Annotated in this window: 105 protein-coding genes, 1 tRNA gene and 1 other RNA gene (1 of these 107 cut by a window edge); 55 read left to right on the forward strand and 52 right to left on the reverse strand. The window is 72.8% G+C overall.

Going from position 1 to position 112,831, the window contains the following annotated elements; genetic code table 11:
• Positions 1–101: 101 nt before the first annotated feature.
• The 3 genes from ACWCWD_RS25860 to ACWCWD_RS25870 form a co-directional block, all read right to left on the reverse strand.
• Positions 102–773 carry a PhzF family phenazine biosynthesis protein gene (locus tag ACWCWD_RS25860; RefSeq protein ID WP_450776126.1) on the reverse strand — a complete coding sequence of 224 codons (672 nt, stop codon included), beginning with the start codon at positions 771–773 and terminating at the stop codon, positions 102–104.
• A 133-nt stretch (positions 774–906) separates the two neighbouring features.
• The gene (locus ACWCWD_RS25865) at positions 907–2,517 is read right to left on the reverse strand and encodes an HtaA domain-containing protein (RefSeq protein ID WP_450776128.1); all 1,611 of its coding nucleotides are present in this window, start codon (positions 2,515–2,517) and stop codon (positions 907–909) included.
• Positions 2,518–2,720: 203 nt separating this feature from the next.
• Positions 2,721–4,298: an HtaA domain-containing protein gene (locus ACWCWD_RS25870; RefSeq protein ID WP_450776130.1), complete on the reverse strand. Its 1,578-nt coding sequence runs from the start codon at positions 4,296–4,298 to the stop codon at positions 2,721–2,723.
• Positions 4,299–4,443: 145 nt separating this feature from the next.
• Here ACWCWD_RS25870 and ACWCWD_RS25875 point away from each other — a divergent pair, with 145 nt between their 5' ends.
• The 4 genes from ACWCWD_RS25875 (at position 4,444) to ACWCWD_RS25890 (ending at position 8,793) form a co-directional block, all read left to right on the forward strand.
• Positions 4,444–5,562, forward strand: coding sequence for a heme/hemin ABC transporter substrate-binding protein (locus ACWCWD_RS25875; RefSeq protein WP_450776132.1), 1,119 nt, complete (start codon positions 4,444–4,446; stop codon positions 5,560–5,562).
• Positions 5,559–6,656: a FecCD family ABC transporter permease gene (locus ACWCWD_RS25880; RefSeq protein WP_450776134.1), complete on the forward strand. Its 1,098-nt coding sequence runs from the start codon at positions 5,559–5,561 to the stop codon at positions 6,654–6,656. The genes ACWCWD_RS25875 and ACWCWD_RS25880 overlap by 4 nt, the downstream gene beginning before the upstream one ends.
• On the forward strand, positions 6,653–7,516 hold the full coding sequence (locus ACWCWD_RS25885) for a heme ABC transporter ATP-binding protein (RefSeq protein WP_450776136.1): 864 nt from the start codon (positions 6,653–6,655) through the stop codon (positions 7,514–7,516). The genes ACWCWD_RS25880 and ACWCWD_RS25885 overlap by 4 nt, the downstream gene beginning before the upstream one ends.
• A gap of 287 nt (positions 7,517–7,803) precedes the next feature.
• Positions 7,804–8,793, forward strand: coding sequence for a hypothetical protein (locus ACWCWD_RS25890; RefSeq protein ID WP_450776138.1), 990 nt, complete (start codon positions 7,804–7,806; stop codon positions 8,791–8,793).
• Positions 8,794–8,850: 57 nt separating this feature from the next.
• Here ACWCWD_RS25890 and ACWCWD_RS25895 read toward each other — a convergent pair whose 3' ends face one another.
• Positions 8,851–9,594, reverse strand: coding sequence for a bifunctional DNA primase/polymerase (locus ACWCWD_RS25895; RefSeq protein ID WP_450776140.1), 744 nt, complete (start codon positions 9,592–9,594; stop codon positions 8,851–8,853).
• A 322-nt stretch (positions 9,595–9,916) separates the two neighbouring features.
• Between ACWCWD_RS25895 and ddaH the strand changes: the two genes are divergently transcribed.
• Positions 9,917–10,735: a dimethylargininase gene (ddaH, locus tag ACWCWD_RS25900; RefSeq protein ID WP_450776142.1), complete on the forward strand. Its 819-nt coding sequence runs from the start codon at positions 9,917–9,919 to the stop codon at positions 10,733–10,735.
• Positions 10,736–10,816: 81 nt separating this feature from the next.
• On the opposite strand, the gene ACWCWD_RS25905 is transcribed toward ddaH, so the two are convergent.
• Positions 10,817–11,812 carry a small ribosomal subunit Rsm22 family protein gene (locus ACWCWD_RS25905; protein ID WP_450776144.1) on the reverse strand — a complete coding sequence of 332 codons (996 nt, stop codon included), beginning with the start codon at positions 11,810–11,812 and terminating at the stop codon, positions 10,817–10,819.
• A 185-nt stretch (positions 11,813–11,997) separates the two neighbouring features.
• Between ACWCWD_RS25905 and ACWCWD_RS25910 the strand changes: the two genes are divergently transcribed.
• Entirely contained in the window at positions 11,998–13,365 is a 1,368-nt protein-coding gene (locus tag ACWCWD_RS25910; protein WP_450776146.1) for a hypothetical protein, read from the forward strand.
• Positions 13,366–13,482: 117 nt separating this feature from the next.
• On the opposite strand, the gene ACWCWD_RS25915 is transcribed toward ACWCWD_RS25910, so the two are convergent.
• Entirely contained in the window at positions 13,483–14,865 is a 1,383-nt protein-coding gene (locus tag ACWCWD_RS25915) for a multidrug effflux MFS transporter (RefSeq protein WP_450776148.1), read from the reverse strand.
• Between the two features lie 82 nt (positions 14,866–14,947).
• On the opposite strand from ACWCWD_RS25915, the gene ACWCWD_RS25920 reads away from it, so the two are divergent.
• The gene (locus tag ACWCWD_RS25920; protein ID WP_450776150.1) at positions 14,948–15,970 is read left to right on the forward strand and encodes a Gfo/Idh/MocA family protein; all 1,023 of its coding nucleotides are present in this window, start codon (positions 14,948–14,950) and stop codon (positions 15,968–15,970) included.
• Between the two features lie 21 nt (positions 15,971–15,991).
• On the opposite strand, the gene ACWCWD_RS25925 is transcribed toward ACWCWD_RS25920, so the two are convergent.
• Positions 15,992–17,659, reverse strand: a complete 1,668-nt coding sequence (locus ACWCWD_RS25925) for an alkaline phosphatase D family protein (protein ID WP_450776152.1) — start codon at positions 17,657–17,659, stop codon at positions 15,992–15,994.
• 311 nt (positions 17,660–17,970) lie between these two features.
• On the opposite strand from ACWCWD_RS25925, the gene ACWCWD_RS25930 reads away from it, so the two are divergent.
• The 7 genes from ACWCWD_RS25930 (at position 17,971) to ACWCWD_RS25960 (ending at position 24,510) form a co-directional block, all read left to right on the forward strand.
• Positions 17,971–18,585 (forward strand): CatB-related O-acetyltransferase, encoded by a 615-nt coding sequence (locus ACWCWD_RS25930; protein ID WP_450776382.1) that lies wholly within the window; start codon positions 17,971–17,973, stop codon positions 18,583–18,585.
• Between the two features lie 41 nt (positions 18,586–18,626).
• On the forward strand, positions 18,627–19,811 hold the full coding sequence (locus ACWCWD_RS25935; RefSeq protein ID WP_450776154.1) for a macrolide family glycosyltransferase: 1,185 nt from the start codon (positions 18,627–18,629) through the stop codon (positions 19,809–19,811).
• A gap of 119 nt (positions 19,812–19,930) precedes the next feature.
• Positions 19,931–20,785 carry a PhzF family phenazine biosynthesis protein gene (locus tag ACWCWD_RS25940; protein ID WP_450776156.1) on the forward strand — a complete coding sequence of 285 codons (855 nt, stop codon included), beginning with the start codon at positions 19,931–19,933 and terminating at the stop codon, positions 20,783–20,785.
• A 234-nt stretch (positions 20,786–21,019) separates the two neighbouring features.
• Positions 21,020–21,937: a glycosyltransferase family 2 protein gene (locus tag ACWCWD_RS25945; RefSeq protein WP_450776158.1), complete on the forward strand. Its 918-nt coding sequence runs from the start codon at positions 21,020–21,022 to the stop codon at positions 21,935–21,937.
• A gap of 193 nt (positions 21,938–22,130) precedes the next feature.
• Positions 22,131–23,093 (forward strand): ABC transporter ATP-binding protein, encoded by a 963-nt coding sequence (locus ACWCWD_RS25950; RefSeq protein WP_450776160.1) that lies wholly within the window; start codon positions 22,131–22,133, stop codon positions 23,091–23,093.
• Positions 23,090–24,064, forward strand: coding sequence for an ABC transporter permease subunit (locus ACWCWD_RS25955; RefSeq protein ID WP_450776162.1), 975 nt, complete (start codon positions 23,090–23,092; stop codon positions 24,062–24,064). Before ACWCWD_RS25950 ends, ACWCWD_RS25955 begins: the two co-directional genes overlap by 4 nt.
• Positions 24,065–24,120: 56 nt before the next feature.
• Complete coding sequence (locus ACWCWD_RS25960; protein ID WP_327175410.1) at positions 24,121–24,510, forward strand: GntR family transcriptional regulator; 390 nt, start codon at positions 24,121–24,123, stop codon at positions 24,508–24,510.
• A 29-nt stretch (positions 24,511–24,539) separates the two neighbouring features.
• On the opposite strand, the gene ACWCWD_RS25965 is transcribed toward ACWCWD_RS25960, so the two are convergent.
• Positions 24,540–25,790, reverse strand: coding sequence for an FAD-dependent monooxygenase (locus tag ACWCWD_RS25965; protein ID WP_450776164.1), 1,251 nt, complete (start codon positions 25,788–25,790; stop codon positions 24,540–24,542).
• 197 nt (positions 25,791–25,987) lie between these two features.
• On the opposite strand from ACWCWD_RS25965, the gene ACWCWD_RS25970 reads away from it, so the two are divergent.
• Entirely contained in the window at positions 25,988–27,040 is a 1,053-nt protein-coding gene (locus tag ACWCWD_RS25970; RefSeq protein WP_450776166.1) for a TetR/AcrR family transcriptional regulator C-terminal domain-containing protein, read from the forward strand.
• 121 nt (positions 27,041–27,161) lie between these two features.
• On the opposite strand, the gene ACWCWD_RS25975 is transcribed toward ACWCWD_RS25970, so the two are convergent.
• Positions 27,162–27,509 (reverse strand): hypothetical protein, encoded by a 348-nt coding sequence (locus ACWCWD_RS25975; RefSeq protein WP_450776168.1) that lies wholly within the window; start codon positions 27,507–27,509, stop codon positions 27,162–27,164.
• A 318-nt stretch (positions 27,510–27,827) separates the two neighbouring features.
• On the opposite strand from ACWCWD_RS25975, the gene ACWCWD_RS25980 reads away from it, so the two are divergent.
• Complete coding sequence (locus ACWCWD_RS25980; RefSeq protein ID WP_450776384.1) at positions 27,828–30,089, forward strand: HelD family protein; 2,262 nt, start codon at positions 27,828–27,830, stop codon at positions 30,087–30,089.
• A 108-nt stretch (positions 30,090–30,197) separates the two neighbouring features.
• On the opposite strand, the gene ACWCWD_RS25985 is transcribed toward ACWCWD_RS25980, so the two are convergent.
• The 12 genes from ACWCWD_RS25985 to ACWCWD_RS26040 form a co-directional block, all read right to left on the reverse strand.
• Complete coding sequence (locus ACWCWD_RS25985) at positions 30,198–30,557, reverse strand: hypothetical protein (RefSeq protein ID WP_450776170.1); 360 nt, start codon at positions 30,555–30,557, stop codon at positions 30,198–30,200.
• Positions 30,558–30,696: 139 nt separating this feature from the next.
• Positions 30,697–31,968: an NtaA/DmoA family FMN-dependent monooxygenase gene (locus ACWCWD_RS25990; RefSeq protein ID WP_450776172.1), complete on the reverse strand. Its 1,272-nt coding sequence runs from the start codon at positions 31,966–31,968 to the stop codon at positions 30,697–30,699.
• 35 nt (positions 31,969–32,003) lie between these two features.
• On the reverse strand, positions 32,004–32,453 hold the full coding sequence (locus tag ACWCWD_RS25995; RefSeq protein WP_450776174.1) for a rhodanese-like domain-containing protein: 450 nt from the start codon (positions 32,451–32,453) through the stop codon (positions 32,004–32,006).
• Between the two features lie 196 nt (positions 32,454–32,649).
• A complete protein-coding gene (locus ACWCWD_RS26000) occupies positions 32,650–33,627 on the reverse strand; it encodes an aldo/keto reductase (protein WP_450776176.1) in 978 nt (325 codons plus the stop codon).
• Between the two features lie 85 nt (positions 33,628–33,712).
• A complete protein-coding gene (locus tag ACWCWD_RS26005; protein ID WP_450776178.1) occupies positions 33,713–34,573 on the reverse strand; it encodes a sulfurtransferase in 861 nt (286 codons plus the stop codon).
• Positions 34,570–36,657 carry an FAD/NAD(P)-binding protein gene (locus ACWCWD_RS26010; RefSeq protein WP_450776180.1) on the reverse strand — a complete coding sequence of 696 codons (2,088 nt, stop codon included), beginning with the start codon at positions 36,655–36,657 and terminating at the stop codon, positions 34,570–34,572. Before ACWCWD_RS26010 ends, ACWCWD_RS26005 begins: the two co-directional genes overlap by 4 nt.
• Positions 36,650–37,993: an LLM class flavin-dependent oxidoreductase gene (locus ACWCWD_RS26015; protein ID WP_450776182.1), complete on the reverse strand. Its 1,344-nt coding sequence runs from the start codon at positions 37,991–37,993 to the stop codon at positions 36,650–36,652. Before ACWCWD_RS26015 ends, ACWCWD_RS26010 begins: the two co-directional genes overlap by 8 nt.
• 140 nt (positions 37,994–38,133) lie before the next feature.
• Positions 38,134–39,621 (reverse strand): aminotransferase class I/II-fold pyridoxal phosphate-dependent enzyme, encoded by a 1,488-nt coding sequence (locus ACWCWD_RS26020; protein WP_450776184.1) that lies wholly within the window; start codon positions 39,619–39,621, stop codon positions 38,134–38,136.
• Positions 39,622–39,758: 137 nt separating this feature from the next.
• Positions 39,759–40,850, reverse strand: a complete 1,092-nt coding sequence (locus tag ACWCWD_RS26025) for an ABC transporter substrate-binding protein (RefSeq protein ID WP_450776186.1) — start codon at positions 40,848–40,850, stop codon at positions 39,759–39,761.
• Between the two features lie 117 nt (positions 40,851–40,967).
• The gene (locus ACWCWD_RS26030; protein WP_450776188.1) at positions 40,968–41,768 is read right to left on the reverse strand and encodes an ABC transporter ATP-binding protein; all 801 of its coding nucleotides are present in this window, start codon (positions 41,766–41,768) and stop codon (positions 40,968–40,970) included.
• The gene (locus tag ACWCWD_RS26035) at positions 41,765–42,844 is read right to left on the reverse strand and encodes a FecCD family ABC transporter permease (RefSeq protein WP_450776190.1); all 1,080 of its coding nucleotides are present in this window, start codon (positions 42,842–42,844) and stop codon (positions 41,765–41,767) included. The genes ACWCWD_RS26030 and ACWCWD_RS26035 overlap by 4 nt, the downstream gene beginning before the upstream one ends.
• 799 nt (positions 42,845–43,643) lie before the next feature.
• On the reverse strand, positions 43,644–44,561 hold the full coding sequence (locus ACWCWD_RS26040; RefSeq protein ID WP_450776192.1) for a cation transporter: 918 nt from the start codon (positions 44,559–44,561) through the stop codon (positions 43,644–43,646).
• 287 nt (positions 44,562–44,848) lie between these two features.
• Between ACWCWD_RS26040 and fxlM the strand changes: the two genes are divergently transcribed.
• The 3 genes from fxlM to ACWCWD_RS26055 all read left to right on the forward strand — a co-directional run bounded on the left by fxlM (position 44,849) and on the right by ACWCWD_RS26055 (position 49,239).
• On the forward strand, positions 44,849–47,254 hold the full coding sequence (gene fxlM / locus ACWCWD_RS26045) for a methyltransferase, FxLD system (protein ID WP_450776194.1): 2,406 nt from the start codon (positions 44,849–44,851) through the stop codon (positions 47,252–47,254).
• 73 nt (positions 47,255–47,327) lie between these two features.
• The gene (locus ACWCWD_RS26050; protein ID WP_450776386.1) at positions 47,328–48,086 is read left to right on the forward strand and encodes a PIG-L deacetylase family protein; all 759 of its coding nucleotides are present in this window, start codon (positions 47,328–47,330) and stop codon (positions 48,084–48,086) included.
• Between the two features lie 70 nt (positions 48,087–48,156).
• Positions 48,157–49,239 (forward strand): NUDIX domain-containing protein, encoded by a 1,083-nt coding sequence (locus tag ACWCWD_RS26055; RefSeq protein ID WP_450776196.1) that lies wholly within the window; start codon positions 48,157–48,159, stop codon positions 49,237–49,239.
• A 39-nt stretch (positions 49,240–49,278) separates the two neighbouring features.
• Here the strand turns inward: ACWCWD_RS26055 and ACWCWD_RS26060 are convergent, their stop codons facing one another.
• Positions 49,279–49,923, reverse strand: a complete 645-nt coding sequence (locus tag ACWCWD_RS26060; protein ID WP_450776198.1) for a DUF1707 SHOCT-like domain-containing protein — start codon at positions 49,921–49,923, stop codon at positions 49,279–49,281.
• A gap of 540 nt (positions 49,924–50,463) precedes the next feature.
• On the opposite strand from ACWCWD_RS26060, the gene ACWCWD_RS26065 reads away from it, so the two are divergent.
• A complete protein-coding gene (locus tag ACWCWD_RS26065) occupies positions 50,464–50,979 on the forward strand; it encodes a hypothetical protein (RefSeq protein WP_450776200.1) in 516 nt (171 codons plus the stop codon).
• Between the two features lie 76 nt (positions 50,980–51,055).
• The gene (locus ACWCWD_RS26070) at positions 51,056–51,589 is read left to right on the forward strand and encodes a hypothetical protein (protein ID WP_450776202.1); all 534 of its coding nucleotides are present in this window, start codon (positions 51,056–51,058) and stop codon (positions 51,587–51,589) included.
• An 85-nt stretch (positions 51,590–51,674) separates the two neighbouring features.
• Here ACWCWD_RS26070 and ACWCWD_RS26075 read toward each other — a convergent pair whose 3' ends face one another.
• The 3 genes from ACWCWD_RS26075 to ACWCWD_RS26085 all read right to left on the reverse strand — a co-directional run bounded on the left by ACWCWD_RS26075 (position 51,675) and on the right by ACWCWD_RS26085 (position 54,043).
• Positions 51,675–52,802, reverse strand: coding sequence for an NADAR family protein (locus tag ACWCWD_RS26075; RefSeq protein WP_450776204.1), 1,128 nt, complete (start codon positions 52,800–52,802; stop codon positions 51,675–51,677).
• 155 nt (positions 52,803–52,957) lie between these two features.
• Positions 52,958–53,359, reverse strand: an RNA gene (gene rnpB, locus ACWCWD_RS26080) — RNase P RNA component class A.
• A gap of 117 nt (positions 53,360–53,476) precedes the next feature.
• On the reverse strand, positions 53,477–54,043 hold the full coding sequence (locus ACWCWD_RS26085) for a TetR/AcrR family transcriptional regulator (RefSeq protein ID WP_450776206.1): 567 nt from the start codon (positions 54,041–54,043) through the stop codon (positions 53,477–53,479).
• Between the two features lie 177 nt (positions 54,044–54,220).
• On the opposite strand from ACWCWD_RS26085, the gene yaaA reads away from it, so the two are divergent.
• A complete protein-coding gene (gene yaaA, locus ACWCWD_RS26090; RefSeq protein ID WP_450776208.1) occupies positions 54,221–55,021 on the forward strand; it encodes a peroxide stress protein YaaA in 801 nt (266 codons plus the stop codon).
• 157 nt (positions 55,022–55,178) lie between these two features.
• Positions 55,179–55,847 (forward strand): bifunctional 4-hydroxy-2-oxoglutarate aldolase/2-dehydro-3-deoxy-phosphogluconate aldolase, encoded by a 669-nt coding sequence (gene eda / locus ACWCWD_RS26095; RefSeq protein ID WP_450776210.1) that lies wholly within the window; start codon positions 55,179–55,181, stop codon positions 55,845–55,847.
• 60 nt (positions 55,848–55,907) lie between these two features.
• On the opposite strand, the gene ACWCWD_RS26100 is transcribed toward eda, so the two are convergent.
• Genes ACWCWD_RS26100 through ACWCWD_RS26110 form a run of 3 tightly spaced genes read right to left on the reverse strand, consistent with a single transcriptional unit; the run spans position 55,908 to position 58,869 of the window.
• On the reverse strand, positions 55,908–57,293 hold the full coding sequence (locus ACWCWD_RS26100) for a bifunctional RNase H/acid phosphatase (protein WP_450776212.1): 1,386 nt from the start codon (positions 57,291–57,293) through the stop codon (positions 55,908–55,910).
• A complete protein-coding gene (locus ACWCWD_RS26105) occupies positions 57,293–58,036 on the reverse strand; it encodes a zinc ribbon domain-containing protein (protein WP_450776388.1) in 744 nt (247 codons plus the stop codon). Before ACWCWD_RS26105 ends, ACWCWD_RS26100 begins: the two co-directional genes overlap by 1 nt.
• The gene (locus ACWCWD_RS26110; RefSeq protein ID WP_450776214.1) at positions 58,033–58,869 is read right to left on the reverse strand and encodes a Nif3-like dinuclear metal center hexameric protein; all 837 of its coding nucleotides are present in this window, start codon (positions 58,867–58,869) and stop codon (positions 58,033–58,035) included. The genes ACWCWD_RS26105 and ACWCWD_RS26110 overlap by 4 nt, the downstream gene beginning before the upstream one ends.
• Before the next feature lie 517 nt (positions 58,870–59,386).
• Between ACWCWD_RS26110 and ACWCWD_RS26115 the strand changes: the two genes are divergently transcribed.
• The 6 genes from ACWCWD_RS26115 (at position 59,387) to ACWCWD_RS26140 (ending at position 66,318) form a co-directional block, all read left to right on the forward strand.
• Positions 59,387–61,129 (forward strand): hypothetical protein, encoded by a 1,743-nt coding sequence (locus ACWCWD_RS26115; RefSeq protein WP_450776216.1) that lies wholly within the window; start codon positions 59,387–59,389, stop codon positions 61,127–61,129.
• Positions 61,130–61,883: 754 nt separating this feature from the next.
• Positions 61,884–62,798, forward strand: coding sequence for an ABC transporter ATP-binding protein (locus ACWCWD_RS26120; RefSeq protein ID WP_450776390.1), 915 nt, complete (start codon positions 61,884–61,886; stop codon positions 62,796–62,798).
• Complete coding sequence (locus ACWCWD_RS26125; protein ID WP_450776218.1) at positions 62,798–63,532, forward strand: ABC transporter permease; 735 nt, start codon at positions 62,798–62,800, stop codon at positions 63,530–63,532. The genes ACWCWD_RS26120 and ACWCWD_RS26125 overlap by 1 nt, the downstream gene beginning before the upstream one ends.
• 11 nt (positions 63,533–63,543) lie before the next feature.
• Positions 63,544–64,791, forward strand: a complete 1,248-nt coding sequence (locus tag ACWCWD_RS26130) for a sensor histidine kinase (protein WP_450776220.1) — start codon at positions 63,544–63,546, stop codon at positions 64,789–64,791.
• A gap of 66 nt (positions 64,792–64,857) precedes the next feature.
• Positions 64,858–65,625, forward strand: a complete 768-nt coding sequence (locus ACWCWD_RS26135) for a YqjF family protein (RefSeq protein WP_450776222.1) — start codon at positions 64,858–64,860, stop codon at positions 65,623–65,625.
• A gap of 60 nt (positions 65,626–65,685) precedes the next feature.
• Positions 65,686–66,318 (forward strand): response regulator, encoded by a 633-nt coding sequence (locus ACWCWD_RS26140; RefSeq protein WP_450776392.1) that lies wholly within the window; start codon positions 65,686–65,688, stop codon positions 66,316–66,318.
• Between the two features lie 23 nt (positions 66,319–66,341).
• On the opposite strand, the gene ACWCWD_RS26145 is transcribed toward ACWCWD_RS26140, so the two are convergent.
• The 6 genes from ACWCWD_RS26145 to ACWCWD_RS26170 all read right to left on the reverse strand — a co-directional run bounded on the left by ACWCWD_RS26145 (position 66,342) and on the right by ACWCWD_RS26170 (position 71,286).
• Positions 66,342–67,259, reverse strand: coding sequence for a cupin domain-containing protein (locus ACWCWD_RS26145; protein ID WP_450776224.1), 918 nt, complete (start codon positions 67,257–67,259; stop codon positions 66,342–66,344).
• 176 nt (positions 67,260–67,435) lie between these two features.
• A complete protein-coding gene (locus ACWCWD_RS26150) occupies positions 67,436–68,344 on the reverse strand; it encodes a zinc-binding dehydrogenase (RefSeq protein ID WP_450776226.1) in 909 nt (302 codons plus the stop codon).
• A 235-nt stretch (positions 68,345–68,579) separates the two neighbouring features.
• Complete coding sequence (locus ACWCWD_RS26155; RefSeq protein ID WP_450776228.1) at positions 68,580–70,061, reverse strand: DHA2 family efflux MFS transporter permease subunit; 1,482 nt, start codon at positions 70,059–70,061, stop codon at positions 68,580–68,582.
• Positions 70,062–70,123: 62 nt separating this feature from the next.
• Entirely contained in the window at positions 70,124–70,555 is a 432-nt protein-coding gene (locus tag ACWCWD_RS26160; RefSeq protein ID WP_450776230.1) for a hypothetical protein, read from the reverse strand.
• A gap of 100 nt (positions 70,556–70,655) precedes the next feature.
• Entirely contained in the window at positions 70,656–70,973 is a 318-nt protein-coding gene (locus tag ACWCWD_RS26165; RefSeq protein WP_450776231.1) for a hypothetical protein, read from the reverse strand.
• A gap of 22 nt (positions 70,974–70,995) precedes the next feature.
• Positions 70,996–71,286, reverse strand: coding sequence for an AbrB/MazE/SpoVT family DNA-binding domain-containing protein (locus ACWCWD_RS26170; RefSeq protein ID WP_450776233.1), 291 nt, complete (start codon positions 71,284–71,286; stop codon positions 70,996–70,998).
• Between the two features lie 335 nt (positions 71,287–71,621).
• Here ACWCWD_RS26170 and ACWCWD_RS26175 point away from each other — a divergent pair, with 335 nt between their 5' ends.
• The 4 genes from ACWCWD_RS26175 to ACWCWD_RS26190 all read left to right on the forward strand — a co-directional run bounded on the left by ACWCWD_RS26175 (position 71,622) and on the right by ACWCWD_RS26190 (position 76,419).
• Positions 71,622–73,535, forward strand: coding sequence for an MFS transporter (locus ACWCWD_RS26175; RefSeq protein WP_450776235.1), 1,914 nt, complete (start codon positions 71,622–71,624; stop codon positions 73,533–73,535).
• Positions 73,536–73,797: 262 nt separating this feature from the next.
• Entirely contained in the window at positions 73,798–74,385 is a 588-nt protein-coding gene (locus ACWCWD_RS26180; protein ID WP_386891677.1) for a class I SAM-dependent methyltransferase, read from the forward strand.
• A 95-nt stretch (positions 74,386–74,480) separates the two neighbouring features.
• A complete protein-coding gene (locus tag ACWCWD_RS26185) occupies positions 74,481–75,392 on the forward strand; it encodes an N-acetylmuramoyl-L-alanine amidase (RefSeq protein ID WP_450776237.1) in 912 nt (303 codons plus the stop codon).
• A 202-nt stretch (positions 75,393–75,594) separates the two neighbouring features.
• Positions 75,595–76,419 carry a hypothetical protein gene (locus tag ACWCWD_RS26190; protein WP_450776239.1) on the forward strand — a complete coding sequence of 275 codons (825 nt, stop codon included), beginning with the start codon at positions 75,595–75,597 and terminating at the stop codon, positions 76,417–76,419.
• Positions 76,420–76,497: 78 nt separating this feature from the next.
• Here the strand turns inward: ACWCWD_RS26190 and ACWCWD_RS26195 are convergent, their stop codons facing one another.
• Entirely contained in the window at positions 76,498–77,061 is a 564-nt protein-coding gene (locus tag ACWCWD_RS26195; RefSeq protein ID WP_450776241.1) for a hypothetical protein, read from the reverse strand.
• Positions 77,062–77,215: 154 nt separating this feature from the next.
• Between ACWCWD_RS26195 and ACWCWD_RS26200 the strand changes: the two genes are divergently transcribed.
• Positions 77,216–77,509 carry a hypothetical protein gene (locus ACWCWD_RS26200; protein WP_390965229.1) on the forward strand — a complete coding sequence of 98 codons (294 nt, stop codon included), beginning with the start codon at positions 77,216–77,218 and terminating at the stop codon, positions 77,507–77,509.
• 22 nt (positions 77,510–77,531) lie between these two features.
• Here the strand turns inward: ACWCWD_RS26200 and ACWCWD_RS26205 are convergent, their stop codons facing one another.
• From ACWCWD_RS26205 to ACWCWD_RS26215, 3 genes are read right to left on the reverse strand one after another with little or no spacing between them, the layout of a single operon-like run.
• Positions 77,532–78,605: a prenyltransferase gene (locus ACWCWD_RS26205; protein ID WP_450776243.1), complete on the reverse strand. Its 1,074-nt coding sequence runs from the start codon at positions 78,603–78,605 to the stop codon at positions 77,532–77,534.
• The gene (locus ACWCWD_RS26210) at positions 78,602–79,333 is read right to left on the reverse strand and encodes a class I SAM-dependent methyltransferase (protein ID WP_450776245.1); all 732 of its coding nucleotides are present in this window, start codon (positions 79,331–79,333) and stop codon (positions 78,602–78,604) included. The genes ACWCWD_RS26205 and ACWCWD_RS26210 overlap by 4 nt, the downstream gene beginning before the upstream one ends.
• 58 nt (positions 79,334–79,391) lie before the next feature.
• On the reverse strand, positions 79,392–80,705 hold the full coding sequence (locus ACWCWD_RS26215; RefSeq protein ID WP_450776247.1) for a glycosyltransferase family 4 protein: 1,314 nt from the start codon (positions 80,703–80,705) through the stop codon (positions 79,392–79,394).
• Between the two features lie 162 nt (positions 80,706–80,867).
• Between ACWCWD_RS26215 and ACWCWD_RS26220 the strand changes: the two genes are divergently transcribed.
• The 7 genes from ACWCWD_RS26220 to ACWCWD_RS26250 all read left to right on the forward strand — a co-directional run bounded on the left by ACWCWD_RS26220 (position 80,868) and on the right by ACWCWD_RS26250 (position 88,446).
• Complete coding sequence (locus ACWCWD_RS26220) at positions 80,868–81,473, forward strand: TetR family transcriptional regulator (protein WP_450776249.1); 606 nt, start codon at positions 80,868–80,870, stop codon at positions 81,471–81,473.
• Between the two features lie 358 nt (positions 81,474–81,831).
• A complete protein-coding gene (locus ACWCWD_RS26225; protein ID WP_450776251.1) occupies positions 81,832–83,109 on the forward strand; it encodes a prenyltransferase/squalene oxidase repeat-containing protein in 1,278 nt (425 codons plus the stop codon).
• Positions 83,106–83,837, forward strand: a complete 732-nt coding sequence (locus tag ACWCWD_RS26230) for an SCO2322 family protein (protein ID WP_450776252.1) — start codon at positions 83,106–83,108, stop codon at positions 83,835–83,837. Before ACWCWD_RS26225 ends, ACWCWD_RS26230 begins: the two co-directional genes overlap by 4 nt.
• A complete protein-coding gene (locus tag ACWCWD_RS26235; protein WP_450776253.1) occupies positions 83,834–84,991 on the forward strand; it encodes an energy-coupling factor transporter transmembrane protein EcfT in 1,158 nt (385 codons plus the stop codon). Before ACWCWD_RS26230 ends, ACWCWD_RS26235 begins: the two co-directional genes overlap by 4 nt.
• A complete protein-coding gene (locus ACWCWD_RS26240) occupies positions 84,988–86,778 on the forward strand; it encodes an ABC transporter ATP-binding protein (RefSeq protein WP_450776255.1) in 1,791 nt (596 codons plus the stop codon). Before ACWCWD_RS26235 ends, ACWCWD_RS26240 begins: the two co-directional genes overlap by 4 nt.
• Before the next feature lie 128 nt (positions 86,779–86,906).
• A complete protein-coding gene (locus ACWCWD_RS26245) occupies positions 86,907–87,737 on the forward strand; it encodes an ECF transporter S component (protein WP_450776394.1) in 831 nt (276 codons plus the stop codon).
• Between the two features lie 271 nt (positions 87,738–88,008).
• Entirely contained in the window at positions 88,009–88,446 is a 438-nt protein-coding gene (locus ACWCWD_RS26250; RefSeq protein ID WP_450776257.1) for an aggregation-promoting factor C-terminal-like domain-containing protein, read from the forward strand.
• A gap of 97 nt (positions 88,447–88,543) precedes the next feature.
• Here the strand turns inward: ACWCWD_RS26250 and ACWCWD_RS26255 are convergent, their stop codons facing one another.
• Together ACWCWD_RS26255 and ACWCWD_RS26260 are read right to left on the reverse strand one after the other, a co-directional pair.
• On the reverse strand, positions 88,544–89,662 hold the full coding sequence (locus ACWCWD_RS26255) for an MFS transporter (protein WP_450776396.1): 1,119 nt from the start codon (positions 89,660–89,662) through the stop codon (positions 88,544–88,546).
• Between the two features lie 242 nt (positions 89,663–89,904).
• Positions 89,905–92,037: a bifunctional glycosyltransferase 87/phosphatase PAP2 family protein gene (locus ACWCWD_RS26260; protein ID WP_450776259.1), complete on the reverse strand. Its 2,133-nt coding sequence runs from the start codon at positions 92,035–92,037 to the stop codon at positions 89,905–89,907.
• A gap of 185 nt (positions 92,038–92,222) precedes the next feature.
• On the opposite strand from ACWCWD_RS26260, the gene ACWCWD_RS26265 reads away from it, so the two are divergent.
• Positions 92,223–92,702 (forward strand): GNAT family N-acetyltransferase, encoded by a 480-nt coding sequence (locus tag ACWCWD_RS26265; RefSeq protein WP_450776261.1) that lies wholly within the window; start codon positions 92,223–92,225, stop codon positions 92,700–92,702.
• Between the two features lie 35 nt (positions 92,703–92,737).
• Here ACWCWD_RS26265 and ACWCWD_RS26270 read toward each other — a convergent pair whose 3' ends face one another.
• Positions 92,738–94,822: a DHA2 family efflux MFS transporter permease subunit gene (locus tag ACWCWD_RS26270; protein ID WP_450776263.1), complete on the reverse strand. Its 2,085-nt coding sequence runs from the start codon at positions 94,820–94,822 to the stop codon at positions 92,738–92,740.
• A gap of 138 nt (positions 94,823–94,960) precedes the next feature.
• On the opposite strand from ACWCWD_RS26270, the gene ACWCWD_RS26275 reads away from it, so the two are divergent.
• The 5 genes from ACWCWD_RS26275 (at position 94,961) to ACWCWD_RS26295 (ending at position 99,908) form a co-directional block, all read left to right on the forward strand.
• Entirely contained in the window at positions 94,961–96,184 is a 1,224-nt protein-coding gene (locus ACWCWD_RS26275) for a peptidoglycan-binding domain-containing protein (RefSeq protein WP_450776265.1), read from the forward strand.
• A gap of 190 nt (positions 96,185–96,374) precedes the next feature.
• The gene (locus ACWCWD_RS26280; RefSeq protein WP_450776267.1) at positions 96,375–97,040 is read left to right on the forward strand and encodes an HAD-IA family hydrolase; all 666 of its coding nucleotides are present in this window, start codon (positions 96,375–96,377) and stop codon (positions 97,038–97,040) included.
• 330 nt (positions 97,041–97,370) lie between these two features.
• The gene (locus ACWCWD_RS26285; protein WP_450776269.1) at positions 97,371–98,015 is read left to right on the forward strand and encodes an HNH endonuclease family protein; all 645 of its coding nucleotides are present in this window, start codon (positions 97,371–97,373) and stop codon (positions 98,013–98,015) included.
• 547 nt (positions 98,016–98,562) lie between these two features.
• Entirely contained in the window at positions 98,563–98,970 is a 408-nt protein-coding gene (locus ACWCWD_RS26290) for a DoxX family protein (protein ID WP_450776398.1), read from the forward strand.
• Between the two features lie 245 nt (positions 98,971–99,215).
• The gene (locus ACWCWD_RS26295) at positions 99,216–99,908 is read left to right on the forward strand and encodes a DedA family protein (protein WP_450776271.1); all 693 of its coding nucleotides are present in this window, start codon (positions 99,216–99,218) and stop codon (positions 99,906–99,908) included.
• Positions 99,909–99,968: 60 nt separating this feature from the next.
• On the opposite strand, the gene ACWCWD_RS26300 is transcribed toward ACWCWD_RS26295, so the two are convergent.
• The 6 genes from ACWCWD_RS26300 to ACWCWD_RS26325 form a co-directional block, all read right to left on the reverse strand.
• Positions 99,969–100,199, reverse strand: a complete 231-nt coding sequence (locus tag ACWCWD_RS26300; RefSeq protein ID WP_327175540.1) for a DUF2277 domain-containing protein — start codon at positions 100,197–100,199, stop codon at positions 99,969–99,971.
• A gap of 89 nt (positions 100,200–100,288) precedes the next feature.
• On the reverse strand, positions 100,289–100,642 hold the full coding sequence (locus ACWCWD_RS26305; RefSeq protein WP_450776400.1) for a DUF7144 family membrane protein: 354 nt from the start codon (positions 100,640–100,642) through the stop codon (positions 100,289–100,291).
• Positions 100,643–100,957: 315 nt separating this feature from the next.
• The gene (locus ACWCWD_RS26310) at positions 100,958–101,305 is read right to left on the reverse strand and encodes a hypothetical protein (RefSeq protein WP_450776273.1); all 348 of its coding nucleotides are present in this window, start codon (positions 101,303–101,305) and stop codon (positions 100,958–100,960) included.
• A 4-nt stretch (positions 101,306–101,309) separates the two neighbouring features.
• Complete coding sequence (locus ACWCWD_RS26315) at positions 101,310–101,525, reverse strand: hypothetical protein (protein WP_266703803.1); 216 nt, start codon at positions 101,523–101,525, stop codon at positions 101,310–101,312.
• Positions 101,526–101,742: 217 nt separating this feature from the next.
• Positions 101,743–101,922 (reverse strand): hypothetical protein, encoded by a 180-nt coding sequence (locus ACWCWD_RS26320; protein WP_450776275.1) that lies wholly within the window; start codon positions 101,920–101,922, stop codon positions 101,743–101,745.
• 9 nt (positions 101,923–101,931) lie between these two features.
• Positions 101,932–102,483 carry a flavoprotein gene (locus ACWCWD_RS26325; protein ID WP_450776277.1) on the reverse strand — a complete coding sequence of 184 codons (552 nt, stop codon included), beginning with the start codon at positions 102,481–102,483 and terminating at the stop codon, positions 101,932–101,934.
• A gap of 123 nt (positions 102,484–102,606) precedes the next feature.
• On the opposite strand from ACWCWD_RS26325, the gene ACWCWD_RS26330 reads away from it, so the two are divergent.
• The 3 genes from ACWCWD_RS26330 (at position 102,607) to ACWCWD_RS26340 (ending at position 105,424) form a co-directional block, all read left to right on the forward strand.
• Positions 102,607–103,791 carry a helix-turn-helix domain-containing protein gene (locus ACWCWD_RS26330; RefSeq protein ID WP_450776278.1) on the forward strand — a complete coding sequence of 395 codons (1,185 nt, stop codon included), beginning with the start codon at positions 102,607–102,609 and terminating at the stop codon, positions 103,789–103,791.
• A gap of 149 nt (positions 103,792–103,940) precedes the next feature.
• Complete coding sequence (locus ACWCWD_RS26335) at positions 103,941–104,162, forward strand: hypothetical protein (protein ID WP_450776280.1); 222 nt, start codon at positions 103,941–103,943, stop codon at positions 104,160–104,162.
• Between the two features lie 668 nt (positions 104,163–104,830).
• Positions 104,831–105,424, forward strand: a complete 594-nt coding sequence (locus tag ACWCWD_RS26340; RefSeq protein WP_450776282.1) for a hypothetical protein — start codon at positions 104,831–104,833, stop codon at positions 105,422–105,424.
• 38 nt (positions 105,425–105,462) lie between these two features.
• On the opposite strand, the gene ACWCWD_RS26345 is transcribed toward ACWCWD_RS26340, so the two are convergent.
• The 3 genes from ACWCWD_RS26345 to ACWCWD_RS26355 all read right to left on the reverse strand — a co-directional run bounded on the left by ACWCWD_RS26345 (position 105,463) and on the right by ACWCWD_RS26355 (position 107,571).
• The gene (locus ACWCWD_RS26345) at positions 105,463–105,777 is read right to left on the reverse strand and encodes a DUF6980 family protein (RefSeq protein WP_450776284.1); all 315 of its coding nucleotides are present in this window, start codon (positions 105,775–105,777) and stop codon (positions 105,463–105,465) included.
• A 208-nt stretch (positions 105,778–105,985) separates the two neighbouring features.
• On the reverse strand, positions 105,986–106,300 hold the full coding sequence (locus tag ACWCWD_RS26350) for a 4a-hydroxytetrahydrobiopterin dehydratase (RefSeq protein WP_450776286.1): 315 nt from the start codon (positions 106,298–106,300) through the stop codon (positions 105,986–105,988).
• A gap of 2 nt (positions 106,301–106,302) precedes the next feature.
• Positions 106,303–107,571, reverse strand: coding sequence for a Twin-arginine translocation pathway signal (locus tag ACWCWD_RS26355; protein ID WP_450776288.1), 1,269 nt, complete (start codon positions 107,569–107,571; stop codon positions 106,303–106,305).
• Positions 107,572–108,050: 479 nt separating this feature from the next.
• On the opposite strand from ACWCWD_RS26355, the gene ACWCWD_RS26360 reads away from it, so the two are divergent.
• On the forward strand, positions 108,051–108,260 hold the full coding sequence (locus ACWCWD_RS26360; RefSeq protein ID WP_450776290.1) for a hypothetical protein: 210 nt from the start codon (positions 108,051–108,053) through the stop codon (positions 108,258–108,260).
• Between the two features lie 575 nt (positions 108,261–108,835).
• On the opposite strand, the gene ACWCWD_RS26365 is transcribed toward ACWCWD_RS26360, so the two are convergent.
• A tRNA-Val gene (locus tag ACWCWD_RS26365) sits at positions 108,836–108,910 on the reverse strand.
• Positions 108,911–109,189: 279 nt separating this feature from the next.
• Between ACWCWD_RS26365 and ACWCWD_RS26370 the strand changes: the two genes are divergently transcribed.
• From ACWCWD_RS26370 to ACWCWD_RS26385, 4 genes are all read left to right on the forward strand, one after another.
• Entirely contained in the window at positions 109,190–109,990 is an 801-nt protein-coding gene (locus ACWCWD_RS26370; protein ID WP_450776402.1) for a DUF4097 family beta strand repeat-containing protein, read from the forward strand.
• A 70-nt stretch (positions 109,991–110,060) separates the two neighbouring features.
• The gene (locus ACWCWD_RS26375; protein WP_450776292.1) at positions 110,061–111,512 is read left to right on the forward strand and encodes a hypothetical protein; all 1,452 of its coding nucleotides are present in this window, start codon (positions 110,061–110,063) and stop codon (positions 111,510–111,512) included.
• 189 nt (positions 111,513–111,701) lie between these two features.
• A complete protein-coding gene (locus ACWCWD_RS26380) occupies positions 111,702–112,439 on the forward strand; it encodes a DUF4383 domain-containing protein (RefSeq protein WP_450776294.1) in 738 nt (245 codons plus the stop codon).
• A 71-nt stretch (positions 112,440–112,510) separates the two neighbouring features.
• The gene (locus ACWCWD_RS26385) at positions 112,511–112,729 is read left to right on the forward strand and encodes an FmdB family zinc ribbon protein (RefSeq protein ID WP_390965195.1); all 219 of its coding nucleotides are present in this window, start codon (positions 112,511–112,513) and stop codon (positions 112,727–112,729) included.
• Positions 112,730–112,822: 93 nt separating this feature from the next.
• On the opposite strand, the gene ACWCWD_RS26390 is transcribed toward ACWCWD_RS26385, so the two are convergent.
• A protein-coding gene (locus ACWCWD_RS26390) for an O-methyltransferase (protein ID WP_450776296.1) crosses the window boundary here: on the reverse strand, positions 112,823–112,831 show its 3' end. 651 nt of this gene lie beyond the right edge of the window; the window shows 9 of its 660 coding nt (coding positions 652–660); its start codon lies off the right edge, out of view; it ends in the stop codon at positions 112,823–112,825.

Raw genomic sequence — 112,831 nt, forward strand, 5'->3', positions numbered from 1 at the left:
CCGCCGCGCGCCGGGGGGGGGGGGCCCCCCCCCCGCCGCCCCCCCCCCCCCTCCGCCGTCGCGTCCGCCCTTCCGGTCACCCGGCGGGCGGCCGCGCGTGCTCAGCTCCGGACCGCGAGCACGACCCGGCCGCCGATCTCCACCGTGCCGTCCGGTGCGGGCGCGGTGAGGAGCTGGGAGCCGCGCCCCTGGGTGATGTTGAGCGCACGGCCGAGCCGGGCGGTGAGCAGCAGGGCGGCGGCTCCGGTCGCCTCGTCCTCGGTGATGCCGTCACCGCGGCGCGGGAACGCCCGTGCGCGGACCCGTCCCGCCGCCTCGTCCTCCCAGGCCCATACGTACAGCCAGCCCTCGCCCGGCGGGGGACCGGTCAGTGCGTCCACCTCGGCGGCGGAGTCGTACCGCACCAGCTCCCTCGGCGGCACCCACTCCGGGCGGGCGGTGATCCAGGTGAACTCGCCGTCCTGGCGGGCGAAGACGTCCCCCACCTCCAGCTCCAGGATCTCCAGGTCGAGCAGCCAGGCGGTGCCGACGAGCGGGTGCCCGGCGAACGGCAGCCGGAGTCCCGGGGTCCGGATGTCCACCCGGCCGCGTTCCGGGTCGTCCACGAAGACCGTCTCGCTGAAGCCCAGTTCGGCGGCGAGCGCCTGGCGCGCGGCGTCGTCCGGGTAGTCGCGCCCGTCCCGGACGACACCGAGGGCGTTCCCGTGTCGGCCGTCGGGGGCGCAGAACACCCGCAGGACGTCGATGCCGTCGGGTACGTCGAATTCACTCATACCGGCATTCAAGCATTCGTTCGGGACCGGGCGTTCCCGGCCGGCTCCGCGGCGTCCCCGCGCAGCCCGGCCGCCCCGGCCGCACGGGGCGGCCGGGGCGGCATCGGGTGGTGGCAGCCGGGGGCGGTACGGGTCAGGCGGCCGCGTCGGCGCTACGGCGGCGCGCCACGGCGAACGCACCGGCGCCGAGGGCCACCACGAGGCCGGAGGCGGCGAGCAGGGCCCCGGTCGGCAGGTCGGCGCCGGTGGCCGCGAGCGAACCGGAGCCGCCCACGCTGCCGCCCTCGCCGCCGCCCACGGAACCGGAACCGGTGGTGTCGGCCGAGCCCGTGGTACCGGTGGAGCCGTCGCCGCCGGTGGAGCCCGTCGAGCCGGTGGAACCGGCGGAACCGGCGCCCGGCAGCTGGGCGTCCGCGTCGAGGGAGACGGCGACGGTCAGCGCGTCGAGCTTCTCGCCCTTCTCGTACATGCCGCCGAAGGCCGCGGAGCCGCCCTCGGTGAGGGTGGCCGGGACGCCGGAGAGGGTCACCACGCCGTCCTTCGCGGTCAGCGCGGCGGCGGGCACAGTGAGGTCGGCGACGGCGAGTCCCTTGCTGACCTCGGTCCTGCCGGTCGCGCGGTCCTTGGAGGAGACGTCGGCGATCAGCTTGCCGGAGGTGCCGGTCACCTCGACCCGCAGGGCGGAGAAGGAGAGGTCGAGGGCGTAGGTGTCGCCGCTCTTGTGTCCGAGGAAGCGGACCTGGCCCTTGAAGTCGGCCTGGAGGGTCTTCTTCGCCGCGTCGAACCGGCCGGTGGCGTCACCGAAGCGGTAGCCGTTCGCGGTGGTCGACGCACCGCCGGTCGTCTCGACGGAGCCGCTCGCGATCGGGCCGGTGACGTAGGAGCGGAAGGACTCCTTGACGCCCCAGTCGAGGGTGCCGTCGACCAGGGCGCCCTGCTCGAGCGCGGGGGTCGTGGCGGAGGCGCTCGGCGTGGGCGCGCCGGTCGGCTCGTTCGTCGGCGCGGTGGTGGGTTCCTTCGTGGGCTCGTCGGTCGGCTCGCCGGTGGGTTCCTTCGTGGGTTCGCCGGTCGGCTCGCCCGTGGGCTCCTTGGTCGGCTCCTCGGTCGGCGGGGTGACCGCCGTGACGGTGAGCGTGGCCGGGTCGAGCGCCTGGCCCTCCTGGTACATCCCGTTGAACGCCTCGGAGCCGAGCTTCGTCAGCGTGGCGGGGATGTCCTTGAAGACCATCGCGCCGCCCTCGCCCTGTCCGGGCCGGACGGCCGACAGGTCCAGGTCGGCGACGGCGACGTCGTCCTGCGTCCCCTGGGGGGTCTTCAGGTCGGCGGTGATCGCGCCGCCGGTGCCGGTGGTGGAGACCTTGACGTCGGAGAGGGTGATGTCGAGGGCGCCCTCGTGGGCCCAGAAGTTGACGCCCCCCTCGAAGGCGGTGTCGGTGCCGTGGGTGGTGAGGTCGTAGCTGCCCTTGCCGTTGACGAAGGTGAACGCGCCGTTGTTCGCGGCCTGTTCGGCCCCGTCGGAGACGGTGATCTTTCCGGCCGCACCGATGTAGCTGCGGAAGGACTGCTTGAAGCCCCAGTCGAGCGTGCCGTCCTTGAGCTCCAGCCGGGTCGCCTGGGCGGCCGTCGTGGTGCCGGTGGTCGTGCCGGGGTCGGCGGCGAGGGCCGGGAGCGCGAAGGTGGCGCCCAGCGCTGCGGCCGTGGCGACTGCCGCGGCGAGGGCTATGGGGCGGCGGTTTGCTGCCATGGTCGGTGGTCTCCTCGGGAGAAGGGGGGTGGAAGAGGGCAGGGGTGGGTGCACGGCCGGGTCCGGGGGTTCCGGAAGTCCGCCGCGCTGGAGGTGGGACGTCATGGGGTGGGGCGGGGTGTACGCCCCCGGGCCGGGATCGGCTACACCCCCGGAGGGGCTCGGGTCCGTCCGGACGGGCGGGGAGGCCCGGCCGGACGGGCTCAACGGCCGGGATTCTCCCCGGAGTCGGAGCGTCCGCCCTGGTCCGGCGAGGTACCGCTCCGGCCCGCCGGGTGCTCGCCGTGGGCGGCCGGGCCCTCCTCCGCGCCGGAGGCCGGGCGGCCCGGGTCCTCCCCGGTGCCCGGAGAACGGCGGCGGCGGACGGCGAAGAGCAATCCGGCGACGGCGACGAGCACGAAGGCGCCGACTGCGGCCCAGACACCGGCCCCCGGGCCCGAGTCGGTGTCCGCGACCGCGGCTGCGGCCTCGACGGCGGGCCCGGTCGCGGAGGGGGCCGCGGTGGCCGGAGCCGCCGACGCGGTCGCCCCGCTCCCCAGGTCGGGCAGGGCCGGCAGCTTCGCGTCCCGGTCCACGGTGACGGCCAGGGAGACGGGGTCCATGGCGGTGCCGGCGGCATACAGGGAGCCGAAGACCTTCGCCCCGGCGGCGGTGAGGGTGGCGGGCACCTCGGTGAGGACCGCGAGTCCTTCCTTCGGCGCGAATCCCTTGGCGGCGAAGGTGACCAGCGGGACGTTCCTCGTGACGGCTCCGGAACTGGTCGCGTCGGCGCGGAGGGTTCCGGTACCGGACTTCACCGAGACGGCGAGGTGGGCGAGTTCCAGATCGAGTCCGTCGGCCCCGGTGAAGCGGACGCTTCCGGCGAAGGAGGCTTCGAGTGTCTGCCGCTCGGAGTCGTACGTGCCCTTGCCTCCGGGGAAGCGGAACAGTGCCCCGCCGTCCTTCGCGCCGCCCGCCAGGGTCCACTTGCCCCGGGCGACCGAGCCGGTGACGTACTCGCGGTAGGTGCGGCGGACGCCCCAGTCGACGGCTGCGTCCTCGAAGCCGGTCCCGGCCGCCTTCTTCTCCTCCGCCTCACCGGATCCCGCCTTCCCGGACGCGCTCGGGGTCGCTCCGGGGGTCGTGCCCGCCGAGGACTTCGGGGCGGCGGTGGCGGGTGCGGTGGTGTCGACGGAGAGGGTCACGGGGTCGAGACTGGTGCCGGCCGTGTAGTAGCCGGCGAAGGCGGAGGCACCCTGCGAAGTCAGCGTCGCGGGGATGTTGTTGAGCGCGACAGGGGTGGATCCGCCCCGCATGTCGATGCCGCCGAGGCCCAGCGTGGCGAGCGGCACCTGGGACCGGGAGGTGACGCGCCCGGTCCCCCGCTCCTTGCTGGTCATGTCGGCGTAGAGGGTGCCGGCGCCGCCGGAGATCCGGACGGTGGGCCGGGCGATGGTGAGGTCGAGCTCGTAGGAACCGTCGTCCGTGCGGTGGCCCACGAAGTGGACTCCGCCGAGGAAGCCGGAGGCGAGGGCACCGGTGGCCGGGTCGTAGGACCCGGTGGCCGAGTGGAACCGGAACTGGCTTCCGCCGACCGTGGCCGCTCCCCCGGTGAGGCTCCAACTTCCGCCCGCGATGGGGCCGGTGACGTAGGACTGGAAGGAGGACTTGATCCCCCAGTCCAGTCGGCCGCCCTGCACCGTACGGCTCGCCGCTTGGGCGGCGGTGGCCGGGAGCAGGGCTCCCAGCAGTACCGCGAAGAGCGCGACGGCGAGCGCGCGGGTGGACCGGGACGACAGCATGGACCCCTCCGAGACCTGGCGAATTCAGGTAAGGCTAACCTAAGCTACGTCTCGTCTGCGGCGGAACCCCCTTGTTCCGCACATGAGGTGCGGCAGAGCACAAAAACGATCAACCACTCGAAGCGGAACGACAGGACGGTAATCCGTGCCCCCCAGACAGGACTTCGCCCCGCCGGGCCCGGACACCCGATGCCCCGGCCGGACCGCGCCCGCCCGCCACGCGCGTCTCGGCCGGCCGGCCGCCGCCGTGGCCGCCGCCGTGGCGCTCACCCTCGCGCTGGCCGGGTGCGGCAGCACGACGGGCTCCGCCGCGACATCGACGGAGTCCACGAAATCCGCGAAGTCCACCGAGGAGAAAGCGGGCTCGACCGCGGCGGACCGGGTGGAGCCGCTGGCCACCGCCCCCGTGCCCGAGCTGCCCGTCACCGTGGACTCGGCGGACGGCACCGAGGTCACCATCACGTCCGCCGACCGGATCGTGCCACTGACGGGCTCCCTCAACGAGATCGTCTTCACCCTCGGCCTCGGGAAGCACGTGGTCGCCCGGGACATCACCGCCACTTTCGAACAAGCCGCGAAGCTCCCCGTGGTGACCCGCGCCCACGACGTGTCCGCGGAGAGCGTCCTCTCCCTGAAACCGACACTCGTCCTCGCCGACACCACCACCGGCCCCGGCGAGGCGATCGACCAGATCCGTGACGCGGGCGTCCCCCTGCTGGTGGTCGATCCGGCCCTGGAACTCGACGACGTGACACGGCGGATCGGCACCGTCGCCGCCGCCCTCGGGGTCCAGAAGGCGGGCGCCGAACTGGAGAAGCGCACCGCCGATCGGCTCGCCGCCGTACGCGAGGACGTACCGGTCCACGGCGACGAGCCCCGGGTCGCCTTCCTCTACCTGCGGGGCTCCGCCTCGGTCTACCTGCTGGGCGGTGCGGAGTCGGGGGCGAGTTCGCTGCTGGAGGCCGCCGGCGCGGTGGACGCGGGGAAGGCGTCCGGGCTCACCAAGGACTTCACCGCCATCACCAGCGAGGCGCTGGCGAAGGCGGCGCCCGACGCGATCCTCGTGATGACCAAGGGACTCGAATCGGTCGGAGGGATCGACGGCCTGCTGAAGATCCCGGGGGTCGCCGAGACCCCGGCCGGAATGGACCGGCGGATCGTCTCCGTCGACGACGGCGTGCTCCTCAACTACGGCCCGCGCACCGACCAGGTGCTGGCCGACATCGTCGAGCAGCTCTACCCCGAGGGCGGTGGCGCCCGGTGACCGCGGCCTCCGAGGAGAAGCGCACCGGACCGCCCGCGACCGCCCCCGCCGCCCCCGTCTCCCCCCGGCGGCGCACCGCGCCCGCACTCGTCCTCGGGCTGTCGGTGGCACTGCTGCTGAGCTGCCTGCTCTCCGCGGGCCTCGGGGCGTACGACATCCCGCTCGGCGACGTCCTGGGCTCGGTGCTGCACCGGGCGGGGCTGGGCGGCCACGCCCTGGACCGGGTCGGGGAGAGCGTGCTGTGGAACGTCCGGCTGCCGCGGGTCGTCCTCGCCCTGCTCGTCGGCGCCTCGCTCGGCTGCGCGGGCGCCCTGATGCAGGGCGTCTTCGGCAATCCCCTCGCCGAGCCCGGCGTCATCGGCGTCTCCTCCGGAGCGGCCGTGGGCGCGGTCGCCTCCATCGGCCTCGGCCTGAGCTTCTTCGGCAACTGGACCATCACCGTCTGCGCGTTCGCCGCCGGCCTCGCGACGGTGCTCCTGGTGTACGCGCTGTCGCGGTCGGGCGGGCGGACCGAGGTGGTGACCCTGATCCTCACGGGGATCGCCGTGAACGCCTTCGCCGGGGCACTGATCGGGCTGTTCCTCTTCTTCGCCGACAACGCGCAGGTCACACAGATCACCTTCTGGCAGCTCGGCTCCCTGGCCCAGGCCACCTGGCCCAAGGTGCTGGCGGTGCTCCCGTGCGCGGCGGCCGGGCTGCTCGTCGCACCGTTCTCCGCGCGGAAACTGGACCTGCTCGCGCTGGGCGAGCGGCCCGCCCGCCACCTGGGCGTGGACGTGGAGCGGCTGCGGATCGTCCTGGTCCTGGTGGTGGCGTTGCTGACCGCCGCGGCCGTCGCGGTCGCGGGGATCATCTCGTTCGTGGGGCTCCTCGTGCCCCATCTGCTGCGGATGGCGAACGGCCCCGGCCACCGCTTCCTGGTCCCCGGCAGTGCGCTGGGCGGCGCCCTGGTGCTGGTGGTGGCCGACCTGGCCGCCCGCACGGTGGCCGCGCCCGCCGAGCTGCCGCTCGGGGTACTGACCGCGCTCTTCGGCAGCCCGTTCTTCTTCTGGCTGCTGCGCAGAACCCGTCGGAAGCAGGGTGGTTGGGCATGAACACACGTGAACGGCACGGCAGGAAGACCCTCAGGAACCTTTTCGCCGCGCGTGAGAGGGAGTTGCCCGTCCGTCGCGCCTCCGGCACCCCGGTGGCGGAGGCGGCCGGCCTCTCGGTGCGCCTGGGCGGCAGGCCGGTGCTCGACGACGTCTCGCTGACCGCGCACGCGGGTGAGGTGCTGGCGCTGGTGGGCCCGAACGGGGCGGGCAAGTCCACCCTGCTCGCCGCGCTCGCCGCCGACCTGCCGTCCGACGCCGGCGGGGTACGGATCGACGGGCGGCCCACCGGGTCCTGGACAGCGGCCGAACTCGCCCTTCGCCGGGCCGTGTTGCCGCAGTCCGCCGCGCTCTCCTTCCCCTTCCGGGTCGAGGAGGTCGTGCGGATGGGGCGGGCCCCGTGGTCCGGCACGGTGCGGGCGGACGAGGACGACGCAGCGGTGGCCGCCGCCATGGAGGCCACCGAGGTCACCGCCTTCGCGGGCAGGCCCTTCTCCGCACTCTCCGGAGGCGAGCGGGCCCGGGTGGCGCTGGCCCGGGTCCTCGCGCAACGCGCCCCGCTGCTGCTGCTCGACGAACCGACGGCCGCGCTGGACCTGCGCCACCAGGAACTGGTGCTGCGGATCTGCCGGGAGGCGGCGGCAGCCGGGGACGCGGTCGTCGTGGTCCTGCACGATCTGGGGCTGGCCGCCGCGTACGCGGACCGCGCGGTGGTGCTGCGGGGCGGACGGATCGCGGTGGCCGGACCGCCGTCCGAGGTCTTCACCGGCGAGCTCCTGGGCGAGGTGTACCGGCAGCCCGTCGAGGTGTTCCCCCACCCGCGGACCGGGGTGCCCCTCGTCGTCCCGGCGCGCGACCGGTGACCTGGCGGCCGTCGGGACACCGCACGGGGCGTGCGTCGGCCTCTCGCCCTCAGGGTTGTCCCGCGGTCCCTGGTGGGTGCGCGACGACAACCACGGCACCTCGCCGTGTTGCCGGAACGTCCGCGTACACCCCGTATGCGGACGCTCGTCCGCCGTGCGACACACCGCGTCCGACGCCGGGCACCGATCCACCACGGATTGCGGGACGGCCTTCGCACGCTTCTTCGCCCCGGTAGGGTTCGGACGGTCAGTGCGGACGACGGATCAGAAGGCGCAGAAGGCAACGGATGAGAAGGCTGGGTCGGTCGGCGGCGGGGCTCGCGGTGGCGGCGGTACTGGGCATGACGGCGGGCGGCTGCGTGACGGTGCACGGGGAACTGGAGCAGGTGCCCCAGGCGACGAAGTCCGAGGCGGACCAGGCGCTCAAGGACTTCCTCACGACGTACAACAAGGCGGACGCGACGCTCGATCCCGCTCTGGACGCGGAGCGGGTGACCGGGGCGCTCGGGGCGATCAACCAGGCGGGGCTGAAGGCCCGGTCCACGTACACCGACAAGGACACCGCGGCGGCGCGCAATCCGCTGGAGCTGTCGGACACGCACTACGTCATACCGAGGAAGGCGGGCTGGCCGCGCTATTTCTTCGCGGACACCGACTCCAACCGTGACGTGGACAAGGGTGACCAGGACACCCGCTGGCTGCTGGTCTTCGAGCGGACCGGCCCGGACGCGCTGTGGACGGTTCCCTATCTCGGGGTCGTAGCGCCGTCGGAGGTACCGGAGTTCGCCCTGGACGCGGACGGGCTGGCGAAGCCCGCCGAGAGCGTGGGCGCCGAACTCGCGGTGCGGCCCGAGGACTTGAGCACCTCGTACACCGATTACCTGTCCACCGGGGCGCCGGACGTGTTCGCGGCGGGCTCGACCACCTCGGGCTGGCGGACGGCACGCGCGGCGGCGAAGAAGCCGGGGTTCTCGTACCAGTACGTCGACCGCCCGCTGGACGGCGCGTTCCGCCCGTTCGGGCTCGCGACGAAGGACGGCGGGGCGCTGGTCTTCTTCAGCAGCAAGCACTACGAGCGCCAGACGGCCGCCCAGGGACTGAAGCCCGAGGTGAACCGGGACACCAAGGCGCTGCTCACGGGCGAGGTGAAGAGCACCCTCACCAAGGAGCGCGTCTCCAGCCAGCTGGTGTACGTGCCGGCGCGGGGCGCCGCCGGGGGCGCGAAGGTGACTGTACTGAACCGGCTGCCCGGACTGGTCTCGGCGACCGGCGAGTAGGACGGCCGACGACGGAGCGGGAAGGCCGGACCGCGCGCGTCGGACCGGCCCGGCGTCTCAGCGGCCCAGCGGCCAGGCCACCGCGGCCGGGTCCAGGCCGGTCGCCTCGTCGCTGTCCACGTACGCGGCGCAGGCGTCGGTCAGCGCCTCCAGCAGGGTCAGCGGGTCCGGCAGCGGGTGCTCGGGGCCGCGTACCCACTGGACGTCGAGGTCACCGGGGAGACGGGCGGGCGGGAGCAGGACGTAGCTGCCGCGGCAGTGCCAGCGCAGGCCGGGGTGCTCGTCCATGGTCTCGGGGTGCGAGTCCAGCTCGCAGGGCCACCACTCGTCCTCGTCCTCGGGGGTGCCTCGGGTGGCGGTGAAGAAGAGCATCCGGTCGTCGCCGGAGCGGGCGACGGGTCCGACGTCGATCCCGCGTGCGGTCAGCCGCTCCAGGGCGTTGACACCTGCGGAGAGCGGGACGTCCAGCACGTCGTGGACCATTCCGGTGGCGGTGATGAAGTTCGCCAGCGGCTGGCCTTCGGCCCAGCGTTCGATCTGCGCGCGGTCGGTGGTCGACTGGGTCTGCCAGGCGAACGACACGGGGTGACGGGCGGGGGTGGGGCATCCGATGCGTTCGCACGAACATCGGTGTCCGAGCGGGTGGGCGGCGGGCGAGATCGGCATCCCGGCATCGGTCACGGCCAGGAGCATGCCCAGTCGGGCCGAGCCGTCGGCATCGGTCCGCTGCTTGGGTCGTCGCCGCAGCCACTGGGAAATCTTGCCCTCTGTGCCGCGTGCGCGGCCGGAATCGGCGCCCATCTATCCCCTCACCTCAGCGTTACCCGTCCATGGTCCCACCATCCTGCGCTTCGGGTGGCCAGAGTTCATCAGCGGGGCGGGAGACCACCGCCCCGAGTGAGGGACATCACGCCAGATAACGGTCATCGACGGGCATCCTCCCCCATCGCGGCCGGGTCGCCGACGCACGGCAGCGCGCATTTCCGCGCCCCGGCCACCCGCGCACGCTCACCCGATCGGCGCACTGCGGACCGGGGCCCCCGCGGCGCACCATGGGCTCACGCGCAGACCGCGCGTTCCCCCACCGTGCCGCGGCCGAGGCCGCCGTTCGTGAGGAGCACCCGTGCACCGTGACGCCACCCCTCGTCGCTATCTGATGTGCGCACCGACGCACTTCCGGGTCACCTACTCCATCAACCCGTGGATGGACCCCTCCAAGCCGGTCGATCTGCCGCTGGCGCAGACGCAGTGGGAGGACCTCCGGGACCGCTACCGCTCCCTCGGCCACACGGTCGAGGAGCTGGCGCCGCTGCCCGGTCTGCCGGACATGGTCTTCGCCGCCAACGGCGCCACCGTCATCGACGGGCGGGTGCTCGGCGCGCTCTTCGCGCACCAGGAGCGGCACGGCGAGGCCGAGGCGCACCGGGAGTGGTTCCGGACGCACGGCTACGACGAGATCCACGAGCCGGAGCACGTGAACGAGGGCGAGGGCGATTTCGCCGTCACCTCGTCCTTCGTGCTGGCCGGGACGGGGTTCCGGTCCAGCCCGCTCGCGCACGACGAGGCGCAGGAGTTCTTCGGCCGGCCGGTGATCGGCCTGGATCTGGTGGACCCGCGCTACTACCACCTGGACACGGCGCTCTGCGTGCTCGACGAGGCGGCGGACGAGATCATGTACTACCCCGGCGCGTTCTCGCCCGGCAGCCGTGCCGTGCTGGCCCGGCTCTTCCCCGGAGCCCTGATCACCCAGGAGGCGGACGCCGCCGCGTTCGGCCTGAACGCGGTCAGCGACGGTCTGCACGTGCTGCTGCCGCAGGCCGCGACGGGGCTGTTCGACCCACTGAGGGACCGGGGCTTCGAACCGGTGCCGATGGACCTGAGCGAACTGCTGAAGGGGGGCGGCAGCGTGAAGTGCTGCACCCAGGAGCTGCGGGACCGGTGAGCGGTCCGGCTCCGTGAGCGTCCGGCTCCCTGAGCGGTGGTCCGGGGCGGTCGGTCCCCCCTCGCGGTGTGGTCCGGGCGGTCAGTCCTCCTCGGGCGGCGGCCAGGCGTCGCCCCAGTCGGTGTCCCGGGCCGCCCGGTACAGCGCGCCGTGGCGTTTGGTGACCGTCTCGCGCCGCAGGGCCTCGTCCCGGGTGCAGAGCTCCAGCAGGACCTGGCCCTTGCGGATCTGCGGCCGGCGGGTGACCCGGGCGGCCACCGGCTCGACGGGGAACCGGGTCGCGACGACGTAGGAGAACTTCTCGTCCTCGTGGCTCAGCGTCCCGCCCTTGACCTGCCGGTGCAGGGAGGAGCGGCTGACCCGGGCGGAGAAGTGGCACCAGTCGGTGCCCGGCTCGATGGGGCAGGCGGCGCTGTGCGGGCAGGGCGCCGCCACGGTCAGCCCGGCGGCGATCAGCCGGTCGCGCGCCTCGATCACCCGGGCGTACCCGTCGGGGGTGCCGGGCTCCACGACGACGACGGCCTGCGCGGCACCGGCCGCCGCGTCGACCAGCTCGGTCCTGGCGGCGGGGGTCAGCTCCTTGAGCACGTACGAGACGGTCACCAGGTCCGTGGGGGCCAGCTCCAGCCCCGCGCCGATCCGGGCGCGCTGCCAGCGGGCGGTCCGCAGCCCGGGCGGTCCGCCGGCCTCGGCCAGCTCGCGGCCGAGCGCGAGAGCAGGCTCGGCCCAGTCCAGGACGGTGGTCTCCGGTCCGCCCCACGCCCCGGCGACGGCCCAGCTCGCCGCGCCGGTACCGCCGCCGACGTCGGTGTGGGTGGCCGGCCGCCAGTCCGGTGCGGCCTCGCACAGTGCGTCCAGGGCGGCCCGTACGGCCTCGAAGGTCGCGGGCATCCGGTACGCGGCGTAGGCGACGACGTCCGCCCGGTCCCGCAGCACCGGCGCGTCGGTCGGGGTCGTCCCGCGGTAGCTGGCGATCAGCCGGTCGACGGCCTGGGCCGCCTGCTTGGGCGGCAGTCCGTCGAGCAGACCGGCGAGGGCCGTGCGCAGGGCTTCGGCGGTGGGGAGGGTGACGTTCACCGAGGAATTCTATTCGCGGAGCGCCCCGCCCCGGCCCGGCGCGGGAGGCGCGGGCGGGGCCTCGGCGGCGGGTGGTGTCCGTCCGGTCACGGGTGCGCGACGGGGATACGTGTAACTCCGCTCGCCCATGTGGCAGTTGCTACGCTGACCGCCGCGAGACCCGCGAAGGCCCGATGGGGGGACCCATGAGACAGAGGATCGTTCGACTGACTCTGGTCGGCGGGGTGGTCTTCCTGGCGCTCCTGTTGCTGCTGGCGACCTGCGGCGGAGGCTCCCCGGACAGCGACGGCGGGGGCGGCGGGAGCGGCGCGGGCGCCACGGCTCCGGCGGCCTCCGCTTCGGCCGCCGCTTCGGCCGCCGCGAAGCCCGTGCCCGGCGCGTCCGGGGCCCGGACCGTGCTCAACGTGCCGCCGCAGTACACGACGGACAGCGGCTGGGAGGTCGTCGGCGCCTCCCCCGACATCGCCTTCTCCTGGCCGACGGGGACCCTGGCCTATCTGGAGCGTTCGGCCGACCACCGCTACCGGGTGCGCACCCTCGACACGGCCACCGGGAAGCTGGGGTGGCGGAGCGAGGCGCGCCAGACGCTGGATCCGGAGAGCTACCCCCGACTGTTGACCGTCTCCCGCGAGGACCGGCAGTTCTTCGTCACCTGGTCGTACGGGACGGCGGGCGACGGACTCGCCCCGTCCGAGACGTTCATCTCACTCGACGTGTACGCGGCGACCAACGGCGACCGTCACCATGTGGAGCTGCCGTGGAACGGCGCTCCGGCGGTCTCCGCGAGCGGACCGGACATCGTGATCTCCGACGCCGACGCGAACGTGGCGCTGATCGACCCGGTGACCGGCGAGACGTCGAAGATCGCCGCGTCGGAGCTGAAGTACCCCAAGGGCTGCTCCGACTGCCGGAAGCTGACGGAGGTGGCCGGCCAGACCGCGCGGGGGCTGCTGGTGAGCGGGGCGCGGGAGTTCTGGGTGCCGGGCGGCTGGTACAGCCGGGACGTCGCGCCGAAGGGGGCCGACCCGGCCACCGGGGTGCCGACGTCGGTGGTGGCGGGTCTGGTGCTGGCGAAGTGGCAGCCGGAGAAGTCCTCGAAGCGGGCGGCGACCCACGAGCTGTGGACGGTGCACGACGCGGCGAGCGGCAAGGCGCTGGTGTCGGTGGAGTGCCGCCGTCCGGCCATACAGCCGGGCCGCTTCCCGCAGGCGGTCGTCCCGCCGTCGGGCGACTACCTGATCGCCGGGAACCTGGCGTTCGACCTGGTGGCCAGGAAGGGGTACTGCCTTGAGGACGAGGACGGCTCGTCCCACGTGACGCTCGCCTCGGTGACCGACGACGGGCTCGCGTACGGCGCCCGGAACGTGCGGGACGCCGACGAGGCGCTGGCCGGGGGCGGGGTGCCGGTGGTGGTGAACTTCGTCGACGGGTCGGACAAGCCGCTCTCCCGCAACGTACGGCTGCCGGTGGCGGAGGCGACCGGGGTCGGGATCTTCCGTACGACGGACCGCGACGACCGGCAGCATCTGATCGGCTACCCGCGCGCCGGCTGACCGGCGGCCCTCGCTTCGGGTCGTACGACGACGGGCCCGGTGTTCCGGGCCCGTCGTGGCGCGCGGGTGCGCCGGGTTCGAAGGAGGCGGGGCCGAAAGGCCCTCGGAGAAGGGGGCCTACAGCCCGCCGTCGGTCCGGCCGCGCCGCTCCCAGGGGCGGCACAGCACCAGGAAGCAGGTCATGGCCGCGGCGGCGCAGACGGTCTGGACGAGGGCCATCGGGACGGCCGTGTCCTCCCCCGCGATGCCCACCAGCGGCGAGGCGATCGCGCCGATGAGGAACGACGAGGTGCCGAGCAGCGCGGAGGCGGAGCCCGCCGCGTGCTTGGAGCGCATCAGCGCCTGCGAGTTGGTGTTGGGCAGGGCCAGGCTCATCGCGGACATCAGGACGAACAGCGTGCCGGCGACGGGGGCGAGCCCCACCGTGCCGAAGACCCCGCTGGTCATGAGCAGCAGTGCGACGGCCGCGGCCAGGATCACGGCGAGCCCGAAGAGCAGGACCCGGTCGAGGCTGACCCGGCCGACCAGCAGCCGGCCGTTGATCTGGCCGACGACGATCAGGCCGACCGAGTTGAGGCCGAAGAGCAGGCTGAAGGTCTGCGGGGAGGCGCCGTAGATCTCCTGGATGACGAACGGGGAGGCGCTGACGTAGGCGAAGAGGGCCGCGAAGGCGAGGCCTCCGGCGACGGTGTAGCCGATGAAGACCCGGTCGGCGAAGAGGCCCCGCATGGTGCGCAGGGCCTCGGTGACGCCGCCGGTGTGGCGTTCCTCCGGTGGCAGCGTCTCGTGCAGGCTCTTCCACACGACGAGGGTCAGCAGCACGCCGACGACGGTGAGGACGACGAAGACGCCGCGCCAGTCCGTGATCCGCAGCACCTGGCCGCCGATCAGCGGGGCGACGATCGGGGCGACGCCCGAGATCAGCATCAGGGTGGAGAAGAACTTGGCCATCTCGATGCCGTCGTAGAGGTCGCGCACGACGGCCCGGGAGATCACGATGCCGGCCGAGCCCGCGAGGCCCTGGAGGAGACGGCAGCCGATGAGCATCTCGGCGTTGGGGGCGATGGCGCAGATCGCCGTGGCGACGACGTAGACGACCATGCCGGTCAGGAGCGGTCCGCGGCGGCCCCACCGGTCGCTCATCGGTCCGACGACGAGCTGGCCGAGGGCCATGCCGAGGAGGCAGGCGGTCAGCGTGAGCTGGACGGTGGCGGCCGGGGCGTGCAGCGCGTCGGTGACATCGGGCAGCGCCGGCAGGTACATGTCCATGGACAGGGCCGGCAGCGCGGTGAGGCCGCCCAGCACCAGGGTCACCAGGAACGCGGTCCGCCGGAGGGCCGCCGCCGGGGCGGCCGGGAGGCCGGTGAGACCGGGAAGGGCCGGGCCGTCGGGGCCCGGCGCGGGGTCGGGAACGGCGGGCCCGGTGATCAGTTGACCGGTTCCCGCCGTAGGTATGTGCTCTTGCTCTCGCTGGGCCCGGCTTCCGCCGCTGTCCGGCATGCTTCATCTCCACATCGTTGAAATCCGCATCTATGCTCTCAGCTCGGGCCGACTGGCCGTAACCCAATATCAAGGGCGGGGCATGAGCGGGACTGTGCGTTGGGGCATATTGGCGACGGGCGGCATAGCCGCGACCTTCACCAAGGATCTGCTGGGACTGCCGGATGCCGAGGTGGTCGCGGTGGCCTCGCGCACCGAGGAGTCGGCCCGGGCGTTCGCCGAGCGGTTCGGTATCGAACAAGCCTACGGAAGCTGGGCCGAGCTCGTCGCGGACGAGGACGTCGATGTGGTGTATGTCGCAACTCCGCACTCCGCCCATTACGAGGCGGCCGCGCTGGCGCTGCGCGCGGGAAAGCACGTGCTCTGCGAGAAGGCGTTCACGCTGGACGCGGGGCAGGCCGGCGAGCTGGTCGAGCTCGCCCGGGAGCGCGGGCTGTTCCTGATGGAGGCCATGTGGACGTACCTCAACCCGGTGGTCCGCCGCATGACGGAGCTGGTGCGCGAGGGCGCGATCGGCGAGATCCGCACCATCCAGGCCGACTTCGGGTTCGCGGGTGACGTGGGTCCCGAGCACCGGCTGCGCAACCCCGCGCTGGGCGGCGGCGCGCTGCTGGACCTGGGCGTCTACCCGGTGTCGTTCGCGCAGCTGCTGCTGGGCGAGCCGGACCGGGTCCAGGCGGACGCGCTGCTCTCCCCCGAGGGCACGGACCTGAACACCGGGATACTGCTGGGCTGGGACTCGGGCGCGACCGCCCTGCTCTCCTGCTCGATCGTGGGCCACCACCCCACGGCGGCGACCGTCATCGGCACCAAGGGCCGGATCGACTTCCCGCACAGCTTCTTCCACCCCGACCACTTCCTCCTGTACCGCGCGGACGCGGCGGACCCGGCGCCGGAGAAGATCGTCACGGGCCCGGGTCCGCAGGGACTGTCCGGGATGCAGTACGAGGCGGTCGAGGTGATGCGCGCGCTGCGGGCGGGCGAGACCGAGTCCCCGCTGGTGCCGCTGGACGGTTCGCTGGCGGTGATGCGGACGCTCGACGCGGTACGGGACCGCATCGGCGTCCACTATCCGTCCGACTCCGTTGCGGAGAAGCCCGCCTGACGGATCGTCACATCAGCACGCTCAGGCCGGGGTGAGCCCCGGGTTGCCCGCCTCCGTCACGAAGGAACCGGCCGTCGTGACGGGGGCGCCGGGCGTGGTGACGGCGTCGACCGCGCGGAAGTCGGCGCGGGCGTGGTCGCTTTCGAGGGTGACGAGCGCGTAGCCGCGCCGGCCGTCGTAGAACTTCAGGTGCGGGTTGGCCGTCATCTGGTTGTTCCAGTTGGCGGGCTTCACCGAGCCGTTCTGGCCGCTGGTGATCGAGCTGGTGACGATCTCCGTGCCGACGGTGCGGGACGAGGGGTCGTCGAAGTCCTTCTTCAGGTCGAAGCCGTAGGCCACGTGCACGTCGCCGGTGAGGACCAGCAGGTTGTCGACGCCCGCCGACTCGGCACCGTCCAGCACCCGTTGCCGGGAGGCCGGGTAGCCGTCCCAGGAGTCCATCGAGAACTTGTACGCGGCGGTGGGCACGTCCTTGCGCTGGGCGAAGGTGACCTGCTGGGGCACGACGTTCCAGGTGGCGCGGGAGGAGCGCCAGCCGTCGATGAGCCACCGCTCCTGGGTGGCACCGGTCAGCGTGCGCGTGGGGTCCTCGGACTCCGGTCCGGGGACCTTCCAGCCGTCGCCGTACGCCTGGTCGCTGCGGTACTGGCGGGTGTCCAGGATGTCGAACTGGGCGAGCCGGCCGAACCGCAGCCGCCGGTAGAGGCGCATGTCGGGGCCGGTGGGGCGCTGCGGGGTGCGCAGCGGCTGGTTCTCCCAGTACGCGCGGTAGGCGGCGGCCCGGCGGAGCAGGAACTCCTCGGCGGGCACGCTGTTCTCGGGGGTGTCGTCGGCGTAGTTGTTCTCGGTCTCGTGGTCGTCCCAGGTGACGACGAAGGGGTGCGCGGCGTGCGCGGCGCGCAGGTCGGGGTCCGACTTGTAGAGGGCGTACCGCAGCCGGTAGTCCTCCAGGGTCAGCGTTTCCCGGTTGAAGACGTCGGGCAGCACGCGGTCGGTGTAGGCGCGGGCGCCGCCGGTGGCGGTGACGGCGTACTCGTAGAGGTAGTCGCCGAGGTGGAAGACGGCGTCCACGTCCTCGTCCGCGAGGTGGCGGTAGGCGGTGAAGTACCCGTCGTGGTACGCCTGGCAGGAGACGGCGGCGAGCTTCACCGCGCGGTTGCGGGCGTGCGGGTCGGGGGCGGTGCGGGTGCGGCCGGTCTCGCTGGTCCAGCCGCCGGCGCGGAAGCGGTAGTAGAAGGTGCGGCCGGGTTCCAGGCCTCGGACCTCGGTGCGGACGCTGTGGGCGAACTCCGGGTGCGCGGTGGCGGTTCCGCGCCGGACGACCCGGCGGAAGCGCTCGTCGTGGGCGAGTTCCCAGCCGACCTGGACGCGGGCGGCGGGCAGCCCGCCGTCCGCCTCGTACGGGCGGGGGGCGAGGCGCGTCCAGAGCAGGAGGGAGTCGGGGAGCGGGTCGCCGGAGGCCACTCCGAGCGTGAACGGGTTTTCGCCGATCCTGCGGGGGTCGAGTTCGGCGGCGCTCGCCGTGCCGGCGGCGGGCAGGTTCACCGCGAAGGCGAGCGCGGCGGCGGCGCCGGTGGTGGTGAGGAAGCGGCGACGGCCCACGCCCTCGCGGTGGCGGCGGGCCGCCGCGCGGAACTCGGCCGGGTGGCCGGGGCGTTCGGCGTCCGTGGCGGTCGGTGCGGGCGTCATGGGTCTCTCCCCTGGCAGGTGGGTGTCGAGGGGGGCGCCCTCGAATCGCCGGACGCCCCCTGGGCATTGGAGTGCGGGACCACGTCCGCGACTTGTCGGGTGCACAACATTCGGATGGCGGGACGGTGAGCACCGGGTGTGCCGGGGGCGGCGGTCGTCGGCGTGCGTTCCCGCAGGTGAAAAACGGCTGTCCGGGCAGGAGCCGTGCTGTGATCATGGATGAGGAACCGACGCCGCTTCCGGGAGGACCCTCCGACGTGCCCGTACCAGCCGACGCTCCCGTACCCGCAGACCCGACCGTGCTCCATCCGATGCCCGGACAGCCCCGGGTGGTGCAGCTCCGCCCGCTGGTGAAGTCCCCGTTGATCGAGGTCGGGGAGTACACCTACTACGACGACCCCGACGACGCGACCGCGTTCGAGACGCGCAACGTCCTCTACCACTACGGCCCGGAGAAGCTGGTCATCGGGAAGTTCTGCGCGCTCGGCACGGGGGTGCGGTTCCTCATGAACGGCGCCAACCACCGTATGGACGGCCCCTCCACGTTCCCCTTCCCCACCCTGGGCGGTTCCTGGTCCGACCACTTCGACCTGCTGACGGGCCTGCCGAACCGGGGCGACACCGTCGTCGGCAACGACGTCTGGTTCGGCCACGGCGCCACGGTGCTGCCGGGCGTACGGATCGGGCACGGGGCGATCGTCGGCGCCGGCTCGGTGGTCACCGCGGACGTGCCCGACTACGGCGTCGTCGGCGGCAACCCGGCCCGCCTGCTGCGCACCCGCTTCGGCCAGGAGGACATCGCCCGGCTGCTGGCGGTGGCCTGGTGGGACTGGCCCGCCGAGCACCTCACCGCGCACATCCGGACGGTCATGGCGGGAAGTGTCGCCGAGCTGGAGGCCGTCGCGCCCGGCCCGCGCGCCGCATGATGGTGCCCGTCCCACCGCAGACCCGGAAGGTGTGATCCCCGATGCCCCGTCGCCGCGCCCACATCGCGATGGCAGGAATTCCCGCCGTCAGCCACGTGCTGCCCAGCCTGGAGATCATCCGCGAGCTGGTCTCCCGCGGCCATCGGGTGACGTACGCCAACGATCCGGCGGTCGCCGGCCTGATCGCCCCCACCGGCGCGGAGCTCGTGCCCTGCGCCTCCGGGCTGCCGGTCGCCGACAACACGTGGCCCGACGACCCGATCGCCGCCATGGAGCTCTTCCTCGACGACGCCGTCCGGGCCCTCCCGCAGCTGCGCGCCTTCTACGACGACGACCCCGCCGACCTCTACCTCTACGACATCGGCGCCTACGCGGCGCGGGCACTCGCCGAGTCGCAGCGGCGGCCCCTCCTGCAGCTCTCCCCGACCCTGGTGGGCTGGGAGGGGTACGCGGAGGAAGTGGCGGCGCAGCTCTGGCAGTTGCCGGGCGCCGACGCCTACCGGGCGAAGTTCGCCGGATGGCTCGCCACGTGCGGGGCGACCACCACCGACATGGAGGCCTTCACCGGCCACCCGGCCCGCGCCCTGGCGCTGATCCCCCGGGCGATGCAGCCGCACGCCGACCGGGTGGACACCGACGCCGTGACCTTCGTCGGCACCTGCGTGCCCCCGCGTACCGGTGAGGAGGGCGGCGGCTGGACGCGTCCCGCCGGTGCCGGGCGCGTGCTGCTGATCTCGCTGGGGTCGGCGTACACCCGCCGCCCGGAGTTCTACCGCCAGTGCCTGGCGGCCTTCGGCGGCCGGCCGGACCTGCACGTGGTGCTCCAGATCGGGAAGTACACCGACCTGGCCGAGCTGGGCGGGATCCCGCCCCATGTGGAGGTGCACCGCTGGGTGCCGCAGCGGGCGATCCTGGAGCAGGCGGACGCCTTCGTCACCCATGCCGGGATGGGCGGCTGCGGCGAAGGGCTGCTCGCCGGTGTTCCCATGATCGCGGTCCCGCAGGCCGCCGAGCAGTTCATGAACGCCGACCGTCTCGTGGAGCTGGGTGTGGCCCGGCGCATCGACACCGAGGACGCCACCGCCGACGCCCTGCGGACCGCGCTGGACGAGCTCCTCGCCGATCCGGAGGTCGCCCGCCGCTCGGCGGGCGTCCGTGCCGAGGCGCGGGCCGAGGGCGGCACGCTGCGGGCAGCCGACCTCGTCGAGGAGCAGCTGGTCGGCTGAGTGCGGGGGGCCGGGGCGTGCGCACGGGAAGGTGCGGGGCGGCTGGGCGTGCGCACGGGGGCGGCCGGGGCGCGACCCGTACGGGAATGCGCGGGCGCGCGCCCCGGTTGTGCCGATGCATGAGCACAGAGAACCCCGCCGAGATCCTGCACTACACCGCCTTCTCCACCCGTCCGGAGGGCGGCAACCCGGCCGGGGTCGTCCTGGACGCGTCGGCGCTCGACGACGCCGCGATGCTCGCCATCGCCGCCGAGCTCGGTTACAGCGAGTCCGTGTTCCTGACGGAGGCACCCGGGGAGCGGACGTACACGGTCCGCTATTTCAGCCCGAAGGCCGAGGTCCCGTTCTGCGGTCACGCGACGGTGGCCGCCGCGCTCGCGCTGGCGGACCGCGACGGCCCGGGGGACCTGGAGTTCCTGACCCTGGCCGGTTCGGTGCCGGTCACGGTGGAGTCGCGCGACGGGGCCCTGCGGGCCACGCTGACCAGCGTGGAGCCGCACGTGGCGGAGGTCGCCCCGGCCGATCTGGCGGAGGCGCTGGCCGCCCTCGACTGGCCGGCCGTCGATCTGGACCCGGCGCTGCCGCCCCGTATCGCGTTCGCCGGAGCCCGGCATCTGGTGCTGGCCGCCGCGACGCGGGAGCGCCTCGCGGACCTGGCGTACGACTTCTCCCGGCTGGAAGCCCTCATGCGCCGGCTTGACCTGACCACCGTCCAGCTGGTCTGGCGGGAGTCCGAGCGGGTCTTCCACGCCCGTGACCCGTTCCCGGTCGGCGGTGTGGTGGAGGACCCCGCGACGGGTGCCGCGGCCGCCGCTTTCGGCGGGTACGCGCGTGAGCTGGGTCTCGTCCCCGAAGAGGCCGTCCTCACACTGCACCAGGGCGAGGACATGGGCCGGCCCGGCACCCTCACCGTGGAGCTGCGCCCGGGCGACGCACGCGTTCGGGTGAGCGGCGCGGGGACGCGGATCGGCTGACCCGGACCGGCGACCGGCGCCGGGCGGCCCGTCGCCCGGCGCCCGGCAGCCCGCGGCGGGCGAGGACAGGCTGTCCGACGACGCGTGCACCGCCGCCGGGTCCAGGAACGCGGCGCCGACGCCCTCCCCGCCCGGTGAACGCCGCTCGGCATCCGTACGACGGTTCGGAGTCGGGCGGCCCAACTTCGGGGCGTACGATCGCGGACACCGCAGCCGAGCACGGGAGTACCGATCTTGTCCCCATCCGCAGCCCTCGCACCACGCATCGGTGTCTCCATCGTCACCATGGGTGACCGCCCGCAGGCGGTGGAGGCCCTCCTCGCGTCGGTGGCCATGCAGGACGTCCGGCCCACCCGGCTCGTCGTCATCGGCAACGGCACGAAGCTCCCGGACTTCTCCGCCTTCCCCGGCCTGGAGGACCTGGAGGGCGGGGTGACCCTCATCGAGAACGAGGAGAACCTCGGCTGCCCCGGCGGCCGGAACGTCGGCCTCGCCCGCCTCGCCGAGCTCGGTGACGTGGACGTGGTGATCGAGCTGGACGACGACGGCCTGCTGGTCGAGAAGAACGTGTTCAGCACGGTGCAGAGCCTGTTCACCGCCGACCCCGGCCTCGGCATCGTCGGTTTCCGGATCGCCGACGAGCACGGCGAGACGCAGCGCCGGCACATCCCGCGGCTGCGCGCCTCGGACCCGATGCGGCGCGGGCTGGTCACCGCCTTCCTGGGCGGCGCGCACGCCTTCTCCATGAAGATGCTGGCGGGCACGGGCCACTGGCCGGCCGAGTTCTTCTTCACCCACGAGGAGACGGATCTCTCCTGGCGGGCGCTCGACGGCGGCTGGAACATCCTGTACGAGCCCGGTCTGCTGCTCCAGCACCCGAAGACCTCGCCGGCCCGGCACGCGGTCTACTACCGGATGACCGCCCGCAACCGGGTCTGGCTGGCCCGCCGCAACCTCCCCGCGCCGCTGATCCCGCTCTACCTGGGCGTGTGGACGCTGCTCACCCTCGCCAGGACCCGGTCCGCGAAGGGACTGAAGTCCTGGATGGGCGGTTTCGTCGAGGGCCTGCGCACCCCTTGCGGCCCCCGCAACCCGATGCGCTGGCGCACGGTGTGGCGGATGACCCGGCTCGGCCGGCCGCCGCTCGTCTGACCTGCCGCCCCCCCTGTTCACCACCCCGTAGAACCGCTGCTCCACCGCTTCACCTCTTTTTGCCGATCGCCCGGACGCCTCGCGTTCCGGGCGATCGGCGTTTCCGGGTGCGGCGGCGGGCCCTGAACCGCCGCTGTTGGAAGCCGCCTTGACAGCCTCCCACCCCTCAGTCAATTATTCCATTAATTGACTCATGGAATTGGGGCGAGGCGTGGAACACCCGAGCACACCGAGCGAGACATCCGAGCAATGGGCCATGGAGGCCCGCGGCCTGGGCAAGCGGTACCGCCGCGGCTGGGCCCTGCGGGACTGCTCCTTCCGGCTTCCGGCCGGCCGGATCTGCGGTCTCGTCGGCCCCAACGGCGCGGGCAAGAGCACCCTGCTGGGGATCGCGTCCCGGCAGATCGCCCCGACCGAGGGCGGGTTGAAGCTCTTCGGCATCCCGGTCGACGACGCTTCGGCCATGCCCCGGTTCGCCTTCCTCGGCCAGGACAAACCGCTCTTCAAGCGGTTCACGGTGGCCGAGACGCTGCGGATGGGCGCCGAGCTGAACCCCGGCTGGGACATGGCGGCCGCGGAACGGATCGTCCGCTCGGGCCGGGTCCCGCTGGACGCCCGCGTCGGCACGCTCTCCGGCGGCCAGCGCACCCGGGTCGCGTTCGCGCTCGCCTTCGGCAAGCGCCCGGACCTGCTGCTGCTCGACGAGCCGATGTCGGACCTCGACCCGCTGGCGCGCGACGAGATGAGCACCCTGCTGATGTCGGAGGCCACCGAGCGCGGCACCACGGTCCTGATGTCCTCCCACATGCTCGGCGAGCTGGAGGAGATGTGCGACTACCTGCTGGTGGTGTCGGAGGGCCGGCTCCGGATGGCCGGTGACACCGACACGCTGGTGCCCGCCCACACCCTGGTGACCGGGCTGGCGGCGGACGGCGGGCTGCCGCCGGAGCTGACCCGCCACACCGTGATCGAGTCCCGGGTGCAGGGGCGCCAGTTCCAGGCGCTCGTACGCCCCGACGGGCCGCTCACCGGCGACTGGCAGATCAGCGAACCGAGCCTGGAGGAGGTGCTGTTGGCCCACCTCCGCTCGCCGGACGCGCCCGCGCTCCTCACCCGGGGTGCCCGTATCGACGCCGAAGGGATCTCCGCATCATGACCACCACCACCCCGACCGCCCCCGCCACGGGGGCGGGAACCGTCCGGCGCGGCCCGCTGCACGGCCTGACCTGGCTCATGCTGCGTCAGCACCGGGCGACGCTGTACTCCGTGTTCGCGCTGGTGGTCCTCGGCTCGGCCGCCATCCTCTACCTGCGCGGGGAGACGGCCGACAGGCTGGACGCGGCGGGCTGGCCGGAGAAGGAGCTGATGACATCGCTCGAGCTCGGAGATGCCTACTCCTATCTCACGCTGGCCCTCGGCTCCCTCCCGGTGCTCCTCGGCGTCTTCGTCGGCGCGCCGCTGATCTCCTCCGACCGGGAGCAGGGCACCGCGCAGCTCGTCACCACCCAATCGGTACCGCGGCGCCGCTGGCTGATCGCCAAGCTGACGGTGGGATACGGCATCGCTCTCGTCACCGGCCTGGTGATCTCCGTGCTCTACACCTCGTGGTGGAAGCCGTACCGCACGGTCCTCCCGGCCACCTGGCTGGACTCGGCGATTTTCGACAACACCGGCCCGGTGCTGCCCGCGTTCTGTCTCTTCCTGACGGCCGCCGGCGTCACGATCGGGGTCCTGCTGCGCCGCGTGATGCTGTCCATGACGGTGACCCTCGGCTTCTCCGTGTTCGCGAACATCGTCTGGGACCGGCTCCGCAACAGCCTCGGCACCAGCCATCTGCTCACGTACCCGCTGAACGGGGAACCCGCAAGCGTCCCGGGCCGCCAGGAGCTCGACAGCTGGGTCGGCACCGCGGACGGCACGCTCTACGGCTGGGGCACCTGCGCCGAGGCCACCGAGGCCGCGCAGAACGCCTGCATCGAGAAGAAGGGCATCGTCGACCACGTCATGGAGTACCTCGACTACGACCAGATGCCCTCCATGCAGTGGACCGGCGCGGGCATCCTGCTCGCCGCCACGGTCGCCCTCACGGTCTTCGTGGTGTGGCGTGTCTCCCGGCGCCCGTTGTGACGCGGCGCCCTCCGTGTCCGTAAAGTCTCCTCAGTCGAGCGGAAAGGTGAAGAGCAGTGGTCGTTTTCCGCATCGACCGGCGCAGCGGCATCGCCACGTACCTGCAGATCGTGCACCAGGTCGAACAGGCCCTGCGGATGGGCGCCCTCCAGGAGGGGGACAAGCTGCCCACGGCCGCCCAGGTGGCGGCGACCACCAAGGTCAACCCCAATACGACCCTCAAGGCGTACCGGGAGCTGGAGCGTCTCGGTTTCGCCGAGGTGCGCCAGGGGGCGGGCACCTTCATCACCCGTGACCTCGCCCGGCCCCAGTCGGGTCCGGACTCGCCGCTCCGCACCTCCCTGGACGCGTGGCTGGTCCAGGCGCGCACCGAGGGGCTCTCGGGGCACGACGTGAAGGCGCTGTTCAGCGCCGCGTACGAGACGGCGTACCCGCAGGAGAGCTGAGGCTCCGGCCGGGTGGGGCGGGGACGCTTTCAGGAGGGCGTCCCCGCGCCTGCCGCCAGGTGGGCGTAGCCGGGCAGGTCGATGTCCCCGGCCTTGGCGAACTGGGCGGCGAGCACCTGCCGCATGGGCCAGCGGTTCATCGACCGCATCGAGGCGGCGCGCAGCCGGATGGCGAGCGCGCCGTTCGGTGCGTACCCGGAGGCACCGCCGGGCGGGAGCTGCTGCGCCCGGGCGACGTAGGGGCGCATGATCCGGTCGTAGTTCCGGAAGGCGTCGAGGTGACCGGCGCCGGGCGTGGACAACTCACCGGCCAGCACGTACGCGCCGACGAGGGCGAGGCTCGTCCCCATGCCGGTGAGGGGCGAGGGGCTGTACCCGGCGTCGCCGAGCAGCACCGCCCGTCCGCGCGACCAGCTGTCGAGGCGTACCTGCCCCAGGGAGTCGAAGAAGAAGTCGTCCGAGGTGTGCATCGCCGCGACCAGGCGCGGGACTTCCCACCCGGCACCCTCGAACCGGCGTGCGATCAGGGCCCGTTGGGCGTCGACGTCATGGCGGTCGTACGTGAAGGGCTCCGCGCGGAAGCTGAGTCCGGCCTTGATCTCGCCGGGGAGCCGGCCGGGGCGTGCGGACGCGACGAGCCCGCCGGGGGCGTTGAACATCCGGAACCAGCCGCCGAGATCCCACTCCTCCTGGGCCGTGAACCACGCGGTCCAGCAGTTCAGCGGGCGGACGAAGTCGGCCTCGGGACCGAAGGCGAGCGCCCGGACGGTGGAGCGCGGGCCGTCGGCGCCCACCACGATCCCGAAGCGGCGCCGGCCCGCCTTCTCGAAGGTGACCGTGACACCGTCGTCGTCCTGGACGAGCCCGGTGAGGGTGTCGTCGAAGAGGTACTCCGTGCCATCGGCGCCGGACGCGCCGTCCGGGGCCGGCGAGCTCGCGTCGTGGAGGAGACGGGCGAGGTCGCCGCGGAGTATCTCGATCTCGGAGACGATCCCCTCCCCGCCGAAGGCGGCGGTCGGCATCTCGGCGGTGACCCGGTCCCGGGCGTCCACCAGGGCCAGGCCGCGCTGCTCGACGGCGACGGCGCGCGCCCGGTCCATGAGCCCCATACGGCTGATCACCTCCCGGCCCGCACCGCGGAGATCCACCGTCTGACCGCCCGGCCGGGGGCTCGGCGCCCGCTCGACGACCGTGACGCGGAAACCGGCCGCGCGTAGCCAGTACGCGAGGGCGGGGCCGGCGATACCGGCGCCGGAGATGAGTACGTCGCTGCTTTCCATGAAGGTGAATGTACGGCGTACGCAGGACGCGTTGCAACCTCGAAAGCCCTTTGAATTCAAGGGATTTGGCCATCTGTGCACTAGTACGGAGCGGGCCGGCGATCCCGTTCTGCCGACGGTTTCCGGAGACTTCCGCCTTCCCTCGCAGGCAGGCAGTACAGTGCGGACCCGCAGAGGTGCACTAGTACGGAGGCGTCATGGAGCGGCCGGAGGAACAGCACGGCGAAGCACGGCGGGCGCTGCCGCAGGAGCCGCCCTACCGCCGGATCGCCGCGGTTCTGCGGCAGCGGATCGAGTCGGGGGAGCTCGGCCCCGGCGACCGCATCCCGTCCACCCGGGAGATCGCCCGCCAGTGGGGGGTCGCCATGGCCACCGCGACCAAGGTCATCGCCGAGCTGCGCCACGAGGGGCTGGTCCGTCCGGTGTCCGGCGTCGGCACGGTGGTCGAGCGCGCCGCGCGGGCGCGCCGCCCGGCCGCCGCTCCGGAGTCCGGCACGCCTGCGGCCCGGGCCCCGGCTCGCATCGTGAGCGGACCGGCCGTCGTGGGCGGACCGGCCGTCGTGGGCGGGCCGGCCGTCGCGCTCGCCCAGGAGCGGATCATCGCGACGGCCATCGCGGTCGCCGACGCCGAGGGGCTGGGCGCGGTCTCGATGCGGCGGGTGGCCAACGAGCTGGGGGCGGCGACCATGTCGCTCTACCGGCACGTGACCGACAAGGACGACCTGATGACGCAGATGATGGAGACCGCCTGCTCCGAGTGGCACTTCCCCGCCGATCCCCCGGCGGGCTGGCGGGCGCGGCTGGAAATCGCCGCCCGGCTGCTGTGGGAGACGTTCCGCCGCCATCCGTGGCTCGCGCCCGCGCTCTCGGTGACCCGGCCGCAGCTGCTCGCCGGGGCCCTGCCTTTCACCGAGTGGGTGCTTCGGGCGCTGGACGGACACGGCCTCGACGGCCAGACGCACTTCACGCTCCACGTCACGCTGTTCAATTACGTGCGCGGTACGGCGATCAATATCGAGCCCGAAGTCGTGGCCGAGGAATTCACCGGCCTGACGAGCGACGAGTGGATGGAGACGCAGGAATCACAACTCCGGGAGGCACTCTCGACCGGTGCGTTCCCGACGCTGGAGCGCATCGCCGCGGCCGGTTACGACTTCGATCTCGACATGCTTTTCGAGTTCGGGCTGCAACGCCTGCTGGACGGTTTCGCGACCCGGATCGACACCCTTCTGGCGCCCCGGCGCCCTTGACGTCGGCGCCCCTGGCACCGACACCCCGCCCCCGCCTGCCCGGCCCGCCGCGCTTCCGGGTCCCGCGCCCGTCCCCTGTCAGTCCGCCCGCGCCTCCGACGTCCCGTGCGCCTCGTGCGCCTCAGTGCGCCTCGTGCGCCGGACCGCGCCGGGCCGCACCCTTCGCCCGCACCGCGCCGGTGCCGGCGCCCGTACCCGTACGGCGACGGGCGCCGGCCGGTCCCGGGAAGTCGGGGTCGTCCTCGGCGGTCGGCAGGGCGCGGTGCCCCTCCGAGTGGTCGTTGACCCAGCCGCAGCCCGGGCAGGCGTAGCGCCCGTCCAGACCGGCGATGAGGGTGCCGCACCGGCGGCACTCCGTGTACGTGACCTCGGGCGCGGCCATGGGGCCGTCGACGGCGGGCCGCCCGGTGGGGCGCGGTCCTGGGACGGCCGCGTCCGTACCGGACGGACACTCGGCGGAAGAATCCATGCCGGAAGGCTACGCCGCGCGCACGCGGGGCGGCATCCTCCCCGGACGGCCGGGGACGGAGCCGTACGGCAGGAAACGCGCAGGAAACGCGCAGGGGACGCGAACCGAGCAGCGCGGGCCGCGAACAGAACGGACGCAACCGGCCGGGAACACAAAAAAATACCCCGGACCGCATTGGCGTCCGAGGTGTTCGTCTGCTTAAACTGAATATTTCCGTGATTTCGATGCGTCAACTTCGCGCAACCTTCCGGCGACATCACGGAAGAAATTCACAGGGCTCACCTTATCTTTTATGGAGTCACATTGTCAAGCGAGGAAATGGTTCGCGAGCAGGAATTCGTCACCCTGCTCCACGAGCGTCTCGACGCCCTGCGGGAAGGGGCCGAGGGCGCCGTGCGGGGTTCGCTGGGGCAGCCCGTGCACAGCCGCCAGGCGCGGCTGGAGCGGGACGTCACGGTCGCCGAGCAGTCGGACCGCCTCGCCACGCTGAACGCCGTGGAGGACGGGCTCTGTTTCGGCCGTATCGACCTCCGCGACGGCGAGCACCACCACATCGGCCGGCTCGGCATCCGCGACGAGGACGAGGCGCGCACCCCGCTGCTCATCGACTGGCGCGCCCCGGTGGCCCGCCCGTTCTACCTGGCGACGGGCCACACCCCCATGGGGCTCCGCCGCCGCAGACACCTGACCACACGCGAACGCCGGGTCACCGCCCTGCACGACGAGATCCTGGATCTGGACGAGACCGCGCCCGCGCTCCGCACCGGCCACGAGGACCCCAACGGCGACGCCGTGCTGCTGGCGGCCGTGAACGCCACCCGTACCGGCCGCATGACCGACATCGTGCGGACCATCCAGGCCGAGCAGGACCGCATCATCCGCGCCCCGCACCGGGGTGTGCTCGTCGTGGAGGGCGGGCCCGGCACCGGCAAGACGGCGGTGGCCCTGCACCGTGCCGCGTACCTCCTGTACGCGTACCGGGAGCAGCTGGCGCGCCGCGCGGTGCTGATCGTCGGCCCCAACCCCGCCTTCCTCGGCTACATCGGCAACGTGCTGCCCTCCCTGGGCGAGACCGGCGTGCTGCTGGCCACCCCGGACGAGCTCTTCCCCGGGGTACGGGCCACCGGCACCGACACCCCGGAGGCCGCGGCCGTCAAGGGGGCGGCTCGGATGGCGGAGGCGCTGCGCGGGGCGGTCGCCGGCCTTCAACGGCTGCCCGTCGACCCCGTCGAGATCGCCCATGACCGGGACACCCTGCTGCTCGACCGCGAGACGGTCGGCCGGGTCAGGGCGGAGGCACGTGACACCGGACTGCCGCACAACCTCGCCCGCCGCCCGTTCGCCGCGGGGATCGTCGACGCGCTGACCCGGCAGCTCGCGGACCGCATCGGGGCCGATCCGCTCGGCGGCCCCAACCTGCTCGACCCCTCCGACGTCGAGCAGCTGCACGAGGAAGTGGCCGGGAACGAGGAGGTGCACGCGGCGATCGACGGCCTCTGGCCGCGCCTCACCCCCGGGGAGTTCCTCGCCGCCTATCTCGCGGCCCCCACCGGGCTCCTGCCCGGGGAGGCGGAGGCGGTCCGCCGCGACGACACGGACCCCACCGGGCTGACGGACCGCACGGAGTGGACCCCCGCCGACATCCCGCTGCTCGACGAGGCGGCCGAGCTGCTCGGCGAGGACGACAGCGCCCTCCGGGCGGCCGAGGAGGCGGAGCGCCGGAAGCGGATCGCGTACGCCCAGGGCGTGCTGGACCTCTCGGAAGGCTCCCGCTCCACCGACTTCGAGGACGAGGACGACGCGGAGATCCTCTCCGCGCACGACATCATCGACGCCGAACGCTTCGCCGAGCGCCAGGAGGAGGCGGATCACCGCAGCGCGGCCGAGCGCGCCGCCGCCGACCGGACCTGGGCCTTCGGTCACATCATCGTCGACGAGGCGCAGGAACTCTCCGCGATGGCCTGGCGGTTGCTGATGCGCCGCTGCCCGACCCGCTCCATGACGCTGGTCGGCGATCCGGCGCAGACCGGTTCGGCGGCCGGGGCCGACTCCTGGGCGGGCATCCTCGGCCCGTACGTCGGCGACCGCTGGGAGCACACCCGCCTGGACGTCAACTACCGTACGCCGAAGGAGATCATGGAGACGGCCGCCGAGGTCCGGCGCGAGACCGATCCGTCCTTCGAGCCGCCCCGGTCGGTGCGGTCCACGGGTGTCGCGCCGTGGACCCTGACCGCCGAGCCGGAGAAGCTGGTACGTACGGCGGCCGAGGCCGTCGCCCGGGAGGCCCGGTACGAGGGGAAGCTCGCGGTGATCGCCCCGCGGGAGCTCCACGTCGAGCTGGCCGAGGCCCTGCCCGGCGCCTCGTTCGGACCTGACCCCGACCTCGCGGCCCCAGTGGTGATCCTGGACGCGCGGCAGTCCAAGGGGCTGGAGTTCGACTCGGTGGTCGTCGTGGCGCCCGAACGCATCAGGACCGGCTCCCCGCGCGGGGTCAACGACCTGTACGTGGCGCTGACCCGGGCGACCCAGCGGCTCGGGCTGATCGGGTTCGCCCCGGTGCTGCCGGAGGAGGACGCGTAGGGGCTTCCGTCCGGATCCGCCTCCCGGATGCCGGTCGCACCCGGACGGCAACCGCTCCCGGCTGCAGGCCGCACCCGGATGGCAACCGCTTCCGGATGCCGCCCGCTCTCAGATGCCGCCCACGATGCTGGGCGGGACGACCAGGTGCCGGGCCCGGTGCTCCAGGACCAGGGCTCGCGGCATCGTCGTGGACACCGCGTCCGAGGCGCACCGCCCGCAGGACGCGACGGTGCCGGGCACGTGGGCCGTGTGCTGGTTGGCGATGTGCTGGGAGAGCCTGATCTGGGTGGTGATCACCTGGTCGAAGGGGTCGCAGTCGATGCCCGGGCCCACCTCCTCCCGGGCCGCCGCCGCGAGTTCGGGCGCTTCCCTCATCCGCCGGTACAGGGTCACGCAGTCTTCGCAGTCCCACATCCAGGGAGGCGGGAGAGGCCACTTGTCGGCTTCTTCGGCGTCGAGGTCTTCCACGGCGACCACGGTAGCGTCCGCCGGTCGTGAGCGGTGCGCGATGGGCCATTTACTCACCGCCACGGGGCTGTTCGCGGGAAAGGCCCGCCCGGTTCCCGAACAGCCCTTCGGGAACCGGGCGGTGACCGTCGCGCGCGGGTCAGGCGATGCCCAGGTGGTGCTTGAGGGTCGGCCCCTCGTAGTCGTGCCGGAAGAGCCCCGCGCGGCGCAGCGCGGGCACCACGCCCCGGGTCAGCAGGTCGAGTCCTTCGGGGAGATGGCTGTGCGAGAGGACGAACCCGTCCGCGGCGCGCTCCTGGAAGAGTCCGGCCAGCTCGGCGGCCACCTGTTCGGGTGTTCCGGTGAATCCGAGGTGCAGGCTGTCCTGCCGGTGCTTGACCGCCAACTGCCGTACGGTCCGCCGGTGATGGGTGCGCAGCCAGGCGGCACCCCGCTGGTACCGCTCGTCGCGCAGCGCCTCGGCCTCTTCGAGCAGGGTGAGCGGAATCGGTGCGTCGAGCGGGAGTTCGGCGAGCCGCAGATGAGGGCTGACGACCGTCTGGAGGTAGGCGACGGCCTTGTCGATGTCGATGCCGTCGACCCATTCGCTCTCCAGCGCTCTCGCGTCGGCCTCGGTGGCGCCGAGGACGACATGGGTGCCGAGGAGGATCTTCAGCGACTCCGGGTCGCGACCCTTGCGCCGGGCGCGGTCCTTCATGTCGGCGTAGAACGCCTGGGCGCCGGCGACGTCGTCGGCGGCGGCGAAGACCACGTCGGCGTAGGTCGCGGCGAAGTCGCGGCCCTCCTCGGAGCGGCCGGCCTGGACGAGTACCGGCCTTCCCTGCGGTGGCCGGTGAATGTTGAGCGGGCCCGCGACCTGGAAGTGTTCGCCGCGGTGGCCGAGCGGGCGGATGCGTGCCTCGTCCGCGAAGACTCCGGCCTCGCGGTCGAGGACCAGCGCGTCGGGCTCCCAGCTCTCCCAGAGGCCGATGGCGACGTCCACGAACTCGCGGGCACGGGCGTACCGGGCGGCCTTGGGGGGCAGCGGCTGGTCGCCGTAGTTCTCCTCGCCGACCGTGGAGGTGACCATGTTCCACCCGGCGCGGCCCCCGCTGAGGTGGTCCAGGGAGGCGAACTGGCGGGCCAGCGTGTACGGCGCGTTGAAGGTGGTCGACGCCGTGCCGATGAGGCCGATGTGCTCGGTACGCGCCATCAGCGCCGAGAGGACGACCATCGGCTCCAGGTAGTGCGGCGGGCCGCTCGCCCGGACCCGCGAGGGGTCGAGGCGCATGTTGTCGGCGCGGAACAGCGCGTCGAACTTCGCGTCCTCGGCGGCCCGGGCGACCTCGGAGAGCAGAGGGAGCGAGAACGCCTCCTCGATGCGGCTGTCCTTCCGCCGCCAGAGCTGTCCGGCGGGCCGCCCGACCGACATCGCCAGATGGATCCGCCGCGGCGGCCCGGCGGCCACTACTGGTCTCCGGCGGGCAGCGGGTCGGCGGCCGGCAGGGGATCGACGGCCGACGCGGGGGCGACGGTCACGGGGTCGACGGTCGGCAGCGCTTCGGCCTGCCAGCGCGCGAATCCGCCCCGGACGTGGGTGACATTGCGGTACCCGTACGCGTTCAGTTTCTCGATGATGGGATCGGAGCCGAATTCCGAATTGCAGAAGACCACGATCTCGCTGCCGTCCGCCAGATCGGAAAGCTGCGGTATCAGACTCGGCGACGCGGGGTCGAGCAGCTCGTCGGCACGCTCCTTGCCCACCTTCACCGCACCCTCGATCCCGCCCTTCGGCGCATCCGGGCGATCCCGGCGCACATCGATGAAGAGGGCGCCCGACTGGCGCTTCTTCTCGGCGACTTCGGGCTCGATCAGCTGGTCGGGGTGGTGAATGACGCGCGTCTCGGGATTGGCCATGCGAGCGATCCTCCTCGGTATTTATGATTCGACTGAACGGGCCCCGCACTTTTGATCCGAAATTCTACGGGAACCCGTCTCGCCGCCTCGAACTCTATTTCCTCAATGCCCTGCGTACAAGCACGTAACGCCCCACCGCGGGCTCGAATCATAATTTCAATGACCATTTATGATTCAGACCCGTGGTGGAGAATTCCTAGAAACCGGCCGGCCGGCGCGGTGTGTACGGCGCCTCCAGGCGCGCGGTCTCGTCCTGGTCGAGCTTGACGTCGACCGCCCCCACCAGGTCCTGGAGCTGCTCGACGGTGCTGACGCCGACGATCGGGGCGCTGACCGCGGGCTGGTGGAGGTTCCAGGCCAGGGCCACCTGGGCCCGGGTGAGCCCCCGCTCCGCGGCGACGGCGCCCACCTCGTCCACGATGGCGTGGTCCGACTCCAGCGCCTGGTTGTAGAAGCCGGCGCCCGGCTCGTCCGTCTGGAGCCGGTGGGTGACCGTGCCCCATTCACGGGCCAGCCGGCCACGGGCCAGCGGGCTCCACGGGATCACGCCGATGCCCTCTTCGAGGCAGAAGGGGTGCATCTCGCGCTCCTCCTCCCGCATCAACAGGCTGTAGTGGTCCTGCATCGAGACGAAACGGGTCCAGCCGTGCAGGTCCGCGACGTACTGCGCCCGGACGAACTCGCGGGCGTGCATCGAGGAGGCTCCGATGTACCGGACCTTCCCGGAACGCACCAGGTCGTGCAGGGTTTCGAGGGTCTCCTCCACCGGGACGGAACGGTCCAGGCGGTGGATCTGGTACAGGTCGATGTAGTCGGTGCCGAGACGGCGCAGGCTCGCGTCGACCTGGCTCAGGATGGCGCCGCGGGACAGTCCGCCGCCCTTCGGGCCGGGGCCCATCCGGCCGTTCACCTTGGTCGCGAGGACGACCTCCTCGCGTACCCCGAACTCCTTGATGAGGGCGCCGATGATTTCCTCGCTCGACCCCGCGGAGTACACGTTCGCGGTGTCGAAACAGTTGATTCCGGCCTCGAGTGCCGCACGGACGACCGGCCGGGCCCCGTCGATCCCGACGGACCACGGGTGCGGTCCGCGATCGGGTTCGCCGAAGCTCATGCACCCGATGATCAGCCGCGAGGTGACCAGGCCGGACTTTCCGAGACGCGTGTATTCCATCGAATTCTTCCTCTGTGTGGTGTTCGTGTTCGTCCGCCGGCCGGGGCATGCGGGCGGGAGGGGGAAGCGAAAAAAGGGGGCCTTTTCAGCCCGGCGTGTCACCGCCGGCGACGGGGCGGGACGGGTCGGCACTCCATTCCGACCAGGAGCCGGGATACAGCCGGCCCGGAACACCGAGGGTGCTCAGAACGAAAAGGCCGAAGGTGGCGGCGACACCGCCGCCGCAGTACAGGCCGATTTCGGTGCCGTCTTCCGCGCCGAGACCGGCGTACAGGGCGCGCAGTTCGTCCCGGCCCTTCAGCCGGCCGTCCGGGCCGAAGTGCGCCGCGACGGGCAGGTTCAGCGCGCCGGGGATGTGCCCGCCGCCGTCCTCCCCCGTGTAGGCGGCGGCCGGGCGGGCGTCGATCAGCGTGCCGGACCGGGCGAGGCGGGCGGCCCCCTCCGCGTCGAGCGTCGGCAGCGAGCCCGTCGCCACGGTGAACGTACCGCCGCCCTCGGCCGGTTCGGCGCTGCCGAGCGGGCCGCCCGCGGCGACCCACGCGTCGACGCCGCCGTCCAGGAAGCGGACGTCGGGCACGCCCGCCCAGCTGAGAACCCACCAGGCGCGGGTGGCCAGTTGGGGATCCGAGCGGGTGTGGACGACGACGACCGAGCCGTCGCCGATGCCCCAGCGCCGCACCTGCCGCTGGATCTCTTCGGCGCTCGGCAGCGGGTATCTGCCGGAGCCCGGCCGGGGTGCGCCGGCGAGCTGGGTGGAGAGGGCGACGTAGTGGGCGCCGGGCAGCCGCTCCGAGGCGTCCGGGGCGTCGGCCGGCTCGCGTCCGACCTCCAGCAGGACGAGGGCGCGGCCGCTCCCCCGTTCCTCGGGCAGGTCCAACAGGTCCCGCAGGTCCAGCAGTTGAGCGGCCGAGATCAGGGCCTCGTCCGCTCCGGTATCCGTCGTCACCCTCGTACCTCTCTCGTCGTCCTGTCCTCGGCGGCGGCCGCCCCGTACGGTTCCGGCCTGCGGCCCGCGCCGCTCCCGGGGAGGCCGCTCCACACCCCGGCCAGCACGCTCCGGGCCGTACGGTCGGTCTCCCGCAGGGCCACCGCGTCGGCGCCCGGTGCGGGCGCGGCCAGCGAGGAGACGCGGGTGTCGCGCATGAGGACACCGAGGGCGTAGAGCTGCGGCCCGGGGCCGTCGGCTCCGTCCGCCGTCCCGCCCGGCCCGTGCAGGCGTCCGGTCAGCGGGTCGGCGCGGGGTGCGGCGGTGGGTACGGGCCCGTCGGCCGACTCCAGGCGGAACGGCTCCGCGAGCCCCCGGCGGCGCAGCGCCCGCAGCAGCGGGTCGGTCCCGGTGTGGAGGTTCGGGGCCGGGACGCGCGCCTCGATCACCAGGTCCGCGCGGACTCCGCCGCCGGGCACGGCCGGTGAGCTCCACCGGGCGGACCCGGTCGGGTCGGGGCGGTCCTCGGGGGTGGCGCGTGGTCCGAGGAACCGGACCAGGCCGGAGTCGTGCAGGGCGAGGAGCTGCCGCAGCCGTACCGGCGGCGGGCCGTTGTTCAGCCGGAACGCCAGGTCGAGGTAGTCCGCGTAGCCGCCGGAGTGGCTCTCGGCGGTGAGCCCGCCGTCCTGCACCGCTGCGACCAGCACTCCGCGCGCCTTGCCGAACGACCGGTGCGCGACCTTGAGGCTGCTCGCGGCGCCCCTGGCGGTCTCGGCGAGGTCGAGGAGCAGGCGGGCCCTGATCGCGTCCCCGAACGCCTCCGGACCGGACCACTGCCGCACCGCGAGTGCCGCGTCGCCGTCCAGGTCGAGCCGGAGCTCCGGTTCGGGTACCGCCTCGGCGACCGCTTCCCGCCACTCCGGGCCCTCGGGCGGCAGGACGGCGAGCGCGTCCAGCAGGCGTCCCGGAGGGACCGCGAAGGCGTCCGGGTTCACCGTCGCGAGGTGCGCGTAGTAGTCCGTGTGGGTGTCGCGGGCGATCGCCGCGCCCACCCCGTCGAACCGCCCCGGGCGGGGCAGACCGCGCAGCGCCTCGGTGAGGAAGCGGTGCCGGCCCGCCCCGTCCGGTACGGCGGTGCCCGGGCGCCCCCAGTACGGGACCCCGTGCCGCGAGGTGGCGTGCACCACCGGCTCCTGGCCGGAGGGCTCGTAACGCAGCCCGTACGGCGTGGTGCCGTCGGGTACGAAGCGTCCGCCCCGGCCCACCGTGAGCAGGGTGGTGACGTCGAAGAAGCTCAGGCCGAGCCCTTCGACCACGACGTCCGCGCCGGGCTTGGCGTCGGACAGGTCCTGGTCGCTCGCGTTGTCGCCGCCGAGGCGCCGGACCGCCGGGCCGGGGCGGGCGGGCCGGTGGTCGCGGGCCGGCGAGTGGTCGCGGGCGGGGGTGGACCAGCCGGTGCAGAGGATCACGGCGTCGGCGAGGAGCGGTGCGGCCCCGCTCGCGAGGGTGACGCGGTAGCGCCCGCCGGTCCGCTCGACGTCGGTCGCCCGGTCGCGCCACCAGTCGTGGCGCACCCCCTGCGGGAGGGAGCCGGTCACCGTCTCGTGGCACCAGGTCAGGTAGTGGCCGAGCAACACGCGCGGGGTGCAGGTGTCGGCGGTCGCGGCCCTGACGGAGGCCGCGAGCCCGGGGCGCCGGGCCAGGTCGGCGGCGAGCGCCCGGCCGAGGACGGGGCGGCCGGTGCCGGGTGCGCCGAAGCCGCCCGCCTCCGTCCCCTCCGGCGCGTCCAGGGCTTCGGCGACCCGTCGCTGCCACTCCCAGAGACTCGGTCCGGAGACCTTCGGCCCCTCGCTGCTGACCGAGGCGTCCGGCCACACGGTGAAGGCCGACGCCGGGGTGTTCATGAGCAGGTCGGCGCACTGGTCGGTGCGCCAGATGCGGCCGGGGCCCGGCGGGTGTTCGTCGACGGAGACCAGGCGCAGCCGTCCGCCGGACGGCCGGAACTCCGCCAGGTTCGCCACCAGCCGTTCCAGGACCGACGTCCCCCGGAAGCCGCCGCCCACCACGACCACGACGCGCTCGTCCGGTATCGCCGTCTCAGGCATGGGCGACGGCTCCGGCCCGTCGCGCCGGGCGGCTGAGCCCGTAGTGTCCGCGCAGGGTCGTGCCCGGGTACGCGGGCGGGCGCAGGCCGCGCCGCCGCAGTTCGGGGACGAGGTGCTCGACCATCGCGTACGTGCCCTGGCGCAGCAGGTCCGGCTGGAGGTTGACACCGTCCAGCGCCCCGGCCCGGAACCACTCCTCCAGCTCGTCGGCGACCGTGGCGGCGTCCCCGACGAGCAGGTTGTCCGCACCGAGTCCGCCCCCGAGGCCCCGGGCGAACTCCCTTACCGTGCGCGGGCGTTCACGCTCCACGAAGCGGTGAACCGCCAGCAGGTGGGACCGGTAGGACTGGGAGCTCTCGACCGGAGGCACCGGGGGCAGCGGGGCGTCGAGCGGCAGGTGGTTCAGGTCGTAGCCGCTGAACAGGGCGATCTGTCCGAGCACATGACGGGGGTCGGCGAGCCGGTTCAACTCGGCTTCGAGGGCGCGCGCTTCGTCCGTGGTGGCGGCGACGAGGACGCGGAAGCCGGTGAAGACCCGCACCGAGTCCGGATCGCGCCCCTCGGCTACGGCGCGGGCGCGCAGGTCGGTACGGAAGGCGCGGCCCTCCTCGGCCGAACTGGCCACGGTGTACACGGAGTCGGCGTGCCGGGCGGCCAGGGAGCGGCCGTCGCCGGAGGAGCCGGCCTGCACGATGACGGGCCAGCCCTGGGGCGGGCGGGGGGAGTTGAGCGGTCCGGCGATCCGGAAGTGTTCGCCCGCGTGGTCGACGGCGTGGATCTTCTCCGGGTCGACGTACCGGCCCCGGTCGCGGTCCTCGACGATCGCTCCGTCCTCCCAGCTGTCCCAGAGCTTCTTGACGGCCGTCACGAACTCTTCGGCCCTGCGGTAGCGGGCGGCGTGTTCGGGGAGGGTGTCCTGTCCGAAGTTCCGGGCGGCGGCGGGGATGGCGCTGGTCACCACGTTCCAGCCGAAGCGGCCGCGGCTGATCCGGTCCAGGGAGGCGGTCTGGCGGGCGACGACGAAGGGGTCGGAGTAGGTGGTCGAGACGCTGCCTATCAGGCCGATGCGGCTGGTGCCGACGGCCAGTGCGGAGAGCAGGGTGAGCGGCTCGAACGCCGGTGCCACGGCGGCGGGTTCGCGCGAGAAGGTGAGCTTGTCGGCGAGGAACAGGGCGTCGAAGCCGCCGCGTTCGGCGGTGCGGGCGATGTCGAGCAGCGCGTCGATGTCGTTGATCTCCGCCAGGTCCACGGCGGGGTGGCGCCACGCGGCGGGGTGCGAGCCGGCGGGCTTGACGTTCAGGTTCAGCCCGAGCGTCGCCCGCGAGGGTCCGGTCACGTTGGTCTCCTTCGGTACATGTCTTCGGCCGGTCGGTGTCCGGCGGGTCGGGGCGGGTCGGGCCGCTTCGGGTACCGCACCCCCCGGGCCGTGGCCCGCCGGACACCGCGCGGGACGGCACCCGCCGGGGACCGCGGGCCTCAGGCGTAGAGGTCGCGCATCTGCCCGTGCATCGCGCGCCCGATCGCGTCGGCGATCCGGTCGATCGCCGCCGGGTCGTCGGGCAGCCGGAGGGTGGCGATGCGGAGGTGTCCGGCGGTGGGTGGTTCGACGAAGCTGCGGCTGCCCGCGCCGACCGAGTAGCCGGCGGTGGCGAGGTCGATGAGGGTGTCGACCTCGCTGTTCACCTCGATCCAGAGGAACTGGGCGTTCGGGCCGGAGAGGCTGGGGATGTCGCGGCGCAGCAGCGCGTCGGCGAGCGCCGCCTTGCGTTTGGCGTACACGCCGCGCGCCCGCTTGAGCGTCCGGGCGGTGGTGGAGCTCTCGATGAGGTGGGCCAGCGCGTCCTGCAGGATGCGGCTGTTGACGGCCAGCCCGTAGCTGCGGTTGTCGCGGATGCGCTCCACGGCCTCGCGCGGTCCGCCGATCACGGAGGTGCGCAGGTCGGACCCGTACGACCGGCAGAACGACCGTACGCGTACCGCCTGTCCGGGGAGTACGGTGCCGAACGTCGGGCCCGGCACGTTGGCGAGGGGGCCCACCGCGTCGTCCTCCACCACGACGACGTCGTCGTCGAAGCGGGCGATGACCTCGGCGAGTTCCGCGATGCGCGCGGCGGTCGCGGGGGGCGTCATGGCGTACGGGCCGGTGGGCTGGAACAGGTAGGTCCGGGCGCCCTGCTCCAGAGCCCTGGCGAGGGCTGCCGGGTCGGCGCCGTACGCGTCGGCGGGCACCTGGAACACGTCGAGGCCGAGGCGCCGGATGTGGTCGAGGAGGCCGGGGTTGATGGGGACGTCGATGGCGAGCTTCCCGCTCGGCCCGGCCAGCGTGGCGACGCAGAGCAGCGCGGCCTCCGCGCCGCTGCCTCCGGCGATGTAGGTCTCGGCGGCGAACGGCCAGTCCCGCTGGGCGACGGTCCGCAGCCGGTCGGTGATGTACTGCCGGACGTTGGAGTGGAGCCCCGGGCTCCGCAGCCCGGCGGCCAGCGCTTCGGCCAGGTCCGGCAGGAGTTCCGGGTCGGACGAGGCGTGCGCGAGTTCGCCGGCCTGGTTCGGCGCCGCCGCGTCCGTACCGGCGGATTCGGCGGCCGGTGCGGGGCGGGGGGTGGCGAGGGGGTCGGCGACCACGGTGCCGCCCCGCCGCCGTGTCTCCACGAGGCCCTTGCCCCGCAGCACGGCGAGGGCGTCGCGGATGTTCCGGAAGCTCACCCCGGACTGCTCGCTCAGGGCGCGGATCGTGGGCAGCCGCGTGCCCGGGCGGATCGTGCCCTCCCGGATCCTGCGTTCGAGGAGCGGCACCACGGACTCGGCGGACCCGGCTGCCGCGATGTGGTGGGCGAGCCAGTCGTCGTCGAGCTGTCCGGCGTCCGCGATGTCCTCGGCGTCCAGGACATCCGGTACGTCCGGTACGTCAGGGTGTTCCTTCGTGAGTTCTTCGGCCATCGTCTCGTTCGCCCGCGCGGAGTTCACGTCGGCCGGTGTGTGCGCCGGTCGGGCGTCACTACCGGCCGAACCGGCAGGCGCTGCCCCTCTCTTCGACTCCATGTGGCCCGGCAGGGGACGCGTCCGGACGGATACCGGCGCGAGCCCCGTCCGGACGCGCCCGGTCACTGCGCCGCCACCTGATACACGTAGCCCTGCGGCGTGAACTTCGTGGCCCCGATGAAGTCCTTCGACCACTCCTCCACGACGGACAGCGGGTCTACGTCCTGGTAGCGGTCAGGGTAGGCGAACGACGCGAAGAAGAGCGGCGAGATCTGGTTGCCCGCCAGGTCGAAGGCCCACGGGTTGAACAGGAAGAGCTTGCCGTTCCGTACGGCCTTCAGGTTCTTCCAGCCAGGCCGGGCGAGCAGTTTGTCGGCGATCGCCCTGTAATCGGCGTCGGACCGGCCGCCGTAGAGGTTGTCGGTCTCCACCACGATGATGTCGGGGTCGGCGGCCAGTACGGCCGCCGGGTCGGAGTCGATGGTGTTGCCGGGGCTGTCGGCGAAGATGCTCCTGACGTGTGCGTCGCCGAAGGCGAGGGTCTTGCCGCCCTCCACGCCGCTGGTCTTTCCGGCGTTGTCCTCGTAGTAGGCGGTGGCCCGCGTGGACTCCTGCCCGGCCCGGGCCGTGAGGGCGCCGACCTTGTCGGTGAAGGCGAGGACCTTCGCGGCCTCCTTGTCGCGCCCCAGCACCTTGCCGAGGAGCCGCACGTTGGTCTTCCAGTCCTGCGACACCCAGGAGCTCACCACCAGCACCTTGACGCCCGCCTGCTTCAGCGAGGTCTCCGCCGCCTGCCACGGCTGGTTGGCGTAGAGCACGACGGCCTGTGCGCCGCTCGCCACGATGCGCTCGTAGTTCAGCGCGTCGGCGCTGGCGCCGATCGACAGGCTCGACGGGAAGCCGGCGAAGTTCTCCTGGCCGATCGTCTTCTCGTCGATGCCGACGATCTGGTCGCGGGCGCCGAGGGCGAGCGCGAGGTCGACGTTGAAGCCGCCGACGACGGCGACCTTGTCGATCGGGCCGTCCGGGAAGGTGACCCGTCGCTTCGCGCTGTCCGTGACGGTGACGGAGGACGAACCCGCTCCCGTGCCGCCCGACGCCCCGTCGGAGCCGTCCTGCGCGTTCCCGCCGCACGCGGTCGCCAACAGGGCCGTGACGGTCAGCAGGGCCGCGGAGGCCGCTGTACGCAGCCTGCGGGTGGATGGATGGTTCACTTCTCTCCTCGTTGTTCGGTTCACGGATGTCGTCATGGGGGTGGTTCTCGGGGCGCGGGGGTGGATCTCCGGGCGCGGGTGGATCTCCGGGCGGGGGGGGAGGGCCGGCGTCGGGCGTCAGGAGGCGGCGGCCAGGGGTTCGACGGCCGCTGGTCCGATGACCGGGTGCACCTGTACGGTTCCGTCGCGCTCGAAGAGGTCGACCTCCAGGCCGTACACCTGCTCCAGCATCCGGCTGTCGTACACGTCGTTGGGGCGGCCGAACGCGATGATCCGGCCGCCCTGGAGGATCGCGACCTTGTCGCAGAAGCGGGCCGCCAGGTTGAGGTCGTGGATGGCGATGAGCGAGACGAGGTTCCGACTGCGCGTCAGATCACGTACGTGGCGCAGGGTTTCGACCTGGTAGCGCAGGTCGAGCGCGCTGGTGGGCTCGTCCAGCAGCAGGATCTCCGGCTCCTGGGCGATGGCGCGGGCGATGAGGACGCGCTGCGCCTGGCCACCGCTGAGGTCCCCCACCGAGAGCGCCGCCATGCCGGTGAGCCCCATGTGCTCGATCGCGGCGTCGGCGATCTCCCAGTCGCGGGAGCGGGGCCGCATCCCGAAGTACGGCGTACGGCCGAGCAGCACCGAGTCGCGTACGGAGAGCTGGAAGGTCGGTTCTCCGGACTGCGGCACATAGGCGACCACCTTGGCGTGTTCGCTCATCCGCAGGTGGTGGAGGGGCTTGTCCTGGAAGCTGATCGAGCCGGTGCGCATCCGGTTGACCCGGGCGATCAGCTTGGTCAGCGTCGACTTGCCCGAGCCGTTCGGTCCGAGCAGCCCGACGAACTCGCCCCGCCGCACGGCCAGGTTCACATCGTGCAGCACGGGCCGGCTGCGGGAGTAGGAGAAGGCCACGCCTTCGACGGAGAGCGTCATGACTGGGCCAACGTCCCTTTCGAGAGTACGAGGTTGATGAAGAGCGGCGCGCCGATGAGTGCGACGACGATGCCGACGGGGATGACGACCGGGGAGAGCACGGACCGGCCGACCACGTCCGCGCAGAGGATGAGCAGGCCGCCGGCTATGGCCCCGAACGGCAGCAGGTAGCGGTGGTCCGAGCCCACCACCAGGCGGGCGATGTGCGGGCCGACCAGTCCCACGAAGCCGATCACTCCGGTGAAGGACACGACGACCGCGGTGAGGACGACCACCACGACGATGAGCACCAGGCGGGTGCGGCGTACGTTGACGCCGAGGCTCGCCGCGGCGTCGTCGCCGGCGAACGCGATGGCGTTGAGCGCCTTGGCGCGGGCGAAGAGGTAAGGCAGCGTGGCCGCGAGCAGGATGGTGACGACGAGCACCTGTTGCCAGGTGGCGTCGTTCACCGAGCCGAAGGTCCAGTGGACGATCTCGGCCAGGGTGTTCTCGTCGGCGAAGAACTGCGTGGCCGAGGTGAGTGCTTCGAAGAGCTGGAAGAAGGCCATGCCGACCAGGAGCAGCGTGATGGCCTTCATACGTTTCAGGGACGCCACTCCGAGGACGATCAGCGAGACGATCAGGCTGAAGAGCAGGGCGCTGAAGATCACCACGACCGAGGACGGGGTGTGTCCGGCCTTGTTGGAGAGCACGATGGCGAGCGCGGCCCCGAAGGACGCCGCCGGGGAGAGGCCGAGGGTGTAGGGGCTCACCAGCGGGTTGCGCAGCAGCCCTTGCATGACGACCCCGGACACCGAGAGCGCGGCCCCCGCGAGGAAGGCCAACAGGGCTCGGGGCAGGCGGAGTTCGGTGACGATCACGTCCGTGGGCCGGAAGCTCTCGCTCGGCCGGGCGCCGAAGACGTGGATGGCGATGGTGTGGAGGACGTCGCCCAGGCCGATGCCCGCCGTACCGATGACGACGGAGAGCGCGATCGACAGAAGCGACACCACCAGGCTGACGCCGATGATCACCGGCCGGGACGGTCGGCCCCACAGCGGTACGGCCTGGAAGGTACGCGCGAGTGCGTTGGACATCATGCTCCGTGTCGCAGGCGGACGCCCCGTGCGCACGGTCGTTGAGCGCGCACGTCGGCGGTGGATGGGATGAATGAGGGCGGGCGAGTACGGATCACAACGAGCAATTCCGAATATGATCCGCTCTCTGCGCGGTGACAGGGCGATCGGTCGGGACCACGTCGAAGCGAGGCGACACTCAAGGAATCGGCGCCGGTGACCGGCGGTCGCGCACCCGCGCACGGGTCACCCGGACCAGCGGGCGGAAGCGGCCGGACAGGGGCGGCGGGACCTGGCAGGGCGAGCTCCACCGGCCCGGGGCACCCGTCAGGTGCTGGGCCGGCCTGGGCGAACTCAGCCGAACAGCGGGATCTCAGCCGTACAACAACAGAGACGACAACACTCGTGCCGCACCGCACTCGCGCGCACACGGTCGGTCTGCGGCAGGGTGACGCTCGACGTCGACGCCGGGCTCGCGAGGGGGCACAGCACCGTCGGTGTGAAGCTCGCAGTCATGGCCACCTCCCTTGTCCGGTCTCGTCGTGCGGCGAATCTTTTTTCTGATCCGCCGCTACGCAACGCATCATATGGGGGTCGCGTAAAGGATTTCAATCCCTGCCGGGTTCCTTCTGCCCCTTCGGAGGGGCGAGTTGGGGTGGAACCCCTCGGCGCGACGAGCGGTTCGTACGCCAACACCCGAGGTGGGACGGGGTGGACGAGGCCGCCCGGGGCCGTACGGGCTCGTCCGCGGCACCGGAGAGGACGGGAGGAGCGGCCCCGCCGGGCGGCCTCCGGTGATCCGGAGACCCGTCCGCCGGGCTCAGAGCACCAGCCCGGGATCGGAGGTGATCTCGACGACGCTCCACGGTTCGTAGGGCAGGGCGGTCAGCCCGTCCCGCAGCGCCCGGCGCACCCGGTCCTCGCCCGCGACGTCCCAGCTGTGCGGCGGCACCACGAACGCGATCTCGACGTAGAGCTTCTGACCCACCTTGCTGGTGCGCAGCACCGGTTCGGGGAGTCCTTCGGCGGCGCGCACCCGCTCCACCACCTCACGCACCCCCTGCTGCACGGCAGGTTCCGGGGCGGACTCCAGCAGCTCGGACGTTGCCTGCCGGAGCATGCGTACGGGCAGCCCGCCGAGCAGCAGGCAGCTCAGCAGGACCAGCACCGAGTCGGCGTACTGCTTCGCGCCGTGCCACACCGTCGTGCCCAGCAGCAGCGCCACCGCGCCGCCCACCGCGATGAGGAGACTGGCGACCGCACCGGCGAGCCAGACCGTGGCCTCCGTACGGATCAGGTCCGAGCGCGGGCCGCGCCGCGCCAGATGGGCGTACGTCGCGAGGCAGGCCAGCCCGGTCACCGCTCCGTACACGGCCAGGCCCAGCGCCGCCACCTCGGACCCGCCGTCGAGGATGACCCGTACCGCCTCCACGGCGGCGTAGCCGAGCGTGCCGAGCAGGGCGAGGCCCTGCACCCCCACGACCACCGGCACCAGGGTCTCCCGCCCGAACGGGAAGCGCGGCGTCGGACCGGCCGCGGCGAGGCGTGAGGCGCGCAGTGCGAGCCAGGACAGCCCGAGGCCGAGGACCGTGTAGACGCCGTCGAGGAGGATCACCTGCGATCCGGCGGCGAGCCCCCACGCCACGCCCACCACCGCGACGGCGACCGAGACCGCCATCGAGACGCGCAAGGCGCGCTGTTCGTGCCGCGCCTGCCGGGACGGCCCTCCGTCTTCCACCCCCTCATCGTTATGGGGGCCCGGCCGGGCGGCAACCGGACCCGAAAGCGCGGGGCGTCCGTACTGCTGCGCCGTTTCCGGGAGTTTCGGCCATCCTCCGCCGGGCCGGGTCCCTTGTGCCGCACGGGTTGATGCACGCCGCACGTACGTACGGCCTGGTGTGCCGCGCCCCGGGCTCGACCGAAACACACGCGTTCGTCGTCCCCGTCCCGTCGTTGAGCCTGGTGCCCCGGCCGGAGCAGCCGCCGCCCCCGGGGGCGTGTCGTCGACACAGAGGAGAGCGATCCGTGGCATACGCGAGGGCCGACTGGTCCGCACACTTCGCCGAGGGGCGCGGCTTCGCCCGGCTCGGGGACGAGGAGAAGCGGCTGCTGACCGAGCACGTCCCGGCGCCCGGGGGCGGCGGCCGGGCGCTGGACGCCTGCTGCGGTACGGGCGAACTCGCGGTGTTCCTGACCTCGCTGGGGTACGCCGTCGACGGCGCCGACTTCGCCGAGGGCGCCCTCGACCGCGCCCGCGCGGAGCACGCCGGGGCCCCGGGGGTGCGCTGGCTGAACCTGGACATCGAGCACGACGATCCGGCCCCCCTGCACGAGGACGGGTACGACCTGGTGACCTTCCGGCTCTCCGTCGCCTTCCTCCGCGACCGCTCCCGGGTCCTGCGCGGCCTCGGCGCCCGGCTCCGCGAGGGCGGCGCGGTCGTCGTGATCACTCCCGTCGTCACCCCTGTCGTCGATGGAGCCGCCTCCGATGCCGCCGCCTCCGAGGAGCGGCGCCGCATCGCCCTGGACGAGGACGAGCTCGCCCTCCTCGCCGACGGCTTCGAGGAGACCGCCCGGTTCGACGCGGCGGGCCTGGCGTTCCTGGTGCTGCGGAGGCCCGGCGGGACCTTCGTCGCGCTGGAGAAGGGCGTGCCCGCCCCGCAGGCGGTGGTCGGTGCCGCCGCGGTGGTCACCGATCCGTCCGGGCGGGTGCTCCTGGGGCGCTCGGCCAAGGGCATGTGGGAGCTGCCCGGCGGGCGGGTGGAGACGGGTGAGTCCGCGCCCGCCGCGGCCGTACGGGAGCTGGCGGAGGAGACCGGGCTGACCGCGCGTGCGGACGACGCCCATGTGCTGGCGGTGCTCCACGACGACCGGGCGGACGTGCGCCGCCTCACGGTCGTGGTCCGGGTGACCCGGTGGGGCGGGGAGCTCGGCCTGCCCGAGCCGCACCGGTTCGCCCGCTGGGAGTGGCACGACCCGCACGGTCTGGCCACGCTGGGGAACCTCTTCGCCCCCTCCGCCCAGGCGCTGCACGCGGTGTGGCCGGGGGTGCTGCCCGGGCTGGTGCCCGTCCACTCCTACCCGTGCGCCACCGCCGTACCGCCCGTGCCCGGCGAACCGGCCGAGGCGGTACGCCTCCGGGCGCGGATGGCGGACGCCGTCGCCGAGGGCGGCTGGGCGCCGTCCGCCCGGGTCCGGGCCGCGCTGCGCGAGGTGCCCAGGCACCGGTTCGTACCCGAGACCCCACCGGCCCAGGCGTACGACGACAGAAACGCGGTGGTGACCGTACGCGACTGTGCCGAGGAAGCGGTCAGCTCGGTCTCGGCGCCCTGGCTCCAGGCCGACATGATCGAACGGCTGCGCCTGGAGCCGGGGGCGGCGACGGTCCTGGAGATCGGCTCCGGCGGGTACGACGCGGAGCTGCTCGCGCACGTGCTCGGCGGACGCGGCCGGGTCGTCACCGTGGACATCGACCCGTACGTGGTGCACCGCACCGCCCGGCTCTGCGCGGAGGCCGGCAGCGGCCGGGTCACCGCCCTGCTCGGCGACGGCCGTGCGGGCGCCCCCGCCCACGTCCCGGCGGGCGGCTTCACAGGCGTGATCGTCACCCACACCGCGTCGGACATCGCCCCGGCCTGGCGGGATCAACTCGCCGAGGGTGCCCGCCTGGTCGTCCCCCTGGACATCAACGGCTGTACGCGCGCGGTCGCGCTGGTCCGGCGCGGCGAGGTCCTGGCCGCGGAGGGGTGGACGTACTGCGGCTTCGTACGGGACCGCGGCTCCGCCGCCCGTACCGCCGCCGCCCTCTCCCTGGCCGGAGGCACGGTCACCGTACGGTGGGCGGACGGTGCGCCCGGCGGCGGCGGTGACGCCACCCGGCTCGAAGAGGCGCTGCGCGGGCCGGAGTTCGAGGTGGCGACGGGCGTCTTCGTCCCCGGCGGGTACTCCTTCGAGACTCTGCTGCTCTACGTCGCGACCACCGAGCCGGGTTCCTGTCTGCTCACGGCTGCGGAGGGCTCGGTGCTGGGGGCCCGGCAGGACGCCCCCGCGCTGGTGTCCGACGGTTCTCTCGCCTGCCTGACCTGGGCCCAGATCCGCGGAGGTCCCGAACCGGCCGACCGTCGCAGCGAGTTCGTCGTACGCGCCCACGGCCCGGCCGGCCCGGAGCTGGCCGAGCGGCTCGCGGGGTGCGTACGGGCGTGGGACCGGCAGGTGCGGGACCGCGGGTACCCCGCCATGACCGTCCACCCGGGCGGCACCCCCGACGAGGAGCTGCCGCCCGGCGACGTGCTCGACATGCCGTCCGCCCGGCTGGTCCTCCGGTGGCCCGGCCGGACGACGGTCCGCCTGCCCGCGCCGGCCGCACCTTCGACGCCGTCCGCACCGTCCGCGCCTTCCGCACCGTCCACCCCTGGAGGAATCCGTGTCTGACGCCCCGCCCCGAACGGCGACGCCCGCCTCCTGGGCTCCCTCCCTCTCGCCGGACTCCGCACCCCTCCCGTCGGTGCTGGGGGTCTTCGCGCACCCCGACGACGAGAGCATCCTCGCCGGTGGTGTGCTCGCCCAGCACGCCGCCGCCGGTTCCCGCACGGCGGTCGTCACCACGACCTGGGCGCCGGACAGCCCCCGGGCCGCGGAACTCGCCGCCGCGCTGGCCGTTCTCGGCGCGGGCACACCGCGGATGCTCGGGTACCGCGACGCCCGCAACGAGTCCTCCGCGCCCGGCCGGCCCCGCCTGTGCGACGTGGACCTGGACGAGGCCGTCGCCCGGGTGGTCGCGCAGATCAGGGAGTTCCGCCCTGCCGCAGTCCTCACCCATGACGCCTTCGGCCAGCTCACCGGCCACCCGGACCATCGGCGCACCCATCAGGTGACCCTGCTCGCCGTGCAGGCCGCCGGGCTCGCCGGGCTGTACCCCGAGGCCGGTGAACCGTGGCGGACCGACGCCCTCTACGCGGGGACGCACCCCGCCTCCGAGGCGGGCGAACTCGGTCTCCTGCTGGATGGTGTCGGCAAGACGGTGCTGAGCGTGCCGGACGCGTACGCGACCACCGCCGTGGACGTGACCGACCAACTCGACGCCAAATGGGCGGCGATCGCCTCTCACCGCAGTCAACTCCTGTGCGTGCGACCGCTGCCCGCCCTCCTCTCCCGCCTCGACGCGGACCGCCGCAACCGCATCCTGCGCCACGAGTACTTCACCCGGCTCACGCCCGGACCGGTCCCCCACCCCCGTACCAACGCGAACCGCCCCCCTTCGTAACGGCGTTCGCCCCTCCCTCCACGCCCCCACTCCCCCTCTCCCCTCACTCCCTCCCAAGACCGGAGCACCGATGACAACGACCTCCCCCTCGGACGAACGGCCCGGCACGGCGATGAGCGACGAGGAGTACGGAGCCTTACGCGCCTCGGCCGCCCTGTGGGCGGGCACCTCCGTGCTGATCACCGACCAGCTCGGGCAGGTCCTGGTCCAGAGCGTCGACTACCGCGACACGCGTCTCCTGCCGGGCGGCGCCGTCGACAAGGGCGAGTCACCCGCGCACGCCGCCGCGCGCGAACTGATGGAGGAGCTCGGGGTCGCCGCCGTGGTCGACCGAGGTCTCGCCGTCGACTGGGTCTCCGCCGACACCGTCGGCGCGCCCGCGAGCATGCGGTTCCCCGGCGAACTCCTGCACGTCTTCGACGGCGGTACGTGGGACGCCGGCCGGATCGCCGAAATCCGCCTGCCCGAGAGCGAGATCACGGGCATCGAGTTCGTCGAACCCGCCCGGCTGCCCGGCCTGCTCTCCCCCGTCGACGCCCGCCGCGCCCTCTCCGCGCTGCGCGCCCGGATCAACGGCTCCGGCGCGGTGCTGCTGGAGAACGGCCGCCCGCTCGCCCCCACGGTCCTCGACCGCCTCGGCGTCCTCGGGACGGCCCGCACCGAGCAGCGCCATCCGTGGCACCCGGGCACGACCCCGGCCCGGCTGCACGCGGCCGAGGTCCGGGGGTGGCTCTTCGCACCGGACGGCCGCGTGCTCGCCCTCCTCGACCCCGACACCGGCGCCGCCCGCCTGCCGGGGGCCGAGAGCGCGGCGCACGACGGAGGCGACCCGGTGGCGACCCTGCGGCGCGGGGCCGCCGAAGACGCGGCGGCCCGGATCGGTACACCCCTGCTCCTCGGCCACCTGACGGCTCCCGCGGGCCAGCCCGGCCGGCTGCGGTACGCCGCGGCGCTCGACGGCGTCGGCCCCGCGCCCACCGACCGTACGCACACCCGTGTCCTGGCCACCCCTGAGCAGGTCGCCGAGCTCTCCGACTGGGGCCCGCCCGGGGCCGAGCAGCTCGCCGCCGTCCACCGGGCCCGCCGCCGGCTCGGTCTCCCCGAGGCCGCGCGCCGCCCGGTCACCGAACTCACCGGCGCCGCCACCTGGTAGCGGACCGGCCCCGACCTCCCTGGCCCGGCGCGGCGCTCCTCAGGCGGCGGGCCTGCGCAGCAGCCACTGCCCGAGCGTCCGCCGCGGGGGCCGCACCACCACGTTGCCGTGGGCCTTCTGGCCGACGAGCCGCACCCGCAGCATGGTCGGTACGCCGTCGGGCTGCGGCGCACGGCGGTGCTTGAGCTTGCAGTGCACCAGGACCAGGCCGTCGACATCGATCTCGACACCCGGCTTCGTGATCAGCGTCAGGCTCTTTCCCGCCATGGCCACGTCGATCCTCAGGGTGTCCTGCGTGACCACGGCCTCGGTGAAGTCGAGCGTCACGTCGCACCAGCTCACCGCGAGCTCCAGCCGCCGCGGCAGCACCCAGCGGCCCGTCCGCTCGATCGGGCCGCTGAAGACCTGCTCGATCCGGACGACGTCCTTGACCTCGGCGGCCGTACCGTCCGCGGCGACCGACAGGGCCGGCAGGTCGGCGGTGAGTACGGCCAGTTCACTCAAAGTCCGTGCCGACAGCGCGACTTCCACCCGCTCGTCCAGCTCGTCCGCGTCCAGCAGACCGTCCCCCGCCGCGATGCGCAGCACGTCCACCACCCGGTCCCGGTCGGCGTGGGAGGCCCGCAACTCGGGCGTCGAGCCGGGATCCGAGCGCTTCCCGGTGGGTGAAATCTCTCCCGACATGCTTCCGTCCTGGTCCTCACACACGTGTGCGCGACGCGGGCAGCGGCGCAGGCAGAAGACTAAGGGCTTTCCGTGATCCGTGGTGGTCGGTGCGCGCCATCGGAGCGGTCCTCTGTCCGACGCTCACGCCTGAAGGGTGTCATCGCCGTTGACGTCACGGGGGGCGATCTTGTCGCACATTGGGTCGTCAATCACCGGGACTCAATGGCCACATGGGCGGGTTACGCCGTGGTCGGAGCGCCCTTTACCGGAGTGGCCCATGTCGTCGTCGACGGGACACCCTGAGAGTTTTTCGTTTCCAAGAGCGGACAGGACAACGGAATCATCGGGAGCCACCGAAGGGACATTGGAGGGTTCGCCAAGGATCTGGCGATGGACTACCCTTTCGGCAAGGTGACGACGGGCATACCCGCGGCCCAAGCGGCCAGGACCATGAAGTTCGGAAAATCCGTCCCCCCTCAAGGCAATGCGGAGAAAAGGATCATGCGGGGAGTCGAGGCTTTCATCGGTTCCGCCTGGCAGTTCGCAGGAGATCAGTAGATGAACAACCGTCTCGGCCCTCTGGAGTACGCAAACGACTCCTGGGTCATCGGCGATCCGAACAAAGATCATCTCCGGTTCGAGCAGAGCGGAATGTCCCACTGGGTCGGAGGCGTGGGAGCACCCCCGGCTCCCTGGGACGCGTTCACCGAAATGGAGATCTACGCCGTCGCGACGCGCCTGGGCAACTCCAAGGGGCTGGCCAAGGCCAACGAGATCATCATGAACCTTTCGGGAGCGTCCGTCTCCGGCGGCGGACCTGCGCACCTCATGGCGCACCTGCGCAACGGACGCGGCGGCTGGAAAGCGGAGTTCAGCCACCACGCGCGCTGGTATCCCCCACGGGAAATCAGGATCCTCTCCCGGTTCCTCGGCCAGGTGGCCGAGCGCGGAGAGGCATCACACCTCGGAGATCCCGAATGGGTTTCCACGGTGGTCGAAAGGCTGAGACAACTTCCGCGCGGTCTTCCGCGAGCACGCGGAACGGCGATCGGGCAGATCCTGGACGAGTGCTGATCTCACGGCCCGGCTGATGCACAGGGGGGCACTCGCACCGTCGGGTGACCCCTCACGAATGACAGAAAGTCAGTAAATGAAAAACCGTCTCGGCCCTTTGGAGTATGTGAACGACTTCTGGGTCATCGGTGATCCGAACAAAGATCACCTCCGGTTCGAGCAGAGCGGAATGTCCTACTGGGTCGGAGGCGTGGGGGAGCCTCCCGTTCCCTGGGACGCGTTCACCGAAATGCGGCTCTACGCCGTCGCGACGCGACTGGGCAACTCCAAGCGGATGGCCAAATTGACCCAAATCATGGCGAACCTCCAAGGAGCATCAGCTTTCTACGTCGGACCGGCACACCTCGTGGCGCATCTGCGCAACGGACGCGGCGGCTGGGAAGCGGAGTTCAGCCACCACGCGCGCTGGTATCCCCCACGGGAAATCAGGATCCTCTCCCGGTTCCTCGGCCAGGTGGCCGAGCGCGGAGAGGCATCACACCTCGGGGACCCCGAATGGGTTTCCACGGTGGTCGAAAGACTGAGACAACTCCCGCGCAGTCTTCCGCGAGCACGCAGAACGGCGATCGGGCAGATCCTGGACGACTGCCCGCTGATCCTGACGGGCTGACCGCCGACCGTAGGCGGCGGCACCCGGCAAAGCCCGGAAGGGCCCCCGGCACACGGCGAATTCGCAGGGCCCTTTCCGCGGTCGGTCACTGCAGAATGTTCAGCCTGGCGGCGACGAGTTCGGAGCGGGTCAGCTCCAGCAGTCGGCCCATCCAGTTCCGTCCTTCGAGCCCGCGTTGCCCCCAAAAGGTCGACCCGACCTCGGTGTAGATCAATCGGGACGCGCCTGTTGCCATCAACGTCTCGGCGAATTCGGGGTGTTGCTGGAACTTCGCACGCAGCAGGCGCGTCATGACGGCGACCCGAACCTGGGGCCAGTCGTCGCGCACGGTGGAATCCTCGGCGATCTTCCGCGCGTCGCGCGGGTTTTCCGCGCCAAGGATCTCGGCCTGTCGGCGCTCGTCGGCGACCGCCAGCGCCCAGTAGGCGTGCGTAACCGTGGGGTAGGTCCGGTTGCCCATGACGATCGGTGCGGGGAACTCGTTGCGCAGCACGAGAGGACCCGGGTTCTCGGGCCAGCCGCGCGGGAAGACGATCTGATTGAGGTGGACGCTGCTCCCGACCGGTTCCGTCGGGCCGTCGGCAGGTGTCTCCGTCTCGTACCGCTTCCGCAGCTGCTCGCGCTCCGCGAAGTACTCCAGCGCGGAGGCGTGCATCTCCTCGGTGACATCGACGGTGCTTCCGTTTCCCAGCTCGATCCGGTTCCCCGGGCCGGTCGCGATCGCCCTGAGAGGGAAGTCCTTTCTGTCCATGTCGCCCAGGGCGTATCTCCGCAGGTGTTCCGGGATGGCGTCGTAGGCTTCCCGGACAGCGGTCCGGTTGGCCTCGGTCGGCTGCTGTCGGAAGACGTCGACGGCGGCGAGACAGCGGCGGGTGGAGTCCGGACGGCCGTTGAGGTTGTCGATGTCGTCGCGGACCTCGCCGAGCAGCATCTCGGGGGTCAGCCAGGTCCTGGGCTCGGCGAATTTCCACGAGGCGAGATGGTGGGCCGATGCCCGGGCGCCTTCGGGCAGGTCGGTGGCGACCCATCCGGAGGCGAGCTTGCCGGCGAAGCCGTCCAGGGTCTCCAGACCCCAGCAGTCCACCATCCCGTCGGCGTAGATCAGCAGGTCGGTGAGGAAGTACCCGCTGCCGTTGCGGATGAAGGCGTGCCGCCAGGTGCCCTCGATGCGCTCGCCGTCCACGTCCCGCCACGTCCGCTGTCGTATCGCCATGCGCGACAGGGTAGCCGTCGGGGTTTTCGCGAGATCGGGATGTTCCGGCTCGGGGCTCGGGGCTGACCGCCGACGGAGTGGCAGCCTCTCGGAAAGCCGGAAAGGGCCCCCGGTGCAAGCCGGGGGCCCTTTCCGGGCAAAGCAGCAGGTGGCGGCAGACGAGTCGGGCTGTACGCCGGGTTCTGTCGCCCGGTCGCCTCGCGGCGGCCGGGGAGACGGCCATCCATCTAGGACCGGCATTGCTGCCGGCCTCCTGCGGTCTACCCGCGAACTCGGGCGGGCCGCCCTCGAACGTTCGCGCAGGGCCGTCTTGCGACGGTCCTTCTTGACCTTGCTCCGGGTGGGGTTTACCTAGCCGCCTGAGTCACCTCAGGCGCTGGTGGTCTCTTACACCACCGTTTCACCCTTACCCGGGACCTGGGTCCCGGGCGGTCTGTTTTCTGTGGCACTGTCCCGCGAGTCACCTCGGGTGGCCGTTAGCCACCACCCTGCCCTGTGGAGCCCGGACGTTCCTCGGGGAGATCCGGAGATCCCCACGCGGCCGTCCGCCCGGCTCGTCTGCCGTGGGGCCATCGTACCCGGCGCGGAAGGGCTCCCGCCTGCGGCTCCTCGCCGCTCCCCGCTCATGGCAGGGAGAACGGCCCCGCCTCCCGGTCGCTCAGCCGCCCCCCGCCTCACCCCGGGAAGGCCGTGAAGGCGGTGATGCCCGCGGTCCAGGCCTCGGTGAGGTCGGTGTCCGGCGGGAAGCGGCCGTTCAGTTCGAGGACGACCATGCCGTGTGCGAACGCCCAGGCGGCTCTGGCGCGGTCCGCGTCGCCGGCGACGGCCCGGTAGAGGGGGGCGGCGGCCTCGCGGCGGTCGGGGACGAGGGCCGGGAGGTCCGGGCGGCAGCCGGTGGCGAGCAGGTAGAGGTGGGGGTGGGCCAGGGCGTAGGCGCGGTAGGCCGTGGCCAGGACGGGGAACGAGCCGGGCGCCGATGCCTCGGCGGCGGTCAGCACGGCAGCCGTCTCGCGGTACATCTCGGCCGCCAGGGCCGCCACCACCGAGGACTTGTCGGGGAAGTACTTGTACAGGGACGAGGCCCGGAACCCGACTCGTTCGGCCAGGCGCCGCATGGTGAGGGCCTCCGGGCCCTCCTCCTCCAGCAGGGCGCGGGCTGCGGCGACGATCTGCCGGGGGCGGCCGGTGGCGGGACTTTCGACACACGACCCAGGGGCGGCACGGACGGCGAGGTCGGTCACGCGGTTGGGGCCTTTCCTTTCCTGGCCCCGGAGCGTCCGTGGCGGCCAGCGCGATCGTACGAGATCAGGCCGCGACGGCCGAAAGGAGACCCCACCCCGGGGCGCCCGCGACCGGCCCGCGGCCCTCCCGTGGCCCCGTAACCTGGTTGTTCCGCCCCCGTACGAAGGAGAACCGCCGTGCTCGTGCTGTTGCCGCCCTCCGAGGGCAAGGCCGCCCCGGGACGCGGAGCACCCCTGAAGCCCGAGTCCCTGTCGCTGCCGGGGCTCGCCCCGGCGCGTGCGGCCGTGCTGGACGAGCTGGTGGAGCTGTGCCTGGCCGACGAGGAGAAGGCGCGCGGTGTGCTCGGGCTCACCGAGGGGCTGCGCGGCGAGGTCGGCAAGAACGCCGAGCTGCGTACGGCTCCGACCCGGCCGGCCGGCGAGATCTACACGGGCGTCCTGTACGACGCGCTGGATCTGGCCACCCTGGACGCGGCGGCCCGGCGGCGGGCCTCGGCCTCGCTGCTGATCTTCTCCGGGCTGTGGGGCGCCGTGCGGGTCGGCGACCGGATTCCGTCGTACCGCTGCTCGATGGGCGTGAAGCTGCCGGGCCTCGGTTCGCTCGCCGCGCACTGGCGTGCGGCGATGGAACCGGTACTACCGGAGGCCGCCGGTGACGGGCTCGTCCTGGACCTGCGGTCCTCCGCGTACGCGTCGGCGTGGAAGCCCAAGGGGGAGCTCGCGGGGCGTACGGCGAGCGTGCGGGTGCTCCACTCACAGCTGGTCGACGGGGTCGAGAAGCGTTCCGTGGTCAGCCACTTCAACAAGGCGACGAAGGGCCGCATGGTCCGCGACCTGCTGGAGGCGGGCGCCGCGCCGGTGAGCCCGGAGCAGCTCGTGGAGGTTCTCCGGGACCTCGGCTACGTGGTGGAGGCCCAGGCACCGGCCCGCGCGGGGCGGCCGTGGTCGCTCGACGTGGTGGTGACGGAGATCCACTGACGAAGATCCGCTGACGGAGGTCCGGTGAGGGAGATCCGGCCAGGGAGACCCCGTGACGGAGATCCGCTGAGGGTCCGCATCCGTCCGGCACCGGGGTCGCGTTGCAGCATGTGCAACGACCGTTGCAGGGAGTGTGGTCCGGCGGCAGGATGACGCCATGACCGCCTCCCCCGCGCCCGTTGCCGCTGCCTCCGCCCCGTCCGCGCCGTCCCCTTCCGTGCTCGATCTGGCCCCCGTCGTCCCCGTCGTCGTGCTGGAGGACGCGGCGGACGCCGTACCGCTGGCCCGGGCGCTCGTCGCGGGCGGCCTCCCGGCGATCGAGGTGACGCTCCGGACGCCCGCGGCGCTGGAGGCGATCGCGGCGATCGCCCGCGAGGTGCCGGGGGCCGTGGTGGGCGCGGGCACGGTGATATCCGCGGCGAACGTGACGGAGACGGTGGCCGCCGGGGCGCGGTTCCTGGTCAGCCCGGGGTGGACGGACACCCTGCTGGCGGCGATGCGGGCGTCCGGCCTGCCGTTCCTGCCGGGCGTCTCGTCCGCGTCCGAGGTGGTCGCCCTGCTGGAACGCGGGGTCACCGACATGAAGTTCTTCCCGGCGGAGGCGGCCGGCGGTACCGCCTATCTCAAGGCGCTCGCCGCCCCGCTGCCGCAGGCGCGGTTCTGCCCCACCGGGGGCATCTCGGCGGCTTCGGCCCCGCACTATCTCGCCCTGCCCAACGTCGGTTGCGTGGGCGGTAGTTGGATGCTCCCGGGCGAGGCCGTGGCCACGAAGGACTGGGCGCGGGTGGAGCGGCTGGCCGCCGAGGCGGCGGCGCTGCGCACCTGAGCCCCTGCCGTGACGCCGAGTGCGCCCCGGTCAGGGCGACCGGGGCGCCCCGACCGGGGGCTACCGCAGGTACGAGGTTTCGTTGAAGAGGCGTACGGACGCGTTGCCGTCGGCGTAGTACGCGACCTCGGAGAGCGACGCGGGCGCGAGCTCCATCCGGAACATGGACTCCGGCGGGGCGCCCAGGGCCAGCCTGACCAGGGTCTTGACGGGCGTCACATGGCTGACCAGCAGCACGGTACGGCCCGTGTACGCGGCGGCCAGCCGGTCGCGGGCGACGGCCACCCGGTCCGCGACCTCCACGAAGCTCTCGCCGCCGCCCGTCGGCGCTGCCTGGGGGTCGGTGAGCCAGGTCGTCAGGTCGGAGCCGTACCGTTCGCGGACCTCGGCGAAGGTGAGCCCCTCCCAGGCACCGAAGTCGGTCTCGCGCAGTCCCTCGTCGATCGTCACGTCGAGACCGAGCCGGGCCGCCACCGCGCCCGCCGTCTCGCGGCACCGGCGCAGCGGTGAGCTGACGATCTCCTGGACCGTGCCGAGGGCCGCGAAGTGCGCGGCGGCGCGTTCGGCCTGCTCGCGGCCGGTCGCGGAGAGTTCAGGGTCGGTGCCGCCGCTGCCGGAGAATCGCTTCTCCGGGGTCAGGACGGTCTCCCCGTGCCGGAGCAGCAGGAAGGTGGCGGGGGCGCCCATGTCCGGCGCGGCGGTCCACCCCCTCCGGGGCGCGGCGGCCGGGACGGCGTCCGTTTCGGGGGTACGGACACGGGACACCCCACCGGAGGCACCGGAGGCGCTCGCGGAGCCCGTAGAGCCGGTGGAGCCCGTAAAGCCGGTGGGACCGCTGGAGCCCGTAGGACCGCTGGAGCCGGTACGGGCGGCGGCGAGGGCGGCGCGCACCTTGGCCGCTCCGGCGGACGCGTCGCCCACTTCGCCGGGCGGTACGTCCCCGAACTCGCCGACGGGCGGACGGGCCGGGGCGTCCAGCCCGGCGGTGGAGGCGGAGGGCTCCCACTGCTCGCCCCGGCGGCCCGCGTCCATCGCCTCGTTGGCGAGCCGATCCGCGTGCTTGTTCTGCTCGCGCGGCATCCACTCGTACGTGACGGCGGAGGGCGGGAAGACGGTGGCGGCCTCCGCCGCGAGGGGCTTCATGTCGGGGTGCTTGATCTTCCAGCGGCCCGACATCTGCTCGACCACCAGCTTCGAGTCCATCCGCACGTGGACCCGGACGGAACCGTCCGCCGCCTCCGGGAACAGCGCTTTCGCGGCCCGCAGGCCGGCGATCAGGCCCCGGTACTCGGCGACGTTGTTCGTCGCGATGCCGATGTACTCGGCGGCCTCGGCGAGGGTCTCGCCGGTCGCCGGATCCACGACGACGGCACCGTAACCGGCGGGTCCCGGGTTGCCCCGGGAACCTCCGTCGGCTTCGACGACGAGCTGGTGGGACGAGGTCATTACAGGCCCGACTCCGAGGTGCGCACCAGGATGCGGTGGCAGTTCTCGCAGCGCAGCACGGTGTCGGGAGACGCCGCCTTCACGTCGTTGACCTCGGTGATGTTCAGCTCCAGGCGGCAGCCCTCGCAGCGGCGCTGGTAGAGCCGGGCGGCACCGACGCCGCCCTGCTGGGTGCGGAGCTTGTCGTACAGCTTCAGCAGGTCGGCGGGGATGACGTCGGCGACGACCGCCCGGTCCTTGGTGATCGTCTCGGCCTGCGCGTCGAACTCCTTGAGCGCGGCGTCGCGGCGCCCGGTGGCGTCGTCGACCTTGGCCTGGACGGCCGCGACCCGGTCGGTCAGCTCGGCGACCCGCTCCTGGGCGGCCTCGCGGCGCTCCATGATTTCGAGGACGACGTCCTCCAGGTCGCCCTGGCGCTTGGCCAGCGAGGTGATCTCGCGCTGGAGGTTCTCCAGGTCCTTCGGCGAGGAGACCGCGCCGGAGTCGAGACGCTGCTGGTCGCGGACGGAGCGCTGGCGCACCTGGTCGACGTCCTGCTCCGCCTTGGTCTGCTCGCGGCTGGTGTCGCTCTCCTCGGTCTGCGAGGCGACCAGGAGGTCGCGGAGCTGCGCGAGGTCGTTGTTGAGGGACTCGATCTCCGCGTGCTCCGGCAGCGAGGCCCGCTTGTGCGCGGTCTGCGCGAGGCGAACGTCGAGAGCCTGGACGTCGAGGAGTCGGATCTGGTCGGCGGGCGCGGCGTTCAGTTGGGGGCTCCAGAAGAGTGGTGGGTGGTCCAGGGGTCGGTGACCTGCTTCGAGACGTGGACCCGCAGGTCCCATCCGTGGCGGTCGGAAATCGCGTCGAGCTGTGCCGCCGCCTGCTCGCACCAGGGCCACTCGGTGGCCCAGTGCGCGGCGTCGACGAGGCCGAGCGGGGAGTGCTGCACGGCCTCGGAGGCCGGGTGGTGGCGCAGGTCGGCGGTGAGGAAGGCGTCGACGCCCGCCGCACGCACCGCGTCGAAGAGGCTGTCGCCGGAGCCGCCGCTGACGGCGACCGTGCGCACGGTCGCGTCCGGGTCGCCGGCCAGCCGGATGCCCTGCGCGGTGGCGGGCAGCCGGGCGGCGGCGCGGGCGGCGAAGTCACTCAGCGTCTCGGGGTGGTCCAGCTCGCAGATCCGGCCGAGGCCGCGGCGGCCGTGCGGATCGGTGGGGTCGGGCACCAGGGGGCCGGTGACCCGCAGGCCGAGCGCTCCGGCCAGGGCGTCGGAGACCCCGGGGTCGGCGGTGTCGGCGTTGGTGTGCGCGACGTGCAGCGCGATGCCCTGCCTGATGAGGGTGTGCACGACCCGGCCCTTGAAGGTGTCGGCCGCGACGGTCGTCGTACCCCGCAGGTAGAGCGGGTGGTGGGTGACGATCAGCTGGGCGCCGAGCCGTACCGCCTCGTCGACGACGCTCCCCACCGGGTCGACGGCGAACAGGACCCGGTCGGTCTCCGCGTCGGGATCGCCGCAGACCGTACCCACCGCGTCCCACCCCTCGGCCCGCTCGGGGGGCCAGAGGGCGTCGAGCGCGGCGATGACTTCAGACAGACGGGGCACGGGGAAAGGCTACCTGGCCTGCGCACCCCACCGGTCATGGCTGCGCGTACCCACCCGTAGTGGTCCGCTCCGGTCACGCATCGTCACCTCGGTCGCGCGCCGGAGGGGCGTCGGGCGGGCGTCGCACGGGTGTCGTACGGGCTCCGTACGGGCGCAGGACGGACTCCGTACGAGCGCTGGGCGGGCTCCGTACGGGCGCAGGGCGGGCCGGGAGCATGGAGGGAGCGGCGGAAGCACAGCTCCGGAGCGCTTCACGGGCAAATCAGGTTTACACCATCCTTATGTGTGACGCGGCGGGTGTGGCGTTGGCCGTAGGAAAGCGCGAAAACTAGCTTCGGTCGCCGGAGGTGACACACCCATGACTGCCTGTGTCGAAGAAGGTCTGACCGAAGGGGGCGTCGGGGCTGCCGGAGAGCCGGAACCCGCCTCCGAAGAACCCGAAGATCCCGGGACCCACGGGACCCCCGGGAAGCCGCAGAGACGTGAGGGGCTGGAGGGGCGAGGGCCGGGGGGTCCGGTGGAATCCGGACGGACCGCCACGCCGTACGCCGCACCGGGCGGCGGCGCCCTGCCCGTGCCCGGCCCCCGCGCGTCGGCGCCCGGCGGGTCCGGCTCCGGCGGGTCCGGCGGGTCCGGCTCCGCCGAGGGCGTGGGGGGCATGGCCATCCGGGTCGTCGTGACCGGGCGGTCGGTCGTGCCCACGGGCGCCCCGTCCGGCCGGAGTGTCGACGCGACCACGCTCGTCCCGCTGGTCGGGGCGGTGGTCGGCTCGCCCGCGGCGGCCTCGTTCCACACGTCCACCGGATCGTCGACGCCAACCGGATCGTCGGCACCCGCAGGAACGACAGCCGCCACCGGCGCGAAGACCGGTTCTCCCACCACCGGCGCGCGCGCCGGCGCTCCCACCTCCGCACCCCGCCCCGCGCCGAAGGCACCCGCCGCAGCCCCAGCCAACGCCACCTCCCCCTCCCCCGCCCTCAAAGCTCCCGCCAACGCCGCCGGGATGTCGGCCACCCTGCGCCCGGCACCGCCCGCCGGGTCCGCGCCCCTTCCCCGCCGCATCCCGCCCCCGCCCGCCCATCCCCCCGCGGTGGCGGCCCATCGGACCCCGCACGCGGCGGGCGCGCCGACCCTCTCGGCGGACGGTGCGTACGCGGCGCGGCTCACGACGGGCGGCGGCGAGGCGCTCGGCCGTGGCTGGTACCCGGAGCGGTGGACGCTCGACGGCCCGGAGCCGTACGCCGTACCGCTCCCGCTCGACCAGCCCGAGGAGCCCGACTCGCAGGTGGTGCCGCTGGCGGACGGCCGGGTGCTGATCCGGCGGCGGGTCGCCGACCGGCACGCGTTCTCGCTGCTCTACCCGACCGGTCCCGGGACCGGCGAGCTCTCCCTGGGGACCGTGGAGTGCGAGCGGATGACGCTGCTCCCGCCGGCCCCGGACGGGGTGAGCGTGTACGCCCTGGCGCCCGGCATCTTCACCACCTCCGTCTGGCGGGTGGCGGGCGGCTCGTTCGGGCCCGAACACGTGGCCGACGTGCCGGGGCTCTGCTCCGGCGGGGTCTGGCTGGACCGTGCGGGCCGCGTGCTGGCGCTCGACCGCCGGCCGCCCGGCAGGGGGCCGGTGAAGACGGTCGCCGTCGACCTCGAACGCCGTGGTGAGGTGACTCCGCTCCTCCAGATCACGCCGGAGAGCAACGACCGGCTGCTGATCGCCGACCCGGACAGCGGACTCTTCCTGCTCCGCTCCGACGCGCCCGGACACGACCGGCTCGGCTGGGGCGTGCTGGGCAGCGCCTTGCCCGTACGTTTCCCGGAGTGTCTGCGTCCGGCCGATCTGGCGGTCACACCGTTCGCGGTGCAGCCGGGGCAGATGCTGATGCCGGAGACCTGCGCGGTGGCGTTGCGGATCGACGGGGCGGCGGGCAGCTGGCTCGGCGTCTGGCGTCCGGCGGGCCGTCGGCTGCATCAGTTCGTGGCCCCGGCGGGCTGGCTGGCCGGGACGGGTTCCTGGAGCCGCGAGGGCGTGCTGAGCCTGCCGTACGAGCGCCCCGAAACGCCCTGCGGGCTGGTGCGACTGGAGGTTCCGGAGGACGTCGCACCCGTCGCCGCCGAGGCGTACGGGGGTGCGCGGTGCGGTCCCGGGCCGGTGGACGAATCCGGAATGCAACCATCCGTCGACGGATCATCTCCTGAAGGGTGTAGGCCCGTTCCGCTGGGGCAGGCGCCTCTGCACGGTGGCCCGCTCCGGGAGGACCGGTAGCGACGCGACGGGCAGACCCTGTCGGTCGCGACCGACGGGCAAACCCCGTCGGTCGCGGCACTAAGATTCCCTCGGGGGCTACGCAGTCGTTCCGTACGGGTGCGCAGTGTGACCGTGCGCCCATGGGGGTTTCCGGATGCGCGGGACGAAGTCCGGGAGAGACCGGAACGGGCGGCGGCGGGCCCCGGTACACACGCAAGCGAGCGCAACGGGGTGACTTCCCAGATGTCTGAAGCCCGAACCGACACGATGCAGACGTGCCCGCCGGGGGCGGACACGCAACGGGCCGATGCAGGCGGTTCCGGAAAGCACCGAGGGGGTGTGTCGGCGGAGACCAGCTCCCCGCAGGCGCACGGCCGGCACCGCCGGCCTTCCCACGGGGATTCCGGAGTGTCCTGAGAGCGGTAGGACGGAAAGGGCGGGGGTCGACCGGGCCGGAAACGGCCGGGCGGCCCCCGCCGCCGTTTCCGGCACCACGGGGTGGCGGGGGCGCCGCTCCGTCCGTTCCGGCGCCCATGACATTTGTCCTGCCGGAAGCCGTACGCACGGATCTGCCGCCGGGTCCTGCACTCCCCGTACCGTCGCCACCATGACGACAACGGGAAGTGCGAGCGGGGGGCCGGCCCCGGTGGGCGCGGCCGCCGGAGTCTCGGCGGGGGCCCGGAAGAGCGGGGCCCGGAAGAACGGGGACCTGAAGAGCGGGGACCGGGAAGTCGGGGCCCGGAAGAGCGGGAATGGCGCGGACGCCCTGGCGGTGAGTTTCACCGGAGTGTCGAAGTCCTTCCGGACGGACGGGCGTTCGGGCGGGACCGTGCGTGCGGTGGACGGCATCGATCTGGCGATCGGGGCCGGTGAGACGGTGGCGCTGCTGGGCCGCAACGGCGCCGGGAAGTCGACCACCATCGGGATGCTGCTGGGGCTCGACGACCCCGACGAGGGGGCGGTGGAGCTGTTCGGCCGCCCGCCGGATCAGGCGGTGCGGGCGGGTCTGGTCGGCGCGATGCTCCAGGAGGGCCGGCCCATTCCCCGGGTGACCGTGCGGGAGTTGGTGGAGTTCGTGGCGTCCACGTACCCCGCGCCGATGGAGGTCGGTGAGGTCCTGGAGATCTCGGGCGCCTCGGCGTTCGCGGACCGCCGCATCGACAAGCTCTCCGGCGGCCATACGCAGCGGGTGCGCTTCGCGGTCGCGCTGGCGGGCAACCCCCGGCTGGTGGTGCTGGACGAGCCGACCGCCGCGCTGGACGTGGAGGCCCGGCGGGCGTTCTGGGACTCGATGCGCGCCTTCGCGGAACGCGGCAACACCGTTCTCTTCTCCACGCATTACCTGGAGGAGGCGGACGAGAACGCCGCCCGGATCGTCGTCCTCGACCGGGGGCGGATCGTCGCGGACGACAGCGGGGACGGCATCCGGCGCGCGGTGGGCGGCGGGCTCGTGGGGATCGATCTGGCGGGCCGCACGGCCGACGGGCTGGAGCGCCTGCCGGGGGTGGTCGGTGTCGAAGTCCGGGGAGACCGTGCCCTGTTGCGTTCGGGCGACCCGGACGCCACGGTCGTCGCGCTCGCCGGAATGGGGGCGGTGCGCGGGCTGATCGTCTCGCGCGCCACCCTGGAGGACGCGTTCCTCGCCCTGACCGCCGGCCCGGCCGTCGCACCCGAGGAGGCGCGCTGATGTACGCGTACGTGATGCTGGAAGTCCGCCGGACCCTGCGGGACGGCGCGTTCCTGATCTTCGGGACCGGGATGCCGGTGCTGATGTACCTGCTCTTCACCAACATCGGAGACACCTCGGGGGGCGGTTCGGGCGCGGACGACTGGAGGGCCTACTCGATGACCGGCATGGCCGCGTACGGGGCGCTCGGCTCGGCGATGGCGGTCGGTACGGGGATCGCGTCCGACAAGTCGCTCGGCTGGCTGCGGCAGTTGCGGATCACCCCGCTGGCGCCGTCGCGGATCGTGGTGGGCCGGGCCGTCAGCGGCTCGGTGACCGTGCTCCCCGCGCTGATCGGGGTACTGCTGGCGGGAGCGCTGGTGAACCACATCCGACTCGGCTGGTGGCAGTGGGGGTTGCTGGTGGGCATGCTGTGGCTGGGCACGCTGCCGTTCACCCTGCTCGGCATCGGCAACGGCTACCGCCTCACCCCGCAGGGCACCGGAGTGGTCAACATCGCCTGCATGACCGGGTTCGCGGTGATCGGCGGACTGTGGTTCCCGCTGGACTCCCTGCCCGGCCCGCTGCGGGCCGTCGGCGCCCACACCCCGGCGCACGGTTTCGCCGATCTCGGCTGGACGACGATCGCCGGACGGGCGCCGCACCTCACCTCGGTGGCCGAACTCCTCGTCTGGACGGCCCTGTTCGGCGCCTACGCGGTCGTCTCGTACCGGCGTTCGGCGAGAACCCCGTGAAGGCGGACACCGTGCGCACCCCGGGGGCCGACGGCGGGGAGCCGCCGGCCCCGGAGTGCGCGCCCGGCCGCCGGTGGTGGCGCCCGCGCCGGAGCGGGGCGGGCAGGCGGCCGGCGGGCCCGGGGCCGTACGCGCTGATGCCGTGGCTGCTGCTCGGGCTCGGGGCCTTCTCCAACCTCTGGAAGGGCGAGACCCCGAACCCGGTGGTGGGCGCGGTGGGCGTCCTGCTGTTCAACTCCCTCTACATCCAACTGGTGTTCCGGAGTTTCGTGCCGGCCCGGCGCCGGACCGCCGGGTCGTACGTACTGCTCGGCGCCCTGGCGGCCATCACCTTCGGACTGGCGGCCGGCTACGGCGGGAGCTGGCTGCTCTTCTTCCCGCTGCTCTCGCTGGCGACCGGCACGATCCTGCGGGGCCGGACGCTCACCTTCGCGCTCTTCGGGCTGGCCGCCTGCGGCGCGGCCGTCGCCGTGTGGCGCAGCGACCAGGTGTCGGACCCGTGGACGATCGGCTACGGGACGTTCGTCTCCGGCGCGGTGACGGCCTCGATCCTCGCGCTGTCCGAGACCGTACGGGAACTCCGCGACGCCCAGGCCGAGTTGGCGCGCAACGCGGTGGAGCGGGAGCGGCTCAGGTTCTCCCGCGACCTGCACGACCTGCTGGGGCACACCCTGTCGGTGATCGTGGTGAAGTCGGAGGCGGCCCGCAGACTGGCTCCCCGGGACCTGGACGCGGCACTCGGCCAGATCACGGACATCGAGTCGGTCGGCCGGCAGGCGCTCACCGAGGTCCGGGAGGCGGTGACGGGGTACCGCGAGGGCAGCCTCGCCGGTGAACTCGACGGTGCCGTATCGGCGTTGGCCGCCGCCGGCATCGAGGGGACGGTGCACCGCTCCGGCCCGCCGCTCGCCCCGCGCAGCGAGGCGCTGCTGGGCTGGGTGGTGCGCGAGGCGGTGACCAACGTCGTACGGCACAGTGGCGCGGCCCACTGCGTGTTCTCCGTCACGTCCGGGGGCGAACGGGTGCTCCTGACGATCACCGACGACGGCCCTCTCGCCGAGCCCGGCGGCGGGGAGGCCCCGGGGCGCCGCCGGACTCCCGGGGCGGACGGCGAGGAGCCCTCGCGCGCCTACGGGGGTACGGGCCTGGTGGGGCTCTCCGAGCGGCTGGCGCTGGCCGGCGGCTCGCTGCGGGCCGGACCCGGTCCGGACGGCGGGTTCACCGTACGGGCGGAGCTGCCCGGGGAGCCGGGTCGGTGAGCCGGGGCGGGGCGCGTGTGTCCCGCGTCACCCCGAACGCCCGTACGCCAATGGCACACTGACACGATGGTGCCGCTGACCACGATCCCGGAACCGATAACGGCCGACCCTCCCCACCCGGCGGACCGTCCCGTCCTCACCCAGTCCTGGCTCGATCTGGCCTTCCTCCACTGGGCCGTCGACCCGGCCCTCGTCGCGCCGCTGCTGCCTGCCGGTACCCGGCCGGACACCTTGAACGGTGCCGCCTACGTCGGGCTCGTCGCCTTCCGGATGCACCGGGTGGGGTGGTTCGGGCTTCCCGGCATCCCGTATCTCGGTTCCTTCCCGGAGACCAACGTCCGCCTGTACTCGGTGGACGCGCAGGGCCGCCGGGGGGTGGTCTTCCGTTCGCTCGACGCCTCCCGTCTGCTTCCCGTCGCGATCGGCCGGAGCGGGTTCGGCCTGCCCTACGTGTGGTCGAAGATGGAGGTCCGGCGGGAGGGCGACACGGTGACGTACACCAGCCGTCGGCGCTGGGGCCGCCCTGCGGGCGCGTACAGCCGGATCACCGTACGCGTCGGCGACCGGGTCGAGGAGCCCTCGGACCTCGAACACTTCCTGACCGCGCGCTGGGGCATGCACAGCGCCTTCCTCGGCCGCTCCCGCTACCTCCCGAACGCCCACCCCCGCTGGCCCCTGCACCGCGCCGAACTCCTCGACCACAGCGAGAACCTCGTCGCCGCGGCGGGGCTGCCCGCACCGGCCGGCGCGCCCGTCAGCGTGCTGTACTCGCCGGGCGTCCCGGTACGGTTCGGGCTCCCGCCCCGCACCCCGGCGGGCGTCCCCACGCCCTGAGCAACGGCGTCGTGCCCACGGGCGCGGCGCACGGGTCCTACCCTCTTACCCGTGACCGAGATGCCGCAGGACCACCGCCCCGCCGCGTCCGTACGCGTGCTGCTCGCCGAGGACCAGGGCATGATGCGGGGCGCGCTCGCCCTGCTGCTGGGGATGGAGCCGGACTTCGAGGTGGTCGCCCAGGTGGGTTCCGGGGACGAGATCGTGCCCGCGGCTCTCGTCTCGCGGCCCGACGTGGCGCTGCTCGACATCGAACTCCCGGTGCGCAGCGGCCTGGACGCCGCCGCCGACCTGCGTGAGCAGGTGCCCGACTGCCGGGTGCTGATCCTGACGACGTTCGGGCGTCCCGGCTATCTGCGGCGGGCGATGGAGGCGGGCGCCTCGGGCTTCCTGGTCAAGGACGGCCCGGTGGAGGAGCTGGCCGGAGCGATCCGCAAGGTGCTGGCCGGGGAGACCGTGGTCGATCCGGCCCTCGCCGCGGCCGCGCTGGGGGCGGGGCCGAGCCCGCTGACCGGACGCGAACGCGACGCCCTGAACGCGGCGTCCGGCGGTGCGACCGTCGCCGACATCGCGCGGAAGCTGCACCTGTCGGAGTCGACCGTGCGGAACTACCTCTCCTCCGCGATCGGCAAGACCGGTACCCGTAACCGCACGGAGGCCGCCAGGGCGGCCCGGCAGCAGGGCTGGCTCTGACGCCCCCTTCCACCTCAGTCGTGTCAGGTACGGACGCGCGAGCGGTACTCCCCCGGGGCCATGCCCCGGGCGCGCCGGAACGCACGGCTGAACGCGTGCGGGGAGCCGTACCCGACCGCGCCGGAGATCGACTCGACCGGCTCGTCGGTGTCGCGGAGCCTCAGGGACGCCAGGTCGATGCGCCACTGGGTCACGTACGCGCCGGGGCTCTGCCCCAGGGCCGACCGGAAGTGCCGGGAGAGGGTCGCCCGGGAGACGTTCGTCGCCGCGGCCAGGGTGTCCGTGGTCCAGGGGTGATCCGGCCGGGTGTGGACGCGTTCCAGGGCCTCGCGCACGACCGGATCGCGCATGGCGCCCAGCCACGAGGCGGACCTCTCCTCCGGGTGGCGGGCCAGCCAGGCGCGTACGAACTGGACGAGCAGCAGGTCGACGATGCTGTTGACGGCGGCGGTGGTACCGGTCTGCGGCTGGGACAGCTCCGCCGTGAGGAGCTCGACGACTCTGCCGAGCTGCGCGTTCTCCCCCGCCGCGACGTGTATCGGCCTGGCGAGGGAGGCCAGCACCGGGGTCCGCACCTCCGGGTCCTGCCCGTAGTGCAGGACGATCACCTCGGTCCTCGCCGGTCCCGACCCCAGCCGGAGGGTACGGCCGCCGCCGAGGGCCCGGGCCGCCGCCTCGGCGTCGCACTGCCCCATCGTCACGCCGGAGCCGTCGGCTATCCCGTGCGCGGTCCCCGGCGCCAGCAGCACGGCTCCGCCCGCCCGCACCTCCAGCGGCTCCTCACCCGGGACGTGCAGCCACATCGCGCCCCGGGACACCACGTGGAGGGCCGATCCCGGGTACGAGTCCAGCCACTGGCCCCAGGGCCCTCCGGCCTCCAGCCTGACCCCGAGCGCCCCTCGCGCACCCGAGACGCGCAGAACCTCCGCGAGCATGTCCATCGCTCCATTGTCCGGGAGCCGTCTGTCGGAGGGGCGCCTGCCCCGGAGACGTCCGGCTACGAGATGCCTGCTCGTGGAACGCCCGTCCAGGAAGGGTCCGTCCAGGCAATCACCCCTTCAGGAAGGGTCCGTTCAGGAAACGTCCGTGTCAGGAGGGTCCGTTCAGGAAGGTCCGTTCAGGAGACGTCCAGGACGATCTTTCCGTGCACCTGCCGGGCGAACAGCGCCTGGACGGCGTCACCCACGTCCTTCCAGTGGCCCCGCCGCCCGACCGGTGCCGACAGGCTTCCGGCGGCCACCAGGCTCAGCAGGTCCGTCAGTTCCTCGCTGGGAGGCGTCATGTCTCCGTAGGTGGCGAGGGAGCGGGGTTCGCCGAAGCCGAACAGGGTGCCGGCGGGGAACGAGGTGTCCTGGCCCGAGGTGGAGCCGACCAGGTGGATGGTGCCGCCCTCGGCGAGGGAGTTCCACGCCCGCACGGCCAGCGGCCCGCCGACCGTGTCCAGGACGAGGTCGAACCGGTCCTCGGTGTCGGCCAGGTCGGTCAGGACCTGGTGGGCCCCGAGTTCGCGGAGTCCGGCGGCGCGCCTCTGCGAGCCGACGAGTGCCGTCACCCGGGCACCCGCCCGTGCGGCGAGCTGGACGGCGAAATGTCCCACGCCCCCGCTGGCGCCGGTGATCAGGACGTTGCGGGCCAGCACGGAGCGCGTGCGCAGCACCCGGAGCGCGGTCACTCCGGCGACCCCCAGCGCGGCGGCGTCGGCCAGGTCCACGCCCTCGGGGACGGTGCCGAGCCAGGCGGGTCCGACCGCGACCCGTTCCGCCCACGCGTAGGGGGCCATCCCCAGCGCGACGCGCGTCCCCACGGCCGGGCCCGAGCCGTCGGATGCGGCGCGTACCACGACACCGGACGCGTCGTGGCCGTGCACGGCACCGGCCGGCCACTGTTGGGCGTACCTCAACTCACCGAAGTTCAGACCGATATGGCGTATCTCCACCAGCACCTCGCCGGCGGACGGCACGGGCTCGTCCACATCGGCGAACCGGACCGGCCCAGCCTCGCCGTGATCGACCACAAGGGCGCGCATAGGAGTGTTTCCTTCGTTTCGTGGATGCGCCGGAACGACTCGGCGCGGCAGCGGATCGCGTGCGTGACCACCGCACTGCTGCCTTCCTCGAACGCTACGGACGACGGGAGAAGCGCCCCAGCTCCGTGCGGATCGATCAGTTGACCATCTGTGTCAGCCATTCCCCCCCCGGCCCGGCTCCGCCGCGCTCCCGCGTCCGCGCTCCCGTGCACCCTCTACGCCCTCTACGCCCTCTTCACCCTCTGCGCCCTTTCTGCGCGCCCGGCAGCCAGAGGAGCACCAGCAGAGCCGCCGCCAGCAGCACCCCGGAGGCGGTACGGAAGGCGAGGGCGTATCCGGCGGTGAGGTCGGCCGGGGTGGTCGAGTCGCCGGTGCGGGCGGCGGCGACGGTGGAGAGCACCGCGAGTCCGAGCGCCCCGCCCATCGTGCGGGAGGTGTTGACCAGCCCGGACACGAGGCCGGCGTCCCCGGGTGCGGCACCGGAGGTGGCGAGTGAGGCGAGCGGGGTGGAGACGAAGCCCATGCCGAAGGCCATCAGGACGCCCGGGAGCAGGATGCCGGCCGCGTAGTGGCTGTGGGCGCCCATGGTGGACTGCCAGCCGAAGCCGGCGATGGTGAGCAGGATGCCGGTGAGAGCCATCGGCTTCGCGCCGGTACGCACCATGAAGCGTGGGGCGAGCTTCGAGCCGAGGACGATCGCGGCGGAGGTGGGCAGCAGGGCGAGTCCGGCCTGGAGCGGGGTGTAGCCGAGGACGTTCTGCGCGTACACGGTCATGAAGTACCACATGGAGAAGGTGGCCGAGCCGAGCAGCAGCATCGACGCGTTGGCCGAGGCCACGGCCCGTACGCCCAGCACCCGCAGGGGCATCAGCGGAACGGCCGTACGCCACTCCACCAGCACGAACGCGCCGAGCAGGGCCATGCCTCCGAGCAGCGGCACGAGCGTCGCGAGGGCCGTCCAGCCGGCCGCCTCGGTCTGCACGATGCCGTACGCGAGGGCGGCGAGGCCCGCGGTGACGAGGACGGCCCCCGGCAGGTCGATCCGCCGCCGCTCGCTGCCCCGGCCCTCGGCGAGCAGGAACGCGGCACCGGCCAGGACCAGGGCGCCGACGGGCACGTTGATCAGCAGGACCCAGCGCCAGGAGAAGAGGTCGGTGAGGACCCCGCCGACCAGCCCGCCCGCCGCGCCGCCGCCCGCGCCCACCGCCATCCAGGTACCTATCGCACGGACCCGCGCCGGGCCTTCCGGGAGCGCGGCGGTGAGGAGGGTGAGGGTGGCCGGCGCGAGGACGGCGGCGCCGAGCCCTTGTCCGGCGCGGGCCGCAAGCAGCTGCCAGCCCTCCTGCGCCAGTCCGCCCGCGAGTGAGGCCGCGGTGAAGAGCCCGAGGCCGAGGAGGAACATCCGCTTGCGGCCGAAGAGATCGGCGGCCCGCCCGCCGAGCAGCATGAACCCGGCGAACGCGATCGAGTAGGCGTTGAGGACCCAGCTGAGCCCGGAGGCGCTGAGCCCCAGGTCGGTCCGCATCGACGGCAGCGCCACGTTGACGACGGACACGTCGAGTACGACCAGGAACTGACCGGTGCACGCCGCGGCCACCGCCGCCCAGGTGCGGGGTCTCAGGCGGCGGGGAGTGGTGCGGGAGGCGGCGGACATGTCGTCCGGAGCTATGTCGTCCGGAGCGATGCCGCCCGGGGAAACGTCTGTCATGCCCGTCATCGTCCCTGGCGCCGTGCCGTCCGTACACGGGGCGCAGTCGGGACCGGGGTCGGCCCTTGGGCCTACGCCCCGGAGCCGCCGGAGCCGCCGGAGCCGCCGGCAGCACCTGAGCCGTCGGCAGCGGGCGGGACGGGACCGGCGAACGGTATCTCGCGGAGCAGCTCGTTCTCCTCGTCGTACAGCTCCAGGCAGAAGGCGCCGTCGAAGCGGGCCCGCAGCAGAGCGGCGAAGTCGTCGAGCCGGTCGGCGTCGATCTCACCGCTGATCAGGGTCTCGTGCTTGCCCGGCAGGTCCAGCTCGACCTGGCACCAGCCGGTGGTGACCTCGTACCCGTACCAACTGGAGCTGTGGGATTCCCAGCCCGCCCGTTCGAACACCTCGACCACGGTGTCGGGTCCGGAGCCGCGCACCCAGCCGCACACGGTGGGTCTCTCGCCACCGGGCGGGGGTGCGGGAGTCCGTGCGGGGGCCGCACCGGTGGAGTCGCTGGTCATGGCGGGCAAGGTAGCAATCACCAGGGCGATCCCGGCCCGCCGGGGCATCCGCACGGAACACCTCCGGGGGCCTGAGCCTCCCGGAGGCGTTCCGCGTCACTCAGGCGGGACCGGGATCGAAGATCTCGTGCCCGCCGACTCGGCGCCAGACGACGTGCGGCTCACCCGGCCGCACCTCGTCGCCGTACTGCCAGGTGGCACGCCCGTCGGGCGCCCACCTCATATCCATCACAGGGCGCCTGCCGATACCCGGCCTGACTCCCTGCACGGGTTTCACCCCGAGGCCTGCCCGGAACTGACCGCTGGCGACATCCGGGAGAAAGCGTTCCTTGACGGTCTCCAGGAAGCGGCGCTTCTCCTCCGCTCCCAGCTTCTTGACGTCACGGTCGAAGCGTTCGGTTGTTTCGAAGGTTGGCAATAGGCCCCCAGGTGGCTGGATGTCAGAGGTTGTCGAGGTGCTCCAGAAAAGCGTCCTCGTCGGCGTGACGGGTGGTACGTCCGGCGTCGATGTCCTCTTCGGCCTCGCGCTCTCCCGCCTGCCACCGCTCCGTCCAGAACCACGTCTGGTCGGTGCGGATCTTCCTCAGCCCGTGGACCTCGACGATGCCCGCGTCGTTGACCTCGAACTCAAGCTCGTCTCCCGGGGAGACACCCAGCGCCTCACGCACGCCCACGGGCAGAGTCAGCTGCCCCTTGTCGCGCACACGGGTCTGGTACGTCGTCGTAGCCATGGTCGACCTCTCACCTCATCTTCCATGTCTGTTCAGTCACGAGAGCATCCGGGAGAGCGCCACATTGCGACTCCTCGACATTCTCACTTTCCTACTATGACACTCTCGCACGCTCTCCCGAACTGGACCCGCGAACCGCGCCCGTACGCCTGCACCCGCCCCGCCCGTCACCGGACGCCGGCATCGACCTCCTCATCCAGCCATCACCAACAGGCCAATAACGCACCTGCGTTCGAGCACCCTTATCCCGGGAATACACCCGCCCCCAGAAGCGTTCGGTATGCATGCACTTGGGGGGTACCTCCGGTGATCACTGCTGCCCGGAAGGCATACGTATGGACCGGACGACGAACGAACAGAGCGCCGGGGGAACCCCCGGTCCGCTTCAGGAGATCAAGGAACCCCGGGGAGCGCTCGTCCCCGTACTGGCCTTCGCGGGCATCACCGTCGCGGTGATGCAGACCCTGCTCGTCCCCGTCATCAAGGATCTGCCCACTCTTCTCCACACCGCCCAGTCGAACGCGACCTGGGTGATGACGGCGACGCTGCTCGCCGGTGCCGTGTCCACCCCGATCATGGGGCGGCTCGGCGATCTCTACGGCAAGCGGCGGATGCTGATAGCCAGCCTCGCCGTGATGGTGATCGGCTCGCTGGTCTGCGCCTTCACCGACGATCTCGTCATCATGATCATCGGCCGGGCGCTCCAGGGATTCGCGATGGGTGCGATCCCGCTCGGTATCGGCATCATGCGCGACGAGCTGCCGCCGGAGAAGCTCGGTTCGTCGATGGCGCTGATGAGCTCCTCGATCGGCGTGGGCGGCGGCCTCGGCATGCCCGGAGCGGCGCTGGTCGCCCAGCACGCGGACTGGCACGCGCTGTTCCTCGGTTCGGCGGGGGTCGGCGTGGTGGCCCTGGTACTGACGGTCTTCCTCGTGCCCGAGCCGCCGCTGCGCGCGCCCGGCACCTTCGACTACGCGGGTGCGTTCGGGCTCTCCCTCGGGCTCGTCGCCCTGCTGCTGCCGATCACCAAGGGCAGCGAGTGGGGCTGGACCGCGCCGCTCACCCTCGGTCTGATCGCCGGCGGTCTGCTGATTCTCGTGGTCTGGGGTCTGTACGAGCTGCGGATCGCCGCTCCCCTGGTGGACCTGCGGACGACGGCCCGGCGCGAGGTGCTGCTGACCAACCTGGTCTCGATCATGGTCGGCATCTCGTTCTACGCCGTCTCCCTGGTCGTACCGCAGCTGCTCCAGCTGCCGAAGTCCACCGGGTACGGCCTCGGACAGTCCATGGTGGTCGCCGGGCTGTGCATGGCGCCGCTGGGGCTGACGATGATGTTCACCGCTCCGGTGTACGCGCGGATCGCCGCCCGGCGCGGCCCGAAGGTCTCCCTGATGATCGGCATGCTGGTCATCGCGGTCGGCTACGGCGCGGGGACCCTGCTGATGGACGCCGCCTGGCAGACCCTGGTGATCTCCACGGTGCTGGGCGCCGGCATCGGGCTCGCGTACTCCTCTCTCCCCGCGCTGATCGTCGGCGCGGTGGACGCCTCGGAGACCGGGGCCGCGAACGGCCTCAACACGCTGATGCGGTCCATCGGTACGTCCGCCTCCAGCGCCGTGATCGGCATGGTGCTGGCGAACACCTCGGTCCACCTGGGCGGGGTGGCGGTTCCCTCGATGCACGGGTTCCGGCTGTCGTTCATGATCGCGACCGGGGCGGTGCTGGTCGGTCTCGTCCTGGCGGCGTTCCTGCCCTCGCAGCGCCCGGCCTCGCGCCTGGTGCTGGTCGCCGACAGCGAGAGCGAGGCACTGCTCGCGGAGGCCGAGGCACTCGTGGCGATCGACGCGGTGCTGCACGGTGAGGCGTCCGTCCCGCGCGGCGGGGCGTCCGCGCCTTCCGCCGGGGGTTCCCGGATCGTCGCGGGTTCGGCCGGTTTCCACGGCCGGGTGCTGGACGCGTCGGGCGCGCCGGTGGCGCGGGCCACGGTCACCCTGGTCGACCGGCAGGGCCGGCAGGCCGGTCTGGCCGTCGCCGACGACGCGGGGCGGTACGCGCTGGCCGCCGCGCCCGAGCCGGGCCATGTGCTGGTCGTGACCGCCGCCGGATACGCACCGCGCGCCCGGCCCGCCGTGTGCGCCGCGAACGGGCGGCCGGTGGTGACCGATCTGGTGCTGACCGCCGCCGCTCCGGAGCGGCGGGACGCCGTCCAGGCGTCGTCGGAGGCGCACGCGGACGGGCAGCACGCCTGACCGGCCCCACCCGACCGGAAGGAACACCGAAGGAAACACCCGCACGCCCCCGCCGGTCCGTCCGGCGGGGGCGTGCGGCACGATGGGGCCGCCGTCGGCGCACCGCCGCCGACGCACCGCCTCTGTCGGCGCGACGCCGCAGCCGACACACCCGCACCACCTGGAGGAACCCGTGGCCGCCGAGTCCGCCGCCCCCGTCGCCGATCCCGACGCCCGTCCCGCCGACGCGGTGCTGGCCGCCTTCGAGAAGGCCAAGGGGTTCATGCCGGTGCACGAGGGGCTGGCGCTGTACGCGGCGGCCGTCGACGCGGCGCGGCTCGGGCTGCCGCTGCTGGAGGTCGGCAGCTACTGCGGGCGCTCCACCGTCCTCCTCGCCGACGCGGCCCGTGGTGCGGGACTGACCGCGCTCACCGTCGACCACCACCGGGGCAGCGAGGAGCAGCAGCCGGGGTGGGAGTACCACGACGCGTCCCTGGTCGACCCCGAGGTGGGCCGGATGGACACGCTGCCGACGTTCCGCCGGACCCTGCACGCGGCCGGCCTCGAAGACCACGTGGTGGCGCTGGTGGGGCGCTCCCCGCAGGTCGCGGCGGTCTGGGGCGGGCGGCTCGGCCTGGTCTTCGTCGACGGCGGGCACACCGACGAGCACGCGAACGGCGACTACGAGGGGTGGGCGCCGCACCTCGCCGAGGGCGGGCTGCTGGTGATCCACGACGTGTTCCCCGATCCGGCGGACGGCGGGCAGGCGCCGTACCGGGTGCATCAGCGGGCGCTCGCCTCCGGTGCCTTCGCGGAGATCTCGGTGACCGACTCGCTGCGCGTGCTGCGGCGTACGGGGCAGGGGATCTGAGGCCGGATCGCGGGAGCCGGGTCCCGGGGGCCGTAGGTACGGTCGCCTCGGATCGCCGGAGCCGGGTCCCGGGGGCCGTCGGTACCATCGCCCGCGTGCCGTACTCCAGCGTTCCCCCCACCCCGTCCACCGTCCGCCCGGCGGGCGGCCGTTCCGTCCGCACCGCCGCGTATGCCGCGTTCGCCGTCCTCTGCCTGCTGCCCCTCACCGGGTGCGGCGGTACGGAGGTGAAGGCGCAGCCGCGCGCGGGGGCTCCGGCCCCTTCGGCGACCGCGTCGCCCGCCGCGTCCGCACCGGCGCCCGGCGCGAGCCCGAAGGGGACCTCTTCGGAGGGGCCGCTGGCGGGCCGCACGGTGGTGATCGACCCCGGCCACAATCCGCACAACCACGAGCACACCCGTGAGATCGCGCGGCAGGTCGACATCGGTACGGGGCACAAGGAGTGCGACACGACCGGGACGTCCACCGACGCCGGTTACGCGGAGGCCCGGTTCACCCTGGACGTCGCCCACCGGATGCGGGACCTGCTGGAGGCCGAGGGCGCGAAGGTGCTCCTCACGTACGACGACGACCGCGCGTACGGTCCGTGCGTGGACGAACGGGCGCGGATCGGCAACGACGCGAAGGCCGACGCCGTGGTCTCCGTGCACGCTGACGGTTCGGCCGTGGGCAACAGGGGGTTCCACGTGATCCTGCCCGCGCTGGTACGGGACGGGGCGGCGGACACCTCGCGGATCGTGAACCCCTCGCGCGACCTGGGGACCCGTATCGCGGGCCGGTTCGTGGCGGCCACCGGGAGCGCTCCGTCCAATTACATCGGCGGGGGAACGGGATTGGACGTGCGCGACGACCTCGGCGGGCTCAACATGTCCACGGTTCCGAAGGTGTTCATCGAGTGCGGCAACATGCGCGATCCGAAGGACGCCGCGCTGCTGACGAGCGCACGCTGGCGGCAGCGCGCCGCCCAGGGCATCAGCGACGGCATCAGCAGCTACCTGAAGGGGTAGTTCCGCCCCGGTACGGGGTAGTTCCGCACTGACACCGGGGAGATGACGGGCCGTCGCGCAAGCCGGAAGCCAACCCGCCCGGGCAGGCGATAGATTCATCCGTACGATGGGGAGCCGCCCCGGGCTTCTCGGCGCGCCCGAGGGACAGTCCCGGGCGCAGCGACGACCGTCCCCGACGAGACGACCGACTAAGGACCTTCACGTGAATATCCGCTCCCTCACTAGAGGCGACGGCGTGGTGATCGGAGCAGCGGTCGTGCTGTTCATCGCCTCTTTCCTCGACCTCTCCGGTTACGACTGCCCCAGCAACATCGACTGCTCGGGCTACGACAGCGCGAACGCCTGGGATTCGCTCTCACTCCTCATGAGCATCTTCCTCGCCGGTGTCATCGGAGCGGCGCTGGTGATCGTGAGCCGCTCGACGCCGGGCCGCAAGCTCGTCGGCCTGGACCTCGGACAGTTCGGCGTGGCCCTCACCGTCTTCGCGCTGTGGACGGCGTTCTGGACGACCATCGACGCGGGTGACGCCGGTGCCGGGCTGATCCTCGGCCTGCTGGCCTCCCTGGTGCTCGCCGGTGCGACGGTCGCCGGACCGCTGGTTCCCGCGCTGAAGGCTCCTCTCTCGGCCGGCCCCCGCCCGGCTCCGGCCACCCAGTCGCCGTACGGTGCGCAGCCGCAGGGCCAGGGGTACGGCTACCCGGGCCAGCCGTCCTTCGGTTCGCAGGCCGGTGCTCCGCAGCCCCAGCCGTACGGCGCGCAGCAGGGCCAGCCGGCCCCGCAGGCGGCCCAGTCGCCGCAGGCGCCCCAGTCCGACGGTGCTCCGGCGGCCGACTTCACGCCGTTCTGGTTCGCGGTGCCGGTGCCCCGTCCGCTGTACGGCGAGGACGGTTCGTCCGGCCAGATCGCCGAGCTGGCGCCCGGTACCTGGTACCTCGCGGTGGAGCAGCGCGGCCAGAGCCTGATCGCGCAGACGCAGGACGGCCGTCGCGGCGTCCTCCAGGACACCTCGGGCATCCAGCGCGGCTGATCCCCGCCCGTTCACCACGAAGGCCCCCGACCGCCGGGTTTCTCGACGGTCGGGGGCCTTCGTGCGTGTCGCACCGCCTCACCCGGCCAGTTGGGACACCGACGGCACCTGGTTCTTCACCTCGGCACCGGCGCTCATCCCCGCGTCCTTGACGCTGCCGATGACGTCTTCGAGGATGCCGATGTCGGAGTCCCCGGCTTCGCCCTTGCGGAACTTGGCGGCCAGCTCCTTGAGGGATTCGATGCCCGCGGTGAGCGGCGCGACGGCCTGGGAGAGGAGCGGGTCGGCCTTGGCGTTGCCGGCCGCCGCCTTCAGCCGGTTGTACGCGAACCCGCCCGCGAGGCCCGCCTTGGCCATGGCGAAGGTCCGGCCGTCCGCGCCCTTCTTGAACTTGCCCGCGCGGTAGGGCTTCACGATCCACTGGTACGCGGCTCCGGCGGCGAGGCCCGCGTTGGCGACGAACCGGGTCTTGGCGAGCCGCTGCTTCTCGGCGGTCGCCGTGGGGGCGACGATCGAGGCGCCGGAGGAGACCATCTGCTTGTCGTTGCCGCTGTCGCAGGCGGTGGCGGTGGCACCCACGAGCAGGGCGCAGACGAGCAGCAGCGCCGCCGGCAGGCGGCGGGGCGGTACGGGACGGAGCACGGCGGGCCATCCTCACGGGGCGGTCGAACGGGGCGGTCGAGGTGGTGTCCGGCGGATACCGGCACTCCCCGTCAGGCTCGCTTCCGACGCACCGCCCCGCCACCGGGTTCGGCCGTCCGGGTTTCAGGCCGGAGGCAGCGGCAATCCGGTGTGCATGTCCTACAGACGAGGCTCAGGAAGCAGTACCGCGGGGCGCGCGATCGCCGTCGTCGCGGACGTCATGGCCTTCATCATCATTCTGTGGATCCTGATGTACCTGCTCGATGCCAACAGGGGCAACGAGCTGGTGCAGTTCGTCCAGGATTCCGCACGGTGGCTGGCCGGCTGGTCGTACGACCTGTTCACCTTCGACGAGGCGTGGGCGCGGGTGGTCGCCGGTTACGGGCTGGCCGCCGCCGTCTACCTCTTCGTCGGTCACGCGGTGGCGGGCCGTCTCCGTCGTACGTGAGTCCCGGCGGCCCCCGGCCCGGTCAGGAGCAGCAGTCCGGTTCCAGGCCCCTCGGCAGCCGTTCTCCCCCGAAGACCGCGGTGGTCGCCTCGTCCCCCCCGAGTGCGGCCACCGCGAGCAGCAGTGATCCGGCGGTCCAGGTGGTGAGTTCCTCGGGCCAGAAGGCGCGTTCGCCCTCGAAGACGTATCCGGTCCAGTAGAGGCCGCCGGGCTCGCGCAGGTGCTGGATGGACTGGAGGATCTCCAGAGCCCGGTCGGACTCACCCATCGCCCAGAGGGTGAGGGCGAGTTCGCAGCTTTCGCCGCCGGTGACCCAGGGGTTGGGCAGCACGCAGCGCACGCCGAGGCCGGGGACGACGAACTCGTCCCAGCGCTCGTCGATGCGCCGCTGGGCCTCGGCTCCGGTGACCGCGCCGCCGAGGACCGGGTAGTACCAGTCCATCGAGTAGCGGCTCTTGTCCAGGAAGCGTTCCGGGTGCGCGACGATGGCGTGGGCCAGCGCTCCGGTCGCCAACTCCCAGTCGGGCTGCGGCTCTTCGCGGCGCTCGGCGAGGGCGAGGGCGCAGCGCAGGGCGTGGTGGACCGAGGAGGAGCCGGTCAGCAGCGCGTCGGCGACGGGGGTGCCGTCGGCTTCGCGCTTCCAGCCGATCTGGCCGCCGGGCTGCTGGAGCCCGAGGACGAACTCGACGGCCGCGAAGACCATCGGCCACATCCGGTCGACGAACGCGTCGTCGCCGGTGGCGAGGTAGTGGTGCCAGACGCCGACGGCGACGTACGCGCAGAAGTTGGACTCCCGGCTGCGGTCCGTGGGTTGCCCCGGATCGCCGTCGTGGTAGGCGGCGTACCAGGAGCCGTCCTGGTTCTGGTTGCGGGCCAGCCATTCGTAGGCGGCTTCGGCGGCCTCGTGTTCGCCGGCGGCGTCGAGGGCCATCGCGGCCTCGGTGTGGTCCCACGGGTCGAGGTGGTGGCCGCGGAACCAGGGCAGCGCGCCGTCCTCGCACTGCACGTCGAGGAGTGCGGCGACGGTCGCGGATGCCTGATCCGGCGTCAGGACGCCGGGCAGGACGAGGTGTTCGGTCCGTTCGGGGAGGGTCACGCCTCTGCCTTCGGGAGGTGCGGCTTCGTCGCGTACGCCACGAAGCTCTTTCCGACGACCGGGTTGAGCAGCTGCTCGGCGACCCGGGTCACCGCGGGCTTCTTCATGATGTCCCACACCAGCAGCTTGTGGTAGGCGCGGACCGGCAGGGCCTTGTCGTTGTCCACGCCGAAGGCGCACTTGAGCCACCAGTACGGCGAGTGCAGGGCGTGGGCGTGGTGGGTGCCGTACGGCTTCAGTCCGGCTTCGCGGATCTTTCGGAGCAGTTCGTCGGCCTTGTAGATGCGGATGTGGCCGCCCTCGACCTCGTGGTAGGCGTCGGAGAGGGACCAGCAGACCTTCTCGGGGCCATACCGGGGCACGGTGATCGCGATGCGTCCGCCGGGCTTGAGGACGCGGACCATCTCGGCGAGGACACCCTTGTCGTCGGGGATGTGCTCCATCACCTCGGAGATGATGACGACGTCGAACGAGTCGTCGGGGAAAGGCAGGTTGAGGGCGTCGCCCTCCATCGCGGTGGCGGTCGCGCCGGCCGGGGCCTCACCCTCCGCCTTCATCGCCGCGAACCACTTGGCGACCTCGCGGATCTCCTCGCCGTTCTGGTCCAGAGCCACGACCTGGGCACCGCGCCGGTAGCACTCGAAGGCGTGCCGGCCGGCGCCGCAGCCGAGATCGAGCACACGGTCACCGGCGGCGAGCGGGAAGCGGGTGAAGTCGACGGTCAGCACGGGGGCCTGCCTTCGAGGTCGGTGGTACGGGCACGGGCGGGAGCGGAGTCCGGTGGGGTCACCTGCGGGCACCCCGGGCGGCGATGGCCCGGCGGTAGAGGTCGGCGGTACCGGCCGCCGCCCTGGCCCAGGTGAAGTTGGCGAGTACCCGGTCCCGGCCGGCCGCACCGAGTCTGGCGCGCAGTTCGGGGTCGCCCAGCATCCGGGTGAGGGCGGTCGCGAGGGCGTCGGGGTCGCCGGGCGGCACGGCCAGGCAGGTCTCCCCGTCGCGGCCGGTGACCTCGGGGATCGCCCCGCCGGTGGTGGCGACGAGCGGGGTGCCGGTGGCCATCGCCTCGGCGGCGGGCAGCGAGAACCCCTCGTACAGCGAGGGGACGCAGGCGACTTGGGCGCCGCGCACCAGGTCGACGAGTTCGGCGTCGCTGATGCCCTTGACGAACTCGACGGCGTCGCCGAGGCCGAGGCGTTCGATGGCCCGGGCGACGGGTCCGTCCTCGGCGCGCTTGCCGACGACCACGAGGTGGGCGTCGGGGTGGCCGGTCCGGACCTTGCCGAGAGCCTCCACGAGGTGGACGAGCCCCTTGAGGGGGACGTCGGCGCTGGAGGTGGTGACGATCCGCCCCCGCACCTCGGGGACCGAGGGGTCGGGCGACCAGAGGTCGGTGTCGGCGCCGATGTGGACCACGTCGACGCGGCCGGGGCTCACCCCGAGGTCGTCGACGATCTCCTGGCGGGACGAGCCGGAGACGGTCAGGACGTGCGGCAGCCGGCGGGCGACCCGCTTCTGCATGCGGGTGAAGCCGTACCAGCGGCGTACGGAGAGGGCGCGCGTGCGGGTCGTGGCGGCGGCCAGGTCGAGCCGGCGGTCGACGGTGATGGGGTGGTGGATGGTGGTGACGAGCGGGGCGCCGAGGTCGCCGAGCAGGCCGTAGCCGAGCGTCTGGTTGTCGTGGATCACGTCGAACTCGCCGCGCCGGGACCGCAGATGGCGTCCGGCCCGCAGCGAGAAGGTGAGCGGTTCGGGGAATCCGCCGGTCCACATGGTGGCGACCTCCGCGAGGTCGATCCAGTCGCGGTACTCGTCCCGGCCGGGGGTCCGGAACGGGTCGGGCTGCCGGTAGAGGTCGAGGCTGGGCAGTTCGGTGAGCGGGACGCCCTCGTCGAGCACCGGGTAGGGCTGGGCGCCGATCACTTCGACGCTGTGGCCGAGGCGCGCCAGCTCGCGGCCGAGGTGGCGGACGTAGACGCCCTGTCCGCCGCAGAACGGGTTGCCCTTGTACGTGAGGAGGGCGATCCGCAGCGGGCGGTCGTCCGCTCCGGCCGGGGCGCCGTGTCCCGCGCTGGGGTCCGTCCTCATGGCCTCAGCGGTCACTCCCGGCCCCCTTCATCACTGCGTTTTCCGGAGCGTAACCGCTGCCGATAATCTGGAACAAGTTTCAGACCGACCCGTCCAATGAGGATCGAATCTACCGGCAGGTAGCGTCGGCGTGACGACCGGACCAGGTGATTCACGCCACGGCACGGAGGTGACCTCATGACCGCTGACGCCCGGCCACCGGCACTTCCTCTGACGGCGGGCCAGCGGGCCCGCCGCGCCCGCATCCTGGACGCCACCGCGGAACTCGCCGGACGGGGCGGTTTCGAGGCCGTGCAGATGCGCGAGGTCGCGGAGGCCGCAGGGGTCGCCCTCGGCACCCTCTACCGCTACTTCCCGTCCAAGGTGCATCTGCTGGTCGCCACCCTGCACGACCGGCTGCGGCTGCTGAGCACCACGCTGGCCGACCACCCGCCTGCCGGGCGCACCCCCGGGGAGCGGGCCGCCGCGACGCTGCTGCGCGCCTTCCGGGCGCTGCGCCGCGAACCCGAGCTGGCCGACGCCATGCTGCGGGCGCTGACGTTCGCGGACCGGGGTGTGAGCGCCGAGGTCGACGCCGTCTCCCGGCTGGTGACGGAGATCGTCCTGGACGCGGCGGGGCTGACGGACCCGGACGCCGGGCAGCTGTCGGCGGTGCGGGTGGTCGAGCACACCTGGCACTGCACCCTCACCTCCTGGCTGTCCGGCCGCGCGTCGGCCGGGCAGGTGCGGACGGACATCGAGACGGTCTGCCGGCTGCTGGGCCCCGTGCCGCCGTCCGGCTGAGGGAGGCTCCCCCCTGCGCCCCGCTCCCCGGTCGCCGTACGCCTCTTCCGGCGTGACCCGGGGCCCTCAGGACGACCGGCCTCGGGGCCGGTCCCGGCTCCCCCGGTAGAGTGAACCCGTCGTTCATCACGCCCGTACGGGGAATTCCGGCGCAAACCGGTACCGCTCCCCGCCCGGCCCCGGTCCGCACCGGGTCGTCGCCGTCCGTGGACCGCCCGCACTCCGGGCGGAGTCCGGGGCGCGTGCGCGAACGGCCGATGCCGCCGGGAGGTCCGGTGGTCCGCATCCGTCGCAACAGACGGAGCCGAGCCCGGCACGTGCCCGCGCCCGGCCCCCGCAGGAGAGGCCCTCGCCAGTCATGACCGTACGCCGCAGCGCAGCCGCGCTCGCGACCACCGCCGTGCTCCTGGCGTCCGCCGCCCCGGCGGCGCTGGCGGACTCGTCCAGCCCGTCGCCCTCCCCCACCTCTTCCCCCTCCGTGCCCGCCGACCCGCACGCCGGGCTGTACGGCACCTCGGACCCGACGTACGACGGGGTCTGGCGCCAGTCGCTGGCCTTCCTGGCCCAGAAGATCGAGTACGTCACCCCGTCCGTGGAGGCGGTGAACTGGCTGAAGCTCCAGCAGTGCGACAGCGGCGGCTTCGCCGCGTACCGCGACTTCCACAAGCCGTGCGACGCCAAGACGATGACGGACACCAACTCCACCGCCGCCGCCGTCCAGGCGCTCGCCGAGCTGACCGGCGAGAAGACGGCCGTGGCGAACGGCATCGACTGGCTGGCGTCCGTGCAGAACGACGACGGCGGCTGGGGCTACACCCCCGGCAGCCCCAGCGACGCGAACTCGACCGCGGTGGTCGTCGGCGCCTTCGCCCGCGCGGGCAAGAAGCTGACCGACATGACCTCGTCCGCCGGGCACACCCCGTACGACGTGCTGCGCGGGCTCGCGCTGCCGTGCGGCGGCAAGGACGGCGGCGCGTTCGCCTACCAGCCGGACAAGAAGGGCGCGCTGGCCGCCAACGCGGACGCCACCGCGGCGGCCGTGCTCGGCACCCTGGGCAAGGGCCTGGCGGCCGGCAGCTACAACCCGGGCAAGGCCCCCGTCTGCACCCCCGGCACCGGCCTCACCACCGAGCAGGTCGCCCAGAACGGCGCGCACTGGCTGACCGCCGCGCTCGCCGGTTCCGGCCACCTCGACCAGGCGCCCATGCCGGGCTCGGAGACCACCGACCCGCAGCCCGACTTCGGCAACACCGCCGACGCCGTCGTGGCGCTCGCCGCCTCCGGCCACCAGGACAAGGCCGCGTCCGCCGTCACCTGGCTGGAGAAGAACTCCGCCGCCTGGGCGAAGCAGTCCGGCCCGGCCGCGTACGCGCAGCTGATCCTCGCGGCCCACGCGACCGGCACCGACGCCCGCGACTTCGGCGGCGCCGACCTCGTCGCCCAGCTCAACGCGACCGGCCCGGCGCCCGCCGCGACCGCGGTGCCCTCCCCGACCCCGACCGGTGCGCAGCCCGCCGCCGGCTCCACGGGCAGCTCCGGCTTCAGCGTCTGGTGGCTGATCGCGGTGGGCCTGGCCGTCGGCGCGGGCATCGGCTTCCTGATCAGCAACCGGGGCAAGGACAAGGGCGGCCGGTGACCGCGCCCGCGTTCCGGAGCACGCCCGGCGGAGCTCTCCGCCGGGCCGCGGCGCTCGTGGCGCTGACGGCGCTCGCGGCGGTCGTGACGCTCTGCGTCGCGGGCACCGCGCAGGCTGCCGGGTACCGCTACTGGTCCTTCTGGGAGGGCGACGGCTCGCGGTGGGCGTACGCCACCCAGGGGCCGTCCCTGGTCCGCCCCGAGGACGGGGCCGTGCAGGGTTTCCGGTTCGCGGTGAGCGAGGACTCCGGCGACGCGACGCAGCCGCGCCGCACCCCCGACTTCGCCGCCGTCTGCGGGGACACCCCCGCGAAGGACGGCAGCAAGCGCGTCGCGCTGGTCATCGACCCCGGCACGGCGGCCGACGCCCCCGCGGGCGAGCGGCCGCCCGCGCTCCGTACCGCCTGCGCCCGGGTCGCCCCGGACGCGAGCACCGCCGATGCGCTGGCCTCGGTCGCGAAGCCGCTGCGGTACGACAGCGCGGCGCTGCTCTGCGCCATCTCGGGCTATCCGGAGACGGGCTGCGGCGAGCAGATCTCGGGCGACGCCTCACCGGCGCCCACCGGGGCGGCCACCTCCGCGAGTTCCCCGGCCGCCTCGTCCGGCGCCTCGTCGGGCGGGACGGCGGACGGTGACGGCGGCGGTCCCTCCGTCGGCGTGCTCGCCGGTATCGGTGCCGTCGTGGTCCTCGGCGCGGCCGCCGTCCTCCAGGCACGCCGCCGGCGATGAGCCCCCTTCCCGCCGCGACGGGCCGCGTGCGCGGCCTGCGCGCGCCCGGGGCGCACCGGAGCAACGCGCTGCCCGCCGGCGCGTGGTGGCTGTGGGCGCTGGGGCTGGCGGCCGCCGCGTCCCGCACCACCAACCCGCTGCTGCTCGGACTGCTGGTGGGGGTGGCCGGTTATGTGGTGGCCGCGCGGCGTACGGACGCGCCGTGGGCCCGTTCGTACGGGGCGTTCGTCAAGCTCGGTCTCTTCGTCGTCGGGGTGCGGCTCGTGTTCTCGGCGTTCCTGGGGTCGTCGATCCCGGGCACGCACACCCTCGTCACGCTCCCCGAGGTGCCGCTGCCCGACTGGGCCCAGGGCGTCCGGATCGGCGGCCGGGTGACCGGGGAGCAGCTCCTCTTCGCGCTGTACGACGGGGCGCGGATGGCCGCCCTGTTGATCTGTGTCGGCGCGGCCAACTCCCTCGCCAGTCCGGCCCGGTTGCTGAAGTCGCTGCCGGGCGCGCTGTACGAGGCGGGGGTGGCGGTCGTCGTCGCCATGACGTTCGCCCCGAACATGGTCGCCGACGTGGCCCGGCTGCGGACCGCCCGGCGGCTGCGGGGCCGTCCCACCGGCGGGATCCGGGCGGTCGCCCAGATCGGACTGCCGGTGCTGGAGGGCGCGCTGGAGCGGTCGGTGGCGGTGGCGGCCTCGATGGACGCGCGGGGGTACGGGCGGACCGCCCGGGTGCCGGCCCGTGTCCGGCGCACCACCGACGTCCTCACCCTCGGCGGCCTGCTGGGGGTGTGCGCCGGTACGTACGGGCTGCTCGCCTCCGAGGGCGCGGTCTACGGGCTGCCGCTGCTGGTGGCGGGCCTCGTCGCGGCGACGGCCGGGCTGCGCCTGGGCGGCCGTCGCACGGTGCGCACCCGGTACCGGCCCGACCGGTGGGGTGTGCGGGCGTGGCTGGTGGCGGGGTCGGGCGTGCTGGTCGCCGCGGTGATGATCCGGGCGGGTTCGGTGGACCCGGCGGCGCTGCGGCCCGGGGTCGTCCCGCCGGCCCCGCCGATGCTGCCGCTGTGGCCCGCCGCGGGCATCCTGATCGGGCTGCTGCCCGCGTTCGCCGCCCCCGTACCGCCGCGCCCGGCTGCCGTACCGCCGTATCCGAAGGAGGACCAGTGATCCGGTTCGAGCAGGTCTCCCTGCGGTACGAAGGTGCGGCCGAGCCCACCCTGTCGGGCGTCGATCTGACCGTGCCCGAGGGCGAGTTGGTGCTGCTCGTCGGCCCGTCCGGGGTCGGAAAGTCGACGCTGCTCGGTGCGGTGCCGGGGCTGGTGCCGCACTTCACCGGCGGGACGCTGAGCGGCCGGGTGACGGTCGGCGGGCGGGACACGCGCACCCACAAGCCGCGTGAACTCGCCGATCTGGTGGGCACGGTGGGCCAGGACCCGTCGGCGCACTTCGTCACGGACACCGTGGAGGACGAACTCGCCTACGGCATGGAGTCGTTGGGGCTCGCCCCGGACGTGATGCGCCGCCGGGTGGAGGAGACCCTCGACCTGCTGGGGCTCGCGGAGTTGCGGGACCGGCCGATCGCCACGCTCTCCGGCGGACAGCGGCAGCGGGTCGCGATCGGCTCGGTGCTGACCCCGCACCCGAAGGTGCTGGTCCTCGACGAGCCGACGTCCGCGCTGGACCCGGCGGCGGCCGAGGAGGTCCTCGCGGTGCTCCAGCGCCTCGTGCACGACCTGGGCACGACCGTGTTGATGGCCGAGCACCGGCTGGAGCGCGTGGTGCAGTACGCGGACCGGGTCGTGCTGCTGCCCGCGCCGGGCGCCGCCCCGGTCGTGGGCGCCCCGGCGCAGATCATGGCCGTCTCGCCGGTCCGGCCGCCCGTCGCCGAACTGGGGCTGCTGGCGGGCTGGGACCCGCTGCCGCTCTCCGTACGCGACGCCCGGCGGCGGGCGGAGGGGCTGCGGGAGCGGCTGGCCGGCAGGTCGCCCGCCACGGTGGCACCGCTGCCCGTGCACCCCGTACATCCCACGCCCCCCGTGCACCCCGTGCACCCCGTGAGCCTCGTGCCCGGCGCGTCCGACACGGCTGCCGGTGCCTCCGCTCCGGCGCCCACTCCGCGCGCCGGTCTCTTCGGCCTCCGGCGCGCACGCCGGGCGCGTACCACCGACACCGCAGCCGCTTCCGACCCCACCGCTCCTCTGGCGCGGGCCGAGGGGCTCGGGGTGCGGCGCGGCCGGGTGGAGGCGCTGCGCGCGGTGACCCTGGACGTCCGGGCCGGCGAGACCGTGGCCCTGATGGGGCGCAACGGCGCCGGGAAGTCCACCCTGCTCGGGGCGCTCGTCGGCATGGTCCCGCCGACCGCCGGGCGGGTCCGCGTCGGCGGTCTGGAGCCGTCGCGCACCGATCCGCGCACGATGGTGCGCCGGGTCGGGCTGGTGCCGCAGGAGCCCCGTGACCTGCTGTACGCGGAGTCGGTGGCGGCCGAGTGCGCGGCGGCCGACGCCGACGCGGGCGCCCCGGCGGGAAGCTGCCGGGCCCTCGTCTCCCGGCTGCTGCCCGGCGTACCGGACGCCACCCACCCCCGTGACCTCTCCGAGGGCCAGCGGCTCACCCTGGCGCTGGCCCTCGTACTGACCGCCCGGCCGCCGCTGATCCTGCTGGACGAGCCGACCCGGGGGCTCGACTACGCGGCGAAGGCCCGGCTGGTCGGCGTGTTGCGCGGCCTGGCGGCCGAGGGGCACGCGATCGTGCTGGCCACCCACGACGTGGAGCTGGCGGCGGAACTGGCGGACCGGGTGGTGATCCTGGCCGGCGGGGAGGTCGTCGCGGACGGCCCGACCCGGCAGGTGGTGGTCTCCTCCCCCGCGTACGCCCCGCAGACCGCGAAGATCCTCGCCCCGCAGGAGTGGCTCACCGTGAACCAGGTCCGCACGGCCCTGGAGGCGGACGCGTGACGGGCGGGCGCGTGACCGGCACCGCACGCCCCGACGGCACCGCACTCCCCGAAGGCTCCGCACCCCCCGAAGGCTCCGCGACCGGCGGCCGGCGGGTCCGCCCGGTCCGGCTCGGACCGCGTTCGGTCGTGGCGCTGGTGCTGGTCAGCGCGGTGGGGGTGGCGGCCTTCGGCTGGCCGCTGCTCGCCGGGCCCGCGTTCGGCACCGCCCATGCCCAGGACGCGCCGTGGCTGTTCGGCGCACTGCTGCCGCTGCTGGTGGCGGTGGCCGTGGCGACGATCGCGGACGCCGGGCTGGACGCGAAGGCCGTCGCGATGCTCGGGGTGCTCGCGGCGGTCGGTGCCGCCCTGCGCCCGCTGGGGGCGGGGACGGCGGGGCTGGAACCGATGTTCTTCCTGATGGTGCTCAGCGGGCGGGTGCTCGGGCCGGGTTTCGGCTTCGTGCTGGGCGCGGTGACGATGTTCGCGTCGGCGCTGCTCACCGGTGGGGTGGGGCCGTGGATGCCGTTCCAGATGCTGTCGATGTCCTGGTTCACCATGGGCGCGGGTCTGCTGCCGGGGCCCGAGCGGCTGCGCGGCCGGGCGGAGACCGCGATGCTCGCGGCGTACGGCGCGGCGGCGTCGCTGCTCTACGGCACGGTGATGAACCTGTACGGCTGGACGATCGTGCCCGGCCTGGGCTCGGGCATCTCCTTCGTGGCGGGCGACCCGGTGCACGAGAACCTGGTCCGCTTCCTGGCGTACTGCCTGACCACCTCGCTCGGCTGGGACCTGGGCCGGGCGGCGCTGACCGTGGTGCTGACGCTCGCCGTGGGGCCGGTACTCCTGCGGGCGCTCCGCCGGGCGACCCGGCGCGCTTCCTTCGAGGCCCAGGTCACATTCGAGGGTCCCGGCGGCGTGAGGACACCCACAGGTACTAGGTCCTCCCCCAAGCCGGGTAGTAGCGACACCGGTGAATGAATCACCTGTTTCGCACTGCCCCTGACCTGCCTCAACTCCCCTTTGTCCGCGTTCGGGACCTTGGGCCCGGGGTCCGACCCGGGGTCGTACGGCCGCCGTCTGGAGGGCATTGCCAGCGCCGGACGCCGGGGCTAACCATGGATCTCGTCGCCGAACACCTCGGTGGCCCGGTCGACCGTCATCAGGTCACCAGGGCCCAGGTGGGGACGCCCGGATCATTCACCACAGAACCGGCCCGCGACGCCACCTGCCCCCGACGTTAGGTTTCTTCGTGTCGTTCGCCAGTCGTTTCCTCGCCCAGCCCCGCATCGCAGGCCGCAAGACCGTCCTCGCCGGCGCCGCCGTACTCCTCGGTGGCAGTGGCCTGGCCATCGGCGCCGGTACGGCGTCCGCCGCCACGCCCACCGCGACGACCGCGGCCGCGAGCGCGCAGGCCACGGCGAAGCAGATGATCGGTGACAGCGCCCAGTTCCAGTGCTTCAGCAACATCGTGTCGCACGAGAGCGGCTGGAACCCGAGCGCCACCAACGCTTCCTCCGGCGCGTACGGCCTGGTCCAGGCCCTGCCCGCCTCCAAGATGGCCACCGCCGGTTCCGACTGGCAGACCAACCCCGCCACGCAGATCAAGTGGGGCCTCAACTACATGAACGAGCGCTACGGCAGCCCGTGCGGCGCCTGGGACTTCTGGCAGGCCAACAGCTGGTACTGAGCCGGCCCGCGCAGCAGCCCGCATGACGAAGCCCGGGCCGGGACCTCTTCACCGAGGTCCCGGCCCGGGCTTCGCCGTGTCCGCCCCTGTCGTCCCTTCACGGTCCGGCCCTTCGGCGCGGCGCCCCTCCGAGGAGAGCCACCGCGCAGGCCGCGACGGAGAGCAGACCGCCGACGAGGAAGGTGCCCCGCACGTCGCCGACCGACAGGACCAGTCCGCCGAGTGCGGCGCCCCCCGCGATACCGGCGTTGTAGGAACCCGAGTTCGCCGCGAGCGCGAGGTCCGTGCGGCCGGGGGCGCAGTACAGCATCGCGTTCTGCGTGGTCATGAACACCGGGCCGAGCGCACCACCCATCAGCACCAGGAACACCACCGCCGCCACCGGCTCGGTACCGGCCACGTAGAGGCCGAGCATCCCCACCGCCTGGGTGGCCGCGGCGGCGCACAGCGCGGCATGGGGGAAGCGGTCCAGCAGCGCCCCGGTGATGCTCACCCCGGCCAGACACGCCACGCCGAACGCCATGATCAGGACGCCGACCGTGCCGGGCGTGAAGCCGCTCACGTCCCCCAGGAACTTCACGACGTACGTGAATCCCGCGAACGCCCCGGTGGCGGAGAGGGCCCCGGTCACCAGCACGACCACGAACCGGCGGACGTCGGGATCGGTCGCGTGGGCGGCGGGCTCGTCCTCCGGACGCGAGGTCGGCAGCAGCACGGCGATCGTCACCAGGGAGACGGTTCCGGCGGCGGCGAGCAGGGCGACCGGCACCTGCCAGCCGTTCTGCCGGCCCAGCCAGGAACCGGCGGGCACACCGAGCACGAGGGCGAGCGACCCGGCGACGGAGAGCGCCCCGATCACCCGGCCGCGTACCTCGGCCGGGAAGAGACCGACCGCGACCGGCCCCATCACCGCCCAGAACAGCGCCTGGGCGAGCGCGGTCGTCAGCCGTGCCCCGAGGAGCATCCCGTAGGAGGGGGCCAGCGCGGCTGCGAGGCTGGAGACGACCAGCGCGGCCAGCAGCCCTGTGAGCACATGGCGCCGGGGCACCGCCCGTACGGCGTGGGCGAGCGGCAGGGACGCGACGGCCACGGTCACGCCGTACCCGGTGACCAGCAGCCCGACCGCCTGCACCGACACCCGCAGGTCTCCGGCGATGACCTCCAGGAGGCCGACGGGCAGGTTCTCCGCCGTGTTGAAGGTGAAGGCGGCCAGCATCAGGGCCGCGAGCACCGCCGGCCCGCGCCGGGGAGCGCGCCGGGGCACGACCGCACGGCCGCGTCCCGGCCCCGCCCGGCGCACCGGCTCCGCGGTTCCGTCCATGGAGCCAGCCCATCGGGCCCGCCGGGCCGGCGCAACCCGGTTTCCGGCCCCGTCGGGACCATGAGGAAGGGGTGCCCGGGCGTCAGCCGCCCCGGCACCCCCTCGTCACGACCGGGCCGCCCCGGGGCCGTACCGGCTCACTCGCGGGCCGCGCCCGTACTCGCCGCCGTACCTCTGCCGGCCAGGGTCCGGGCGTCGTCCGCCGGGGATCTCCCGCCGCTCCCCGCCACCGGCTCGCGGTCGCGGTCGTGGTCGGGGCGCCGCAGCCGGCGCGGGCCGGCCAGGGCCCAGGTCAGCAGGAAGCCGAGCGAGACGACCAGCGCGCCGCCCGCCGCGTCGAGGATCCAGTGGTTGCCGGTGCCGACGATGGCGCAGATGGTGAAGAACGGGTGGAGCAGCCCCAGCGGCTTCATCCAGACCTTCGGGGCCAGGATCAGGATCATCAGCCCGCACCAGAGCGACCAGCCGAAGTGCAGCGACGGCATGGCCGCGTACTGGTTGGTGACCGAGGTCAGCGTCCCGTAGTCGGGCTTGGAGAAGTCCTGGACGCCGTGCACGGTGTCGATGAACCCGAGGCCGGGCATGAGCCGGGGCGGTGCCAGCGGGTAGAGCCAGAAGCCGACCAGGGCGAGGAGGGTCGCGAAGCCGATCGTGGAGCGGGCCCAGCGGTAGTCGGCGGGGCGGCGCACGTAGAGCACGCCGAGGATGGTCAGCGGGATGATGAAGTGGAACGTCGAGTAGTAGTAGTCGAAGAAGTCCCGCATCCAGCCGATTCCGGCGACCTTGTGGTTGAACCAGTGCTCGACGTCGATGTGCAGCCACCGCTCGATGGAGTGGACCTGCCTGCCGTGCTTCTCGGCGGTGGGGCGGCCCGCCGTCGCGGCGAGCCTGACCTTGGCGTACGCGGAGTAGACGACCCGGATGAGCAGGAGTTCCAGCAGCAGGTTGGGGCGGGTCAGCACCCGGCGCCAGAACGGCAGCAGCGGCACCCGGCTCCAGCGCGCCGGCACCGGCCGCGCGTAGTCGGTGGGGACCGGTTCGAGCCAGTACGGCGAGGTGCGCGGCAGGAACGGCACGGCGCAGGCCGCACCGAGCGCGGTGAGCAGCAGCACGTTGTCGCGCACGGGGTGGAGCGCCCCGATGTTCGGCAGCAGCATGGTGCCGGGCAGGGTGAGGACGAGCACCACCACGGCGGGCCAGACCAGCCGGTCCGAGGCCCGCTTCCCGACCCGGCCGACCACCGCGAGGAGCACCCAGAGCAGCTGGTGCTGCCAGGCGGTCGGGGAGACGACGACAGCCACGCAGCCGGTCACCGAGACGGCGAGGAGGAGCTGCCCGTCCCGGGCGTAGCGGGCGGCGCGGCGCAGTCCGAGCACGGCGACGGCGAGGGCCAGGACCAGCAGGACGGTGATCTCCAGCGGGCCGTGGAGGCCGAGGCGGAGCAGCGCGCCGTGCAGCGACTGGTTGGCGAGGCCGTCCGGGCGTTCGCCGAGCCCGGCTCCGGCGACGTGGTGGATCCAGTACGTCCAGGAGTCGTGCGGCAGCGCGGCCCAGGCGACGGCGGTGAGCGCGACGAAGGTGGCGCCGCCGGTGAGGGCGGCGCGACGGCGCCCGGTGAGCCACAGGAGGACGGCGAAGAGCAGGACGGGCGGCTGGAGCGCCGCCGCGATCCCGACCAGGATGCCCTGGGCCCGGTGGTCGCGGACCGTGAGGCAGCCGACGAGGACCAGCAGCACCGGCAGGATGCTGGTCTGCCCGAGGTGCAGCGCGTTGCGCACCGGCAGCGACACCATGAGCAGGGTGATGGCGGCCGGGGCGGCGAACAGCGCGGTGCGGCGGCCCACCGGGGAGGGCAGCGCGCGGGCGGCGACGAGGCCGAGCGCGACGACGAGCAGCAGGGAGACGGTGGTCCAGGCGATCCCGAGGGCTTCCTCCGCCGACGCGCCGAGCGGCTTCAGGACGAGCCCCGCGAACGGTGTGCCGGTGAACCGGTCCGGGTCGTAGAGCGAGCCCTTGACGCGCAGGACGCCGTTCTCCCCGATCCAGGTCTCCAGATCGGTCAGCCGCTCACCCGGCGGCTGTCTGAGTACCACCGTCATCTGGCGCACGGCGAGCGCGGCGACGACCAGCCAGAGCACGATCCGGGCCGTCCCGGTCCTCGTCTCCGCGTCCGTCGCCGCGCTCCCGTGCACGCCGTGTTCCGCATGTGTCACGCTGCGCCGACCCTCCCACCGCTCCTGCACATTCCCGTGGATACGGGGCGTGCCCATGAAGCCTCGCATTGCCCCTGGGGGTAGACACCATCAACCCCCACTTCGCCTGACCGTCACGTCGTTTTGCCCAAAGAATGCCAGCCGCGTCCCACGGGCCCCCTGATTCCCCCCTGCCCCGGGCGTCCCGGCGCTCTCGGCGAAATTCGCTTCCCTCCCGATCCGTACGGTGATCGGATCGGCCCATGACCTGGACTTTGACCCCGGAGCGATTCGACACGCCGGACGCGGCGCGGCTGCTGCGGGACTACTACGACGAACTCGCCAGCCGCTACTGGAAGCGGCAGGCGACCGAGGCCGAGATCGACGAGGGACTGACCGACGACGGCGCCGACCGTCTCGCCCCGCCCACCGGCCGGCTCCTGGTGGGCCGGTACGCGGGTGAGCCGGCGAGCTGCGTCGGGGTGTTCCTGGACCAGGCGACGGCCGTCGCGGAGCTGACCCGGGTCTACGTACGCCCCGCCTTCCGGCGCACCGGGGGCGGCGGGCTGCTGGTGGCGGGGGCCGAGGAGGTGGCGCGCGGGGCCGGGATGCGGGTGCTCCGGCTCGACACCCGGAGCGACCTGGTGGAGGCCCGGGGGCTGTACGCGAAGCATGGGTTCCGGGAGATCCCGGCGTACAACGACGGCCCGTACGCCGACCACTGGTTCGCCAAGGAGCTGTGAGGGCCCCCTAGCCCGGGGCGGGGGGCCGGCCGTCGTCAGAGCCCGGGACGGCGCGGTTCGGGGCCGCCCGGGTGGCGCGGCTCGGCCGCGTGGTCGCGGGGTGCCTCGGGCAGGTGGGGTCGCTCCTTCCGGGAGCCGCTGACCTCGGCGGTCAGTTCGGAGACCAGGGCGACCAGATCGGTCGGCCGGCCCGGTCCCCACCAGTCGCCCAGCATCTCGGCGAGCGAGTCCTCCCGGGCCCGGGAGAGCCGTACGACCGCCTCCGCGCCCGGTTCGGTGAGCACCAGCTGTACTCCGTCGCGGCGCGCGAGCCCGCGTTCCTCCAGCTGCCGGGAGGCGTCGGTGATGACCTTCAGCGGCAGCGGGGTGACGTCGGCGAGCCGGGCGGGCTCGACCGCCCCGTGCCGCTTGATGCGGAGCAGCAGCCAGCTGGCGGCGGGCAGCAGGTCGTACCCGGCGCGGGCGGTGATCTTCTCGTAGATCTCGCGCCGCCCCTCGCGGGTGGCGAGGACGGAGAGGGCGCGGGCGCACTCGTCGTAGGAGGAGCGCTCGACCGGGTTCGAGGCCAGGGTCTCGGTGGTGTCGGGTGCGGTGACCGAGCCGCGCAGCGTGTCCTCCTTGAGGAACCACGCGACGACGAAGGCGATGAGCACGACCGGGGCCGCGTAGAGGAACACGTCGGTGATGGAGGTCGCGAACGCGTCGAGGACGGAGGGGCGCAGGTCGGCGGGGAGCTGCCCGATGCCGCGGGGGTCGGCGGCCAGTCGTCCGGGGTCGACGCCCGGTGGCAGCGGCCGGCCGCTGAGCGCGTCGGCCAGCCGGTCGTTGAGCAGGCTGGTGAAGATGGTGCCGAAGATGGCGACCCCGAAGGAGGCGCCGATGGACCGGAAGAACGTGGCGCCGGAGGTGGCGACGCCGAGGTCCTCGTAGGGGACGGCGTTCTGCACGACCAGCACGAGGACCTGCATCACCAGGCCGAGCCCGGCACCGAAGACGAAGAAGTAGGCGCTCATCTCCCACGTCGAGCTGTTCACGTCGAGCCGGTGCAGGAGCAGCAGGCCGATCGCGGTGATGGCCGTACCGAGGAGGGGGAACACCTTCCAGCGGCCGGTACGGCTGACGATCTGGCCGGAGCCGGTCGAGGTGAGGAGCAGCCCCAGCACCATCGGCAGCATGTGCACGCCGGACATGGTCGGGGTGATGCCCTGGACGATCTGGAGGAACGTCGGCAGGTAGGTCATCGCGCCGAACATGGCGAAGCCGATGACGAAGCTGATGAGCGCGACGAGGCTGAAGGTCCTGATCCGGAAGAGCTTCAGCGGCAGTACGGGTTCGGCGGCGCGCCGCTCGACGGCCACGAACGCGATCAGGAGCACCACCGCGAGGACGGAGAGTCCGATGATCTGCGCGGAGCCCCAGTCCCAGGTCGTACCGCCCAGGGAGGCCACCAGAACCAGGCAGGTCGCCACGGCGGCGATGAGGAAGGTGCCGAGGTAGTCGATGGTGTGCTTGGTCCGCCTGACCGGGATGTGCAGGACGGCGGCGATGACGATCAGCGCGACGGCGCCGACCGGGAGGTTGATGTAGAAGACCCAGCGCCAGGAGAGGTGCTGGGTGAAGAGGCCGCCCAGCAGCGGTCCGAGGACGCTGGTCACGCCGAACACTGCCCCGAAGAGGCCTTGGTACTTGCCGCGCTCCCGGGGCGGCACGATGTCGCCGACGATGGCCATCGAGAGCACCATCAGCCCGCCGCCGCCGAGGCCCTGGAGCGCGCGGAAACCGATCAGCTGCGGCATGTTCTGCGCGAGGCCGCAGAGCGCCGAGCCGATCAGGAAGATGACGATGGCGGTCTGGAAGAGTTTTTTACGTCCGTACTGGTCACCGAGCTTGCCCCAGAGCGGGGTCGCCGCCGTCGCCGCCAGCATGTAGGCGGTGACCACCCACGAGAGGTGCTCCAGGCCGCCGAGATCGCTGACGATCGTGGGAAGCGCCGTGGAGACGATCGTCTGGTCGAGTGCCGCGAGCAGCATGCCGAGCAGCAGTGCGCCGATGGCCACCAGAATCGTCCGCGTGGACCGCACCTCCCCGGGCGCGAGCGGCGGACTCGACTGCTGGGCCATGGGCGTCTCCTCGGATCTCCGGGTACACACCATCCTTACCTCTATGTCCGCTTATGGCCTGCTGAGCGGTGACGCCGCGTCGAACGCACGCTCGGCGACCTGCATAATCCAAGACAATTCAAGGGGAGGGGACCCACGATGACGGGACAGACGTGCCCGAACTGCGGCGGACTGCGCGACAGCAGACCGCCGGGACCCGGGCCGGGCGCGGCACCGGCCTGCGGATGCGCCGCCGCAGGCGCGGGAGCGGTACCGGCCGGGGCGGGGGCCACCGGCGGGAACGTTGCCGGTGGCGCGGGCGGGAAGCCCGGAGTCGCTGCCGAGGTGGCAGCCGCCGAGGACTTTGACCCGCTGCGGATCAGGCCGTACGTGACGCTGCCGAACTCCGAGGATTCGGAGCGGGGCGAGGGTGCGGCGACCGGCGGGGCCGCGGTGGCTGAAGGCGCTGCGGTGGCAGGCGGGACTGCAGTGGCTGGTGATGCTGTGGTGGCCGGTGGGGCTGTGGCCGACGGCGTCGAGGCGCCTCCGGCGGGCGGCGCGGAAGGCACGGACGCCCCCGCCCCCGTCCCCGCCGACTCGACGATGCGGCTGCCGGTGGTGCCTCCGGCCGAGCGCGGGGCGAACCGGCCCGCCGGGCCGATGCCCCCGGCCGCGCCCGCGCCGATACCGGGGTCCGCTCCGGCGGGTGGCGGGGCCGGGGAGGCGAAGCCCGACCCCGTCCAGCCCCGCCGCAAGAGCCCGTTCGTCGCGCTGGGGGTGGCGGCGGCCGTCGTCGCGATGATCGGGACCGCCTCCGTCCTCGGCGGCGTCTTCGACGGCGACGAGGCCGCCCAGCAGGAGAGCCTGCCCGGGACCACGACGAGCGTTCCGGACGCGACCGCCGACGCGACGGACGCCCCGGCAAGCCCGTCCGCCTCCGCGTCGACCTCCGTCACGGCCTCGCCCTCCGCCTCGGCGGCCTCCGCCTCCCCGTCGGCCTCGGCCTCGGCCTCCCCCTCGGCCACCGGGGTGAGCGCGGCGCCGACCGCCTCCGCCGGGATGCCGTCGCCCACGCCGAGCAATCCGACCTCCGCCCCGCCGGTCGACGCCTCCCCCTCGGCCACGACCGCACCGCCCGCCGGCGTCGCCGCCGCCACCCTGCAGCGCGGTGACTACGGACCGGAGGTCGCCGAACTCCAGACCCGGCTCCGGCAGGCACACCTCTTCTACGGCGCGATCGACTCCAACTACACGGACCGGGTCGAGATGGCCGTGTCGACGTACCAGTCGATCCACCACATCGAGGGCGACCCCTCGGGCGTGTACGGGCCCAACACCCGGAGCGTGCTGGAGGGGGCGACGACCGGGAAGAGCAGGCACTGACCGACCGGCCGGTGCCCTGTCCGGGAGGGATTGGCATTCCGGGACAGGTTTTTGTATCGTGATGGAACAAAGTGGCTTCGCCCGCACTCCCTGACCGGCGGGCGGGGCTGCTCTTGTTCTTCGTGCGCCGCACGTCTTCGCGCCCGTGGCGCACGCGTCCCCTACGCACATCGTGCTCTGGAGCTCGCTCATGCCGGCCACCGTCCTCGCAGCCAACGCCGTCCTCCTCGACATGGACGGAACCCTGGTCAACTCCGACGCGGTCGTGGAGCGCTGCTGGCGCCGCTGGGCCGTGGAGCACGGGCTGGACCCGGAGGCTGCGCTCAAGGTGGTGCACGGGCGGCAGGGGTACGCCACGATGGCGATCCTCCTCCCGGACCGCCCCATGGAGCAGAACCACGCGGACAACCGCGTGATGCTGGCCGAGGAGACCGCCGACACCGACGGCGTCGTGCCGGTCGGCGGGGCCCCGGCGTTCATGGCCGCTCTCGCGGACCTGCCGCACGCCCTGGTGACCTCGGCCGACGCGGCTCTCGCCGGAACCCGGATGGCGGCGGCCGCGCTGCCGATGCCCGCGGTCCGCGTCACCGCCGAGTCCGTCGGCGCCAGCAAGCCGGACCCGGAGGGCTTCCTCAAGGGCGCGGCCGAGCTCGGCTTCGCCCCCGCCGACTGCATCGTGTTCGAGGACTCCGAGGCGGGCATCGCCGCCGGCCGCGCGGCCGGCATGCGCGTCGTGGGCGTGGGCCCGCGCGCGGCGGCCCTCTCCCCGGACGCCCACGTCGACGACCTGACCCAGGTCCGCGTGGAGGCCCTGGCCGACGGCTCGCTGAAGCTGCACATCCGCGAAGGCCGCTGACCAACCGGGGCGCGCACGCCCCGCCCGCACCTGCCACACCCGAAGCCCGCCGGGGCGCTCATGCCCCCGGCGGGCTTCGGCGCGTCCGGGAGGATGACGCATCCGCGCACGGAGGAGACGCCCTCCCCCGAATCGCCCTCCACCGAATCAACCCACTCCCACGAGTGCCTGATCGAACGTCAGAGCGCCTTGTTCGACCCCTTGATGTGACGTGCTCATGTCGTCACGCTGTTACCTGGTGCCCACCCCACAGAAACCTGGCACCGCGACGATGACCGGGCTCCACCCCACGCAGCCCGGCCAACGCACCCCCACATCAGAGGAGTTCGCATGTCAAGGTTCTACGCGCGTCGCATAGCCGTCGTCGCCGCCTCCGCCGCGCTCGCCGCCGCCACCGGGCTGCTCACCGCACCGTCCGCCCAGGCCGCGATGCCGACCCCGGTCAGCGCCGCCACCGCCCGTACCTACCTCGGCCAATTGACGGTCGCGGCGGCGGGCACCACGAGCGGTTACAGCCGTGACCTGTTCCCGCACTGGATCACCCAGTCCGGCGCCTGCGACACCCGCGAGACCGTGCTGAAGCGCGACGGAAGCGGAGTCGTCACCAACACCAGCTGCTCGGCGACGAGCGGCAGTTGGTACTCCGAGTACGACGGCGCGACCTGGACCGCCGCCTCCGACCTCGACATCGACCACATGGTCCCGCTGGCCGAGGCCTGGCGTTCGGGCGCCAACGCCTGGACGACCGCCCAGCGCCAGGCGTTCGCCAACGACCTGACGCGCCCGCAGCTGATCGCCGTGACGGACAACGTCAACCAGTCCAAGGGCGACAAGGACCCCGCCGCCTGGCTCCCGTCCCGCGCCGCTTACGTCTGCACCTACGTGCGGGCCTGGGTGCAGGTGAAGTACTACTACAAGCTGACCATCGACTCCGCGGAGAAGACCGCGCTGACGACGACCCTCAACGGCTGCTGACCCACCGGACGGGAAACGGCCCAGCGCCCCCGCCACGAAGCGCGCCGCGATGACGGCGGGTGTTTGGGCGCACGGACAGACGATCCGATCCGAAGCCCCGGGGGCAGGTACCCCGGGGCTTCGTCCTGGAACAGGGCCCGCCGAGAAGCGGGAGACGGGCGGGACCAGTGAGGCCACGGAGGTGACGGAGAGAGGGACATCGGGGAATCCGCGGCCTCCCCGGATGGACTCCGGCTGGAAACGACCATGAAACGCTCGCCGACCGAGAGGCTGCGGCCCCTTTTCGATCATCCCCGGAATCCTCCCTTCCGGAGCCCCGCACCCGCCCTAGGTTGAGGCACTCGATCGGTTGCACGTTCCATGACCGAAGGAGTTTCTTCCGATGTCCCCGTCTCCCCCGTCTTCCCCGTCGTCCCCGTCGTCCCCGTCGGCACAGTCATCACAGTCGCCCCCGTCGTCACAGTCGTCGGCGTCCCCCACGCCGCTCCCGTCCCCCCGCACCTCCCCGCATCCGGCCCTCGAACAGGCTCAGCCCTGGGCGCTCTTCCTGTTCCGCGTGGTAGCCGGGTTCCTCTTCGCCTGCCACGGCGCCGCCTCCCTCTTCGGGGTCCTCGGGCGCCCCTCCACCGACGTCGGAGTCTGGCCGGGCTGGTACGCGGCCGTCATCCAGCTCCTCGGCGGCGTCCTGGTCACGCTCGGCCTGGGCACCCGTACGGCGGCGTTCGTCTCCTCCGGCTCCATGGCCTACGCGTACTTCTCGGTGCACCAGTCGCACGGTCTCCTTCCGATGGAGAACGACGGCGAGGCGTCGGCGATCTTCTGCTGGGTGTTCCTCCTGCTGGCCTTCACGGGCCCCGGCGCGGCGGCCGTGGACCGGCTGCTGCGACGCGGGTCGGGCCTGCCCGGTGACGCGGCGGGACCGTCCGGCCGGTCCGCCACCACCATGGCCGTCTGACCGGAGCGCCTTCAGAGCCGTTCCCGGAGCCCGGATCCGCCGTGTCCCCGGCGGGTCCGGGCTCCCGCGCGTGTGCCCGCCCGGACCTCGGCCGCAGCCCTCCCGACGGTGTACGTGAGCTGCACAACACCGCGCTCCCCCGACTACGTACGGGTGAACCGCAGGCGTAGGCTGTACAGCTGGCCCTGCCGCTCCTGCCGCTCCCCTGCGACGTCGCGGCGTTGATACGAACCGGGGAGTAGGACGTGTTTGAGAGTGTGGGTGCGCTGACAAGCAGCCCATGGGTCTACCTGGTGGTGGGCCTCTCCGTACTCCTGGACGTGTTCCTCCCCGTCCTCCCCAGCGGTGTCCTGGTGATCACCGCGGCCACCGCCGCCGCCGCGGGTTCGACCACGGTCGCGGGTACTCCCGGCGCGGCGGTCCACGCGGCGCCGTCCCTGCTCTTTCTCGCGCTGAGCGCTGCGGCCGCCTCGGTCCTCGGCGACCTCGTGGCGTACCGCCTCGCCTGGCGCGGCGGCGAACGGCTGGACCGCGCCATCGCCCGGTCCCGGCGTCTCACCTCGGCGCAGGAGCGCCTGGGCGCGGCGCTCAACCGCGGCGGCGGCGCGCTCGTCGTGATCGCGCGGTTCGCCCCGGCGGGCCGGTCCGTGGTCTCGCTGGGCGCGGGCGCCGCGCACCGCAAGGTGAAGGAGTTCCTGCCCTGGTCGGCCGTGGCGGGTGTCGCCTGGGCCGGTTACAGCGTCGGGCTGGGCTACTTCGGCGGCCAGTGGCTGGGCGCGACCTGGTTCGGCACGGCCATTTCCGTACTCGCGCTCTTCGTCGCGGGCGGCCTGGCAGCGTTCGTGATGCGCCGCCCGGCGGCTGCGGCCCAGCAGGCACTGGCCGAGGCGGCCGCCACGGCCGCACCGGCTCCGGCCGGTCTCACCCCGGCCCCCTGAACGCCCCGGACACCGTTCGTCCGGCACTCCCCTCAGGCGTACGCACAGCCGTGCACGCCCTCAGCCGTGGGCGGCCGTGTGGGCACCCCGGACCTCCAAGCCGTCGAGAAGCCGGTGCGTGGCGGCCGTGATCTCTTCCACGGCCCGGTCGAACACCTCCTGGTTGTGCGCGGCGGGGGCACGGAAGCCGGACACCTTGCGGACGAACTGCAGGGCGGCGGCTCTCATGTCCTCTTCGGTGGCCTCCTCGGGGAGGGCCGGCGGTCGGAGCGTCTTGATACTGCGGCACATGACTCCAGTGTGACCCCCACCACTGACAACCGGCCCGGACGGGGCTTCGCACCCCGGTACCGCGACTGCGCCGCCGGGCAATGCGGCCCTCAGATCACCGCACCCCGGCGGTCCGTGCACAGGGCCCAGATGACCACCGCGTCGATGCCGATGGAGATGAGGGCGGTGATGGGCGCGTAGGGCAGCCAGAGGAAGTTGGCGATCAGGTTGACGGCGGCGAGCGCCACGCCCGCCCCGCGCGCCCAGCCTGCGCCCTTGAGGATGCTCCAGCCGACGACGACGAGGATCACCCCGAGCACCAGGTGGATCCAGCCCCACGCGGTCAGGTCGAACTTGAAGACGTAGTGGTTGATGCGTGCGAAGACGTCGTCGGTGGCGATGCCCGAGACGCCTTTGAGGATGCCGAGCACACCGTCCACGAGCAGCAGCACACCCGCGAACATCGTTCCGGCCGCCGCCCAGTGCCCGCCCGGCTGCTGCCCCTTCCCGCCCCCGCCCGGGGTGCCGCCGGAGCCCGGGGTACCGCCCCCTCCCGGTGTACCGCCCTCTCCCGGTGTCCCGTCCCGACCGCCTGCCCGCCCCGGTCCCCCCGCCCCGTCCGTCGTCTCCCGCGGTCCTCCGGGGGTGGATGCCGACTGCGTCATGAACACTCCTTCGTGCCACGGATCGCGGTGCAAGTACGGAAGCCGCACCGCGGTACGGAAACAGCACCGCGAGACGGAATCGGAGAGGCAGCCGACCGGGCCCGCACGCCCGGGTCAGCGCGTGGCGACGACAGTGACGACGTGCCCCTGCGCGTCCACGGTCAGAACGGCCCGCTCGACCCTGTTGACCAGGGCCAGCACCAGCCAGACAGGGCCCCAGAGGAAACAGGTGAACACGGTCAGGAAGGCGTGCAGTACGTGGTTGAGGGGCTGCCCGTGTACGAGGACGGCCTGCGCGCCGGACCGCGATTCCACCCGCCATCCGTCGGCGATCCGCTGGGTGACGGCCCAGTCCAGGATGAGGCTGCGCTGCGTGTCGTCCGGCGGGGTGGCGTGCGGGGTGTAGTAGCCGGGCGGCGGCTCGATCGACGTCCGCGCGTGCGGAGTGCGGTGGAGCTTCACGGGCTCACCTCCAGGTGTCGAGGTCTCCGCCTCGCCACTCGATCAGGTCGGGCTGATCAAGGTCGGCTCCCTCCCCGTCCGGTACGAGTCCCGCCGTACGGAGAAGTGCGGCCACCTCTCCCCGGCCGTGGGCCAGCCCCACGATCCGCCCGTGGACCGTCACTCTCCGCGCGCCGTTCGACGACGGCGGGAAGACGATCACGGGCGGGTGTACAGCCATGCGTCCACGGTGCCCCGCACGCGCCGAGTGCGCATCCTGGGGGCGACGGACGCACGGACGCACGGAACGCGTCGAACACGTGGGATGTGTGGGACGCGTGGACCACGTCAGGTCCGACGGGCAGGCCGGGAACAGGCCGGTGCCGATGGCGGAACCGACGCCGACAGCAGCCTTCGCCGCCGCGGCGGCAGCACCGGGACGGCGGGGGCGCCGTCGGTCAGGCCGCCTCCGCCATGTCGGCGTGCATCGCGGACGCCCATTCGACCAGCAGACGCTGATACGTCGCTTCGCCCTCCGGCGACAGCCGTCCGCCCGAACACTGCCACAGTGCGCGGATGTCCGCGTTCACCGCGTCAGGTGAGCGCACGGGGGCAGGCGCCGGAGGAAAAGTGGACATGCGTACAGATTACGGCGCCGAACTGACAACGGTGTCCACGGCATCGAGCGCCAATGTCCACGGAAACTCCTCGGGTCTCCCCTCGCCCGGCCGGTTGGGCTCGAATCCGCCGGGCCCGAAGAGCACGTTCACGCCCGCCTCGCGGAGTGTCTCCAATGACCGCCTGAACTGCGGATGTCGCACGTAGGCGGCGTTTGCGCAGGGCATGGCCACGATCGGTATGTCCTTGCCGGTGCCTTCGGCGACCACTCCGACGACGAAGGTCGAAGTGATGCCGAGCGCCCATTGGTTGAGCGTGTTGAAGGTGGCCGGCGCGACGAGAATCACATCCGCCGGAGGCCAGACGTCCGGATCTCCGGGCATCTTGTACTCGGATCGCACCGGGCGTCCGGTCGCCTCCTCCAGCGCGGGCAGTTGGGGCGCCAGCCACCGCGCGGCCGTCGGCGTGAGGCCCAGGCAGACGTCCCAGCCGCGCGCCTGCGCATTTCTCACTACACGTAATACGTCGAACACCGGAGGGGCAGCAGAACAGAACACGTACAGAGTCGTCATGCAGGCCATACCACCCCGCACTCCTCTCCGGATGCAAACGCCCCCGGAACGGGTGGTATCGCTTCCGATGACACCCACGCCCACAGTGAGCGCGGGTACCTTCCCGGTGACTCGTGTAGAAACGGAGAACGCATGCCCAGCCAGGTCGGCGAGCACACCGGCACCCGCATCAAGGAACAGCGCAGGCTGGCCAGATTGACGCAACGTCAACTCGCCGCCCGCCTGCCCTACTCGTACAGCCTGCTGAACCAGGTCGAGTGCGGTGCCAAACCGGCGAACCTCGACTTCGTGGCGGCGGTGGCACAGGTGTTGCGGATCGACGTGTCGGTTCTGACGGGGCAGCCGTACGTCACCGAGCTCCAGCAGGACCGGCTGACCGAATTGATAAGGCCCATCCGCGAGGCGCTCGACCTGTACGACCTGGGCGGCGACGACACGATTCCGGAACGTTCCCCCGAGCAGCTGGTCGAGGCCGCGCAGCACCTCTGCGTACTGGTACGGGCCACGCATCTGCGCAACGCGGCACGGATGCTGCCGTCCGTCATCACCGAACTGACCACCGCGGCCTGGCGTTCGCAGTCCTCGGAGCTGTGGCGGGCGCTCGCCTCCACGTACCGTACGGCGCACGACGTGAGCGTGAAGCTCGGCTACTACGACCTGTCCGCGGTGGCGCTGGACCGGATGGACTGGGCGGCCCGGCGCGCCTCCGACCCGTGCCTGTCGGCGATCCGCCAGTACATGCGGGCGCTGGTGTACTTCCGGGAGGGCGAGTACCGGATCGGGCAGCGGCTGATCACTTCGGGCCACCAGATCATGTCCGCCGCGGGGGAGGACCGGGAGGCACTGGCCGTGCGGGGCCAACTCCACCTCGGCGCTTCGGTGATCGCCGCGCGCGCGGAGCAGCAGACCCTGGTGGACGACCACATCGCGGAGGCCACCCGCTGCGCGGGGGCCACGGGCGAGGCGACCCGGATCCACTGGCTCTCCTTCGGCCCGACCAACGTGGCGATGCACCGCATGTCGGCGGCGATCGAGATGCGCCAGTACGACGATGCCCTGATCCAGTCCCAGGGCATCAAGCTGCCGGCCGGGCTGGCCACTTCGCGGCGCGCGCACTTCCTCATCGACCGGGCGCGCTGCGAGATGGAGACCGGCCACACCGAGGCGGCCCTCGGCTCCCTCGCCGACGCCCGGCATGCCGCCCCGGAGCAGACCCGGTACCACCCGGGTGCCCGTGAGACGATCAAGGGGCTGGTGCACCTCTCGCGCCGCACCCCGGATTCCCTGGGCCACATGGCCACCTGGATCGGCCTCTGAGCCCCCGGCCCGGGCCCGGCTCGTTCCGCGGCAGGGTCACCACCCTCGCGGTCACTGCTCGTATGTGCACGCTCACAGAACTGTGAGCGTTGTGCCCCTCTCGCCCCGGCATGCTGACGACACCTGATCCATGACGACACGGGGATGCCATGACTGTGAGGAACCTGCCGCCGGTATCCGAGCTGACCGAACAACAACAGCGGGGCTGGTCGTGTGTCTGGTGCGCGGCCCCCTTGTCGACGGGGACCGCCATCAACCTCGGCGAACAGCGCCACGAACCCGCCTTCGGCGCGCCGTACTGGTGGTTCCCCCGCGCCTGCCCCGACACCCGCGCCTGCACGAAACGCGAAAGCGCCGGCGACCGCCGCTGAGCGGCCCGCACGGGCCGGGACGCCCCCCACGCCCCGGCCCTCCCCCCGTACCGGCCCTCACCCTCATACCGGCCTCTCCCCCGCGAACCGCGAACCGCCCCTCATCCCTGCTTGCGCAGCCTCCGCAACGCCGCCCTCGCCTCGGCCTGCTTGCGCCGCGCCACCCCGTACGGCGACCAGGCCCCCTGGTGCAGGTGACACCGCGAGGTCCCCGTCATCGCCTCCTTCGCACACCGGGTCCTGCGCTGCGTCAGGGCCCCGCATCTGATCCGCGCCATCCGTACCCACCCCTTCGTCGTCCCACGATCACCGTCGCCCCCGCTTGCCGTCGCGCTCCTTGCCGCCCCACGATCAGGCTCCCCCGCGCCCTCAACGGTGCCCGAGGCAACTGCCCCGGCGGCAGGCGCACATGCCCCCGGCAGAGGCGCGCCCGCTCACTCCCGGTGCGCTGGGGGCGCAGTGGGGTGCGCGGGTGAGATACGGAGTACGCGCCCCCGGGCGGCATGGTTCGGTACGGCGCAGCCGCCCCGCCCACCGAGTGGCGGCAAGGTCGTGCGCCCCGCCGTGCGCCGCTGTCGTCTTGCGTGCTTCGCCCGCACCGCGCACGGTTCACGTTGTTACTCCTCGGCGCTGCGGCACTGCGCCGCTCAACAGAGTGGGGATACCTGGTGGGTTCGGCGAGTACGTGGGCGCGTGCAACGTTCGGCGACGCAGCCGGCGACCTGACGGAAGCGATCCCGGCCTGCCTCCTGCGGGCACACGGAAGAGCCCGCAACGGGCACGAGGGCGTCCACACCCAGACCTTGGAGGCGTACGGTCACGGGCTGCACGCCGCGCAGTACGAGGAACTCGCCGCCGGCTTGGGACGGTTGGCGGGCGCCCACCCCGTCCGCCTCCACCGGCGCACGGTGATGATCGTCGCCGACCACGTGATCTATCCGCTCCGATACGCCAAGAAGGACCTCCCCGTCACCGCCGCCCGCCTACGACGGGCCACCGGGTTCCGCGCCGAACTGATCCGGCGCCACGGCCCCGAACCCATGCAACAGATGCTCGATCTCGGCATGGACGAGCTCGCGGAGCCCGAAGTCCATCCCGAACTCGATCACTTACCGGAGAACGTCCACCTCGTCCTGGTGGCCTACGCCTGCTCCATGGACCAGGGCCTGATACGCGTCGAATGGGGTTCCGCGGAACTGCGCCGGGAAGACCGTTACCTCATCTGGCACCACCACGAACCTCTGCCACTGAACGCCCGTTGACCACCGCATCGCGGGCTCGGACGGAGGCGGTCGACCCGTCAGCCCAGGGACGGCGGGTTGAGCCAGCGGTCGTCCTGGAACTCGGCGGGGACGTCGTCCCCCCAAGGATCGATCCCGCGGCGTTCCATTTCGTCGAACCATCGGTCCCGCTGTGACTCCGGGAGGCGCCGTCCGCACCAGGGACAGAAGTCGATGCTGATGCTCGACGTGCCGCCGTCATGGACGATCAGCCCGTACTCCTGGAACTTGGCGCTGAATCCGATCAGCGCGTCGGGACAGTCGAAGGGGGCGTCGTGCTGGTCGCAGCGCACGTTCGCGCGGCGGTCCATCTCCTCGCAACAGTGGTGGGTCATGACGCCTGATCGACCTCGGCGCACTGGAGCGCGAGGTGGGCACGAAGCACGCGAAGGCGCACGAAAGCGGGTGGCAGATCGAGCATGGGTTCGAGTCTATGGTGGTGCACGGCGTGCGGCATTCCGCTCCGGAGATCAGGCTGCGCCGAACACGACGGCTCCATGACTACCGCCGCACCCACCGACCGCCCCCTCTGCCGCGACCGCGTCAGGCATCGAGCGGTTCCGCCCCATGGGCTGCGGCGATCTGATCGATGCGTGCGGCAAGGTCGAAGTCCGCCTCGGTCAGTCTGTGGCCGGCGTCGTGCGTCGTGATGCCGAACCGGATCTGGTCCCAGCGCAGGTCGATGTCCGCATGGTGGCCGATGAGCCGCTCGACGTCCGCGACGTGCACGATCATCGCCACGCCCCCGTGATACCGGATCCCGAATGTCCGGGTGATCTCGTCGCCGGAGCGCGTCCACCCCGGTCGGACGGCCAGTTGTTGCGCGATCTGCTTATCCGTCAGCGGTTCCTTGCCCACTGTCAGCTCCCCTCGGTCACCGGTGCCAGGACCTCCGCGAGGTCCCGGCCGACCGGGGCATCGTGCCACGGCCGCATCGCCCGCTCCAGGGTGACCAACTCCCGGCGCATCCTTGCCGAGCGGGTCTCCAGCGCGATCGTCGCGACGGTCCGGGCGATCTCCACCGCCTGGTCAGGCTCCCGGGCCGTGGCCGCCGCTGTCGCCTGCCGGGCCATGTACACCCCACGGTCGCGACGTGCGGTCTCCGGCACCAAGGTGAGGACCTGCTCCCACAGCACGCCGGCCTCGGCTCCGAGGCCGAGCCGCCCATAGCAAGTAGCCCGCTGCACCTCCAGGTACCCCGGTGTCCGGCGGCAGGCGTTGCCCCAGGGCAGGTCGTCATCGACGCGCGGCAGGAGCCGGTCGGCGTCATCGAGCAACTGGTCGACGGCCCGGCGCTCCCCAATGAGGCTGGCGCCGTGGGCCTGCTGCTGCATGGCCATGATCCGCACCTTCGGGACCAGCCGGTCGGCGTCGTCCAGGGCGACCTCGCACAGATCGATGACCGCGTGCCCATCACCCAAGTCGGTGCGGACCTGCGCCTGGTTGACGAGGCTGTACCCGATGAGGTGCGGATCCCGGGACCGCATGGCGATCTCCTGTGTCACCCCGCGCCAGAACGCCGCCCCGTTCATTTCGCCGGCGTCCTGGTACAGCCAGCCGACGAGCGCCGCGTAGGCCGCCCCGACGCGCAGGAGCCCACGGCGCGTCTCGCCCTTCGCCGAGCGAACCAGCTTGTCGATGAGCTGGTACTGCGCGGACACAGTGCCGATCAGGTCGTGCGGGCCGAGGAACATGTCGGCCCGGTAGTGCCCTTCCAACTGCTGCTGGAAATAGTCAATCAGTGCCGGGTCCACGTGTTGAGGCGCCACGGATCCGGCGACGAGCGCGGCGGCCGTAACGGACACAAATGGCTGACGGCGGTTCACGTCCTGGCCCTGGCGATGCTCGGGCCGGATCCACCCCCGGGGCGTGGTGAAGCCGAGATCCTCGGGCCACCGGTTGAACACGTCATGCAACACCATCGCGGTTTCTTCGCTCGGCCAGCCGGGCGCGGACCCCTCCCACCGCCGCCAAGTACGCGCGGACACAGTGAAGTGCGGGTCGTCGAGCAGTTGCTGGCCGCGCAGCTGAAACGCGCCGGCCGCACGTTCGGCTGAACGCCACCCCTGCTGAAGGCGGGCGGCGCGCAGCGCATCGTTACGGCCTACGGAACCAGTGTGGTGGGTCATGTGTCGCGCTCCCAGCAGTGGCCAATGCGTGGCCGCCGATGGCCGCCCCATGGCCTAGTCACTACCTGACGTGCACACACATCATCGGGTGTGACAGCGGGCTACGCAGCGAAATGACGCTACGGACCTACCAGGGCAACCGTCACACCCGAGGTGACCGATGGAAGAGCGAGAGTGCACGTACTGTCCGGAGCCCGGGGCCGATGTGTGCGTCCGCATGCACACCACGTCCTCCGGATCCGGCATCGCCGTTTTCGCGCACTCCACGTGCGCCGAGCGGCGCGGCGTGTGGACCCTGTACCGGGTCATGCCCGAGGTTCCGGCGGTGACCAGGTGAGCACGATCCCCACCGAGCCGCTGAGCGAGGGAGACCACGCATACCGCGTGTGGATCATCCACACCGAGCAGTGCGCGACGTGCCGCGCAGGCCGCGCCTGCGCCACCGCCGTGCAGCTCGGCCGGGCGTGGAGGGCCGTCCGATGACCTTCCCCCGGTACTGCGTCGACTGCGACCGGGTGATCACCGGCAACGCCATCGTCGCCGCCGAGGGGCATTCCGCCTCCGGCGCCCGGCCCGACGCGTACGCCCATCCGCCGGGCGACCCGGCGTGCACCGCCCGGCGGGCGTCACCGAGCATGCTGCATCAACAGCTCGACGCGATGCCGCCGCCGGCTCCGGGGCGTCGCTGAGCCGGCCCTCGCGGATGCAACCCACCCGAGGACGCCGATCGCACCGGATCGAATGCGAGAAGGCCCCCGGCCGCGATCGGCTGAGGGTCCTCGAAGCTGGTCTGCCCTGTCATCCATCCTCAGTGGGCGCGGCTCGTTTTGAACCGCCGACATCCGCTTTGCACGTTGGATCGGAGCCCATTCATGGCGTCTCGCGCCAATGACCGTTGGCCGTGCTCGCCGCTCAATGCCGCCGCCGACCAGCACTGTTGATGTCGATGGCTGATGTCAACCGCCGAAGAGTTCCGGGTGCGGGCAGGGCTCCGGGGCTTCCTCTGGTCGGTCGGCCCACTGCCACCAGACGTGACGTTTCGGACAACCCCACACGCCGCGACAGACTCGCTTGCCGTCGTCCTCACGACGGCAGAGCGCGAACGCTCCGAACCGCATCGGTTGACCGCAATCGGGACATGCAAGCGGGGAGTCTGGCGGCATGAGCAGACCGTACTGTGCCGGCCTGCGGACGGCGCCGCTTTCGAAACACTCCGGGTAGATGCCAAAGGCCCCCAACCATGATCGGTTGGGGGCCTTCGTACTGGTGGGCGCGGACGGTTTCGAACCGCCGACATCTGCTTTGTAAGAGCAGCGCTCTACCCCTGAGCTACGCACCCGTGGACGAAGGAACAGCGTACATGGCGTCGGGCCCCCGCTCACACTCCGATTCCCCGCAGCCGCAGGTCCGGGCCGCCGCGCCGCCCCCGAGGCCGTCCCGAGACGGTCCCGAGGCCGCCGGATACGGGGGTTACCCCCACCCCGAAGCCGGTGGGCGGCCTCATCGTGGGTGACGGGCGGGGTGCATAACGTGAAGGTGGCCGGGGGAACTGCCCCGGTGAGCACTTCATCGCACCGCGCACCTCTGGGGGACCGAACCCGTGGACCACACCACCGGCATGCCGCACGCCCGCCGACCCATCGCCCGCCCGCGGGTCGCACGCCGACGCACCGCGCTCCTCGCATCCGCCGGGGCGCTCCTCGTCGCGGTGGCGGTCAGTGGGTGCGGGAGCGCGGACGTGGACGGGGCGCCCGTCGAGCACAAGTCGTTCGCGTTCCAGGGGAAGACGTTGACGATCGACACCTCGAACACCTCGCTGGAGCTCGTGCCGGCCGATGTGGACCAGGTGGAGGTGGAGCGGCAGACGGACGGGTGGGTGGTGTTCGGGTCGGGGCCCGATCCGGTCTGGAAGATGGAGGACGGCACCCTCACGCTGAAGGTGAAGTGCACGGGCGTGGTCAACAACTGCTCCGGCCGGCATCGGGTGAAGGTGCCGCGCGGGGTGGCCGTGAAGGCGTCGGGGAGCAACGGGAAGGTGACCGCGACCGGGTTCGACACCCGGCTGGAGCTGTCCTCCGACAACGGCGGGGTGGTGGTACGGGACGCCGGGGGCGAGCTGAAGTTGTCGAGCGACAACGGTTCGATCGACGCCAAGGGGATCTCGGGCCCATCCGTGGTGGTCGGTTCGGACAACGGGTCGATCCGGCTCGGGTTCGACACGGCGCCGGATCTGCTGGACGTGAACACCGACAACGGCGGCACCCGTATCGAACTGCCCGGGGACGGGATCGCGTACGCCGTGGACGCGAAGGCGGACAACGGGCACGTCTCCGTCGACGTACCGCGCAGCGACGCCAGCCCGCACGTGGTGAAGGTGCGCAGCGACAACGGGGAAGTCAGCCTCCGAACCGCGAACTAACCGGCCCGGGTATTCGTCATGTCTGGTGGGAGAATGGACCGGGCAGAGACGAATGGCACGGGAGAGGCATGTGACGGCGACAGACGCGCAGCCGCAGGTGGGAGCGGAAGTCCGCGGGGGACCTGCCGTCGCCGTCCCGCCCACCGCGAGCAGAACGGCGAGCAGGGCGCCGCGCCGGACCCCGGGGGCGTTCCGGGACGTCGTGGCGCTGGCGCTGCTGCCGCTCCCGCTGCTCGCCGCCGCCGCGTTGCCCGCCGCCTTCGCCGGGGGCGGGACGCGCCGCTGGTTCGGCGGGCGGGACGGGGGCAGCCGGCGGGCGGACGCCCAGGCGGCGAAGGACGCCGCCGCGGAGGCCTTCTACGAGCTGGACAGCGCGCAGCGCGATCTCGAGATCTCGATCGAGACCATCACGGCCGTCGACAGTTCCCCGCGCGCCCGGCAGGCCGTGGAGGAATTCGCCGCGCTGGGTCGCCGTATCGACGAGGTCAGCCACACCTACATCACCGCGGTCGACGCGCACGACCTGGACCGGGACGGCCTTGAGCCGTCCGCCGCGGCCCGCGCCACGACGGAGCTGACCCAGGCGAAGGACACTCTCGTACGGGTCAAGGGCGAGCTCGACCGGTACGCGCAGGGGCTCGGGCCCCTCCTCGGCAGCGCCGAGACGCAGCTCGCCCGGCTGGCCCCGGCCGTGGAGCGGGCGCGGCAGGCGCTGATCGGGGCCACCGGCGCGCTGGACGGCGTACGCGCCTCCGGCCTGAAGGCCGACGATCTCGCGGCCCGGCTCGCCGCCCTCGCCCCCGAGCTGACCAGGCTCAACCAGGGTGCCGGGCGCCACGGGGTCGCCGGGACGCTGGAACGTGCCGATCAGGTGCTCCGCGAGGCGCAGGCCATACGCACCGAGGCAGAGCGGCTGCCGGAGCGGGCTGCCGAGATCGACCGCAGGCTGGTGTCGCTGCGTACCCGCGCGCAGGCCCTGACCACCCGGGCCGGCGGGGTGGAGCCGATCCTCAGCGAGTTGCGGCGGCGGTTCTCCGAGGAGTGCTGGCAGGACCTCCAGCACGTTCCGGAGCAGGCGGGCGAGGACGTCCGCCGGGCGGAGGAAAAGCTCACCGAGGCCGCCGCCGCCCGCAGGGACCAGGACTGGGCCGACGCGACCGCCCGGCTCGGTACGGTCCGCGCGCTGCTCAACCACGCGGACGAGGCGGTGACGGCGGCCGGGGAACGGCTCCGTCTGCTGGACGCGGTGGCGAAGGACCCGAAGAAGGAGATCGAGCGGACCCGGTTCGCCGTCCGCGACGCCCAGCGGCTCGCGATGGCCGGCCGCAACACGCCCGATCCGCGCCACGCCGGGCCGCTGGACAACGCGGTGGCGCGGCTGGACCGTGCGATCGCCGCCCTGGACGTCCGCCACCCCGACTACTGGCACTTCCTGACCGAGGCGGAGGCCGTACGGCAGACGGCGGCCCAGGTCGTCTCCGCGATCCGCGAGGGGCTCGGGACGGGCTCGACCGCCACCTGAGGGACCGAGGGCGCGAGTCACCGGCGGCGCACGAAGAGTCGAGGAGTCGGCCACCGGTTGTCCCGCCCCGCTCCCGGGCGGATGCTGGAGGTGATCCGTGCGCCGGTGCGAACCTCCGCCAGGGAGAGGGACCGGTACGAACCTCCGTGGAGGCCCGTGCGCCGGTGCGTACCTCCCGAGGAGGCCGCCATGAAGCTCCACAAGGACAAGGCACGCCCCGCGCAGGCACGCCCCGCGCAGGCCGGACCAGCGCGGGCGGAACCCGTGGACGCCCGGACCGTGGACACCCGGACCCTGGAGGCCCGGACCGCGGAAGCCAGGACCGCGCAGGCGCGGACCGAGGCGGTCGGACGCGACCGGGCCGAGGCGGTGAAGGCCAAGCCGTTGCACACCCGTCTCAACGAGGAGCTGCCCGTCGACCACCGGCTCAGCCAGGTCTACCGGATCGGCGCCGGGCTGATGGGGCTGGTGCTTCTGGTCTTCGGCATCCTCGGCCTGATCGACAAGATCGGCTTCTTCGACACCGGTGGTGACACGGTCGCCGGCCTCAACACCAACGGCGCGCTCAGCATCCTCTCCATCTGTGTGGGGGTGCTGCTCTTCGGCGGCATGGTGGTGGGCGGCAACAAGGCGTCCACCCTGAACATGACGGTCGGCGTCCTCTTCATCGCCAGCGGGTTCGTGAACCTGGCCCTGCTGGACACCGGGCTCAACTTCCTCGCGTTCGAGATGCAGAACGTGCTGTTCAGCTTCATCGTCGGGCTGATGCTGATGTTCTTCGGGATGTACGGGCGGGTCAGCGGCGGGCTTCCGCACGACAACCCGTACTGGCGGGCCCGTCATCCCGAGGAGGCCGCCCGCGAGGACCGCACCCGGGCCAACCGGCCCCCGATGATGCCGGGGACCCGGCCCCAGCCGCACGGCTGACCACCCCTCCGGGGCCCACCGAGGGCCGCCGGTCCGACCCCGTGCCGGACCGGCGGCCCTACTCTTGGTCCATGCCTCGTTACGAGTACCGCTGCCGCACCTGCGGAGACACCTTCGAGCTCAGCCGTCCGATGGCCGAGTCCTCCGATCCCGCCACGTGCCCCGTCGGCCACGACGACACCGTCAAGCTGCTCTCCGCCGTCGCCGTGGGCGGCACCTCCTCCGGATCCGCGCCCGCACCGGCGGGCGGCGGCGGGGGCGGCTGCTGCGGTGGGGGCTGCTGCGGCTGAGGCCGTCGGACGCCGAAACGGACCACGAAGAACGAAACGGGACCGGGGCGGCCAGGAAGGCCACTCCGGTCCCGCGCCCGTTCACCGCTGAATTCACCGTTT

This window comes from Streptomyces sp. NPDC001493 (genome assembly GCF_053597235.1).

Excerpts from the sequence above, each read along its gene's own strand:
- ACWCWD_RS25860 (WP_450776126.1), bottom strand. The coding sequence starts at position 773 with ATGAGTGAATTCGACGTACCCGACGGCATCGACGTCCTGCGGGTGTTC.
- ACWCWD_RS25865 (WP_450776128.1), bottom strand. The coding sequence starts at position 2,517 with ATGGCAGCAAACCGCCGCCCCATAGCCCTCGCCGCGGCAGTCGCCACG.
- ACWCWD_RS25870 (WP_450776130.1), bottom strand. The coding sequence starts at position 4,298 with ATGCTGTCGTCCCGGTCCACCCGCGCGCTCGCCGTCGCGCTCTTCGCG.
- ACWCWD_RS25885 (WP_450776136.1), top strand. The coding sequence starts at position 6,653 with ATGAACACACGTGAACGGCACGGCAGGAAGACCCTCAGGAACCTTTTC.
- ACWCWD_RS25890 (WP_450776138.1), top strand. The coding sequence starts at position 7,804 with ATGAGAAGGCTGGGTCGGTCGGCGGCGGGGCTCGCGGTGGCGGCGGTA.
- ACWCWD_RS25895 (WP_450776140.1), bottom strand. The coding sequence starts at position 9,594 with ATGGGCGCCGATTCCGGCCGCGCACGCGGCACAGAGGGCAAGATTTCC.
- ACWCWD_RS25910 (WP_450776146.1), top strand. The coding sequence starts at position 11,998 with ATGAGACAGAGGATCGTTCGACTGACTCTGGTCGGCGGGGTGGTCTTC.
- ACWCWD_RS25915 (WP_450776148.1), bottom strand. The coding sequence starts at position 14,865 with ATGCCGGACAGCGGCGGAAGCCGGGCCCAGCGAGAGCAAGAGCACATA.
- ACWCWD_RS25920 (WP_450776150.1), top strand. The coding sequence starts at position 14,948 with ATGAGCGGGACTGTGCGTTGGGGCATATTGGCGACGGGCGGCATAGCC.
- ACWCWD_RS25925 (WP_450776152.1), bottom strand. The coding sequence starts at position 17,659 with ATGACGCCCGCACCGACCGCCACGGACGCCGAACGCCCCGGCCACCCG.
- ACWCWD_RS25930 (WP_450776382.1), top strand. The coding sequence starts at position 17,971 with ATGCCCGGACAGCCCCGGGTGGTGCAGCTCCGCCCGCTGGTGAAGTCC.
- ACWCWD_RS25935 (WP_450776154.1), top strand. The coding sequence starts at position 18,627 with ATGCCCCGTCGCCGCGCCCACATCGCGATGGCAGGAATTCCCGCCGTC.
- ACWCWD_RS25940 (WP_450776156.1), top strand. The coding sequence starts at position 19,931 with ATGAGCACAGAGAACCCCGCCGAGATCCTGCACTACACCGCCTTCTCC.
- ACWCWD_RS25950 (WP_450776160.1), top strand. The coding sequence starts at position 22,131 with ATGGAATTGGGGCGAGGCGTGGAACACCCGAGCACACCGAGCGAGACA.
- ACWCWD_RS25955 (WP_450776162.1), top strand. The coding sequence starts at position 23,090 with ATGACCACCACCACCCCGACCGCCCCCGCCACGGGGGCGGGAACCGTC.
- ACWCWD_RS25965 (WP_450776164.1), bottom strand. The coding sequence starts at position 25,790 with ATGGAAAGCAGCGACGTACTCATCTCCGGCGCCGGTATCGCCGGCCCC.
- ACWCWD_RS25970 (WP_450776166.1), top strand. The coding sequence starts at position 25,988 with ATGGAGCGGCCGGAGGAACAGCACGGCGAAGCACGGCGGGCGCTGCCG.
- ACWCWD_RS25975 (WP_450776168.1), bottom strand. The coding sequence starts at position 27,509 with ATGGATTCTTCCGCCGAGTGTCCGTCCGGTACGGACGCGGCCGTCCCA.
- ACWCWD_RS25980 (WP_450776384.1), top strand. The coding sequence starts at position 27,828 with ATGGTTCGCGAGCAGGAATTCGTCACCCTGCTCCACGAGCGTCTCGAC.
- ACWCWD_RS25990 (WP_450776172.1), bottom strand. The coding sequence starts at position 31,968 with ATGTCGGTCGGGCGGCCCGCCGGACAGCTCTGGCGGCGGAAGGACAGC.
- ACWCWD_RS25995 (WP_450776174.1), bottom strand. The coding sequence starts at position 32,453 with ATGGCCAATCCCGAGACGCGCGTCATTCACCACCCCGACCAGCTGATC.
- ACWCWD_RS26000 (WP_450776176.1), bottom strand. The coding sequence starts at position 33,627 with ATGGAATACACGCGTCTCGGAAAGTCCGGCCTGGTCACCTCGCGGCTG.
- ACWCWD_RS26010 (WP_450776180.1), bottom strand. The coding sequence starts at position 36,657 with ATGCCTGAGACGGCGATACCGGACGAGCGCGTCGTGGTCGTGGTGGGC.
- ACWCWD_RS26030 (WP_450776188.1), bottom strand. The coding sequence starts at position 41,768 with ATGACGCTCTCCGTCGAAGGCGTGGCCTTCTCCTACTCCCGCAGCCGG.
- ACWCWD_RS26035 (WP_450776190.1), bottom strand. The coding sequence starts at position 42,844 with ATGTCCAACGCACTCGCGCGTACCTTCCAGGCCGTACCGCTGTGGGGC.
- ACWCWD_RS26055 (WP_450776196.1), top strand. The coding sequence starts at position 48,157 with ATGACAACGACCTCCCCCTCGGACGAACGGCCCGGCACGGCGATGAGC.
- ACWCWD_RS26060 (WP_450776198.1), bottom strand. The coding sequence starts at position 49,923 with ATGTCGGGAGAGATTTCACCCACCGGGAAGCGCTCGGATCCCGGCTCG.
- ACWCWD_RS26065 (WP_450776200.1), top strand. The coding sequence starts at position 50,464 with ATGAACAACCGTCTCGGCCCTCTGGAGTACGCAAACGACTCCTGGGTC.
- ACWCWD_RS26070 (WP_450776202.1), top strand. The coding sequence starts at position 51,056 with ATGAAAAACCGTCTCGGCCCTTTGGAGTATGTGAACGACTTCTGGGTC.
- ACWCWD_RS26075 (WP_450776204.1), bottom strand. The coding sequence starts at position 52,802 with ATGGCGATACGACAGCGGACGTGGCGGGACGTGGACGGCGAGCGCATC.
- eda (WP_450776210.1), top strand. The coding sequence starts at position 55,179 with ATGACCGCCTCCCCCGCGCCCGTTGCCGCTGCCTCCGCCCCGTCCGCG.
- ACWCWD_RS26100 (WP_450776212.1), bottom strand. The coding sequence starts at position 57,293 with ATGACCTCGTCCCACCAGCTCGTCGTCGAAGCCGACGGAGGTTCCCGG.
- ACWCWD_RS26125 (WP_450776218.1), top strand. The coding sequence starts at position 62,798 with ATGTACGCGTACGTGATGCTGGAAGTCCGCCGGACCCTGCGGGACGGC.
- ACWCWD_RS26135 (WP_450776222.1), top strand. The coding sequence starts at position 64,858 with ATGGTGCCGCTGACCACGATCCCGGAACCGATAACGGCCGACCCTCCC.
- ACWCWD_RS26140 (WP_450776392.1), top strand. The coding sequence starts at position 65,686 with ATGCCGCAGGACCACCGCCCCGCCGCGTCCGTACGCGTGCTGCTCGCC.
- ACWCWD_RS26145 (WP_450776224.1), bottom strand. The coding sequence starts at position 67,259 with ATGGACATGCTCGCGGAGGTTCTGCGCGTCTCGGGTGCGCGAGGGGCG.
- ACWCWD_RS26150 (WP_450776226.1), bottom strand. The coding sequence starts at position 68,344 with ATGCGCGCCCTTGTGGTCGATCACGGCGAGGCTGGGCCGGTCCGGTTC.
- ACWCWD_RS26155 (WP_450776228.1), bottom strand. The coding sequence starts at position 70,061 with ATGACGGGCATGACAGACGTTTCCCCGGGCGGCATCGCTCCGGACGAC.
- ACWCWD_RS26160 (WP_450776230.1), bottom strand. The coding sequence starts at position 70,555 with ATGACCAGCGACTCCACCGGTGCGGCCCCCGCACGGACTCCCGCACCC.
- ACWCWD_RS26170 (WP_450776233.1), bottom strand. The coding sequence starts at position 71,286 with ATGGCTACGACGACGTACCAGACCCGTGTGCGCGACAAGGGGCAGCTG.
- ACWCWD_RS26175 (WP_450776235.1), top strand. The coding sequence starts at position 71,622 with ATGGACCGGACGACGAACGAACAGAGCGCCGGGGGAACCCCCGGTCCG.
- ACWCWD_RS26180 (WP_386891677.1), top strand. The coding sequence starts at position 73,798 with ATGCCGGTGCACGAGGGGCTGGCGCTGTACGCGGCGGCCGTCGACGCG.
- ACWCWD_RS26200 (WP_390965229.1), top strand. The coding sequence starts at position 77,216 with ATGTCCTACAGACGAGGCTCAGGAAGCAGTACCGCGGGGCGCGCGATC.
- ACWCWD_RS26220 (WP_450776249.1), top strand. The coding sequence starts at position 80,868 with ATGACCGCTGACGCCCGGCCACCGGCACTTCCTCTGACGGCGGGCCAG.
- ACWCWD_RS26225 (WP_450776251.1), top strand. The coding sequence starts at position 81,832 with ATGACCGTACGCCGCAGCGCAGCCGCGCTCGCGACCACCGCCGTGCTC.
- ACWCWD_RS26235 (WP_450776253.1), top strand. The coding sequence starts at position 83,834 with ATGAGCCCCCTTCCCGCCGCGACGGGCCGCGTGCGCGGCCTGCGCGCG.
- ACWCWD_RS26255 (WP_450776396.1), bottom strand. The coding sequence starts at position 89,662 with ATGCTGGCCGCCTTCACCTTCAACACGGCGGAGAACCTGCCCGTCGGC.
- ACWCWD_RS26260 (WP_450776259.1), bottom strand. The coding sequence starts at position 92,037 with ATGGGCACGCCCCGTATCCACGGGAATGTGCAGGAGCGGTGGGAGGGT.
- ACWCWD_RS26265 (WP_450776261.1), top strand. The coding sequence starts at position 92,223 with ATGACCTGGACTTTGACCCCGGAGCGATTCGACACGCCGGACGCGGCG.
- ACWCWD_RS26270 (WP_450776263.1), bottom strand. The coding sequence starts at position 94,822 with ATGGCCCAGCAGTCGAGTCCGCCGCTCGCGCCCGGGGAGGTGCGGTCC.
- ACWCWD_RS26275 (WP_450776265.1), top strand. The coding sequence starts at position 94,961 with ATGACGGGACAGACGTGCCCGAACTGCGGCGGACTGCGCGACAGCAGA.
- ACWCWD_RS26280 (WP_450776267.1), top strand. The coding sequence starts at position 96,375 with ATGCCGGCCACCGTCCTCGCAGCCAACGCCGTCCTCCTCGACATGGAC.
- ACWCWD_RS26285 (WP_450776269.1), top strand. The coding sequence starts at position 97,371 with ATGTCAAGGTTCTACGCGCGTCGCATAGCCGTCGTCGCCGCCTCCGCC.
- ACWCWD_RS26300 (WP_327175540.1), bottom strand. The coding sequence starts at position 100,199 with ATGTGCCGCAGTATCAAGACGCTCCGACCGCCGGCCCTCCCCGAGGAG.
- ACWCWD_RS26305 (WP_450776400.1), bottom strand. The coding sequence starts at position 100,642 with ATGTTCGCGGGTGTGCTGCTGCTCGTGGACGGTGTGCTCGGCATCCTC.
- ACWCWD_RS26315 (WP_266703803.1), bottom strand. The coding sequence starts at position 101,525 with ATGGCTGTACACCCGCCCGTGATCGTCTTCCCGCCGTCGTCGAACGGC.
- ACWCWD_RS26320 (WP_450776275.1), bottom strand. The coding sequence starts at position 101,922 with ATGTCCACTTTTCCTCCGGCGCCTGCCCCCGTGCGCTCACCTGACGCG.
- ACWCWD_RS26325 (WP_450776277.1), bottom strand. The coding sequence starts at position 102,483 with ATGGCCTGCATGACGACTCTGTACGTGTTCTGTTCTGCTGCCCCTCCG.
- ACWCWD_RS26330 (WP_450776278.1), top strand. The coding sequence starts at position 102,607 with ATGCCCAGCCAGGTCGGCGAGCACACCGGCACCCGCATCAAGGAACAG.
- ACWCWD_RS26335 (WP_450776280.1), top strand. The coding sequence starts at position 103,941 with ATGACTGTGAGGAACCTGCCGCCGGTATCCGAGCTGACCGAACAACAA.
- ACWCWD_RS26345 (WP_450776284.1), bottom strand. The coding sequence starts at position 105,777 with ATGACCCACCACTGTTGCGAGGAGATGGACCGCCGCGCGAACGTGCGC.
- ACWCWD_RS26355 (WP_450776288.1), bottom strand. The coding sequence starts at position 107,571 with ATGACCCACCACACTGGTTCCGTAGGCCGTAACGATGCGCTGCGCGCC.
- ACWCWD_RS26360 (WP_450776290.1), top strand. The coding sequence starts at position 108,051 with ATGACCTTCCCCCGGTACTGCGTCGACTGCGACCGGGTGATCACCGGC.
- ACWCWD_RS26370 (WP_450776402.1), top strand. The coding sequence starts at position 109,190 with ATGCCGCACGCCCGCCGACCCATCGCCCGCCCGCGGGTCGCACGCCGA.
- ACWCWD_RS26380 (WP_450776294.1), top strand. The coding sequence starts at position 111,702 with ATGAAGCTCCACAAGGACAAGGCACGCCCCGCGCAGGCACGCCCCGCG.
- ACWCWD_RS26385 (WP_390965195.1), top strand. The coding sequence starts at position 112,511 with ATGCCTCGTTACGAGTACCGCTGCCGCACCTGCGGAGACACCTTCGAG.